The 115,343-nt window shown below is 75.9% G+C and carries 102 protein-coding genes and 2 pseudogenes (1 of these 104 only partly in view); 39 read left to right on the top strand and 65 right to left on the bottom strand.

The window, feature by feature from the left end:
- Window positions 1–130 precede the first annotated feature (130 nt).
- From moaA to ACI79V_RS03260, 5 genes are read left to right on the top strand one after another with little or no spacing between them, the layout of a single operon-like run.
- Window positions 131–1,180 (top strand): GTP 3',8-cyclase MoaA, encoded by a 1,050-nt coding sequence (gene moaA, locus ACI79V_RS03280; RefSeq protein ID WP_456886775.1) that lies wholly within the window; start codon window positions 131–133, stop codon window positions 1,178–1,180.
- Between the two features lie 3 nt (window positions 1,181–1,183).
- Window positions 1,184–1,432, top strand: coding sequence for a MoaD/ThiS family protein (locus tag ACI79V_RS03275; RefSeq protein WP_456874822.1), 249 nt, complete (start codon window positions 1,184–1,186; stop codon window positions 1,430–1,432).
- Window positions 1,433–1,492: 60 nt separating this feature from the next.
- On the top strand, window positions 1,493–2,878 hold the full coding sequence (locus ACI79V_RS03270; protein WP_456874823.1) for a hemolysin family protein: 1,386 nt from the start codon (window positions 1,493–1,495) through the stop codon (window positions 2,876–2,878).
- On the top strand, window positions 2,871–3,920 hold the full coding sequence (locus ACI79V_RS03265) for a hemolysin family protein (protein ID WP_456886773.1): 1,050 nt from the start codon (window positions 2,871–2,873) through the stop codon (window positions 3,918–3,920). The genes ACI79V_RS03270 and ACI79V_RS03265 overlap by 8 nt, the downstream gene beginning before the upstream one ends.
- Window positions 3,917–4,138 (top strand): hypothetical protein, encoded by a 222-nt coding sequence (locus ACI79V_RS03260; protein ID WP_456874825.1) that lies wholly within the window; start codon window positions 3,917–3,919, stop codon window positions 4,136–4,138. The genes ACI79V_RS03265 and ACI79V_RS03260 overlap by 4 nt, the downstream gene beginning before the upstream one ends.
- A 7-nt stretch (window positions 4,139–4,145) precedes the next feature.
- Here ACI79V_RS03260 and ACI79V_RS03255 read toward each other — a convergent pair whose 3' ends face one another.
- The 7 genes and pseudogenes from ACI79V_RS03255 to modA all read right to left on the bottom strand — a co-directional run bounded on the left by ACI79V_RS03255 (window position 4,146) and on the right by modA (window position 9,639).
- Complete coding sequence (locus ACI79V_RS03255) at window positions 4,146–5,738, bottom strand: SpoIIE family protein phosphatase (protein ID WP_456886771.1); 1,593 nt, start codon at window positions 5,736–5,738, stop codon at window positions 4,146–4,148.
- 136 nt (window positions 5,739–5,874) lie between these two features.
- The gene (locus ACI79V_RS03250) at window positions 5,875–6,300 is read right to left on the bottom strand and encodes a molybdenum cofactor biosynthesis protein MoaE (protein WP_456886769.1); all 426 of its coding nucleotides are present in this window, start codon (window positions 6,298–6,300) and stop codon (window positions 5,875–5,877) included.
- Window positions 6,297–6,878 carry a nucleotidyltransferase family protein gene (locus ACI79V_RS03245; protein ID WP_456886768.1) on the bottom strand — a complete coding sequence of 194 codons (582 nt, stop codon included), beginning with the start codon at window positions 6,876–6,878 and terminating at the stop codon, window positions 6,297–6,299. The genes ACI79V_RS03250 and ACI79V_RS03245 overlap by 4 nt, the downstream gene beginning before the upstream one ends.
- A gap of 117 nt (window positions 6,879–6,995) precedes the next feature.
- On the bottom strand, window positions 6,996–7,451 hold the full coding sequence (locus tag ACI79V_RS03240; RefSeq protein WP_456874894.1) for a TOBE-like domain-containing protein: 456 nt from the start codon (window positions 7,449–7,451) through the stop codon (window positions 6,996–6,998).
- Between the two features lie 120 nt (window positions 7,452–7,571).
- A pseudogene (locus ACI79V_RS03235) lies at window positions 7,572–8,015 on the bottom strand (ATP-binding cassette domain-containing protein); the annotation flags it as partial.
- 29 nt (window positions 8,016–8,044) lie between these two features.
- Entirely contained in the window at window positions 8,045–8,842 is a 798-nt protein-coding gene (locus tag ACI79V_RS03230; RefSeq protein WP_456874829.1) for an ABC transporter permease, read from the bottom strand.
- Window positions 8,839–9,639: a molybdate ABC transporter substrate-binding protein gene (gene modA / locus ACI79V_RS03225; RefSeq protein WP_456886766.1), complete on the bottom strand. Its 801-nt coding sequence runs from the start codon at window positions 9,637–9,639 to the stop codon at window positions 8,839–8,841. The genes ACI79V_RS03230 and modA overlap by 4 nt, the downstream gene beginning before the upstream one ends.
- A 121-nt stretch (window positions 9,640–9,760) precedes the next feature.
- Here modA and ACI79V_RS03220 point away from each other — a divergent pair, with 121 nt between their 5' ends.
- The gene (locus ACI79V_RS03220) at window positions 9,761–9,970 is read left to right on the top strand and encodes a TOBE domain-containing protein (protein WP_456886764.1); all 210 of its coding nucleotides are present in this window, start codon (window positions 9,761–9,763) and stop codon (window positions 9,968–9,970) included.
- A gap of 79 nt (window positions 9,971–10,049) precedes the next feature.
- On the opposite strand, the gene ACI79V_RS03215 is transcribed toward ACI79V_RS03220, so the two are convergent.
- On the bottom strand, window positions 10,050–10,445 hold the full coding sequence (locus ACI79V_RS03215) for a TOBE domain-containing protein (protein WP_456886762.1): 396 nt from the start codon (window positions 10,443–10,445) through the stop codon (window positions 10,050–10,052).
- A 119-nt stretch (window positions 10,446–10,564) separates the two neighbouring features.
- Between ACI79V_RS03215 and ACI79V_RS03210 the strand changes: the two genes are divergently transcribed.
- The 4 genes from ACI79V_RS03210 (at window position 10,565) to ACI79V_RS03195 (ending at window position 17,344) form a co-directional block, all read left to right on the top strand.
- Window positions 10,565–13,582 carry a RecQ family ATP-dependent DNA helicase gene (locus ACI79V_RS03210; RefSeq protein ID WP_456886760.1) on the top strand — a complete coding sequence of 1,006 codons (3,018 nt, stop codon included), beginning with the start codon at window positions 10,565–10,567 and terminating at the stop codon, window positions 13,580–13,582.
- 102 nt (window positions 13,583–13,684) lie between these two features.
- Window positions 13,685–15,331 carry a carbamoyltransferase family protein gene (locus tag ACI79V_RS03205; RefSeq protein WP_456886758.1) on the top strand — a complete coding sequence of 549 codons (1,647 nt, stop codon included), beginning with the start codon at window positions 13,685–13,687 and terminating at the stop codon, window positions 15,329–15,331.
- Window positions 15,332–15,540: 209 nt separating this feature from the next.
- Entirely contained in the window at window positions 15,541–15,981 is a 441-nt protein-coding gene (locus ACI79V_RS03200; protein ID WP_456886757.1) for a DUF4383 domain-containing protein, read from the top strand.
- A 151-nt stretch (window positions 15,982–16,132) separates the two neighbouring features.
- Window positions 16,133–17,344, top strand: a complete 1,212-nt coding sequence (locus ACI79V_RS03195) for an acyl-CoA dehydrogenase family protein (protein WP_456886755.1) — start codon at window positions 16,133–16,135, stop codon at window positions 17,342–17,344.
- Between the two features lie 89 nt (window positions 17,345–17,433).
- Here ACI79V_RS03195 and ACI79V_RS03190 read toward each other — a convergent pair whose 3' ends face one another.
- Together ACI79V_RS03190 and ACI79V_RS03185 are read right to left on the bottom strand one after the other, a co-directional pair.
- Entirely contained in the window at window positions 17,434–17,634 is a 201-nt protein-coding gene (locus ACI79V_RS03190) for a hypothetical protein (protein WP_456874840.1), read from the bottom strand.
- Window positions 17,635–17,716: 82 nt separating this feature from the next.
- Window positions 17,717–17,929, bottom strand: coding sequence for a hypothetical protein (locus ACI79V_RS03185; RefSeq protein WP_456886753.1), 213 nt, complete (start codon window positions 17,927–17,929; stop codon window positions 17,717–17,719).
- A gap of 132 nt (window positions 17,930–18,061) precedes the next feature.
- On the opposite strand from ACI79V_RS03185, the gene ACI79V_RS03180 reads away from it, so the two are divergent.
- Complete coding sequence (locus ACI79V_RS03180; protein WP_456886751.1) at window positions 18,062–18,511, top strand: MarR family winged helix-turn-helix transcriptional regulator; 450 nt, start codon at window positions 18,062–18,064, stop codon at window positions 18,509–18,511.
- Between the two features lie 10 nt (window positions 18,512–18,521).
- Here ACI79V_RS03180 and ACI79V_RS03175 read toward each other — a convergent pair whose 3' ends face one another.
- Window positions 18,522–19,148: an FMN-dependent NADH-azoreductase gene (locus ACI79V_RS03175; RefSeq protein WP_456886749.1), complete on the bottom strand. Its 627-nt coding sequence runs from the start codon at window positions 19,146–19,148 to the stop codon at window positions 18,522–18,524.
- A 104-nt stretch (window positions 19,149–19,252) separates the two neighbouring features.
- Window positions 19,253–20,848: an LCP family glycopolymer transferase gene (locus ACI79V_RS03170; protein WP_456886747.1), complete on the bottom strand. Its 1,596-nt coding sequence runs from the start codon at window positions 20,846–20,848 to the stop codon at window positions 19,253–19,255.
- Between the two features lie 268 nt (window positions 20,849–21,116).
- Here ACI79V_RS03170 and ACI79V_RS03165 point away from each other — a divergent pair, with 268 nt between their 5' ends.
- Window positions 21,117–21,920 (top strand): exodeoxyribonuclease III, encoded by an 804-nt coding sequence (locus ACI79V_RS03165; RefSeq protein ID WP_456886746.1) that lies wholly within the window; start codon window positions 21,117–21,119, stop codon window positions 21,918–21,920.
- Here ACI79V_RS03165 and ACI79V_RS03160 read toward each other — a convergent pair.
- From ACI79V_RS03160 to ACI79V_RS03135, 6 genes are all read right to left on the bottom strand, one after another.
- A complete protein-coding gene (locus ACI79V_RS03160) occupies window positions 21,917–24,166 on the bottom strand; it encodes a putative bifunctional diguanylate cyclase/phosphodiesterase (RefSeq protein WP_456886744.1) in 2,250 nt (749 codons plus the stop codon). The genes ACI79V_RS03165 and ACI79V_RS03160 overlap by 4 nt on opposite strands.
- A 139-nt stretch (window positions 24,167–24,305) precedes the next feature.
- Window positions 24,306–24,578 (bottom strand): UBP-type zinc finger domain-containing protein, encoded by a 273-nt coding sequence (locus ACI79V_RS03155; RefSeq protein ID WP_456886742.1) that lies wholly within the window; start codon window positions 24,576–24,578, stop codon window positions 24,306–24,308.
- 100 nt (window positions 24,579–24,678) lie between these two features.
- The gene (locus tag ACI79V_RS03150; protein WP_456886740.1) at window positions 24,679–26,145 is read right to left on the bottom strand and encodes an ATP-binding protein; all 1,467 of its coding nucleotides are present in this window, start codon (window positions 26,143–26,145) and stop codon (window positions 24,679–24,681) included.
- A complete protein-coding gene (locus ACI79V_RS03145; protein ID WP_456886738.1) occupies window positions 26,142–27,836 on the bottom strand; it encodes an FAD-dependent oxidoreductase in 1,695 nt (564 codons plus the stop codon). Before ACI79V_RS03145 ends, ACI79V_RS03150 begins: the two co-directional genes overlap by 4 nt.
- Window positions 27,833–30,607 (bottom strand): Na+/H+ antiporter NhaA, encoded by a 2,775-nt coding sequence (nhaA, locus tag ACI79V_RS03140; RefSeq protein ID WP_456886736.1) that lies wholly within the window; start codon window positions 30,605–30,607, stop codon window positions 27,833–27,835. Before nhaA ends, ACI79V_RS03145 begins: the two co-directional genes overlap by 4 nt.
- On the bottom strand, window positions 30,604–32,175 hold the full coding sequence (locus tag ACI79V_RS03135; RefSeq protein ID WP_456886734.1) for an MFS transporter: 1,572 nt from the start codon (window positions 32,173–32,175) through the stop codon (window positions 30,604–30,606). The genes nhaA and ACI79V_RS03135 overlap by 4 nt, the downstream gene beginning before the upstream one ends.
- Before the next feature lie 280 nt (window positions 32,176–32,455).
- Between ACI79V_RS03135 and ACI79V_RS03130 the strand changes: the two genes are divergently transcribed.
- The 4 genes from ACI79V_RS03130 (at window position 32,456) to ACI79V_RS03115 (ending at window position 37,813) form a co-directional block, all read left to right on the top strand.
- On the top strand, window positions 32,456–33,580 hold the full coding sequence (locus ACI79V_RS03130; RefSeq protein WP_456886732.1) for a spore photoproduct lyase family protein: 1,125 nt from the start codon (window positions 32,456–32,458) through the stop codon (window positions 33,578–33,580).
- Between the two features lie 96 nt (window positions 33,581–33,676).
- Window positions 33,677–34,423 (top strand): peroxide stress protein YaaA, encoded by a 747-nt coding sequence (yaaA, locus tag ACI79V_RS03125; protein ID WP_456886731.1) that lies wholly within the window; start codon window positions 33,677–33,679, stop codon window positions 34,421–34,423.
- Window positions 34,424–34,580: 157 nt separating this feature from the next.
- The gene (locus tag ACI79V_RS03120; RefSeq protein ID WP_456886730.1) at window positions 34,581–37,181 is read left to right on the top strand and encodes a SpoIIE family protein phosphatase; all 2,601 of its coding nucleotides are present in this window, start codon (window positions 34,581–34,583) and stop codon (window positions 37,179–37,181) included.
- Between the two features lie 182 nt (window positions 37,182–37,363).
- Window positions 37,364–37,813 (top strand): iron chaperone, encoded by a 450-nt coding sequence (locus tag ACI79V_RS03115; protein WP_456886728.1) that lies wholly within the window; start codon window positions 37,364–37,366, stop codon window positions 37,811–37,813.
- A 15-nt stretch (window positions 37,814–37,828) separates the two neighbouring features.
- Here the strand turns inward: ACI79V_RS03115 and ACI79V_RS03110 are convergent, their stop codons facing one another.
- Window positions 37,829–39,529 (bottom strand): DEAD/DEAH box helicase, encoded by a 1,701-nt coding sequence (locus tag ACI79V_RS03110; protein WP_456886727.1) that lies wholly within the window; start codon window positions 39,527–39,529, stop codon window positions 37,829–37,831.
- A gap of 52 nt (window positions 39,530–39,581) precedes the next feature.
- On the opposite strand from ACI79V_RS03110, the gene ACI79V_RS03105 reads away from it, so the two are divergent.
- Window positions 39,582–41,021: an amidase gene (locus ACI79V_RS03105; RefSeq protein WP_456886725.1), complete on the top strand. Its 1,440-nt coding sequence runs from the start codon at window positions 39,582–39,584 to the stop codon at window positions 41,019–41,021.
- Window positions 41,022–41,081: 60 nt separating this feature from the next.
- On the opposite strand, the gene ppk2 is transcribed toward ACI79V_RS03105, so the two are convergent.
- The 4 genes from ppk2 to ACI79V_RS03085 form a co-directional block, all read right to left on the bottom strand.
- Entirely contained in the window at window positions 41,082–42,107 is a 1,026-nt protein-coding gene (gene ppk2 / locus ACI79V_RS03100) for a polyphosphate kinase 2 (protein ID WP_456886723.1), read from the bottom strand.
- Window positions 42,108–42,128: 21 nt separating this feature from the next.
- On the bottom strand, window positions 42,129–42,881 hold the full coding sequence (locus tag ACI79V_RS03095; protein WP_456886721.1) for a lysophospholipid acyltransferase family protein: 753 nt from the start codon (window positions 42,879–42,881) through the stop codon (window positions 42,129–42,131).
- A 183-nt stretch (window positions 42,882–43,064) separates the two neighbouring features.
- Window positions 43,065–47,972 (bottom strand): NAD-glutamate dehydrogenase, encoded by a 4,908-nt coding sequence (locus ACI79V_RS03090; RefSeq protein WP_456886719.1) that lies wholly within the window; start codon window positions 47,970–47,972, stop codon window positions 43,065–43,067.
- 70 nt (window positions 47,973–48,042) lie between these two features.
- A complete protein-coding gene (locus tag ACI79V_RS03085) occupies window positions 48,043–48,411 on the bottom strand; it encodes a phage holin family protein (protein WP_456874859.1) in 369 nt (122 codons plus the stop codon).
- Between the two features lie 196 nt (window positions 48,412–48,607).
- On the opposite strand from ACI79V_RS03085, the gene ACI79V_RS03080 reads away from it, so the two are divergent.
- Window positions 48,608–49,795: an AAA family ATPase gene (locus ACI79V_RS03080; protein WP_456874860.1), complete on the top strand. Its 1,188-nt coding sequence runs from the start codon at window positions 48,608–48,610 to the stop codon at window positions 49,793–49,795.
- A gap of 82 nt (window positions 49,796–49,877) precedes the next feature.
- Here the strand turns inward: ACI79V_RS03080 and ACI79V_RS03075 are convergent, their stop codons facing one another.
- Window positions 49,878–50,690, bottom strand: coding sequence for an alpha/beta fold hydrolase (locus ACI79V_RS03075; RefSeq protein ID WP_456886717.1), 813 nt, complete (start codon window positions 50,688–50,690; stop codon window positions 49,878–49,880).
- A 189-nt stretch (window positions 50,691–50,879) separates the two neighbouring features.
- Entirely contained in the window at window positions 50,880–51,896 is a 1,017-nt protein-coding gene (locus tag ACI79V_RS03070; protein WP_456886715.1) for a zinc-dependent alcohol dehydrogenase, read from the bottom strand.
- Between the two features lie 146 nt (window positions 51,897–52,042).
- Between ACI79V_RS03070 and ACI79V_RS03065 the strand changes: the two genes are divergently transcribed.
- Window positions 52,043–52,810 (top strand): ZIP family metal transporter, encoded by a 768-nt coding sequence (locus ACI79V_RS03065; protein ID WP_456886714.1) that lies wholly within the window; start codon window positions 52,043–52,045, stop codon window positions 52,808–52,810.
- A 17-nt stretch (window positions 52,811–52,827) separates the two neighbouring features.
- A complete protein-coding gene (locus tag ACI79V_RS03060; protein WP_456886712.1) occupies window positions 52,828–53,742 on the top strand; it encodes an alpha/beta fold hydrolase in 915 nt (304 codons plus the stop codon).
- On the opposite strand, the gene ACI79V_RS03055 is transcribed toward ACI79V_RS03060, so the two are convergent.
- Window positions 53,739–55,529 carry a SpoIIE family protein phosphatase gene (locus ACI79V_RS03055; RefSeq protein ID WP_456886710.1) on the bottom strand — a complete coding sequence of 597 codons (1,791 nt, stop codon included), beginning with the start codon at window positions 55,527–55,529 and terminating at the stop codon, window positions 53,739–53,741. The two genes, ACI79V_RS03060 and ACI79V_RS03055, sit on opposite strands and share 4 nt — an antisense overlap.
- 176 nt (window positions 55,530–55,705) lie before the next feature.
- On the opposite strand from ACI79V_RS03055, the gene ACI79V_RS03050 reads away from it, so the two are divergent.
- A complete protein-coding gene (locus tag ACI79V_RS03050; RefSeq protein WP_456886708.1) occupies window positions 55,706–57,382 on the top strand; it encodes a SpoIIE family protein phosphatase in 1,677 nt (558 codons plus the stop codon).
- Between the two features lie 118 nt (window positions 57,383–57,500).
- On the top strand, window positions 57,501–57,959 hold the full coding sequence (locus ACI79V_RS03045) for an ATP-binding protein (RefSeq protein ID WP_456886706.1): 459 nt from the start codon (window positions 57,501–57,503) through the stop codon (window positions 57,957–57,959).
- A gap of 48 nt (window positions 57,960–58,007) precedes the next feature.
- Here the strand turns inward: ACI79V_RS03045 and ACI79V_RS03040 are convergent, their stop codons facing one another.
- The 7 genes from ACI79V_RS03040 to ACI79V_RS03010 all read right to left on the bottom strand — a co-directional run bounded on the left by ACI79V_RS03040 (window position 58,008) and on the right by ACI79V_RS03010 (window position 62,953).
- Window positions 58,008–58,502: a hypothetical protein gene (locus ACI79V_RS03040; RefSeq protein ID WP_456886703.1), complete on the bottom strand. Its 495-nt coding sequence runs from the start codon at window positions 58,500–58,502 to the stop codon at window positions 58,008–58,010.
- Window positions 58,499–58,861, bottom strand: coding sequence for a response regulator (locus ACI79V_RS03035; protein ID WP_456886701.1), 363 nt, complete (start codon window positions 58,859–58,861; stop codon window positions 58,499–58,501). Before ACI79V_RS03035 ends, ACI79V_RS03040 begins: the two co-directional genes overlap by 4 nt.
- Window positions 58,858–59,385: a chemotaxis protein CheX gene (locus tag ACI79V_RS03030; protein ID WP_456886699.1), complete on the bottom strand. Its 528-nt coding sequence runs from the start codon at window positions 59,383–59,385 to the stop codon at window positions 58,858–58,860. Before ACI79V_RS03030 ends, ACI79V_RS03035 begins: the two co-directional genes overlap by 4 nt.
- Window positions 59,382–59,771, bottom strand: coding sequence for a response regulator (locus tag ACI79V_RS03025; RefSeq protein ID WP_456874871.1), 390 nt, complete (start codon window positions 59,769–59,771; stop codon window positions 59,382–59,384). Before ACI79V_RS03025 ends, ACI79V_RS03030 begins: the two co-directional genes overlap by 4 nt.
- A complete protein-coding gene (locus tag ACI79V_RS03020; RefSeq protein ID WP_456886697.1) occupies window positions 59,768–60,592 on the bottom strand; it encodes a CheR family methyltransferase in 825 nt (274 codons plus the stop codon). The genes ACI79V_RS03025 and ACI79V_RS03020 overlap by 4 nt, the downstream gene beginning before the upstream one ends.
- Complete coding sequence (locus tag ACI79V_RS03015; RefSeq protein ID WP_456886696.1) at window positions 60,589–61,701, bottom strand: protein-glutamate methylesterase/protein-glutamine glutaminase; 1,113 nt, start codon at window positions 61,699–61,701, stop codon at window positions 60,589–60,591. Before ACI79V_RS03015 ends, ACI79V_RS03020 begins: the two co-directional genes overlap by 4 nt.
- 361 nt (window positions 61,702–62,062) lie before the next feature.
- A complete protein-coding gene (locus ACI79V_RS03010; protein WP_456886694.1) occupies window positions 62,063–62,953 on the bottom strand; it encodes a hypothetical protein in 891 nt (296 codons plus the stop codon).
- Between the two features lie 261 nt (window positions 62,954–63,214).
- Between ACI79V_RS03010 and ACI79V_RS03005 the strand changes: the two genes are divergently transcribed.
- Window positions 63,215–65,530 (top strand): SpoIIE family protein phosphatase, encoded by a 2,316-nt coding sequence (locus ACI79V_RS03005; RefSeq protein WP_456886693.1) that lies wholly within the window; start codon window positions 63,215–63,217, stop codon window positions 65,528–65,530.
- Between the two features lie 4 nt (window positions 65,531–65,534).
- Here ACI79V_RS03005 and ACI79V_RS03000 read toward each other — a convergent pair whose 3' ends face one another.
- The 18 genes from ACI79V_RS03000 to ACI79V_RS02915 form a co-directional block, all read right to left on the bottom strand.
- Window positions 65,535–65,987 (bottom strand): chemotaxis protein CheW, encoded by a 453-nt coding sequence (locus ACI79V_RS03000; protein ID WP_456886691.1) that lies wholly within the window; start codon window positions 65,985–65,987, stop codon window positions 65,535–65,537.
- 1 nt (window position 65,988) lies between these two features.
- A complete protein-coding gene (locus ACI79V_RS02995) occupies window positions 65,989–68,325 on the bottom strand; it encodes a chemotaxis protein CheA (protein WP_456886689.1) in 2,337 nt (778 codons plus the stop codon).
- A gap of 217 nt (window positions 68,326–68,542) precedes the next feature.
- Complete coding sequence (locus ACI79V_RS02990; protein ID WP_456886687.1) at window positions 68,543–70,144, bottom strand: methyl-accepting chemotaxis protein; 1,602 nt, start codon at window positions 70,142–70,144, stop codon at window positions 68,543–68,545.
- Window positions 70,145–70,516: 372 nt separating this feature from the next.
- Window positions 70,517–72,139 (bottom strand): methyl-accepting chemotaxis protein, encoded by a 1,623-nt coding sequence (locus ACI79V_RS02985; protein WP_456886684.1) that lies wholly within the window; start codon window positions 72,137–72,139, stop codon window positions 70,517–70,519.
- Between the two features lie 88 nt (window positions 72,140–72,227).
- Window positions 72,228–73,829 carry a methyl-accepting chemotaxis protein gene (locus ACI79V_RS02980; RefSeq protein ID WP_456886683.1) on the bottom strand — a complete coding sequence of 534 codons (1,602 nt, stop codon included), beginning with the start codon at window positions 73,827–73,829 and terminating at the stop codon, window positions 72,228–72,230.
- Window positions 73,830–74,147: 318 nt separating this feature from the next.
- A complete protein-coding gene (gene otsB, locus ACI79V_RS02975; RefSeq protein WP_456886680.1) occupies window positions 74,148–74,891 on the bottom strand; it encodes a trehalose-phosphatase in 744 nt (247 codons plus the stop codon).
- On the bottom strand, window positions 74,888–76,279 hold the full coding sequence (locus tag ACI79V_RS02970) for an alpha,alpha-trehalose-phosphate synthase (UDP-forming) (protein ID WP_456886678.1): 1,392 nt from the start codon (window positions 76,277–76,279) through the stop codon (window positions 74,888–74,890). Before ACI79V_RS02970 ends, otsB begins: the two co-directional genes overlap by 4 nt.
- Before the next feature lie 71 nt (window positions 76,280–76,350).
- Window positions 76,351–76,701 carry a fluoride efflux transporter FluC gene (locus ACI79V_RS02965; protein ID WP_456886676.1) on the bottom strand — a complete coding sequence of 117 codons (351 nt, stop codon included), beginning with the start codon at window positions 76,699–76,701 and terminating at the stop codon, window positions 76,351–76,353.
- A complete protein-coding gene (gene crcB, locus ACI79V_RS02960) occupies window positions 76,698–77,072 on the bottom strand; it encodes a fluoride efflux transporter CrcB (RefSeq protein WP_456886674.1) in 375 nt (124 codons plus the stop codon). Before crcB ends, ACI79V_RS02965 begins: the two co-directional genes overlap by 4 nt.
- An 85-nt stretch (window positions 77,073–77,157) precedes the next feature.
- Complete coding sequence (locus tag ACI79V_RS02955; protein ID WP_456886672.1) at window positions 77,158–78,201, bottom strand: TerC family protein; 1,044 nt, start codon at window positions 78,199–78,201, stop codon at window positions 77,158–77,160.
- 237 nt (window positions 78,202–78,438) lie between these two features.
- Window positions 78,439–80,196 (bottom strand): N-acetylglutaminylglutamine synthetase, encoded by a 1,758-nt coding sequence (gene ngg / locus ACI79V_RS02950; protein ID WP_456886670.1) that lies wholly within the window; start codon window positions 80,194–80,196, stop codon window positions 78,439–78,441.
- A 12-nt stretch (window positions 80,197–80,208) separates the two neighbouring features.
- Window positions 80,209–81,990, bottom strand: coding sequence for an N-acetylglutaminylglutamine amidotransferase (locus ACI79V_RS02945; RefSeq protein WP_456886668.1), 1,782 nt, complete (start codon window positions 81,988–81,990; stop codon window positions 80,209–80,211).
- A 41-nt stretch (window positions 81,991–82,031) separates the two neighbouring features.
- Window positions 82,032–84,302 carry a DUF222 domain-containing protein gene (locus ACI79V_RS02940; protein ID WP_456886666.1) on the bottom strand — a complete coding sequence of 757 codons (2,271 nt, stop codon included), beginning with the start codon at window positions 84,300–84,302 and terminating at the stop codon, window positions 82,032–82,034.
- Between the two features lie 82 nt (window positions 84,303–84,384).
- Entirely contained in the window at window positions 84,385–85,200 is an 816-nt protein-coding gene (locus ACI79V_RS02935) for a DUF899 family protein (protein WP_456886664.1), read from the bottom strand.
- Between the two features lie 115 nt (window positions 85,201–85,315).
- A complete protein-coding gene (locus ACI79V_RS02930; protein WP_456886662.1) occupies window positions 85,316–86,074 on the bottom strand; it encodes an iron ABC transporter ATP-binding protein in 759 nt (252 codons plus the stop codon).
- Window positions 86,071–87,078 carry an iron chelate uptake ABC transporter family permease subunit gene (locus ACI79V_RS02925; protein WP_456886660.1) on the bottom strand — a complete coding sequence of 336 codons (1,008 nt, stop codon included), beginning with the start codon at window positions 87,076–87,078 and terminating at the stop codon, window positions 86,071–86,073. Before ACI79V_RS02925 ends, ACI79V_RS02930 begins: the two co-directional genes overlap by 4 nt.
- A complete protein-coding gene (locus ACI79V_RS02920; protein WP_456886658.1) occupies window positions 87,068–88,087 on the bottom strand; it encodes an ABC transporter permease in 1,020 nt (339 codons plus the stop codon). The genes ACI79V_RS02925 and ACI79V_RS02920 overlap by 11 nt, the downstream gene beginning before the upstream one ends.
- A 16-nt stretch (window positions 88,088–88,103) precedes the next feature.
- A complete protein-coding gene (locus tag ACI79V_RS02915) occupies window positions 88,104–89,114 on the bottom strand; it encodes a siderophore ABC transporter substrate-binding protein (protein ID WP_456886656.1) in 1,011 nt (336 codons plus the stop codon).
- 135 nt (window positions 89,115–89,249) lie between these two features.
- Here ACI79V_RS02915 and ACI79V_RS02910 point away from each other — a divergent pair, with 135 nt between their 5' ends.
- Entirely contained in the window at window positions 89,250–90,242 is a 993-nt protein-coding gene (locus ACI79V_RS02910) for an aldo/keto reductase (protein WP_456886654.1), read from the top strand.
- A gap of 31 nt (window positions 90,243–90,273) precedes the next feature.
- Here the strand turns inward: ACI79V_RS02910 and ACI79V_RS02905 are convergent, their stop codons facing one another.
- Window positions 90,274–91,113: a PaaX family transcriptional regulator C-terminal domain-containing protein gene (locus tag ACI79V_RS02905; RefSeq protein WP_456877332.1), complete on the bottom strand. Its 840-nt coding sequence runs from the start codon at window positions 91,111–91,113 to the stop codon at window positions 90,274–90,276.
- Window positions 91,114–91,175: 62 nt separating this feature from the next.
- On the opposite strand from ACI79V_RS02905, the gene ACI79V_RS02900 reads away from it, so the two are divergent.
- Window positions 91,176–91,541, top strand: a complete 366-nt coding sequence (locus tag ACI79V_RS02900) for a hypothetical protein (protein ID WP_456886653.1) — start codon at window positions 91,176–91,178, stop codon at window positions 91,539–91,541.
- Window positions 91,534–92,004, top strand: coding sequence for a hypothetical protein (locus tag ACI79V_RS02895; RefSeq protein ID WP_456886651.1), 471 nt, complete (start codon window positions 91,534–91,536; stop codon window positions 92,002–92,004). The genes ACI79V_RS02900 and ACI79V_RS02895 overlap by 8 nt, the downstream gene beginning before the upstream one ends.
- A 4-nt stretch (window positions 92,005–92,008) precedes the next feature.
- On the opposite strand, the gene ACI79V_RS02890 is transcribed toward ACI79V_RS02895, so the two are convergent.
- A complete protein-coding gene (locus ACI79V_RS02890) occupies window positions 92,009–92,779 on the bottom strand; it encodes a hypothetical protein (RefSeq protein ID WP_456886650.1) in 771 nt (256 codons plus the stop codon).
- 175 nt (window positions 92,780–92,954) lie between these two features.
- Between ACI79V_RS02890 and ACI79V_RS02885 the strand changes: the two genes are divergently transcribed.
- Window positions 92,955–95,255: a SpoIIE family protein phosphatase gene (locus ACI79V_RS02885; RefSeq protein ID WP_456886648.1), complete on the top strand. Its 2,301-nt coding sequence runs from the start codon at window positions 92,955–92,957 to the stop codon at window positions 95,253–95,255.
- On the opposite strand, the gene ACI79V_RS02880 is transcribed toward ACI79V_RS02885, so the two are convergent.
- Entirely contained in the window at window positions 95,169–95,747 is a 579-nt protein-coding gene (locus ACI79V_RS02880) for a flavin reductase family protein (protein ID WP_456886646.1), read from the bottom strand. The two genes, ACI79V_RS02885 and ACI79V_RS02880, sit on opposite strands and share 87 nt — an antisense overlap.
- A gap of 8 nt (window positions 95,748–95,755) precedes the next feature.
- A complete protein-coding gene (locus tag ACI79V_RS02875; protein ID WP_456886644.1) occupies window positions 95,756–96,700 on the bottom strand; it encodes a hydroxymethylglutaryl-CoA lyase in 945 nt (314 codons plus the stop codon).
- Window positions 96,701–96,825: 125 nt separating this feature from the next.
- Between ACI79V_RS02875 and ACI79V_RS02870 the strand changes: the two genes are divergently transcribed.
- Window positions 96,826–97,716, top strand: a complete 891-nt coding sequence (locus ACI79V_RS02870; RefSeq protein ID WP_456886642.1) for a diguanylate cyclase domain-containing protein — start codon at window positions 96,826–96,828, stop codon at window positions 97,714–97,716.
- Between the two features lie 31 nt (window positions 97,717–97,747).
- On the opposite strand, the gene ACI79V_RS02865 is transcribed toward ACI79V_RS02870, so the two are convergent.
- Window positions 97,748–98,374 (bottom strand): hypothetical protein, encoded by a 627-nt coding sequence (locus ACI79V_RS02865; RefSeq protein ID WP_456886640.1) that lies wholly within the window; start codon window positions 98,372–98,374, stop codon window positions 97,748–97,750.
- 71 nt (window positions 98,375–98,445) lie between these two features.
- Entirely contained in the window at window positions 98,446–100,080 is a 1,635-nt protein-coding gene (gene pgm, locus ACI79V_RS02860; RefSeq protein ID WP_456886638.1) for a phosphoglucomutase (alpha-D-glucose-1,6-bisphosphate-dependent), read from the bottom strand.
- Window positions 100,081–100,153: 73 nt separating this feature from the next.
- Between pgm and ACI79V_RS02855 the strand changes: the two genes are divergently transcribed.
- Both ACI79V_RS02855 and ACI79V_RS02850 read left to right on the top strand, forming a co-directional pair.
- Window positions 100,154–100,291 (top strand): hypothetical protein, encoded by a 138-nt coding sequence (locus ACI79V_RS02855; RefSeq protein ID WP_456886636.1) that lies wholly within the window; start codon window positions 100,154–100,156, stop codon window positions 100,289–100,291.
- Window positions 100,288–100,524, top strand: a pseudogene (locus ACI79V_RS02850) (PIN domain-containing protein); the annotation flags it as partial. The gene ACI79V_RS02855 and the pseudogene ACI79V_RS02850, both read left to right, overlap by 4 nt.
- Window positions 100,525–100,682: 158 nt before the next feature.
- Here ACI79V_RS02850 and bluB read toward each other — a convergent pair.
- The 4 genes from bluB to ACI79V_RS02830 all read right to left on the bottom strand — a co-directional run bounded on the left by bluB (window position 100,683) and on the right by ACI79V_RS02830 (window position 104,011).
- A complete protein-coding gene (gene bluB, locus ACI79V_RS02845) occupies window positions 100,683–102,398 on the bottom strand; it encodes a 5,6-dimethylbenzimidazole synthase (RefSeq protein WP_456886635.1) in 1,716 nt (571 codons plus the stop codon).
- A complete protein-coding gene (locus tag ACI79V_RS02840; protein WP_456886633.1) occupies window positions 102,395–102,712 on the bottom strand; it encodes a hypothetical protein in 318 nt (105 codons plus the stop codon). The genes bluB and ACI79V_RS02840 overlap by 4 nt, the downstream gene beginning before the upstream one ends.
- Before the next feature lie 73 nt (window positions 102,713–102,785).
- Entirely contained in the window at window positions 102,786–103,181 is a 396-nt protein-coding gene (locus ACI79V_RS02835) for a VOC family protein (protein WP_456886632.1), read from the bottom strand.
- A complete protein-coding gene (locus tag ACI79V_RS02830) occupies window positions 103,178–104,011 on the bottom strand; it encodes a helix-turn-helix domain-containing protein (protein ID WP_456886630.1) in 834 nt (277 codons plus the stop codon). The genes ACI79V_RS02835 and ACI79V_RS02830 overlap by 4 nt, the downstream gene beginning before the upstream one ends.
- Before the next feature lie 123 nt (window positions 104,012–104,134).
- On the opposite strand from ACI79V_RS02830, the gene ACI79V_RS02825 reads away from it, so the two are divergent.
- Window positions 104,135–104,359: a ribbon-helix-helix protein, CopG family gene (locus ACI79V_RS02825; RefSeq protein ID WP_456886628.1), complete on the top strand. Its 225-nt coding sequence runs from the start codon at window positions 104,135–104,137 to the stop codon at window positions 104,357–104,359.
- Window positions 104,359–104,784 (top strand): TA system VapC family ribonuclease toxin, encoded by a 426-nt coding sequence (locus ACI79V_RS02820; RefSeq protein ID WP_456886627.1) that lies wholly within the window; start codon window positions 104,359–104,361, stop codon window positions 104,782–104,784. Before ACI79V_RS02825 ends, ACI79V_RS02820 begins: the two co-directional genes overlap by 1 nt.
- Before the next feature lie 21 nt (window positions 104,785–104,805).
- Here the strand turns inward: ACI79V_RS02820 and ACI79V_RS02815 are convergent, their stop codons facing one another.
- A complete protein-coding gene (locus ACI79V_RS02815; RefSeq protein WP_456886626.1) occupies window positions 104,806–105,648 on the bottom strand; it encodes an alpha/beta fold hydrolase in 843 nt (280 codons plus the stop codon).
- A 69-nt stretch (window positions 105,649–105,717) separates the two neighbouring features.
- On the opposite strand from ACI79V_RS02815, the gene ACI79V_RS02810 reads away from it, so the two are divergent.
- Together ACI79V_RS02810 and ACI79V_RS02805 are read left to right on the top strand one after the other, a co-directional pair.
- Window positions 105,718–107,424, top strand: coding sequence for a helicase (locus ACI79V_RS02810; RefSeq protein ID WP_456886624.1), 1,707 nt, complete (start codon window positions 105,718–105,720; stop codon window positions 107,422–107,424).
- Window positions 107,425–107,639: 215 nt separating this feature from the next.
- On the top strand, window positions 107,640–107,930 hold the full coding sequence (locus ACI79V_RS02805) for a hypothetical protein (protein WP_456886622.1): 291 nt from the start codon (window positions 107,640–107,642) through the stop codon (window positions 107,928–107,930).
- A 35-nt stretch (window positions 107,931–107,965) separates the two neighbouring features.
- On the opposite strand, the gene ACI79V_RS02800 is transcribed toward ACI79V_RS02805, so the two are convergent.
- Both ACI79V_RS02800 and ACI79V_RS02795 read right to left on the bottom strand, forming a co-directional pair.
- Entirely contained in the window at window positions 107,966–109,525 is a 1,560-nt protein-coding gene (locus tag ACI79V_RS02800) for a flotillin family protein (protein ID WP_456886620.1), read from the bottom strand.
- Window positions 109,522–110,076 carry a hypothetical protein gene (locus tag ACI79V_RS02795; RefSeq protein WP_456886618.1) on the bottom strand — a complete coding sequence of 185 codons (555 nt, stop codon included), beginning with the start codon at window positions 110,074–110,076 and terminating at the stop codon, window positions 109,522–109,524. Before ACI79V_RS02795 ends, ACI79V_RS02800 begins: the two co-directional genes overlap by 4 nt.
- 101 nt (window positions 110,077–110,177) lie before the next feature.
- On the opposite strand from ACI79V_RS02795, the gene ACI79V_RS02790 reads away from it, so the two are divergent.
- The 3 genes from ACI79V_RS02790 to ACI79V_RS02780 are packed head-to-tail and all read left to right on the top strand — an operon-like array spanning window position 110,178 to window position 112,596.
- Entirely contained in the window at window positions 110,178–110,633 is a 456-nt protein-coding gene (locus ACI79V_RS02790) for a hypothetical protein (protein ID WP_456886616.1), read from the top strand.
- 35 nt (window positions 110,634–110,668) lie between these two features.
- Window positions 110,669–112,012 carry a DNA polymerase IV gene (locus tag ACI79V_RS02785; protein ID WP_456886614.1) on the top strand — a complete coding sequence of 448 codons (1,344 nt, stop codon included), beginning with the start codon at window positions 110,669–110,671 and terminating at the stop codon, window positions 112,010–112,012.
- Window positions 112,009–112,596: a class I SAM-dependent methyltransferase gene (locus ACI79V_RS02780; protein WP_456886612.1), complete on the top strand. Its 588-nt coding sequence runs from the start codon at window positions 112,009–112,011 to the stop codon at window positions 112,594–112,596. The genes ACI79V_RS02785 and ACI79V_RS02780 overlap by 4 nt, the downstream gene beginning before the upstream one ends.
- A 15-nt stretch (window positions 112,597–112,611) precedes the next feature.
- Here ACI79V_RS02780 and ACI79V_RS02775 read toward each other — a convergent pair whose 3' ends face one another.
- Complete coding sequence (locus ACI79V_RS02775; protein ID WP_456886611.1) at window positions 112,612–113,793, bottom strand: PucR family transcriptional regulator; 1,182 nt, start codon at window positions 113,791–113,793, stop codon at window positions 112,612–112,614.
- Window positions 113,794–113,898: 105 nt separating this feature from the next.
- On the opposite strand from ACI79V_RS02775, the gene ACI79V_RS02770 reads away from it, so the two are divergent.
- Together ACI79V_RS02770 and ACI79V_RS02765 are read left to right on the top strand one after the other, a co-directional pair.
- Entirely contained in the window at window positions 113,899–114,999 is a 1,101-nt protein-coding gene (locus tag ACI79V_RS02770; RefSeq protein WP_456886610.1) for a ferredoxin reductase, read from the top strand.
- 25 nt (window positions 115,000–115,024) lie between these two features.
- Window positions 115,025–115,343, top strand: partial view of a fatty acid desaturase family protein gene (locus ACI79V_RS02765; RefSeq protein ID WP_456886608.1) — the beginning only. It continues 890 nt past the right edge of the window; the window shows 319 of its 1,209 coding nt (coding positions 1–319); it begins with the start codon at window positions 115,025–115,027; its stop codon lies off the right edge, out of view.

The following is a 115,343-nucleotide window of genomic DNA, read 5'->3' as shown; positions in this document are numbered from 1 at the left end:
AACGTCGGTGCAGCCCCCGCATCCGCGGGCGCGGCCGGGATCGCCCGGTCGTGTCCGCGGATGCGGCGTCTCGGGGGGCGGCACGGTCGGCACCGGCGACGTCGTCCCCTCCCGCGCATACATTCCTCTCGTGAGTGCCACCCCGCTGCCCGACCCCTGGACCCGTCCGGCCGACGGCGTCCCGGGGACCGGCGGGCTGGTCGACCGCCACGGCCGGGTCGCCACCGACCTGCGGGTCTCGCTCACCGACCGCTGCAACCTGCGCTGCTCCTACTGCATGCCCCCCGAGGGGCTGCAGTGGCTGCCCAAGGTCGAGCAGCTCACCGACGACGAGGTCGCCCGGCTGGTGCGCATCGGCGTCGAGCAGCTCGGCATCCGCGAGGTCCGCTTCACCGGCGGCGAGCCGCTGCTGCGCCCGGGGCTGGTCGGCATCGTCGCGGCGGCCACCGCGCTGCACCCGCGGCCCGAGGTCAGCCTCACCACCAACGCCATCGGCCTGGCCCGCGTCGCCCCCGCGCTCGCCGCCGCCGGCCTGGACCGGATCAACGTCAGCCTCGACACCCTCGACCGGGAGCGGTTCCGGCAGCTGACCCACCGCGACCGGCTCGACGACGTCCTGGCCGGCCTGCGGGCCGCGCAGGAGGCCGGGCTCACCCCGGTGAAGGTCAACGCCGTCCTGCTGCGCGGCCTCAACGAGGACGACGCCGTCCCGCTGCTCGACTTCTGCCTCGAGCAGGGCTACCAGCTGCGGTTCATCGAGCAGATGCCGCTCGACGCCCACCACGCCTGGACCCGCGGCGAGATGGTCACCGCCGAGGACGTCCTGCAGCGGTTGTCGGCGGCGCACGAGCTCACGCCCGACACCGGGGAGCGCGGCTCCGCGCCCGCCGAGCGGTGGCTGGTCGACGGCGGCCCGGCCACCGTCGGGATCATCGCCTCGGTGACCCGCTCGTTCTGCGGTACCTGCGACCGCACCCGGCTCACCGCCGACGGACAGGTCCGCAACTGCCTGTTCGCCCGCGAGGAGTCCGACCTGCGGACGGCGATGCGCGCCGGCGCCACCGACGCCGAGCTGGCCGACCGCTGGCGGATCGCCACGCTGGCGAAGCTGCCCGGCCACGGCATCGACGACCCGAGCTTCCTGCAGCCGAGCCGGCCGATGTCGGCCATCGGGGGCTGACCGGTGACCCCGACCGTCACCGTCCGCTACTTCGCCGGGGCCCGCGCCGCCGCCGGCGTCGACACCGAGACCTGCGCGGCCGGCACGCTCGACGAGCTGGTCGGCCGGATCGTCGAGGCCCACGGCGAGCGCCTCGAGCGGGTGCTCACCGCCTGCTCGTTCCTCGTCGACGGAACGCAGACGCGCAACCGCGCGTTGCACCTGTCACCCGGGGCGGTCGTCGACGTGCTGCCCCCCTTCGCCGGAGGCTGACCGTCCCCCTGTGAGCAAGCCTCACCATACGAACCCCTCCCCGCTCCCCCGGAGCTGCTCGTGATCGAGTGGCTGCTCGTCCTCGTCGGCGTCGTCCTGGTCCTCGCCTGCGCTGCCTTCGTGGCCTTCGAGTTCTCCCTGGTGACCGTCGACCGGGCCACCGTCGAGCGGGAGGCCGCGGCCGGCGTGCGCGGGTCGGCCGGTGTCCTCGCCGCGCTGCGGACCCTGTCCACGCAGCTCTCGGGCGCCCAGCTGGGCATCACCGTCACCAACCTGGCCATCGGCTTCGTCGCCGAGCCCTCGATCGCGGCCCTGCTGCGGGGGCCGCTGGAGTCGGTGGGCCTCTCCGGGGGCGCCGCGCGCTCGGTGTCGATCACCCTCGCGCTGGTGCTGGCCACCGCGCTGACGATGGTGTTCGGCGAGCTGGTGCCCAAGAACGTGGCCATCAGCGAGCCGCTGCGCACCGCCCGCGCCGTGGCCGGCTTCCAGCGCGGCTTCACGCGGGCCACCGCGCTGGTCATCCGGTTCCTCAACGGCTGGGCCAACGCGACGCTGCGCCGGCTGTTCGGCGTCGAGCCACAGGAGGAGCTGGCCTCCGCCCGCTCGCCCGACGAGCTGACCTCGCTCGTCCGCCGGTCGGGCCGGCAGGGCACGCTGCCGACGGAGACGGCGACCCTGCTCGAGCGCGGGCTGGCCTTCGGCGAGCTGCGGGCCAGCGACGCCGCGACCCCGCGCACCCGCATGACGACCGTGCTCGACGCGGCGCCGGTCGCCGAGGTGCTCGCCGCGGCGCGCGACTCCGGCCACTCCCGCTTCCCGGTCGTCTCGGCCGCCGGCGTCGACGACGTCGTCGGCATGGTCCACGTGAAACACGCCCTCGCCGTCGCGCGGGACCGGCGGGCCGCCACCCCGGTCTCGGCGGTGATGCTGCCGCCGCTGTTCGTGCCCACCTCGCGGCGCCTGGACGACCTGCTCGGCGACCTGCGCCGCGGCGGCCTGCAGATGGCCGTCGTCGTCGACGAGTACGGCGGCACCGACGGCGTCGTGACCGTCGAGGACCTCGTGGAGGAACTGGTCGGCGACCTGGCCGACGAGCACGACGAGGAGGCCGGCGACGACGTCGTCGCGCGCGGCGACGGCACCTGGTCGGTGTCGGGGCTGCTGCGGCCCGACGAGGTGGCCGCGGCGACCGGCCTGTCGGTCCCCTCCGACCGGCACTGGGAGACCGTCGGCGGGCTGGTGCTGCACGTGCTGGGCCGCATCCCCGAGGTCGGCGACCGCATCGAGGCCCGGCCGGTCCTGCCGCCCGAGCTGGCCGCCGAGGCCGAGGGCCTGCCCGCGGGCGTGTGGGTGCGGGTCGAACGGGTCGACGGCACCCGGGTGGAGCGGGCGGTCGTGGGCGAGCTGCCCGCCACCACCGGCGAGGAGGACGAGGACCGTGGGTGACTGGGTCGGCGTGCTGGTCGCCGTGGTGCTGCTGCTGGCCAACGCCTTCTTCGTCGGCGCGGAGTTCGCGCTCATCTCGGCGCGCCGCTCGTCGATCGAGCCGCTGGCCGAGGCCGGCTCGCGCCGCGCCCGCACCACGCTCGCGGCGATGGAGCGGGTGTCGCTGATGATGGCCGGCGCGCAGCTGGGCATCACCGTCTGCTCGCTGGGCCTGGGCGCCATCGGGGAGCCCGCCGTGGCGCACCTGCTCGAGCCGGTCTTCGCGGCGCTGTCGGTGCCCGAGGCGCTGGTGCACCCGATCTCGTTCGTCATCGCGCTGACCGTCGTCGTCGCGCTGCACGTGGTGATCGGCGAGATGGTGCCCAAGAACCTGGCGCTGGCCGGTCCCGACCGCGCCGCGCTGGTGCTCGCCCCGCTGCTGGCCGCCGTCGTCACGGTGCTCAAGCCGGTGATCGTGACGCTCAACGCGCTGGCCAACGGGGTGCTGCGGCTGTTGGGCGTCCAGCCCAAGGACGAGGTCACGAGCGCCTTCACCCGCGACGAGGTGGCCGGGCTCATCGGCGAGTCGCGCGCCGGCGGCCTGCTCGACGAGCGCGGCTTCGAGCTGCTCACCGGCGCCCTGGGCCTGGAGGAGCGCGACACCCGCTCGGTGCTCATCCCCCGCGCCGCGCTGACCGTCGTCGCGCCCGGTGACGACACCGCCGCCGTCGAGCGGGCCGCGGCCGCCACCGGCTTCTCCCGCTTCCCCGTGGCCGACGGCGACCGGCTGCTGGGCTACGTGCACGTCAAGGACGTGCTGGTCGCCGACGGCGCGCCCGAGCCGCGGGTCCGCGACATCACCCGCCCGCTCCCGCGCGTCGCCGCCGACGACGACCTGCGGCGCACGCTGGGCGTGATGCAGGCCGGCCGGGCCCAGTTCGCCGCGGTCACCGACGGCGGCCGGGTGGTCGGCGTCGTGGCGCTCGAGGACATCCTCGAGGAACTGGTCGGCGAGATCCGCGATGCTGCACACCGGGGTCAGGAGAGGACGGGAGCACGATGAGCTTCATCGACAGGACGAAGGCCAAGGCCGAGGAGCTGCTGGGCCGGGCCGAGGAGCTGTACGGCGAGACGCACGGCGACGCGGCCGCGCAGGTGGCCGGCGAGGCCCACCGGCTCGAGGCCGAGGTCGAGCTGGAGGAGGAGCGCGCCGAGGAGGCCGGCCGACGGCACGGCGGGACCCGGCCCACCGACGAGGACGGCCAGACCCCGGTCGGCTGACCGGCGGTCAGCCGCCCAGGCGCAGGGCCACCAGCGCGACGTCGTCCTCGGGCCGGCCGTGCACCAGCCGCTCGATCACCTCGTCGCAGAGCTCGTCGAGGGGGCGCCCGGCCAGGTCGGTCACCGCGTCGGCCAGCCGGGCCAGCCCGGTGTCGAGGTCGACGTCGCGGCGCTCCACCAGGCCGTCGGTGTGCAGCAGGACCGTGCTGCCGCGCTCCAGGACCAGCGCGCTCTCGTGCCGCGGGCTGTCCGGGTCGACGCCCAGCAGCAGGTCGCCGGGCACCGGGGGCAGGTCGAGCAGCCGCCCGGCGGGGTCGAGGACCAGCGGGGGCAGGTGGCCGGCGCTGGACCAGCACACCCGGGCCCGGCCGGCCGCCGCCTCCTCCGGCGTCTGCTCGAAGCGGGCCACCGCCGCGGTGGCGTAGGTGTCGACCGCCAGCGTGGCCATGGCGCGGTCCAGGCCCCGCAGCACCTCGGCCGGGCCGGCGTCGCTGTAGGCGGCGATGCCGCGCAGCAGCGACCGCAGCTGGCCCATCGCCGCGGCCGCCTCGGTGTCGTGCCCGACGACGTCGCCGATGACCAGCGTCGTCGCCCCGGCCGGCTGGGCGAAGGCGTCGTACCAGTCGCCGCCCACGCGGGCCGCCTCGGCGGCTGGGGTGTAGCGGACGACCAGCCGGCCCAGCCGGGACCCGCGCGGCGTCGTCAGCAGGCTGCGCTGCAGCGCCTCGGCGAGCTGTCGCTGGCGGGCGAACAGCCGCACGTTGTCCAGGGCCAGCCCCACCCGGCCGGCGACCTCGCGGGCGGTCACGGGGTCGACGCGTGAGGTGCTCGCCCCGGTGCCGGAGAGGAACGTGAGCGCGCCGATCACCCGCGCGCGGCCGGGCAGCGGGACGGCGAGCACGTCGGGACCGCCGAGCTGCCGGTAGAGGGCACGCGCCTCGGCGTCCAGGATGGCCGCGAGGACGTCGGCGCCGTCGGCCTCCACCGTCTCGCCGGCCAGTGCGCGGACCACCGGCGCGGCGGCCGGCATCCCGGGCAGCCGGACGGCGGCGTAGCGGCGGAGCAGGTCGCGGCGGGCCGGGTCGCCGTGCCACGAGCCCAGGTCGCGGGGCCGGCCGTCGTCGTCGAGGACGGTGAGCAGGCACGCCTCGCCGAGCTCGGGCACGACCAGGCGGGGGATGCGCCGCACCGCTTCGGTGAGGTCGAGCGTGCCGGTCAGCTCCGCCCCGACGCGGGCGAGCAGGGCCAGCCGGTCCTGCGCGGTGCGCCGGGCGGTGGTGTCGGAGAAGTACAGGGCCAGGCCGTTCCCGAGCGGGACGGCGCGCACCTCGAACCAGCGGTCGAGCGGCTCGGGGTAGAAGGCCTCCACCGTCCGGGCCCGGCCGGTGGCCAGCACCTCGCGGTAGGTGCGGCCGAACTCGCTGTCGACGTTGAACGGGAACGACTCCCAGAAGCAGGCCCCGACGAGCTGGTCCCACGTCCCGCCGACGACGGCCTCGCCCGCGCCGTTGACGTAGGTGATCCGCCAGTCGCGGTCGACGGCGATGTAGCCCAGGGGCATCGCCTCGAGCACGGGATCGCGCTGTGCGTGTACCGGCACCTGCTCCCGTCCTCGCGCTCTCAGGGCACACCGGGGGACGTCGCCCCGCCCTTGGAGCCCCGGCGCATGGTGTGCCAGACGCCCACCGCCGGTCAAGGAACCCGGCCGGGTGCCGACCGGGACGTGACCTGCCGCCTCAGGGGCAGGCCACCCACTCCTCCTCGCCGTCGGCGAAGACCTGCCGCTTCCAGATGGGCAGCCGCTTCTTGACCTCGTCGACCAGTTCCGCGCAGGCCCGGAACGCCTCCCCGCGGTGCGCGGCGCTGACCGCGCAGGCCAGGGCGACGTCGCCGATGCCCAGCAGCCCGACGCGGTGCGAGACGGCGACCGCCCGGACCTCGGGCCGGGCGGCGAACTCCTCGGCGAGCCCGGTGATGACCTCGCCGGCCGTGGGGTGGCCGACGTACTCGAGCTCGGTGACCGGCCGGCCGCCGTCGACGTCCCGCACGACGCCGGAGAAGGAGACGACGGCGCCGGCACCGGAGTCGGCCACCGCCTGCTCGTGCTCGGCGACCGACAGCGGCTCGTCGACGACTCGGGCGATCAGGTGGCCGGCGATCACGGGCCCGAAGCTACCCCGCCGGGCGGCACGTCGAGGTCGACCGGGTCGGCCAGGCCGGTGCAGTCGACCTCGGTGACGGCGTGGGCGGCGAGGTAGCGGCGGGCGCCCTCGTCGCCGGTCGCGGTGCCCGCCACCCCGGCCCAGTGGTCCCGGCCGAGCAGCACCGGGTGGCCGCGGACGCCGTCGTACGTGGCGACCGCCAGCGCGTCCGGCGCGGCGAGGGCGGCGACCGCGCGCAGGGCGGCCGGCGTCATGCCCGGCATGTCGACCAGCGTGACCAGCGCGGCGTCGACCCGTCCCGGCCAGCCGCGCAGGCCGTCGAGGCCGGTGCGCAGGCTGGAGGCCATGCCGGTCTCCCAGTCGCGGTTGGCCAGGACGGTCGCGCCGTCGAGGTCCGCGCTGCGCCAGACGTCGACCGCCCGCGCCCCGAGGACCACCAGCACGGGGTCGCACACCGCCCGCGCCGTCCGCACGGCCCGCTCGACCAGCAGGCTGCCCTCGTACTCGACCAGGGCCTTGGGCATGCCGTAGCGGCGTCCCCCGCCCGCGGCGAGGACCAGCCCGGCGACCGTGCTCATGCGCCCAGCGTCCTCCCGCCGATGATCAGGTGACCTGATCGTGCGGCGTCCTCCCTCGCGGTGGGACGTGAGGGAGGACGCCCTGCGATCAGGGACCCTGATCATCGACCACCCGTCTCACCGCGTGTAGACGGCGACCTCCGAGGCCTTGACCACCGCCCAGACCCGCGAGCCGGGGGCGAGGCCGAGCTCGGCGAACGCCGTCGCGGTCACGTCGGCGAGCAGCGGCACCTCGCCGTCGAGCTCGCAGCGCACCGTGGACCCGTGCGGCGTCGCGCCGGCCACCGTCGCCGGCCAGGCGTTGCGGGGGCTGCCCTCGGGCCGCGACGGGTAGAGCGCCACCGACTCCGGCCGCACCGCGACCAGGACCGGCCCCTGCGCCGGCTCGGCGACGGTGACCGCTCCCCCGCCGTCGAGGCGCACGGTCAGGCCCTCGCCGGTGCCGGGCAGCAGCGAGAGCCCGACCAGCCGGGCGACGTAGTCGGTGCGCGGGTGCCGGGCCACGTCCGAGGGCGCCCCGGCCTGCACCACCGCGCCGTCCTCGACGACCAGCACCCGGTCGGCGAGCGCCATGGCGTCGACCGGGTCGTGGGTGACCAGCACGGCGCTGCCGCCGAAGTCGGCGAGGTGCCGGCGCAGCTCGGCCCGGACGGCGAGGCGGGTGCGGGCGTCGAGCGCCGACAGCGGCTCGTCGAGCAGGAGCAGCGCCGGGTCGCCCACCAGCGCCCGGGCCAGCGCGGCGCGCTGCGCCTGCCCGCCGGAGAGCTGGCCCGGCCGCCGGTGGCCGAGGTCGGCGATGCCGACCCGCTCGAGCCACGCGGCCGCCGCCCGGCGCGCCGCGGCCCGGGTCGCCCCGCGGGTGCGCGGGCCGAAGGCGACGTTGTCGAGCACCGACAGGTGCGGGAAGAGCAGGTGGTCCTGGAAGACCATCCCCAGCGGGCGGCGGTGGGCGGGCAGGTGCACCCGGCCCCCGACGTCGTCCCACGTCGCGCCGTCGACGACCACCCGCCCGCCGTCGGGGGGCAGCAGCCCGGCCAGCACCCGCAGCAGCGTGGACTTCCCCGCCCCGTTGGGCCCGAGGACGGCGAGCACCTCGCCGTCGTCGACCTCGCAGGCGACGTCGACGGTCAGCGGGCCCCGGCGGACGACGACGTGCGCGGCGAGGCTCACGCGGCCGCCCCCGAGCGCCCGAGCCAGCGGTCCCGCAGGAGGAGCAGCGTGGCCACCGAGACGACGAGGAGGACCAGCGAGAGCACGATCGCCGCCTGCGGGTCGCGCTGCAGCGCCAGGTAGACCGCCAGCGGCATGGTCTGCGTCGTCCCCGGGAAGTTGCCGGCGAAGGTGATCGTGGCGCCGAACTCGCCCAGCGCCCGCGCCCAGCACAGCACCGCGCCGGCGGCCACGCCCGGTGCCACCAGCGGCAGCGTGACGCGGCGGAAGGTGGTCCACCGGTCGGCGCCGAGCGTGGCGGCGGCGTCCTCGTAGCGGACGTCGGCGGCCCGGAGCGCGCCCTCGACGCTGATGACGAGGAACGGCATCGCCACGAACGTCTCGGCGATGACCACGGCGGTGGTGGTGAACGGGATGGTGACGCCCGTGGTCTCGGCCAGCCAGCGCCCGATGATCCCCTGGCGGCCGAGCACGAGGAACAGCGCGACGCCGCCGACCACGGGCGGCAGCACGAGCGGCACGGTGACCAGCGCGCGCAGCAGCGCCCGGCCGCGCGCCCGCGACCGCGCCAGCACCCAGGCCAGCGGCACCCCCAGCACGACCGAGACGAGCGTGGCGAGGGTGGCCGACACCAGCGACAGCCGCAGCGCCTGGCCGACGCCGGGTGCGGTGAGCAGGCTGCCGAGCTGCGACCACGGCGTGCGGACCAGCAACCCGGCCAGCGGCAGGACGAGGAAGGCGACGGCGAGCGCCGCCGGGACCAGCAGCGGTGCCGGGGTGCGGCCGCGGGTCACGGGGAGCGGAAGCCGGCCGCCTCGAGCGCCTGCTGCCCGTCGTCGGAGAGCACGAGGTCGACGAAGGCCTGCGCCGCGTCCGGGTTGGGCGCGTCCGCCAGGGTGACCAGCGGGTAGTCGTTGACGGCGTCCTCGGCCTCGGGGAAGGCGATGCCCTCGACGGCGTCGCCGGCGGCGGTGACGTCGGTGGCGTAGACCAGGGCGGCGTCGACCTCACCGAGCTCCACCTTGGTCAGCGCCGCCCGCACGTCCTCCTCCTGGGTGTCCGGGCGCGGGGTGACGCCGGCGGCGGCGAACACGTCCTCCGACGCGGCGCCGCAGGGCACCTCGGGCGCGCAGACGGCGAGGGTGAGCTCCTCGCGGCCGAAGTCGGCCAGGCCGGTGATCCCGGCCGGGTTGCCCGCGGGGACGGCGATCTGCAGGACGTTGGCGGTGAAGACCGTCGGCTCGCCGTCGCCGAGGCCGGCGTCGGTGACCACCGTCATCTGCGCGGGGTTGGCCGAGGCGAACACGTCGGCCGGGGCGCCCTGGGTGAGCTGGGTGGCCAGCGCGGAGCTGCCGGCGAAGTTGAACTGCACGGTCAGCTCCGGGTTGTCGCCCTCCAGCTGCTGTCCGAGGCCGGTGAAGACGTCGGTGAGCGAGGCGGCGGCGAAGACGGTGAGGGTGCCGGTGAGACCGCCGTCGTCGGACGCGGACGCCGACGTGGTGCCCGATGCCTGCGCGCCGTCGTCCCCGCCGCAGGCGCTCAGCGCCCCCAGGGTCACCGCCGCCAGCACCGCCGTGCTCCGCACGCGCATCGGGTCTCCTCACCGCCGGGCGGATCCGCCGATCCGCGCCTGCGGGACGATAGCCGACGACGGCCCGGAACTGCGGCCGTGCAGACGGGCGCGGCCTCCGCAGATCCGCCAGGATGCGCACATGCGACTGTCCACGCGCAACCAGCTGTCCGGCACCGTCACCGCGGTCACCCCGGGGTCGGTGATGGCGACCGTGAAGGTGGACGTCTCCGGCCAGGAGATGACCGCGTCGATCACCAAGGAGGCGGTGGAGGACCTGGGACTGGCCGTCGGCTCGCCGGTCGTCGTCCTGGTGAAGTCGACCGAGGTGATGCTCGCCGTGGAGGACTAGGAGAAGGACCCCCTCGCCCCCCACCCCTCGCTCCGCTCGGGGCGGGCCCCTGCGAGCGGGCCGAGCCACACGATGCTGCTCACGGCACGTCGACGCTCACCTGGGTCGCCTTGACGGTGGCCACGGCGCGCACGCCGACGTCGAGACCGAGCTCGTCGGCCGCCTCGCGGGACATCAGCGAGACCAGCCGGAAGGGCCCGGCCTGGATCTCCACCTGTGCCATGACGGTGTCGCGGACGACGCGGGTGACGATGCCCGCCAGCCGGTTGCGGGCCGAGGAGCCGCGGGTGGTGCCGGGCTCGGGCGCGTCGTGCAGCTCGGTGGCCAAGCGGGCGAGGTCGGCGCCGTCGACGTGCGCGGGGCCGCCGCCCACCCGGGACGCGGGGAGCCGCCCGCTGTCGATCCAGCGGCGGACCGTGTCGTCGCTGACGCCCAGCAGCGCCGCGGCCTCGGCGATCCGGTAGCTCGCGCTCACGCCGGGCGACCCTAGTCGCCGGTACGACACTCCCCGCGGTGCCGCGGCGGCCTGGGGACCGGCACCCGCCGTCCACAGGCGTCCCGCGCCGCGACGGGCCCCGGCGCGACCATCGGGTGGTGTTCGACGACGCCTGGCTCACCGACCTCCTCCGCTTCCGCGGCGGCCTGCTGACCGACGCCGGTGTGGCGTCGGAGCTCGCGGCCACCCTGGCTGTGCACCGGCCGGGGGTCGACGTCACCGGCACTGCCACGCGCGAGCTGCTCGCCGCCCTGGCCGACACGTGGGAGCGCGGCTGGCAGCCGGCCGACGTCGTGCACCTGGCGCGGAAGGAGGCGACCGCCGCCTCGGTGCCGCTGGCCGTGGCGCTCATCGGCGAGCACGCGCGGCGCACCGGTGCGGCCGCCCGTGCACCGGATGCCTGGCTCGGGCAGCTGCGCGAGCTCGGGGTGCCTGCTGACGGCGATCCCGGGGTGGTGGGTGCCTGGCACCGCCGGGAGGGCAGACCGCCCGCGGACGCGTGGCGGATCGTGCTGCGCCTGGCCGGGCTGTTGCGGACCACCGCGCGCCTCGAGGTGCTCGTCCCTCCGCCGTCGCGGTGGGGTCCGGGCGTCCGGCACACGGTCGCCCCCGGCCCCGGGGACGCGCGGGCGCTGCGGCGCATCCGGGCGCTGCTCGACAAGGCGGAGTCCACGGAGTTCCCCGAGGAGGCCGAGGCGCTGACCGCCAAGGCGCAGGAGCTGATGACCCGCCACGCCGTCGACGCGGCCCTGCTCGACGCCGGCAGCGGGACGGCGGCGGCCGCGGCGGCCGCGACCCGTCGGGTGCACGTCGACGACCCGTACGTCCAGGCCAAGACCCAGCTGCTCGGGGCGGTCGCCGACGCCAACGGGGTGCGGCTGGTCTGGTACCGGGGCCTGGGCATCGCGACGCTGGTCGGCGTGGCCGCCGACCTCGACGCCGTCGAGCTGCTGTTCACCTCGCTGCTGCTGCAGGTCGGGCAGGCGCTGGCGGCGGCCGAACGAGCGGCGGGGCGGCGGTCGGCCTCCCGCGCCTTCCGGCGGGCGTTCCTGCTCGGCTACGCGGGCCGCATCGGCGAGCGGCTGACCGGTGCTCGGGAACGGGCCACCCGGGCGGCCGCGGCGGAGCAGGGGGTCGACCTGCGGCCGGTGCTGCGCTCGCGGCAGGCGGCCGTCGACGACGCGTTCACCGAGTTGTTCCCCGCGTGCGCAGCAACCGCAGCCGCTCGTCGGTCGACGGCGCGGGCTGGTGGGCCGGCCGGGCGGCCGCGGACTCCGCCGACGTCGGGACCCGCCGTGCGCACCTCCGGTGAGCGCCCGGCCGCACCTCCCGACGCCTCCCCACGGCGCCCCGGGCCGCCTGCCGTCCGTTTGCCGATCTCCGGCCCCGGGCAGCGGCGGGCGGTGTCCCGCACCCCTCGCGAGAACCCCGCCGGAGGCTCGGCGTCGGTCCGCACCCGCCGGTTGCGGGAGACGGCCCGCGACGTCCTCGGCTTCGATGACTTCCGCCCCGGCCAGGAGCGCGCCATGCAGGCGGTCCTGGCGGGCCGGGACACGCTCGCGGTGCTGCCCTCGGGTGCCGGCAAGAGCGCCGTCTACCAGGTGGCCGGCCAGCTGCTCGACGGTCCGGTGGTCGTCGTCTCGCCGCTGATCGCCCTCCAGCGCGACCAGGTGGAGCGGCTCTCCGAGCTCGGCGAGGACGCCGGCCGGGCCGCCCAGCTCAACTCCAGCCTGTCGGCCGGCGACCAGCACGCGGCCCTGCAGGGCGTGGAGGACGGAACGGTCCGCTACCTGTTCCTCGCGCCCGAGCAGCTGGCCAAGCCCGAGGTGGTGGCCGCCCTCCGCGACGCCCGGCCCGCCCTGTTCGTCGTCGACGAGGCGCACTGCGTCTCCGCCTGGGGCCACGACTTCCGCCCCGACTACCTGCGGCTGGGTCAGGTGGTCGAGCAGCTGGACCACCCGACCGTCCTCGCCCTGACGGCGACCGCCGCGCCCCCGGTGCGGGCCGAGATCGTCGAGCGGCTGGCGATGCGCGAGCCCGAGGTCGTCGTCGCCGGGTTCGACCGGCCCGAGATCCGCCTCGAGGTCGACCACCACGCCGACGCGCACGCCAAGCGCGCCGCCGTCATCGACCGCGCCGCCGGCGAGGTAGAGGCCGGCCGCGGCCCCGGCATCGTCTACAGCGCCACCCGCAAGGGCACCACCGACCTCGCCGACGCCCTCACCGAGCGGGGTCTGCGCGCCCGGCCCTACCACGCGGGCCTGAGGAAGGGCGAGCGCGAGGACACCCAGCGCGCGTGGATGGACGACGAGCTCGACGTGGTCGTCGCCACCACGGCCTTCGGCATGGGCATCGACAAGCCGGGCACCCGGTTCGTGGTGCACGCCGAGCCCGCCGACTCGGTGGACAGCTACTACCAGGAGATCGGCCGCGCGGGCCGGGACGGGCGGCCGGCCCTCGCCGTCCTGGTGTACCGGCAGGAGGACCTCGGGCTGCGGCGGTTCTTCGCCGCGGGCGCGCCGGCCGCGGAGGAGCTGCAGCAGGTGGCCGGGCTGGTCGCCGCCGCACCGGCGGCCGGCATCGACGACGGCGTCGACGTCCGGCAGCTGCGCGACGAGACCGGCCGCGGGGCCACCCCGCTGGCCCGCGACCTCAACCTGCTCGAGCAGGTGTCGGCCGTCGTCCTCGACGAGGAGGGCGCGGCCCACCCCGCGCAGGGGGCGCCCTCCCCCGGTGACGCCGCCGCGGCCGCCCGCGAGCTCGCCGAGCACCACGAGCGGGTCGACCAGAGCCGGGTGGAGATGATGCGCGGCTACGCCGAGACCACCGAGTGCCGCCGCCAGTACCTGCTCGGCTACTTCGGCGAGCAGCTCGAGGAGCCGTGCGGCAACTGCGACACCTGCTCGAACGGCACCGCGCACGAGCAGCCCTCCGCCGACGACGCGGACACCCCCTTCGCCCCCGAGACCCCGGTGGAGCACACCGAGTGGGGTCCCGGCGTGGTGATGCGGGTGGAGGACGACCGGGTCGTGGTGCTGTTCGAGGAGGTCGGTTACAAGACCCTCGCGCTCCGGGCGATCGAGGCGAACGACCTGCTGCGGGTCCGTGGCGCCTGACCGGCCGGGCACCTCATCGTGTGCTCACCCTGCGGAGCGGCCGGGGCGCCGCGATGATCAGCCGAGGACCGGGCGCCGCGCCCGGGCGAGAGGAGTGCGCACGTGAAGGTCCTCGGCATCAACGCCATCTACCACGACCCCGCGGCGGCGCTCGTCGTCGACGGGAGGGTCGTGGCCGCGGCCGAGGAGGAGCGCTTCAGCCGGCGCAAGCACGGCAAGCGCCCCCTGCCCTGGAGCGCCTGGGAGCTGCCCGAGCTGTCGGCGGCCTGGTGCCTGGCCGAGGCCGGCATCCGCCCCGAGGAGCTCGACGCCGTCGCCTACTCGTTCGACCCCGCCCTCATGGGCACGCCCGAGGACTCGGGTCTCTTCGACGACGGCGACACCATGCGCAAGCGGTACGCCGAGATGGCGCCGGACTTCCTCGCGCACGCCCTGCCCGGCCTCGACCCGGCGAAGGTGCGCTTCGTCAAGCACCACGTCGCGCACGCGGCCTCCGCCGGCAAGGCGGCTCCGCAGCGGGACAACGCCGTCCTCGTGCTCGACGGCCGCGGCGAGGCGCACAGCCACCTCGCCGGCCGCTACGTCGACGGGCAGCTGGAGGTCCTCGCCGGCCAGGCGCTGCCGCACTCCCTCGGGTTGATGTACGAGGAGCTCACCGACCACCTGGGCTTCCTGCGCAGCTCCGACGAGTTCAAGGTCATGGCGATGGCCTCCTACGGCAAGCCGCGGTTCCTCGGCGAGCTGTCGGAGCTCATCCGGCCCACCGGCGACGGCGGCTTCGTCACCGAGCGGATCGACTTCGCCGAGTTCGCCCCGCGCCTGGGCAAGGGCGACCAGTGGACGGAGGACCACGCCGACCTCGCCGCCAGCGTCCAGACCCGGCTGGAGGAGGTCCTGGTCGACCTCGCCCGCTGGGTGCACGAGCAGACCGGCGAGAAGACGCTCACCATGGCCGGCGGTGTCGCGCTCAACTGCGTGGCCAACACCCGCATCCTGGCCGAGACGCCCTTCGAGGACGTCTGGGTGCAGCCGGCCGCCGGCGACGCCGGCACCGCACTCGGCAGCGCCCTGCACGTGGCGCACGAGCTCGGCGAGCGCACCGAGCCGATGCCCGGCGCGGCGCTGGGCCGCAGCTGGGGCGACGACGAGATCGAGCGGTGGCTGCAGACGGCGGCCATCGACTACGAGCGGCCCGACGACGTCGCCGAGGCCGTCGCGGAGGTCCTCGCCGACAACGGCATCGTGGCCTGGTTCCAGGGCCGCAGCGAGTACGGCCCGCGCGCGCTCGGCCACCGGTCGCTGCTCGCCCACCCCGGCTTCGAGGCCAACCTGGAGCGGATGAACGACGTCAAGGGCCGCGAGCAGTTCCGCCCGGTGGCGCCGATGGTGCTGCTGGAGCGGGCGCCGGAGATCTTCAGCCGCGGCCCGGTCCCCTCGCCCTACATGCTCTTCGTCCACGACGTCGCCGAGGAGTGGCGCGACCGCATCCCCACCGTCACCCACGTCGACGGGACGGCGCGCATCCAGACCATCGACCCCGAGACCGAGCCCCTGGTGCACCGGATGATCTCGGCGTTCGAGCGGCACACCGGGCTGCCGGTCGTGGTCAACACCAGCCTCAACACCGCCGGGCGGCCGATGGTCGACGACCCGCGCGACGCCCTCGAGTGCTTCGGCTCGGCCCCGGTCGACCTGCTGGCCATCGGCCCGTTCGTCGTCCGCCGGCCGAGCCGCACGCCGCGCCCCTGACCGGTCGCCCCTCCTCCGTCCGGGGGAGGGGCGAACCGCGGCGGCCGCCCGTTGCGAAGACCGGGTGCACGGGAACCGATCGGTGACGATCCGGTAACGACCCTCCCTCGAACGGGCGGTTGTCGTTGCCGGACCGTCCCCGCCGGGTACCGCCCGACCAGCGCCCGTCAGGACGGCGGAGCGCGACGCACACGGAGGAGACGGACACCATGGCTACCACTGGCAACACCGGCGCGCGGCGGGGGACCACCTGGCCCCAGGCGCTCGCCCTCGTCTTCGGGGTGGTCTACCTCCTGGTCGGCATCGTCGGCTTCTTCATCACCGGCTTCGACGCCTTCGCCGACAACACACAGGACGAGATGCTCCTGATCTTCATGATCAACCCACTGCACAACATCGTGCACATCGTGATCGGCCTGGCCGGGATCGCCCTGTCGCGCACGCTGGCCGGCGCCCGCACCTACGGCTGGCTGCTCGCGATCGGCTACGGCGCGGCCTTCGTCTACGGCCTGATCGCCATCGGCGAGGACTGGGACTTCCTCAACATCAACGGTGCCGACAACGTGCTGCACATCGCCACGGCCGTCGTCGGCCTGGTGATGGCCCTGGGCCCGGTCAACGACCGGGTCGCGCGCCCCACGCGCGCCTGAACGGAGGGCCTCCCCGCCCCCACCGCGGGGAGGCCGTTCCAGCACGTCGCCAGGAGCCGGGCACCCGTTCCGTCGGGCGCCCGGCTCCTGGCGTCCGCGGGGCGCGCACCCCGGTGCGACGCCGGTCACCAACCGGGCTACCTTCCGGTGCATGGACTTCGCCCTGTCCGCCCGAGCCGAGGACGTCTGCGGCCGGATGTGGGACTTCATGCGTGAGCAGGTCTTCCCCGCCGAGCCCGTCTACCAGGCGTGGCGCGCCGAGCGCGGCCACGACGACCACGGGCACCCGCCGGTGCTCGAGGACCTCAAGAAAGAGGCCCGCGCCCGCGGGCTGTGGAACCTGTTCCACCACGAGCTCGGGGGGCTGACCAACCTCGAGTACGCGTCGGTCGCCGAGATCATGGGCTGGTCGCCGGTGATCGCCCCCGAGGTGACCAACTGCGGGGCCCCGGACACGGGGAACATGGAGACGCTGATGATGTTCGGGACGCCCGAGCAGAAGCAGCGCTGGCTCGAGCCGCTGCTCGAGGGCGAGATCCGGTCGGCGTTCGCCATGACCGAGCCCGACGTCGCCTCCTCCGACGCCCGGAACATCCAGACGTCGATCGTGCGCGACGGCGACGAGTACGTGATCAACGGCCGCAAGTGGTGGACCAGCGGTGCCGCCGACGAGCGCTGCCAGATCTTCATCGTCATGGGCAAGACCGACCCCGAGGGCGCCCCGCACCGGCAGCAGTCGATGATCCTCGTGCCGCGGGACACCCCGGGGCTGGAGATCCTGCGGCACCTGCCGGTCTTCGGCTACCAGGACCAGCACGGCCACTCGGAGCTGCGGCTGACCGACGTCCGCGTGCCGGCCACGAACCTCCTCGCCGGCGAGGGCGACGGCTTCATGATCGCCCAGGCCCGGCTCGGCCCCGGCCGCATCCACCACTGCATGCGGGCGATCGGCATGGCCGAGCGGGCGCTGGCGCTCATGGTCGACCGCGCGCAGAAGCGGGTCGCCTTCGGCCGGCCGCTGGCCGAGCAGGCCACCGTCCGCGAGACGATCGCCCGCTCCCGCATGGAGATCGACCAGGCCCGGCTCATGGTGCTGCGCACCGCCGACCTGATCGACAAGTACGGCGCGAAGGGCGCCCGGACCGAGATCGCCGCGATCAAGGTCATCGCGCCGAACGTGGCCTGCGACGTGATCGACCGGGCCATCCAGGTGCACGGCGGCGCCGGCGTCAGCGACGACACCCCGCTGGCCCGCTTCTACGCCTCGGCCCGCACGCTGCGGATCGCCGACGGCCCCGACGCGGTGCACCTGCGCTCGGTGGCCAAGGAGGAGCTCGCCCGCGAGCGCCCCTACGTCGGCTGACGGAAGGACCTCACCACACGAGAACGGGGCCGGCACCGGGTGGTGCCGGCCCCGCCGCACGTCCGGGGTCGGAGTCCGGGGTCGGACGGTCAGGGGCTCAGTGTCGAGCCGAAGCCCCCGCCGGCCAGCTTGGCCATCAGCTGCGTGCGGTCGAGCCCCACGCCGGCCAGCGCGTCGCCGTCCCGGTCGGTGTCGATCTCGTCGGGCAGCTGCGCCTCGACCGCGTCGGCCGTGCTGTTGTCACCCTCGGTGCGCAGCACCCGCACCAGTTCCTGCTTGTCCAGCTTCACGCGCTTCCTCCGTCCTGGGGACCGCTCCTCCTCCCGGAGTGTGGTGGGGGTCACCCAGGGGCGGCAACCGGACGGCGGGCGCTCAGCGCGGGCGGGACCGCCCGAACAGGAAGGCGCTCAGGCCCAGCAGGAGCACGCCCACGGACAGCTGGGCGGCCCCCACGCCGCCGCGCTCGGCGACGAACCACGTCGACGCCGACACCAGCAGGACGGTCCCGATGCCGAGGACCAGCAGCGCCGCCACCCGGCTGCGCCGCGCCTTGCCGTCGTCCCGTGGTGTCCGGGCCCCTGCCATGTCGCCTCCGCTCCGGCCGGGCGCCGCGCGCCGGCCTCACGTCGAGCCAACCAGACGGCGCAGGCGGGTGCGGGCCCGAGGCTCGACGGCGCCGCGACGGGACGGGGAACGGCCCGGGCTAGGGTCCTCCCCGTGCCGGAGCCGGTCGACCGGGCCCTGCCCTGGGCCCTGCTGCTGCGCGTGCACGCCGCCGTCCTCCCCCGGCTGGAGCGGGCGCTCGCGGCCCACCAGCTGCCGCTGGCCTGGTACGACGTGCTGCTCGAACTGAACGCCGTCCCCGGCCGGCGGCTGCGGATGAGCGAACTGGGCAGCCGGGTCGTGCTCAGTCGGGAGCGGGTCAGCCGGGTGGTCGACGACCTGGAGCGAGCCGGCCTGGTGCGTCGCGAGGCCAACCCGGAGGACCGCCGGTCGCTGTTCGCCGTGCTCACCGAGGAGGGCCGGGAGCGGCTGCGCGCCGCCGCCCCGGCCTATCTCGCCGGCATCGAGGAGCACTACACCCGCCACCTCGACGACGACGAGATCACCGTCCTGTCGCGGGCACTGGCCCGGGTGCTCGAGGCCGAGGAGCCGCCCCGGCGCTGACCGGCCCGGCTCAGAACGCCTTGCCGGCGTCGCGCGCCTGAGCATGGGCCAGCGCCCGGCGGACGTCGACGTCGTCGGCGACCAGATCCGGACGCAGGTGGATCTCGGTGATGTCCTCGACGCCGGCCCAGTTCAGCCAGTCGGTGAAGAACGTGGTCTGGAAGTCCGACCCGAAGGCCGGGCCGCGGTCGGGTCCGTACACGGCGCTGGTGTAGACGACAGCGGCCCGCTTGCCGGTCAGCAGGCCGCGGTACCCGGTCGCCGGGTCGAACCCGAACACCATCCCGGGCTGACTCACCACGTCGATGAACTGCTTGAGGACGTAGGGGACGCCGGCGTTCCACATGGGGACGCTGAACAGGTAGCGGTCGGCGGCGTCGAAGCGGCGGAAGGTGGCCTCGACCGCGTGCCACGCCTCGGCGGCCTCCCCCGCGGGCTGCTGCCCGGCGAAGAGCGCCATCTTGCCCGCGGTCGCGGCGGCCCCGAACGGCGGCAGGGTGCCGTCCCAGAGGTCGAAGGTGTCGATCGGGACGCCGGGGTGGGTCTCGGTGAAGGCGTCGAGGAAGGTCGCGGCCAGGGCGCGGGACTCGGAGGCGGCGCCACGAGGCGAGGCGGCGACGTGCAGCAGGACGGACATGGGGTTCCTCCCGGGGATACGTGCGGATGCACGCATCCTAGGTAGATGCGTGCGCACGCACAAGACATTCTCGGGAGCACGGAGCCGGGGACGCCGGCCGAGGGTCAGCCCCGGCGCGTCGGCGGCTCGCCGGCGTCCAGCGCGGCCTGGGCCTGGGCGGGGTCGAAGGCGCAGGCGTCGGCGACGTCGGGGGCCGGCGCGGCCCCTTCCACCGGCGCCGGCGGCGACCCGTCGGGCACCTCCCCCGCCGCACTGGTGCCCGGCGCGGGCGCCGGTGCGGGCGTGGTCGGCGCGGTGCCGGCGAGGGTGTCCTGCACGATCTGCCGCATCCGGTCGTAGTCCGGGTAGGCCGGGTCGATCAGGCTGGTGTCGAAGACGACGCTGCGCACCTCGGCGTCCTTGACGAGGAAGGCCAGGTCGACGAAGTCGTCGAGCGCCGAGCGGGGGATGTCGGTGCTGACGATGTCCTGCGTCGTCGCCGCCAGCTCCTGGTACTGCTCGAGCAGGGTGATCGGGTCGGCGGCGTCGATGATCGCGTCGATGGTGCAGCGCTGCCGGTCCATCCGGTCGTAGTCGCTGAGCCCGAACCGGCCGCGGGCGAAGTGCAGCGCCGTCCCGCCGTCCATGAGCTGGTTCGGTCCGGGGGCGATGTAGTCGTCCGGGAGGATGCCCAGGGTCGGCTCGCCGTTGATCGGCACGTAGTAGTTGACGTTGACCGTGACGCCGCCCAGGGCGTCGATCAGCCGGCTGAACCCGTCGAGGTTGACGAGCACGAAGTAGTCGATGGGCAGGCCGAGGGCCTCGCCGACGCCGAGTTTCAGGAAGTCGGCACCGGGGTCGTCCGTGGGGCCGAGGATCTCGGGGTGGGCGAGCGGCCCGCTGCGGTACACGGCGTTGAGCAGGCCGTCGGACTCGTTGACGCCCTCGAACCCGTCGGGGTAGGCCTCGGCCAGGACGCTGCCGGGCGGGAAGGGCAGGTCCTGGAGGTTGCGCGGCAGGCTGAACAGCGTCGTCTCACCGGTCTCGGTCTCGATGCTGGCGACGATCACCGTGTCGGTGCGCACGCCCTCGCGGCCCTCACCGCCGTCACCGCCGAGCAGCAGCACGTTGACGCGTTCCTTGTCCCCGAACGGGTCGGGGGTGTCGACGACGGTGGCCGACCGCCGGTCGTCGGCGAAGACCCCCTCGAGCAGCCCGTGCTGGGCGACGGCCACGGTGCCGACGCGGTAGGCCGGATAGGCCACGACCGCCACCAGCGCGGCGACGAGCAGCGCGCCGAGTGCGTGCCGGGGCCGGCTGCTGCGGCGCGGCAGCAGCGCCCGGTAGCCGGTCACGATCACCGCGATCCAGGCGAGCGCCAGCACGGAGATGCCGCCGACCAGCCAGGCCAGCTGGTCGGTGTCGACGGCAAGTCGCACCGCGGTGCGCCGGCCCGCCGTCGCCAGCCAGACGCCGCCGGCCACCAGCAGCGCGAACACGACCAGCACGGCGGCACCGAGCCGCCGCCGTCCGGTGGCGAGGAAGGCGGTACCGGGGAGCGCGGCGTTGAGCGCCGTGAGGCCGAGGACGGAGGCCAGGGACCGTGACCGCGGCCGCTCGCGCCGGTCGCTCCCCTGCGCCGGCCGGGCGGTGCTCCCGGGCACCGGCGGCAGGGACGGCGCGTCCCCGATCGGGCGGGTGAGGTCGGAGTCGTCGTTCACGGGCGCACCCGGGACAGGCCGGGCCCGCTCCTGTCGGCTCCACTCGTCCGGGTCGAGGTCATCCGCCCATGATCCCACTCGCGCCTACGGCTCACCGGCGTTCCGTACCCCGGGGGAGCCGGCGCCACCCCGCCGGCCGTGAGGGGCGTCTCCGCGGGCCAGGTGGCGTGTACCGACGGTGACCAGCGGGTGGCCCTCCTGCAGGGTCCCGCTGCGAGCCTGCGAGGGGCGGGGGGGCAGGAGGGTCCTGTGTCTAGGCTCGGGGGCCGTGCGCCTCGCCACCTGGAACGTGAACTCCATCCGCACGCGCCTGGACCGGGTGGCCGCCTGGCTGCAGCGCCGCGACGTCGACGTCCTGGCGCTGCAGGAGACCAAGTGCCGCGACGACCAGTTCCCGGAGGAGCGCTTCCGCGAGCTCGGCTACGAGGTGGCGCACGTCGGGTACTCGCAGTGGAACGGCGTCGCGGTGCTCTCGCGGGTCGGGCTGACCGACGTCGAGGTCGGCTTCCCCGGGATGCCGACGTGGGTGGCCAAGGAGGGCGCCGAGCCGGCCGCCGAGGCCCGCGCGCTGGGCGCGACGTGCGGCGGCGTGCGGGTGTGGAGCCTCTACGTGCCCAACGGCCGCCAGCTCGGCGACCCGCACTACGACTACAAGCTCGAGTGGCTCGCCGCGCTGCGCACCGCGGCCGGCGGCTGGCTGGCCGCCGACCCCGCCGCCCAGGTGGCCCTGGTCGGCGACTGGAACATCGCGCCCCAGGACGACGACGTGTGGGACATGACGGTCTTCGCCACCTCCACCCACGTCTCCGAGCCCGAGCGGGCCGCGTTCCGCGCCGTCGTGGACGCCGGGTACGCCGACGTCGTCCGGCCGCTGGCGCCCGGCCCGGGGGTCTTCACCTACTGGGACTACACGGCGCTGCGCTTCCCGCGCCGCGAGGGCATGCGGATCGACTTCGTCCTGGGCACGCCCGCGCTGGCCGGCCGGGTGACGAACGCGCTCATCGACCGCGAGGAACGCAAGGGCAAGGGCGCCAGCGACCACGCCCCCGTCGTCGTCGAGCTCGCCGACTAGCCGACCGCGACCGGCGTCCGGGACCGCAGCCAGGCGGTGAGGTCGGCCGCGGTCATCGGGCGGCCGTGCAGGAAGCCCTGCACGCTGGTCGCCCCGACGGCGCCGGCGAAGTGCTCCTGCTCGGCCGTCTCCACGCCCTCGGCGACGGTGTCCAGGCCGAGCCGCTGGGCCATCTCCACGATGGCGTAGACGACGGCCTCGTCGGCCACCGAGGTGGCGGCGCCGGTGACGAAGGACTTGTCGATCTTGACGACGTCGACCGGCAGCTCGCGCAGCGCGGTCAGTGCCGCGTACCCCGTGCCGAAGTCGTCGATCGCGATCCGGACGCCGAGCGCGTCGAGCGCTTGCAGGGTGGCGCGGACCGCCGGTGTGTTGAGCGCGGAGGACTCGGTGACCTCGACGACCAGCCGGTCGGGCGCCAGGCCGTGCACGGCGAGGTCGCGGGTGACGTCGCCGACCAGGCCCGGCGCGGACAGCTGGGCGGCCGAGGCGTTGACGTGCACGGCGACGGGGGAGCCGCCGTCGCGCCAGTCGGCCACGTCCGCGCAGGCCCGGGCGAGCACCTGTGCGCCGACGGGGACGATCAGCCCCCGGGCCTCGGCGACGGCGAGGAAGGCGGCGGGCGGGAGCAGCCCGCGCGTCGGGTGCCGCCAGCGGACCAGGGCCTCCACGGCGGTGCAGCGGCCGTCGGCGGTGGCCACGATCGGCTGGTAGAGGACCTCGAGCTGGTCCTCGGCCAGCGCGGTGCGCAGTTCCGCGGCGAGCGCGGCCTCGTCGTCGGCGGCCAGCAGCTCGGGGGTGAACAGGTGCACCCGGCCCTTGCCGGCCCGCTTGGCTGCGTACATCGCCAGGTCGGCGTGCTGCACCACCTGCTCGGCGGTCAGGCCGGGGCGGGCGCACGCGATGCCGACGCTCGCCCCCACCTGCGCCGGCCGCCCGTCGAGCCGCACGGGGACGCCGGAGAGCTCGACCAGGCGCCCGGCGACGTCGACGGCGGTCTGCTCGCTCGCCCCGGGCAGCAGCACGGCGAACTCGTCGCCGCCCAGGCGGGCGAACAGGTCGCCGTCGCGGATCGACGCGGACAGCCGGCCGGCCACCGCGCGCAGCAGCCGGTCGCCGGTGCCGTGCCCGCGGTTGTCGTTGACGGTCTTGAAGTCGTCGAGGTCGACGAACAGCATCCACGCCGGCGCCCCGTGCGGGTCCAGGCCGGCCACCGCCTCGGTCAGCGCGGCGGTGAACGCCGCGCGGTTGGGCAGGCCGGTCAGCGGGTCGGTCCGGGCCTGGACGGCGAGCTCCTGCTGCCGGGTCACGCTGCTGATGGCCAGCGCCATCTGGTCACGCAGCCGGGCCGCGGTGGCGACCACGTCGTCGGGGACCCCGCCGGGGGCACCCAGGTAGAAGCGGCCCGGCAGGCCGCGGTGCGGGAAGACCCACCACCCGGCGGCGCTGCCGGCCGCAGCGTCCAGGACGGCGCCGTCCTCGACCGGTGCCCCGCCCAGCGGCGCCGCGCCGGGCACGGTGAGGACCTCCGGCACCGACGCGAACTCGCCGGCCGAGCCGACGACCTCGTCGCCCGTGCCGACGGCCACGGCCCGGCCGCCGGGCACCAGGCCGCACAGGTCACCGAGCGCCCGCCAGCCCACCGCGACGACGCGGTCGAGGTCGTCGGCGGCCAGCAGGTCGGCGGCGAGCTCGGCGAGCAGGGTGCCGCACCGGTGGGCCCGGTCACGCTCGACGACACCCACGGCCAGGTGGCGGGCCACGACGCTGGTGAGCACCACGCCGGGGAGGGCGGCGGCGAGCATCGCGGCCGGGAGCGCGTGGGCGTGCCAGGGGACGCGGTCCCACAGCAGCACCGCGCCGGCCACGGCCGCCGACATCCCGATCCCGTAGCAGGCGACGTGCAGCGTGCGCCCGAAGAGGGCCCGGAACCACACCAGGGCCAGGACCACGCCGACGCCGGTCACCGGGTTGGCACAGGCGAGCAGGAAGCCGGCCGCGCTGACGCACTCGAGCCAGCACAACCGGGTGACCTCGTCCGCGTGCCGGTAGCGGTGCACCCAGGCCAGCACCATGACGAGCGCGGACGCCACCAGCAGGGCGGTGGCCGGAGCGGACGAGCCGGGCAGCGAGGTGGCGACCGCGATCGCCAGCGACGTCAGCGCCAGCAGCAGGAACAGCGCCCGCGTCCGGCGGACGAGACTGGGCCCACCGCGGCCCAGCGCGTCGTGCAGCAGAGCCGTCACCGAGCCTCCAGGGGTGTCGTGGCCCGCGTCGGGAGCTGCGGTGCCGTCGGCATCCTTCGTCGGCTCGGCGCCCGGGGCGGCTGGAGAGCCCGGCGGCCGGGTCTCACCCCATGGAGGACGGGCGCGCGCCCGCCCGTCCTCAGGCGCGCGGCTGGAGCATCACCTGGTCGGGATAGCACCACCACCACGACTCACCGGGCTCGAACGACCGCACCAGCGGGTGACCCGAGCCGTGCGAGTGCGCGGTCGCGTGCCGGCGCGGTGAGCTGTCGCAGCAGGCCACGTGGCCGCAGGTCAGGCACTCCCGCAGGTGGACCCACGACGAGCCCTCACGGAGGCAGTCCCCGCAGCCCTCCTCGGTGTCGGGGACGACGGCAGGGTCGACCTGGTCGAGGTGGGTGCAGTCGGCCATGGCGGAAGTGTGGACCCCGCGGGCCGCCCGTCCAATGCCCGCGGTGATGCTGATGCCACATGGGGGCGCCGGCGCGGGCTGACCGCGGCCGTGGCCGCGCTCAGCGGTCCGCGGCGGTCTCCGACAGCGGCAGACGGACGACGAACCGGGTGTCCCCCGGGCTGGACCGGACCTTGAGCACCCCGCCGTGCCGGTTGGCGACGATGCGCCAGGCGACGTCGAGCCCCAGCCCGGTGCCCTGGCCCACCGGCTTGGTGGTGAAGAAGGGCTCGAACACCCGCCGGCGCACCTCCTCCGGGATCCCCGGGCCGGTGTCGACGACCTCCACGACGGCGGAGTCGCCCTCCAGCGAGGTGCGCAGGGTCAGCGTCCCGGTGTCCCCCATGGCGTCGAGGGCGTTGTCGATGAGGTTGGTCCACACCTGGTTGAGCTCGGCGGCGTAGGCCGGCACCAGGGGCAGCGCCGGGTCGTACTCCTTGACCACGCGGATCCCCGGCGGGATCTTCGCGCTGAGCACCACCAGCGTGGCGTCGAGCCCCTCGCGCAGGTCGGTCATCTGGTGCGGGGTGCGGTCCATCTGCGAGTACTGCTTGGCCGCGGAGACCAGGTGCGAGATGCGGCTGGTGCTCTCCAGGACCTCGCCGATGAGCAGCTCGGTCTCCACGGTGTAGGACAGCCACCGCAGCGCCGGCTCGAGGAAGCCGTCGTCGACGGCCTCGGCCACCTGCTCCAGGCAGTCGAGGTCCAGACCGGCCGGCACGAACACCGCGGCCAGCTCCCAGGGCCGGGCCAGGCCGTGGTCGTCGAGCCAGTCGGTCAGTTCGTCCTCGCGGTCCGAGCGCTCCAGCGCCGACAGCTCGCCGGTGGTGCCGATGCGCGCGACGAAGCGCTCCTGCAGGTCGGTGAGCCGGCGCAGCTGGTCGCCGGAGATCGTCCCCTCCGACAGCAGCGCCAGCTTGTGCCGCATCCCGGCCACCCGCTCGCGCAGGGCCGCGGTGGCCCTGGACGCCGCCGCGGCGGGGTTGTTGAGCTCGTGGGTCAGCCCGGCGGAGAGCTTGCCCAGGGCCAGCAGCCGCTCGCGCTGCCCCACCAGCTCCTCGGAGTTGCGGATCCCGAGGAACAGGCCCTGCAGCAGGTGCACGGCCATCGGGTACCAGCGGCGGAACACCGCAGCGAACTCGGCGGCGGGGAGGGCGAGGAAGGTGCAGTCGGTGACCGCGCGGACCGTCGCGGGGTAGACCTGGTCGATCTGGTCGCCGAGGTAGAACTGCACCGCGCCGCTGTAGACGCCGGGGGAGTCGCTGCGCACGGTCTCCACCTCGTCGCGGCCCACCTGGCGCACCATGCTCAGCGTCCCGGACAGCAGCACGAAGAAGCACTCGGCGGGCTCGCCCTCGACGGAGACGTCGCTGCCCGCCGGGTGGCTGACGACGTCGGCGGTGCGCAGGACCCAGTCGAGCTGGTCGTCGTCGAGGTCGGTGAACAGGAACAGCCCGCGCAGCCGCTCGCGGGTCAGCGTCGCGTCCGGGGCCGGCGTCCCGGGGGCCGCCGGGGTGGTGGTCGTCATCGCTCCTCCAGGTACCGGTGCACCAGGGTGACCGCCATGGCGCCCTCCCCCACCGCGGACGCCACCCGCTTCACCGACTGGGCGCGGACGTCGCCGGCCACGAACACCCCGGGCACGCTGGACTCGAGGAAGTACGGGTCGCGGTGCAGCCGCCAGCCCTGCGGGCGGGCGCCGTCGAGCAGCAGGTCGGGGCCGGTGCTCACGAAGCCCCGGCCGTCCCGGGCGAGCACGCCGTCGAGCCACTCGGTCCGCGGCGCCGCGCCGATGAAGACGAACAGGTGCTCGGCCGGGACGCTCTCCACCCGGCCCGTGGCGTCGCGCAGGTCCAGCTCCTCCACGTGCTCCCCGCCGCGGACGGCGGCCACCGTGGTGCCGGTCCGCACCACGACGTTGGGGATGGCGGCCAGCTGCTGGATCAGGTAGTGCGACATCGAGGCCTCCAGCGACGGCCCGCGGACCAGCAGCGTCACGCAGCTGGCGTGCTTGGAGAAGAAGACCGCCGACTGCCCGGCGGAGTTGGCCCCGCCGACGATGTACACGTGCTTGCCGGCGCAGGCGGCCGCCTCGGTCAGCGCCGAGCCGTAGTACACCCCGCGCCCGGTGAACTGCTCCGCGCCGTCGCTGTCCAGTTGCCGGTAGGCGACCCCGGTCGCCAGCACGACCGCGTGGCCGGCGACGCTCCCGCCGTCGGCGAAGTGCACCACGCGCGCCGATCCCTGGACCTCCAGCCGGGTGACCTTGCGGGTGGTGAGCACCTCGGCGCCGAACTTGGCCGCCTGCCGCCGCGCCCGGTCGGCCAGCTGCCCGCCGGAGACGCCGTCGGGGAAGCCGAGGTAGTTCTCGATCCGGCTGCTCTGCCCCGCCTGCCCGCCGGTGGCCTGCCGCTCCACGAGCACCGTGCGCAGCCCCTCGGACGCGCCGTAGACCGCCGCGCCCAGCCCGGCCGGACCGCCCCCGATGACGACCAGGTCGTAGAAGTCGGTGCTCGGCTCGACGGTCAGCCCCACGGCGGCGGCCAGCTCGGCCTGGGAGGGCGCGAGCAGCGGGTCCCCGTCCGGTGGCACCACGACCGGCAGGTCGTCGGGCCCGGCCCCCGCGGCCTCCAGGAGCCGGCGACCCTCGGGCTCCTCGACGCTGTACCACTGGTAGGGCACGGCGTTGCGGGCGAGGAAGTCCCGCGCGGCGAAGGACGGCGCCGACCAGCGGTGCCCCACGATCCGCACGTCGAGCACGGGCGCGTCCGGGCTGGCCCGCCACGTCTCGAGCATCGCCCGGACGACCGGGTAGAGCTTCTCGTCCGGCGGGTCCCACGGCTTGAGCAGGTACTGGTCGACGTCGACGAGGTTGATCGCCTGGATGGCGGCGTCGGTGTCGGCGTAGGCCGTCAGCAGGGCCCGCCGGGCCGACGGGAAGAGGTCCATCGCCTGCTCGAGGAACTCGATGCCGTTCATCTGCGGCATCCGGTAGTCGGCCAGCAGCACCGCCACCGGGTCCCCGCGCAGCTTCAGCTCGCGCAGCGCGGTGAGCGCCTCCTCCCCGGAGGAGGCGCGCACGACGCGGCACTCGCCGCCGAACTCGCGGCGCAGGTCCCGGGCGACGGCGCGGGAGACCCCCGGGTCGTCGTCCACGGTCAGCAGGACCGGCCGGGCCTGCCCGGGCGTGCGGTCGGCGGTGCCGGCTGGTTCGGTCATGTGCCCTCCTGGGCCAGAGGTCGCGGTCGGCCCGCCATGCCGTCGGCAGAGCCGTCGGGAGAGCCGTCGGGAGAGCCGTCGGGAGAGCCGTCGGGGATGCCGGCCTGCTCGGCGAGCTCGGCGAGCTCGGCCTCGGTGGGACGGCGCAGGACGCGTTCGGACCGCCAGACGACCACCGGCAGGTCCTCCTCGGTCACGCCGAGCCCGTCGAGCAGGCCGGTCACGTCCTCGCCCTCCTCGATGTCCATGACCACCGCGGACATGCCGCGCTCGGCCGCGGAGCGCTGCAGCCGGGCGGCGTGGTCGGAGCCGGCGTGGGCGACGATGCGCAGCTCGGCGGCCAGCTCCAGGAGCCGGGACCGGCGGATGAGGAACGCGCGCAGGACCAGCTCCTTGAGCGCGTGGTCGGAGCCGAGGGCCTCCTTGATCCGCGCGTCGGGGATGGTGAGGACCTCCGCGGGCCGGATGACCACGGCGGTGAGGAACACCGGGCGGTCGCTGAACAGGTCCAGCTCGCCGAGGAAGCGCCGCGGTCCCTGCACCGACACCAGCCGCTGGTCGCTGCGGCCGTGGTGCTCGACCACCGCCACGGCCCCGGACAGCACGACCTGGAAGTCGTAGCCCGGGTCGCCCTCGCGGAAGAGGGTCTCGCCCGGCTCGTAGTGGCGGCGGACGCCGTGGCGCTCCAGCACCGCGAGCTGGTCGTGGTCGAGCCGGGGGAAGGCGCCGTCGGTGTCCGGGGTCTCAGGGAGGTCGGGCGGCAGGACGACGGCCACCTCCGCGGCGGCCGGGGGCGTCCCGATGCGCCGCGGCCCGAGCGCGGGGACGACGCGGGCGGCCCCGTCGTCGGCCGGCGGCGGGGGTGCCGCGTCCTCCCCCGCCGCGGCGAGCAGCGCGGCGGCGAGGCTGTCGGCGTCGTAGGGCCCGGTGTGCCGCCGCCCGCCGACGAAGAAGGTCGGCGTGCCCTCGACCCCGCTCGCCTCGGCCGACTCGACGTCCCGCTCCACCCGCCGGCCGTACCGGCCCGAGCCGAGGTCCCGGGAGAACCGCGCGACGTCGAGCCCGAGGGCCGCGGCGTGCTCCAGCAGGTCGCCGGGGGTGAGCCGGTCCTGGTGGGCGAAGAGCCGGTCGTGCATCTCCCAGAACCGGCCCTGGGCGCCGGCGGCCTCGGCCGCCTCGGCGGCCAGCCGGGCGTACGGGTGGACGTCGGACAGCGGCACGTGCCGGAAGACGTAGCGCAGCCGGTCGCCGAACCGCTCGCGCAGCTCGTCGACCGCGCCGGTCGCCCGCCCGCAGAACGGGCACTCGAAGTCGCCGTACTCGACCAGCGTGAGCGGCGCGTCGACCGGCCCCCGCACGTGGTCGCGGGCCGGGTCGACCGGCGGGTCGAGCAGCACCGGCCGGGCGTCCCCGGGCGGACGGCGGCGGTCGGCGAGCCGGAACAGCGCCCAGCCGAGCAGCGCCGCCAGCACCGACGCGGCCAGCACGCCGACCCGCGCCTGGTCGGCGGTCCGCTCGTCGCCCTCGCCGAACGCCAGGTCGACGATGAACAGCGAGAGGGTGAAGCCGATGCCCGAGAGCGCGGCGCCGCCGGCCAGCTGCATCGTGGTGAGCCCCGGGGCGAGCTGACCGAGGTTCAGCCGGACCGCCAGGCCGGTGCCGAGGAGGATGCCCACGAGCTTGCCGACGACCAGGCCCGCCACCACGCCGATGGTGACGGGCGAGGTCGCGGCGTCGCGCAGCGTCTCGCCGGTGAGCGGGACACCGGCGTTGGCCAGGGCGAACACCGGCACGATGACGAAGCTCGTCCAGGGCTGCCACAGCGCCTGCAGCCGCTCGCTGGCCGACACCGACCGGTCGATCGACAGCCGCGCCGCCCGGGCGAACTGGGGGTTGGGCGACTGCTGGTAGGCCCGCATCAGCCGGGCGGCGTCGGCGACCTCGTCGCGCCGGGCCGCGTAGGCCGGGGTGAACAGCGCGATGACGACCCCGGCGAGGGTCGGGTGCACCCCCGACTCGTACATCGCCACCCAGACGCCCACGCCCAGCACCAGGTAGGCCGGGCCCCGCCACACGTTGAGGTAGCGCAACCCCACCATCAGCGCCAGCCCCAGCACGGAGACGGCCAGCGGCAGCAACCGCAGGTCCTCGGTGTAGAACAGCGCGATCACGGTGAGCGCCCCGACGTCGTCGGCGATGGCCAGGGTGAGCAGGAACAGCCGCAGCTGGGCCGGGCAGGCCGGACCCACGAGCGCCAGCACGCCGAGCAGGAAGGCGGTGTCGGTGGAGATCACCACCCCCCACGCCGAGGCCGCCTCGTCACCGAGGTTGAACGCGACGTAGACCAGCGCCGGGACCGCCAGGCCGGTGACGGCGGCCAGGGCCGGCACGGCGGCCCGCCGCCGGTCGGTGAGCTCACCGATGACCAGCTCGCGCTTGATCTCCAGGCCGACGACGAAGAAGAAGAACACCATCAGCCCGTCGTTGACCCAGTGCTGCAGGTCCAGGGCGAGTTCCATGCCGCCCAGCCGGAACGCGAGCTCGGTGTGCCAGAAGGCCTCGTAGCTGTCGCCCATCGGCGAGTTGGCCCACAGCAGCGCGACGACGGTGGCCGCCAGCAGGAGCCCGGCGCTGCCGGCCTCGGTGCGCAGCGACCGGCGCAGCGGCGCGACGCGGGCCAGCAGGCCACCACCGCCCCCGGGGCTGGACTGACCGTCCGGCCCGCCCGCGCCGGGCGACGGCCGCACGGCCGGGACGCTGCCGTCGCTCACGCGGCACCGCCCCGGGGGGTGCGGGCCGGCTCCCGCGGGTGCAACCGGGGGCCGTCGACGTCGCAGTGCATGCAGTCCTCCACGTGCAGCCGGGTGCGCTCGGCGCCCGCCCCGGGAGCGGCCGCGCGGGCCAGCGGACGGCGGATGGCCAGCACGGCGACCAGCGCGGCGGCGACCAGCAGCGCGGCGCAGATGAGCATGGCCGTCCGGAAGCCGGCCCCGAAGGCGGCCGGGTCGGTGTAGTCGTCCCCGCCGATCCCCGCCGCGACCGGGACGACCGCGACCGCCAGCAGGCCCGCCGCGCGCGCGACGGCGTTGTTGACCCCCGAAGCGACCCCGGCGAAGCGGTCCTCCGCGGAGTCGAGCACGGTCGCGGTGAGCGGCGCGACGAGCAGCGTCAGCCCGGCGCCGAACAGCAGGGCGCCCGGGAGCACGTCCAGGGCGTAGGACGCCTCGGGCCCGACCTCCCGCAGGAGCAGCAACCCGGCCGCGGCGAGCAGCGGGCCGGCCGTCATGAGCGACCGCGGCCCGATCCGCTGCGCGAGGGCCCCGACCCGGGCCGAGAAGAGCAGCATCAGCACCGTCACCGGCAGCAGCGCGGTGCCGGCCAGTAGCGGGCTGTAGCCCGACACGACCTGCAGCTGCAGGACCAGGAGCACGAACACCACCCCGAGCGGGGCGTACACCAGCAGCGTGACCCCGTTGGCCGCGCTGAACTGCGCGTTGCGGAACAGCGCGGGGGGCACGAGCGGGTGGGTCGAGCGCCGCTGCACGACGGTGAAGCCGACCAGCCCGACCACGCCGACGGTGCCCCAGACGGCCACCTCGGTGGCGCGGCCGGCCGAGCCCGCGGCGGTCAGCGCGTAGGTCAGCCCCCCGAGGCCCAGGACGACCAGCGCGGTCCCCGCCCAGTCCAGCCGGGGTGCGGCGTCCGGGTCGCGGGTCTCGGGCACGTGCCGGGCGGCGACCACCACGATGAGGACGGCGACCGGCAGGTTGACGAGGAAGACGGCGCGCCAGCTCCACTCCACCAGCCAGCCGCCGAGGAACGGCCCCACCGCCCCGGCGACCCCACCCAGGCCCGACCAGGCGCCGACCGCGGCGGCGCGGTCCTCGCCGGCGAAGGACGCCGAGATGATCGCCAGGCTCCCCGGTGTGAGCAGCGCGCCCCCGACCCCCTGCAGCGCCCGGGCCAGCACCAGCGTCCCGACGTCGGGCGCCAGCCCGCACAGCAGCGACGCCGCGGCGAACCAGACGACCCCCAGGACGAAGATCCGCCGCCGGCCGAAGCGGTCGCTGAGCGAGCCGCCGAGCAGGATCAGCGACGCGAGCGTGAGCGTGTAGGCGTTCACCGTCCACTGCAGGCCGCTGAAGCCGGCGTCCAGGTCGGCGCCGATCCGCTCCAGTGCCACGTTGACGACCGTGGCGTCGAGCATCGCCAGGCTGGAGCCGAGCACCGTCGTCAGCAGCACCCAGCGCGCCCGGGGGGTGCCCATGCGCAGGCCGCCCGCCTCCGGCAGTGAGGGACGCACCGCGGCGCCCGGGGCCGGCCGGTCGTCAGCCGACATCGGGGACCGGTCGGGTGTGACACCGGTGAGCTCGTCGCGGCACTCGAGCCTCCTTGGCGTTGCCCCCCGGAGCCTGACCACGCGGGTCGGGGCTGTCCAATAGCGGGGCCGATAGCGGTGAGGCATCGTCCCGCGCGGACGGGGTGCAGGTCCATGCCGCCGGTCGTCCTGTTCACCGCGGGCGGAACGGCGGGGGCGACGGGCCCGTCCCCGCGGTGGCCCACCTCACGGGCTGACCTGCGGGGACGCGCGCTCCCGGGGCATCGGCGCGGGGTGCGCGGTGTTGTACGCGGTGATGACCGCGCTGCTCGGACCGCCCGCCCCGCCCGACGTCCCCGCCCCGTCCCGGCTGTGGACCCCCGAGCGGGTCCTGGTCACCCGCTCGGCCGCCGAGCGCCCCCACGGGCAGCGCGTGCTCGCCCGCCTCGAGGCCGCCGGCGTCGACGCGATCGAGCTGCTGCCCGGCGACCGGCTGCCCTCGCTCCGGGGGGACGACGACCGCGCCGCCTTCATGGCCGCCAAGGACACGATGGCGCTCGTCGTGCCGCCGCCGTCCAAGCGCAAGCTGCAGCCCATCCCGCCGTCGGCGGACTTCCGGCTCGACCTGGCCGAGGGCTGCCCGGCGCACTGCCAGTACTGCTACCTCGCCGGCTCGCTGTCGGGCCCGCCGATCACCCGCGTGTGGGCCGACCTCGACGAGGTGCTCGCCGACCTCGACGGCTGCGTCGGCCGCGGCGCGGTCACCTCCGGCACGCTCGAGCGCGGCGGCGAGGGGACGACGTTCGAGGCCTCCTGCTACACCGACCCGCTGGCGATCGAGCACCTGACCGGCGGCCTGGCGCGGATGGTCGAGCACTTCGGCACCCACGCCTGGCCCGGCCCGGTGCAGCTGCGCGCCACCACCAAGTTCGACGACGTCGCCGGGCTGCTGGCCCTCCCCCACGGCGGGCGCACCCGGCTGCGGTTCTCGGTCAACGCGGCGTCGGTCGACCGCCGCTTCGAGGGCGCGACGGCCAAGGTGCCCGGGCGGCTGCGCGCGCTGTCGGCGGTGGCCGCGGCCGGCTACCCGGTCGGCGTCACGATCGCGCCGATCATGCCGGTGGAGGGCTGGCGCGAGCAGTACGCCGAGCTGCTCGACGGCGTCGCCGCGGCCGTCCCGGCCGGCCACGACCTCACCGTCGAGTGCATCACCCACCGGTTCACGCCGGGCAGCAAGGAGACGCTGCTGGACTGGTACCCGCGGACCAAGCTGGAGATGGACGAGTCGCGCCGCACCACGAAGCGGGGGAAGTTCGGCTCGGTCAAGCACGTCTACCGCAAGGAGACGATGGCCGAGCTGCGCACCTGGTTCGAGCGCGAGGTGGCCGAGCGGCTCCCCGGCGCCCGCCTCCTCTACTGGACGTGACGGGCGAGGCACAGGAAGCCTTACGCACGTTCCCGAGCGGCAGACGTGCGGATTGCTTCCCATGCCGAGCCCGAGCGCCACGTAGCCTGGCTCGTCGTGCTCGTGCTGCTGCCGCCGTCGGAGACCAAGGCCCCGGACGGCGACGGCGCCCCGCTCGACCTCGGCGCGCTCTCCGTCCCCGAGCTGACCCCGGTGCGCGAGCGGCTGGTCTCCGCGCTGGTGACGCTCGCCGCCGACCCGGCCGCCGCCCGCGCCGCGCTGGGCCTGTCCCCCGGCCAGGACGCCGAACTCGCCCGCAACGCGGCGCTGTGCACCAGCCCGACCACGCCGGCGGTCCGGCGCTACACCGGCGTCCTCTACGACGCTCTCGCGGTGCACACGATGACCCGGGCGCAGCGGTCCCGGGCCGACCGGCGGCTGGCCGTCGGGTCGGCGCTGTTCGGCCTGGTCCGCGCGGGTGACCCGATCCCCGCCTACCGGCTCTCGGCGGGCGCGGCGCTGCCCGGGCTGCCCACCCTGCGCGCGCTGTGGCGCCCCCTCCTCGGCCCGGTCCTCGCCGCCACCGGCGAGCTCGTCGTCGACCTGCGCAGCGGCGCCTACCGGGCGCTGGCCCCCGTGGCCGGCGCGGTGACCGTCGACGTCCTCAGCGAGCGCACGGACGGCAGCCGCACGGTGGTCAGCCACGCCAACAAGGCCCACAAGGGGCGGATCGCCCGGCTGCTGGCCACCACGACCGCCGAGCCCGACGGGGTGGTCCGGCTGCGGGCGCTGCTGCGGCGAGCGGGGTTGCACGTGGAACACGACGGCGGAACGGCCCTCACCCTGGTGCTGCCCGCGACCTGAGAGCGGCGGGTTCTCACCCTCCGTGAGATGCGACGCACCTCTCGTCAGGTCTGTCGACCCCACGTGGGGGTCGCTTACGATGTACACCCCGCCCAGGTCCAGGAACGGCCCCTGCGGTGACGCCCCGAGTCGGCCACGAGCCGGGCAGAGAGGTTCGGTGGACGACACGTCCCGCCCCCACGCGGTGGGGCCGGTCGCGAGCACGCGTGCCGCAGCCAAGGAGCTGCAGGCCGACCGACCCCGCGTGCACGCGGCGCGCCGCCTCCGCCTCCGCGACGCCAGTGCCGCCCTCGACCGTCTCGCCGAGCTGGCCGCCCGGCTGCTCGGCGTCCCGATCGCGCAGATCTCCCTGCTCGACGACGTCGAGGTCGTCGTCGCCGGCGCCGGTCTGCCACCGGGCACCGTGGGACGGGAGGCCCCGCTCGACGCGACGGCCTGCGCCGTCCCCGCCGCCGAGGGCACCCCGCTCGCCGTCCCCGACGTGCGCGCCGAGCCGCGGGCCGCCGACCTGCCGCAGGTCCGCGCGGGCGTCGTCGGCGCCTACCTGGGCGCACCGCTGATCGACTCCGACGGGTTCGCCGTCGGCGTCCTCTGCGTCGCCGCGCCCACGCCGCGGAGCTGGTCGGACGCCGACGTCGCCGTGCTGCGTGAGCTCGCCGCGGCCGCCGTCGCCGAGCTGGAGCTCGCCGCGCTGCGCACCGCGTACGAGAGCGACCGGCTGCGCTGGGGCCTGGCCATCGACGCGGCCGGCATCGGCACCTTCGACTGGGACCTGCGCACCGGCGAGCTGACCTGGGACGCCCGGCTGATCGGGATGTTCGGCTACGACGCCGACTCCTTCGGCGGCACGATCGAGGCCTTCAACGACCGCGTGCACCCCGACGACCTGCCGCGGGTGACCGACGCGCTGCAGGCCAGCATCGAGACCCGCGGTGAGTACCAGGCCGAGTACCGGGTCGTCTGGCCGGACGGGGAGACCCGCTGGGTGCAGGCCCGTGGCCGCACGCTCGCCGACACGACCGGCGCGGCCACCCGCGTCCTGGGCGCCGCCTACGACACCACCGCCGAGCGGGCCGCCGGCATGCGCGTCACCCGGGTCCTGGAGTCGATGCCGGCCGGCTTCTACTCCCTGGACCGGGAGTGGCGCTTCACCCACGTGAACGCCGAGGCCGAGCGGCTGCTGGGCCGCAGCCGCGAGGAGCTCCTCGGGCAGGAGCTGTGGACGGCGTTCCCCGCGGCGCTCAACAGCGTCTTCGAGGAGAGCTACCGCACCGCCGTCCGCTCCGGGACGCCGGTGCACTTCGACGCCTACTACCCCGCGCCGCTGGACGGCTGGTACGAGCTGCGCGCCTGGCCCAGCCCCGAGGGGCTGTCGGTCTACTTCCTCGAGGTCACCGAGCGCCGCCGGGTGCAGGACCGCGCCGAGCGCGGCGCGCAGCGGCTGGCGCTGCTGGCCCAGGTCAGCGCCGAGCTGGCCGGCGCGCTCGACGCGCAGACCGCGACGGCGCACCTGCCCCGGCTGGTGGTGCCCGCGCTGGCCGACTGGTGCATCGTCACCGTCGTCGACCCCGACGGCCGCCCCCGCGACGTCGGGCACTGGCACGCCGACGCCTCGGCCCGGCCGCTGCTGGAGCGCTACGTCGCCCTCCGGCTCGACGCCATGCCGGCCACGGCGCCGCTCATGCGGGCGCTGCTCACCGGCGAGCCGGTGATGGAGCGCGGCGAGGCGGTGGCCGCGCTGCTCGCCGACGGTGAGGCCCGCGACCTGCTCGGCGCGCTGATGCCGGAGTCCGCGATCTCCCTCCCGCTGCGCGGCCGCGACCGGACCCTCGGCGTCATGACGCTGTACTTCCGCCGCGGCTGGACGCCGCGGGAGGAGGACCTGGCCACCGCCCAGGACGTCGCCGACCGGGCCGGCCTGGCGCTGGACAACGCCCGCCTCTACGGGCAGCAGCGGGCGCTGGCCGAGGGCCTGCAGCGCAGCCTGCTCACCGAGCCGCCCGAGCCCGACCACGCCGAGATCGCCGTGCGGTACCTGCCGGCGGCCGAGGCCGCCCGGGTCGGCGGCGACTGGTACGACGCGTTCCTGCAGCCCGGCGGAGCCACGATGCTGGTCATCGGCGACGTCGTCGGCCACGACACCGAGGCCGCCGCGGCCATGGGGCAGCTGCGCGGGCTGCTGCGCGGGATCGCCACCTACAGCGACGCCGGCCCCGGCGAGGTGCTGCGCGGCCTGGACGCCTCGATGGCGGTGCTGCAGACCCGGGTCCTCGCGACGGCGACCGTCGCCCGCTTCGAGCAGACCGACGACGAGCGCCGCCGCGGGGTCACCCGCATGCGCTGGGCCAACGCCGGCCACCTGCCGCCGCTGGTCACCAACCCCGACGGCAGCGTGGCCGAGCTCGCCACCTGGCGCGGCGACCTGCTGCTGGGCGTCGACCCGGACGCCCGCCGCGAGGAGTCGGTGGTGACCCTCGACCGCGGCGCGACCGTGCTGCTGTTCACCGACGGCCTCATCGAGCGACGCGACGCCGACCTCGACGCCGGCATGGCCCGGCTGCGGGAGGCGCTGCGCGAGCTCGCCGACCGGCCGCTGCAGGACCTGCTCGACGAGGTGCTCGAGCGGCTGGTGGACGGCCGGCCGGAGGACGACGTCGCCCTCGTCGCGGTCCGGCTGCACCGGCAGGACCGCCCGCGGCCCGCCGTCGCCGGGCCCAACCGGGTACCCGACGTCGTACCCGAGGACCCCGCCAGTTGAGGGACCCCCCTGCCCCCCGCCACTCGCGAGCTCGCGGCGGGACCCTGCAGGAGGGCCGTTCCATCACCTCACCCGGCCGCCCGATCCGGTCAGGAATCGAGAAGCCCGCGCACCGCGCCCCTGCCTAGCGTCCTCCCCGAGGCCGGCACCACGCCGGGCCCTGGAGCGAGAGGGAGGCAGCGATGCCCACGAAGGACGTCGAGCAGGAGGCCACCGGCTTCACCGCCGAGGAGCGCGCCGCGATGAGGCAGCGCGCCGCCGAGCTGCGGGCCGAGGGCAGGAAGGGCGTCAAGCGGGCCGACGGGCTGCAGGCCGCCCTGGACGCGATCGCGGCCATGGCACCCGAGGACCGTGCGCTCGCCGAGCGGGTGCACGTCGTGGTCACCACGACTGCCCCACAGCTGGCACCCAGGACCTGGTACGGCATGCCGGCCTACGCGGACGCCGACGGCAAGGTCGTCGTCTTCTTCCAGGACGCGGCCAAGTTCAAGGCCCGGTACGCCACCCTCGGTTTCAACGACACCGCGACGCTCGACGACGGCGACCTGTGGCCGACGTCGTTCGCGCTGCGGGCCTGGAGCCCGGAGGTGGAGGAGCGGGTCGTCGCCCTGGTCCGGGCCGCCACCTCCTGACCCGGACCGGGCCCCTCAGTCGCGCTGCTTGTCGCGGCGGACGGTGACCTTCCGGCCCTTGACGCTGCTGGCCCGCAGCGCGGCGATGACCTCCTCCGCGGCTGCGGTGGGCACCTCGACCAGGCTGAACCGCTCGGCGATCTCGATGGCCCCGACGTCGCGGCCGCGCAGCCCGGTCTCCCCGGCGATCGCGCCGACCAGGTCGCCGGGGCGGACGCCGGCGCTGCGGCCGGCGCCGATGAACAGCCGCTCGGTGTCCCCGCCGGGGCCCGACCGGGAGCGCGGCGGGCGCCCCTGCCCGCGGTCGCCCCGGTCGCCGTCCCGGCGCGGCCGCTCGGGCCGGAGGGCGACCTCGGGGATCTCCTCCTCGTCGTCGGGCCCGCCGGTGGCCTCGTGCGCCAGCTTGACCGCGGCCAGCGCCACCTCCACGACGTCGAACTCGTCGGTGAGCGTCTCGACGACGGCGCGGAAGCGCTCGAGGTCGTCGCCGAGCAGGCTCTCGCGCAGCGCGGCGCGGGTGAGCTCGAGCCGGCGGGCGCGCAGGTCGGCGACGGTGGGCACCCGCTGGACCTCGATCCGGGACCCGGCGACCCGCTCGATGGTCTTGAGCATCCGGTGCGCCCGCGGCTCGACCAGCGTGATGGCCACGCCCTCACGGCCGGCGCGGCCGACCCGGCCGATGCGGTGCACGTAGGTCTCCGGCGAGGCGGGGACGTCGTAGTTGACCACGTGGGTGAGCTGCTCGACGTCGAGGCCGCGGGCGGCGACGTCGGTGGCGACCAGCAGCTCGGCGGTGCCGCCGCGCAGCCGGCCCATGACACGGTCGCGCTGCTCCTGGCTCATGCCGCCGTGCAGCGCCTCGGCGCGGTAGCCGCGGCCGTTGAGCGTCTCGGTGAGGTCGTCGACCTCGTCGCGGGTGCGGCAGAAGACGATCGCCGCCGTCGGGCTCTCCACGTCGAGCACCCGGCCCAGCGCCGCGGGCTTGGCCGCCCGGGCGACGACGAACGCCGTCTGCCGGACCCGCGGCGCCTCCCCTTCGCTGGGCACCTCGCGGGCCACCTGGATGCGCAGCGGGTCGCGCAGGTGCCGGCGGGCCATGCTGTCGAGCCGGCGCGGCATGGTGGCGCTGAACAGCACCGTCTGGCGCTCCTCGGGCACCTCCTCGAGCAGCGCCTCGAGGTCCTCGGCGAAGCCCATGTCGAGCATCTCGTCGGCCTCGTCGAGCACCACCGTGGCCACGCCACCCAGGTGCAGGCTGCCGCGCTGCAGCAGGTCCAGCGCCCGCCCCGGGGTGGCGACGACGACGTCCACCCCGGCCTGCAGCGCGCGCAGCTGGCGCGGGATCGGCTGGCCACCGTAGACCGGCACGACCCGGGCGCCGAGGTCGCGGCCGTAGCGGTGCAGCGCCTCGGACACCTGGATGGCCAGCTCACGCGTCGGCACGAGCACCAGCGCCAGCGGGTCGCCGCCGGGGCGGTCGTCGGGCAGCCGCTGCAGCACCGGCAGCGCGTAGGCCGCCGTCTTGCCGGTGCCGGTGGCGGCCTGGCCGAGCAGGTCCCGGCCCTCGACCATCGGCGGGACGGCCTCGCGCTGGATCGGGGTGGGCTCCTCGTAGCCGAGCCGGGACAGCGCCGCCAGCAGCTCCGGGCGCAGGCCGAGGTCGGCGAAGGCGCTGGTCTCGTCGCGTTCGTCCACCTGCGTCGTCTCGCCGTCCACCCGCCCAGTGTCGGCCATGTCCCCCGCGCCACCGACGTGGCACCCTCCCCCGGTGACCCGCGACACCCCGGCACCCGCCGGCGACGACGACCTCTGCCTGCGCCCGGCCACCGAGCTGGCCGCCCTCGTGCGGAAGCGCGAGGTGTCGGCGCGCGAGCTGCTGGAGGCGCACCTGGCCCGCATCGAGCGGGTCGACCCGCAGGTCAACGCGATCGTCACCCTCGACGCCGAGGGCGCCCGGGCCGCCGCCGACGCCGCCGACGCCGCGCTGGCCGCCGGCGAGCAGGTCGGCCCGCTGCACGGGCTGCCCGTGGCGCACAAGGACACCCACGCCACCGGCGGGATGCGCACCACCTGGGGCTCGCCCCTGCACGCCGACACGGTGCCCGAGCGCGACGAGCTGGTGGTCGAGCGGCTGCGGCGGGCGGGCGCGGTCCGGGTCGGCAAGACCAACGTGCCGGAGTTCGCGGCCGGCTCGCACACCTTCAACACCCTCTTCGGCGCGACGCACAACCCGTACCGGCACGGCCTGTCGGCCGGCGGCTCCAGCGGCGGGGCGGCCGCGGCCCTGGCGGCCGGCCTGGTGCCGCTGGCCGAGGGCAGCGACATGGGCGGCTCGCTGCGCAACCCGGCGGCGTTCTGCAACGTCGTCGGGCTGCGGCCCACGCCCGGCCGGGTGCCCACCTGGCCGGCCGCGCTGGGTTGGTCGACGCTGTCGGTGCAGGGGCCGATGGGCCGTACGGTCGCCGACGTCGCCCTGACCCTCTCGGCGATCGCCGGGCCGGACCCGCGGGTGCCGATCTCGCTGTCCGACGAGCCCGCCGGGTTCGCCGCGCCGCTGCCGGAGGACCTGCGCGGCCTGCGGGTGGCGTGGACGCCCGACCTCGGCGGCCTGGTCCCGGTCGACCCGGCGATCCCCGCGGTGCTGCGCGGGGTGCTGCCGGTGGTCGAGTCGCTGGGCGGCGTCGTGGAGGAGGCCTGCCCCGACCTGCGGGAGGCCGACGAGGTGTTCGGCACCCTGCGGGGATGGCTGTTCGAGGCCACCTACGGCGAGCTCGTCCGCCGCTCGCCGGAGCGGGTCAAGGCCGCCATCCGCGGCAACGCGGCGGTCGGGGCGGCGCTCACCGGGGCCGACGTCGCGCGCGCGGAGGCGGCGCACACCCGGCTGCACGAGGAGGTCGTGCGGTTCTTCGGTGAGTACGACCTGCTGCTCGCGCCGACGACGCAGGTGCTGCCGTTCCCGGTGGAGCAGGAGTACCCCGCGGAGGTGGCCGGGGTGCCGCAGGCCGACTACCTGGGCTGGATGCGCTCCTGCACGCTGGTGTCGGCCACCGGCTGCCCGGCGCTGTCGCTGCCCGGCGGGTTCACCGACGACGGGCTGCCCGTGGGCCTGCAGCTGGTCGCCGCACCGCGCGCCGACCGGCGCCTGCTCGAGACGGCCCACGCGATCGAGCAGGCCACCGGGTTCGGCCGCCACCGTCCACCCCTCTGAGGCCGTCTGCGGCTCTCTAGGCTCCCCGCTAGAGAGCCGCAGACGGCACGATCGACGCCCTCAGCGGCGCGCGTAGCGGGGCAGCGGCGGGGCGACCGGGGTGTCGGAGGACTCCTCGAGCACGTCGGCGGCCGAGCCGACGATGAGCGGGTCGGGGTCGCCGACGACGTCGCCGTCCTTGTCCGCGTAGTCCAGGCGGTCCAGCACGTGGCGCATCGCCTCGAGCCGCGCCCGCTTCTTGTCGTTGCTCTTGATCACCGTCCACGGCGCGTGCGTGGTGTCGGTGTGCAGGAACATCGCCTCCTTGGCCTCGGTGTAGGCGTCCCACTTGTCGAGGCTGGCGAGGTCGGTCGGTGAGAGCTTCCACTGCCGCACCGGGTCGATCTGCCGCACGATGAACCGGGAGCGCTGCTCGCCGCGGGAGACCGAGAACCACAGCTTGAACAGCAGGACGCCGCTGTCGACGAACATCCGCTCGAGCTCGGGGGCCTGGACGAGGAACTGCTGGTACTGCTCCTCGGTGCAGTAGCCCATGACCCGCTCGACGCCTGCGCGGTTGTACCAGGAGCGGTCGAACAGCACGATCTCGCCCGACGCGGGCAGGTGCTGCACGTAGCGCTGGAAGTACCACTGGTTCTGCTCGCGCTCGGACGGCTTGTCCAGGGCGACGACGCGGGCGCCGCGGGGGTTGAGGTGCTCGGTGAACCGCTTGATCGTGCCGCCCTTGCCGGCGGCGTCGCGGCCCTCGAAGACGATGACCAGCTTCTGGCCGGTGTCCTTCACCCAGCCCTGCAGCTTGAGCAGCTCGATCTGCAGCCGGCGCTTCTCGACCTCGTACTCCCGGCGCTCCATCCGCTCGGTGTACGGGTAGCCCTCGCGCCAGGTCTCGACGCGCAGGCCGTCGGGGCCGAACAGCTCGCGGTCGTCGTCCCAGTCCTCGTCGCTGTCCTCGTCCGGGAGGGAGTTCAGCCGCCACTTGGACAGGTCGAGGACCTCGGCCTTGGCCGGCACCCGGACCGGGGGCCTGCCGTCCCCGGTGTCGTCGCGGTCGGTCTCGGTGCGGTCCACGAGGGCGTCGGGCTGCACGGGAGCCTCCTCCCGGTCGGGTCAGGGACGTCCGCGGTCGTACCCGGGGCGGGCGCGGACAGTCCTGCGCCGGCGGGACGGCGCCGGGCGCGGGGGCGGTGCGGGGGTGGCCCCGCCGGCCTCCAGCACGTGGGCGACCGCGTACTCGGCGAGCGCGGCCAGCGGCCGGGCGTCGGCGCCGGGCTGCAGGGCGGGCAGCAGGTGCACCTCGACGACGCGGCCGCCGTCGGTGTGCCGCAGGGCGACCGGGCAGACGACGGCCTGCGCGTCGACGGCGGGGACGACCGCGCGGGCGCGGAACCGGCCGGGCTCGCCGTCGGCCGCCGCGCCGCCGGGGTGCGTGGTCACCGTGGCGCCGCGGCGCAGCAGCTCGGCGACCTCCCCCCGCACCGCGCCGCTGCCGTCGTCGACGAGCAGTCCGCCGCGGCGGGCCAGCGAGCGCAGCAGCGGGGTGTCGACGAGGGCGGCGTCGACCACGGGCGTGCCGGGGACGGCGGTGGCGAGGGCGAGCACGTCGACCCAGCCGGCCGCGTTGGCCACGACCAGGCGCGGGCCGCGCGGCCAGGCCACGGCCGGGGACACGACCCGCACCCGCAGCCCCCGGGCGGTGAGCAGCTCGGCGGCGGTGCAGACCAGCAGCCGCTGGCGGCGGCGGTCACCGCCCCAGGTCGCGGTGGCGGCGCGGACGGCGGTGCGGGCCAGCACCGGCGTCAGCGCCGGGCGGACGGCGGTCGCGGCGGTGGTCGGGGCGGTGGTCGGGGCGGACGGGTCCATCGGGGCCTCCCAGGGTGGGCCGGTGTTCCGGCGCCCAGGGTCGGGGGCTCAGGTGTCCTGCGGGTGACGCCGACGCGGATGGCCGCCGTCGCCGAGTCGATCATCGGATGCGTGCACGCGACGCGCGCGGACACGCCGGTGCGAGCGGCACGCACCCGATGATCGGCTCGGTAGAGGCGCCCCTCAGCGGCCGCGCAGGCCGCGCAGGGTGCGGACGGCGACCACCAGCTCGGGCAGCTCGTGCCGGTCGCCGGCGGCGATGTCGGCGAGCTGCGCGGCCGCCCGGCGCTGCGGGGTGTCCCAGCCCGCGACCCAGTCGGACACGAGCTGCCGGGCGTCGCCGCTCCCCCGCCCGGACAGCACCTCCACGGCGAGCTCGGCCTGCTCGGCGGCGAGGTCGTCGCGCAGCGCGGCCCGGGCCATCGACGGCCAGCGCCGGTCCCGCGGCAGCGCGATGACCAGCTCGCGCAGCGGCACCAGCGACAGCCGGTCGGCCAGCTCCTGGGCCACCCGGCCGACCAGGTCGATCGGCGCCCCGGTGCGCTCGGCGACGACGGCCAGGTCGAGCGCGGCGGGCAGCAGCGCCGCCGCGGCCAGCTCCCCGGCCAGGTCCGCCGGCACGCCCCCGGCCCGCAGCCGCTCGGCGCGCGCGGCGTAGGCGGCCGCCTCGTCGCCGAGCAGCCAGCCCGGCAGCCCGGCGCGCACCGCGGCCACCGGCGCGGCGAACCGCTCGGTCACCGCGGTGATCCCCGTCGGCGGGCGGCCGGCCAGCTCGGGCAGCCGCAGCAGCCAGCGCGCGGCCCGCTCGGACAGCCGGGTCGCCTCCGTCCGCAGCTCCACCTGCACCGGCGCGGGCACCCGGTTGTCCAGCGGCCGGACCGCGTCCCACAGCCGGTCGACGTCGAACACCGCCCGGGCCACCGCGTGCGCCCGCACGACGGCGGCGAGGTCCAGGCCGGTCTCCTCGGCCAGCCGGAACAGCCCGGTCACCCCGGCGGTGTTCACCGCCCGGTTGGTCAGCGCCGTCGCGACGATCTCCCGGCGCAGCGGGTGGGAGTCGACCGCCGCGGCGAACCGCTCGCGCAGGGGCGCGGGGAAGTAGTCGCGCAGCAGCCGGGCGAGCGCGGGGTCGTCGGGCAGGTCGGAGGCCAGGACGGCGTCGTTGACCTCGAGCTTGGCGTAGGCCAGCAGCACCGACAGCTCCGGGCTGGTCAGCGCGTGCCCGTCGCGGCGCCGCTGGGCCAGCGCCCGGTCGTCGGGCAGCGCCTCGACCGCGCGCACCAGCCGGCCCGAGCGCTCGAGGTGCCGGATGAACCGCTCGTGCGCGTCGAGCAGGCTGCGCGCCCCGGTCACCTCCTCGGCCAGGGTGGCGTTCTGCGCGTGGTTGTCGGTGAGGACGGCGGCGGCGACCTCGTCGCTCATCTGCTCCAGCAGCGCCGCGCGGCCCTCGGCGTCCAGCTGCCCGGCATCGACCACCCCGTTCAGGGCGATCTTGATGTTCACCTCGTGGTCGGAGGTGTCCACGCCCGCGGAGTTGTCGATGGCGTCGGTGTTCACGCGGCCGCCGGCCAGCGCGTACTCGACCCGGCCCCGCTGGGTGAGGCCGAGGTTGCCGCCCTCACCGACCACCCGCACCCGCAGCTGCCCGCCGTCGACCCGGACGGTGTCGTTGGCCTTGTCGCCGACGTCGACGTGGCTCTCGGTGGCCGCCTTGACGTAGGTGCCGATGCCGCCGTTGAACAGCAGGTCCACCGGGGCGAGCAGCACCGCGCGCACCAGCTCCACCGGGGTCAGCGTGTCGACGTCGTCGTCGAGGCCCAGCGCGGCGCGCATCGGCTCGCTCACCGGGATCGCCTTCGCCGTCCGTGGCCACACCCCTCCCCCGGCGCTGATCAGCGCGGGGTCGTAGTCGGCCCACGACGAGCGCGGCAGGTCGAACAGCCGCCGTCGCTCGGCGAACGACGTCGCGGCGTCCGGGGTCGGGTCGACGAAGACGTGCCGGTGGTCGAAGGCCGCCACCAGCCGGATGTGCTCGGACAGCAGCATGCCGTTGCCGAACACGTCGCCGGACATGTCGCCGATGCCGACGACGGTGAAGTCCTGGCTCTGCACGTCGACGTCGAGCTCGCGGAAGTGCCGGGTGACCGACTCCCACGCGCCGCGGGCGGTGATGCCCATGGCCTTGTGGTCGTAGCCCACCGAGCCGCCGGAGGCGAAGGCGTCGCCCAGCCAGAACCCGCGCTCGATCGCGACGGCGTTGGCCAGGTCGGAGAACGTGGCCGTGCCCTTGTCCGCGGCGACGACGAGGTAGGCGTCGTCGCCGTCGTGCCGGACCACCCGCTGCGGGGGCACCACCCGGCCGCCGACCAGGTCGTCGGTGAGCGACAGCAGCGCGCCGATGAACAGCCGGTAGCAGGCCTGGCCCTCGGCCAGCACCTCCTCGCGGGAGGCGCCCTCCGGCGGCGGGTTGCGGACGACGAAGCCGCCCTTGGCGCCGGTCGGGACGATGACGGTGTTCTTCACCATCTGCGCCTTGACCAGGCCGAGCACCTCGGTGCGCAGGTCCTCCCGGCGGTCGGACCAGCGCAGCCCGCCGCGGGCGACCGCGCCGAACCGCAGGTGCACGCCCATCACCCGCGGCGAGCTGACGAACACCTCGCGGGCCGGGCGCGGCTCGGGCAGGTCGGGCACCGCGTGCGGGTCGAGCTTGATCGCCAGCGGTGGGGCGGGCGTGGCGCCGGACACCGTGTAGTACGTGGTGCGCTGGGTGGCGAGGACGGCGGCCAGCAGGCTGGTGAGCACCCGGTCGGCGTCGAGCGACTCGACCCGGCCGATGGCCTCGCGCAGCGACGCGGCGAGGTCCTCCTGCCGGGCGGCGCGGCCGGACTCCCGCTCGGGGGAGAACCGCGTCTCGAACAGCGCCACCAGCCGGGCGACGACGTCGGGGTGCCCGGCCAGCACCGACTCGACGTAGGACATGCCGAAGGGCAGCCCGGCCTGGCGCAGCCACTGCACGTAGGCGCGCACGACCGTGACCTGCCGCCAGTTGAGCCCGGCCAGCAGCACCAGCGCGCCCAGGCCGTCGTCCTCGGCGTCCCCGCGCCAGACCGCGGCCACCGCCTCGGTGAACCGCTCGGGCAGCGAGCCGGGGAAGGGCAGCTCCCCGCCGGGCGCGGTGAGGCCGAAGTCGTAGATCCAGGCCTGCCGGGCGCCGATCCGGTCGATCTCGTAGGGCCGCTCGTCGATGACGTCGACGCCCATGTGCTGCAGCACCGGCAGCACGTCGGAGAGCAGCAGCCGCTCCCCCACCCGGTACACGGTCAGCCGCGGCTCGGCCGCGTCGGCGCCACGCGGGCGCCGCAGCCGCAGGCCCAGCTCGCCCGGTGCGAGCGCGTCGAGGCGGGCGAGGTCCTCGACGGCCGTCGTCGCCGGGAAGTCGTCCTGGTAGGCGGCCGGGAAGGCGTCGGCCACCCGGGCCAGTACCTGCTCGGCCTCGGCGCCGTACCGCTCGGCGAGCGCGTCGGCGAGGTCGTCGGTCCAGCTGCGGGCGACGGCCGCCAGCTCCCGCTGCAGCCCGTCGGCGTCGACGCCGGGCAGCGCCGGCGTGCCGCCGCGGCCGACCGGCACCCGGACGACGAAGTGCAGCCGGGTGAGCACCGACTCGGTGGAGTAGGCGGTGAACTCGATCTCGCGACCGCCGAGCCGGGACAGCAGGACCTGCTGCATCGCCAGCCGGACCTCGGTCGTGTAGCGGTCCCGCGGCACGTAGACCAGCGCCGACCAGAACCGGTCGTAGGGGTCGCGGCGCAGGAACAGCCGGGTCCGGCGGCGCTCCTGCAGGTGGAGGACGGCCATCGCCACCGGCAGCAGCTCCCCGGCGGCGGCCTGGAACAGCTCGTCACGCGGGAGGGTCTCCAGCACGCCGACGAGCTCCTTGCCGGTGTGGCTGTCGGCCGGCACCCCGGAGCCCTCGACCACCTCGTCCACCCGGCGGCGCACCAGCGGCACGTCGCGCACGCCGGTGGCGGCGGCCGTGGTGGGGAACAGCCCGACCAGGCGGTGCTGGCGGGCCGGGCCGCCGTCCTGGCCCGGCAGTGTGACCGCGACCAGGTCGAGCCAGGCCCGCCGGTGCACCGTCGAGCGGATGTCGGCCTTGGTGACGGTGACCAGCGTGGGCCCCAGCGGCCCGGCGGCCTCGGGCAGCGCCGCGCCGCTGTCGCTGCGCAGCACCCCCAGGCCGCTGCCGGGGACCGCGCGCGCCGTCGTCCCGACCTCCACCTCGCGGGCGCCGAGCAGCACGAGGTTGCCGTCGGCCAGCCAGCGCAGCAGCGCGGCGACCTCCGCGGGGTCGTCGGCGGGGTCGGCGGTGTCCAGCGAGCCGATCTCCTCGAGCCGGGTGGCCAGCTCCAGCGCGCGGGCGGCGATGCGGGGCGCGTCCTCGTCGACGGCGCGGACGTCGGCCAGCACCGTGCGCAGCCCGGCGACCAGGTCGTCGGCGGCCTCGTCGTCGAGCGGCCCGTCGAGGACGACGGCCATCCAGGACTCGGCGAGGGCGTCCGGCCCGCACGCGGCGACGTCGGTGCCGCCGCTGTTGCAGAACGCGCGCAGCCCGCCGGAGACGTCGCGGCGGACCACGACCACGGGGTGGACCACGTGCTGGAGCCCGACGCCCTGGCGGACCACCTCGGCGGTGACGGAGTCGACGAGGAAGGGCATGTCGTCGGTGACGGTGAGCAGCAGCCCCCGCCCGTCGTCGAGCCGCTCGACGACGACGGTGGCCGCGCCCTGCGCGCGGATGGCGGCGATCCGCAGGTGGCGCAGCGCCAGCGCGGCGAGGTCGGCCGGGGCGTGACCCAGCACCTCGGCGGCCGGCTCGCTCCAGTAGTAGCGCTGCAGCAGCGCCGGCAGGTCGGTCCGGCCGCAGCCGGTGGGCAGTCCGGGACCGTCGTCGAGGCCGTCCGCGGCGACGGCGGCGGCCTCGGCCAGCAGCGCCCGTTTGCGGTCGTTGGCCGCCTCGAGGGCGACCAGTCCGGGCGGGACCTCGTCCTCCGGTCGGCCGGGGACGACGGTGTCCACGCCGATGGTGCTCATGTACAGCGAAACTACTGCGGCCGGGGGCCCACGTCAGGGGGAGGCCACCCGATCGGCGTGCCGTCCGGGATCAGCCGCGGTCGAGGACCTGGTCGGCCGCCCACCCGGCGAGGGCGAGGACCAGGCCGCCGAGGACCGCGGTGCCGAAACCGTCGACCGACAGCCGGTCGGACAGCGCCGCGGTGAGCCCCAGCAGCGCCGCGTTCACGAGGAGCAGGAACAGCCCCAGGCTCAGCACGATCGCGGGGAAGGACACCAACCGCAGCAGCGGCCCGACGACGGCGTTGACCACCGCGAAGAGCAGCGCCACCCACAGGAAGGTGCCGCTGACGCCGAACGTGCCCTCCTCGTTGCCCTCCACGTCGATGCCGGGCAGCAGCCGGGTGAGGGCGTAGAAGGCCAGGGCCATCACGACGACCTTGAGCGCGAACCTGATCACGGCGGCCACGCTAACGGCGCTCCCTGGGAGCCCCCGCGCTCTCGCCGCCTCTAGGCCCGTCTCGGGTCGGCGCCAGAGAGCCCTAGACGCCGGTCGATCCCGGGCGCTTCCGCGGACGTGCCCGGGTGGCGACACGGCGTAGGAGGTTCTACTGATCTCTACCGCGAGGGCTAGACGGGGTCATACGGTGCTCGACGTGGACCCCGTGCGGAACCCCTACGCTCCGGGCGCCGGCCAGCGCCCGCCGGAGCTGGCCGGCCGTGACGACGAGCTGTCGGCCTTCGACGTCGTCCTGGAGCGGATCGCGCGGGGCCGGCCGGAGCGCTCGCTGGTGCTCACCGGGCTGCGCGGCGTGGGCAAGACCGTGCTGCTCAACCAGCTGCGCTCGGCGGCGATCGGCCGCGGGTGGGGCACCGGCAAGATCGAGGCCCGGCCCGACCAGTCGCTGCGCCGGCCGGTGTCCTCGGCGCTGCACATGGCCCTGCGCGAGCTGCGCCACCCCGACCAGGAGTCGATGGACGCCGTCCTCGGGACGCTCAAGGCGTTCGCCCAGCGGCTGGCGCCGGCCGACGGGAAGCTCCGCGACCGCTGGCAGCCGGGCATCGACGTCGCGGCGACCACCGGCCGGGCCGACTCCGGCGACATGGAGATCGACCTGGTCGAGCTGCTCAGCGACGCCGCGGGGCTGGCCGCCGACGTCGGGAAGGGCATCGCGCTGTTCGTGGACGAGATGCAGGACGTGCAGGCCCCCGACGTCTCGGCCATCTGCGCCGCCTGCCACGAGCTGTCCCAGCAGGGCGCGCCGCTGATCGTCGTCGGCGCGGGCCTGCCCCACCTGCCGGCGGTGCTGTCGGCCTCGAAGAGCTACTCCGAGCGGCTGTTCCGCTACCTGCGCATCGACCGCCTCGACCGGCCCGCCGCCGACCGCGCGCTGCTGGCCCCCGCCGAGCGCGAGGACGTCGAGTACGAGCAGGCCGCCCTCGACGCCCTGTACGAGGCCGCGGACGGCTACCCGTACTTCGTGCAGGCCTACGGCAAGGTCACCTGGGACGTCGCGGCCGCCTCCCCGATCACCGCGGCCGACGTCGCGATGGCCGCGCCGGTGGCCGAGGCGGAGCTCGCGGTGGGCTTCTTCGGCTCCCGCTACGACCGCGCCACCCCGGCCGAGCGCGAGTACATGCACGCCATGGCCGAGCTCGGCGGCCCGGCCGGCGCCCCGGTCGCGACGTCGGAGGTGGCCGCGGCGCTGGGCCGCAAGCCCGCGTCGCTGTCCCCCGCGCGCGACTCGCTGATCAAGAAGGGGCTGGTGTACTCCGCCGAGCGCGGCCAGATCGCCTTCACCGTGCCGCACTTCGGCCGCTACCTGCTGCGCCACCCCGACTGATGACCAGCCAGGCATCGGAAGCTCTACACCCGTTCCCGGACGTGGGACGTGCGTTTCGCTTCCCATGCCTGGGCGCCCGGGATCACCCGGGCAGGAGGAAGGCGTTGACGTCCGCGGCGACCTCCTCGGGACGCTCCCAGTTCGGGCAGTGCCCGGTGTCCGGGTAGACCCGAAGGCGCGCGTCCGGGAGAGCGGCGAGGAGCCGGTCCTCCTGACCCCGGTCGAACAACGCGTCCGCCTGGCCCCAGAGCACCAGCGTGGGCGCGGTCACGTCGCCGAGCCGGTCGCGGTCGTGGGAGCGCGCCAGCCCCTCCCAGACGTCCCGGAAGACGTGCGCCGGCGCCTTGCGGCTCTCGGCGACGATCGCGTCGAAGAAGTCCGGCGGGAGGGGGCGGTGGACCGTGCCGGACTGGAACTCCCGGGCGAACTCCACCGGGACCGGGTCGCGGAGGTCGGCGATCGCCGACCGCACCTCCCGGACGAGCCGGTCGCCCATGCGGTCGGCCGAGCCGACGAGCACCATCCGGTCGACGCGGTCGGGGTGCTCCTGGGCCACGCGGCGGACCACGAAGGTGCCGAAGGAGTGGCCCACGAGGTGGGCCCGGCGCACGCCGAGCACGTCGCAGAGGGCCACCACGTCGTCGGCGAACCGGTCGAGGTCGTAGCCGGTCGCCGGGTGGTCGGAGTCCCCGAACCCGCGCTGGCTGTAGGCGACGGCGCGCAGCCGCGGGTCCAGGTGCGGGAGCACGCGGCTCCAGGAGAACCACGAGTCCGGCCAGCCGTGGACCAGGACGACCGCCGGACCGGCCGGGTCCCCCTGCTCCACGGCGTCCAGCCGCAGTGCCCCGGGGAGGAGGACGGTGCGGTGGCGGAGCGTCTGCGTCGTCCCGGGCACGGCTCCTCCGGAGGTCGGCCCCCGTGCGGGACCACGGTAGGGCCGTGGCCGCCGGCGGGGGAACCGGTCCGGCCGTGAGCCGGTGTCCGGCGGGACAGGGACCGGCTCGTGACCGCGTCCCGTGCACACGACGCGGCCGCGGTGGCCCGGGGACGACGATCCGTGCACACACCGCGCCGCGGGCGGGCGTCAGCGCGCGAGGACGAGCTTGGTCGCGGGCTGCAGCCAGACCTCGGCGGCGGCGTCGAAGGGCACCGTGGTGGTGGGGACGGCGAGCGGGTCGAAGGCGCCCGACGCGGCGAGCCCGAGCACCTCGGGCAGGTGCCGGCGGGAGTCCGCGCGGGACAGGTGCACGGTGATCCCGCGGGTGTACATCTCCAGCAGCGGCAGGGCGGCCTCGCCGAAGAGGATGCCGACCACGGTGAGCAGCCCCTGGTCCTCCGTCGAGCGCACCGCGCAGGCCAGCCCGGCGGGGTCGGCGGACCCGTCGACGACGACGTCGGCCCGGTCGTACCGGCGCGGCCAGCCGCCCTCGCGCCGGGTCACCTCGGCACCCAGCGACGTCGCGGCCGCGCACCGCTGCTCGTCGTCGTCGACGTAGCGCACGCCCCCGGCACCGAGGGCACGGGCCAGCGCGACGGCGTAGAGCCCGATGGAGGGGATCGCGCCGGCCAGGACGAGCACCTCGGCGCCCGGGCGCTCGCGCAGCTGTGGCCCGACCGCGCGCCAGGCGTCGACGGCGTTGTCCGGCAGGGTCGCCAGCGCCACGTCGGACAGGGCCGGCGGCGCGGCCACGAGCGCGTGGTCGGCGTGCGGGACGGCGAGCAGTTCGGCCACCGCGCCGCCGTGACCCCCGCCCCGGACGCCGAACCCGTACGCGGCACCCGCCGGGGCCCGGTAGGTGGTGCAGGCCACGGTGCGCCCCGCCCGGCACGGCCCGCAGCCGCCGCACGAGACCTGGAACGGGACGCTGACCCGGGCACCGGGGCGCAGCGCGACGTCGGCGCCCACCTCGACGACATCGGCGACCAGCTCGTGGCCCACCGGGACGGGGCCGGGGAAGAGGCCGAGCGCGGCCATGGGGGCGTCGAGGTCGCAGCGGGCGACCGCCAGCGGCCGGACGAGGGCGCCGTGCGGCGCGACCTCCGGGTCGGGGACCTCCTCCCAGCCGAGGCGGCCGGGCCCGGTGGAGACGAGAGCGCGCACGTCAGGCCGGGACGGTCAGCGCGGTGTGGGTGACGGGCACGGTGGCCTCCTCGGCGGCGGGAACGGTCACGGGCACGCCGACTGTGCCGGTGACGACCGGCCTCCGTCGACGGTTGGCGGGGCGGGGAGCGGGCAGGGACCGCCCCGTGCCGGGAGCTGTCGAGGCGGGTCTGTGGGGTCTGCTGGGCGGCGCCGCCCTCGTCCTGGGCGCCGCGGTCGCCTGGTTCGTGCGGGTGCCCCGGACGGTCATCGCGTCGGTCATGGCGTTCGGCTCGGGCGTGCTGGTCTCCGCCGTCGCCTTCGACCTCGTGGCCGAGGCCGCCGACACCGGCGGGCTGGGCCCGACCGCGCTCGGGTTCCTCGGCGGCGCGTTCGCCTACGTGGGCGCCAACGCCCTGCTGGCCCGCCGCGGGGCGCGGCACCGCAAGCGGTCCGGCGGCGAGGGGTCCCAGCAGCAGCCCTCGGAGGAGGAACAGGCCGGCAGCGGCGCGGCGATCGCCGTCGGGGCGCTGCTCGACGGCGTCCCGGAGTCGGTGGTCCTGGGCCTGGGCCTGCTCGGCGGCGGCTCGGTGAGCCCGTCGGTGCTGGCCGCGGTGTTCATCTCGAACGTGCCCGAGGGGCTGTCCAGCGCTGCGGGCATGAAGGCCAGCGGGCGCCGGGCGGGCTACGTCTTCGGGGTGTGGGGCGGCATCGCGGTCGCCAGCGGCGTCGCGGCCCTGGTCGGCTACCTGGCCCTCGGCGACGCGTCACCCGAGGTGGTCGCGGTCATCACCGCCGTCGCCGCGGGCGCGATCCTCACGATGGTCGCCGACACGATGATCCCCGAGGCGTTCGAGCGGACCGGCACCTGGACCGGCGTCGTCACCAGCGTCGGGTTCCTCGTGGCGTTCGCGATCGAGCGGCTGAGCGCGTGAGCGGGCAGGGTGGCGGCATGACCGAGCCCGTGCAGATCAGCGTCCCCGTCGACGGCGGGGAGCTCGCGGCCCTGCACTGGGCCGCCGACGCGCCCGGCTCCCCCATCGCCGTGCTCGTCCACGGCATCACCGCCAACGCGATGGCCTGGGCGCCGGTCGCCGCGGCGCTGGCCGGGGAGTTCGAGGTGCTGGCACCCGACCTGCGCGGCCGCGCCGCCTCGGCGGACCTGCCCGGCCCCTACGGCCTCGATCGGCACGCCGACGACGTCGCCACCCTGCTGGACCGGTTCGGCGCCGACGCCGAGGCCGGCGCCGACGCCACCGTGCTGGTCGGCCACTCGATGGGCGCCTTCGTCGCGGCGCTGGCCGCCGCCGGGACGGCCCGCGACCGGGTGCACGGGCTGGTGCTCGTCGACGGCGGCCTGGCCCTGCCCGAGCCGCCGGGGGCCGACGTCGAGGCCAAGCTCGCCGCCCTCCTCGGCCCCTCCCTCGACCGGCTGGGCACGTCGTTCCCCGACCTGGCCGCGGTCCGGGCGTTCTGGGCGCAGCACCCCGCCGTCGGCCCGTGGGTCGACGTCCCCGCGGTGGCCGCCTACCTCGCCCGCGACCTCGTGCCCGGCGCGGTGCCGCTGCGCAGCGCGTGCGTGCCCGAGGCCGTGCGGGTCGACGGCGGCGACGTGCTGCTCAACGAGCGGGTGCTGGAGGCCAGTGCCTCGCTGCCGGTGCCGGCGACGCTGCTGTGGGCCACCCGCGGGCTGCTCGGCCAGCGGCCGGGGCTCTACGACGAGGTCCGGCTGGCCGGCCTGGGCCTGGAGCCCTCGGGCATCACCGCCCGCGAGGTGCCCGACACCGACCACTACTCGATCCTGTGGTCCGAGCAGGGCGTGGCCGCCGTCGCCGAGGCGGCCCGCACCGCGGCCGCCCGCACCTAGCGAGCCGGGCGACCTCGGGCCGGACGGCCGACCACCGGGGGCAGCACCTCGGGACCGGCCTCGGCCGGCCGCTCGCCCCGCACCGGGTGGGCCCGCACGGCGAGCACCGCGACGTCGTCCTCGACGCCCTCGCCGAGCATGCTCGACAGCAGGTCGTCGCAGAGTGCGGACAGCGCCTTGCCGGCGGAGGCGGCCAGCAGCGTGCGCACGGCGTCGCGGCCCTCGTCGAGCGGGGTCCCGCGGCGCTCGAACAGCCCGTCGGTGAACAGCAGCAGCGTGGCGCCCTCGGGGACGACGGCCTCGCCGTCGGCCCGTGGACCCCGCCAGCCGATGCCCAGCGGCGGGCCCACCGGGGCACTGAGGTCGCGCACCGTGCCGTCGGGCAGCAGCAGCATCGGGTCGGGGTGCCCGGCCGAGGACCACCGCAGCCGGCGCTCCCCCGTCACCCGCTCGACCTCGTCCTGCTCGACCCGGCAGACCAGCGCGGTGGCCATCGCCGGGACGGCGAGACCGACGAGGGCGTGGTCGACCCGGCGCAGCACCCCGGCCGGCTCCTCCAGCCGGTCGAAGGCGATGCCGCGGACCAGCGTCTTGACCTGGCCCATGGCCGCGGCGGCCTCGATGTCGTGGCCCATGACGTCCCCGATGACGAGCACCGTGTCGCCGTCGGGCTGGAGGAACGCGTCGTACCAGTCGCCGCCGATGGACACCCCGCGGGTGGCCGGCCGGTAGCGGACGGCGAGCTCGAGGTGGTCGGGCTGCACCGGCGGTGAGAGCAGGCTGTGCTGCATCCGCTCGGCCACCTGCTGGGCGGCGCTGGCCAGGCGGGCGTTGTCGAGGGCCAGCGCCGCGCGGCGGGAGGCGATCTCGGCGGTGCGCAGCTCGGCGTCGGTGTGCGGCCCGCGTTCGGGGCCGTTGACCAGCGTGAACGCGCCGAACGTCTCGCCGCGGGCGACCAGCGGGAAGGTGGCGACGGCGGCGACCCGCAGCGGCGAGAGGGCGGCGCGGCTCTCCTCGTCGGCCACCATCGCCCGCACGTCGTCGTCGGTGACCCGGGTCAGCACCACCGGCCGGCCCTGGGCCAGCGCGGTCGGGACCGGCGCGGTGGGCCGGTTGCTGCGCACCCGCAGGTCGGCGTACCGGTGCATCGCCGGGACCATCGCGGGGTCGCTGTGCGCGCGGCCGACGTCGCGGCGGGTGCCGTCGGGGTCGACGACGCTGACCAGGCACCAGTCGGCCAGCAGCGGGACGACGAGCGCGGCGAGCCGGGCCACCGCCTCGTCGACGTCGGTGGTGGCGGTCATGGCCTGGCTGATGTCGCCCAGGAGGACCAGGTGCCGGGCGGCGGTCTCGGCCCGCTCGGCGGCCGCGGCGGCGGAGGCGGCGGCCTGCTCCCGGGCCGCGATCGCCGCCGCGCGCTCCTCGTCGGCCCGCCGGTGCACCGTGACGTCGTCGTAGGTGACCACCAGCCCGGCCCCGGTGAGGAAGGCCTCGGCGCGGAACCACGCGTCCAGCGGCGCGAAGAAGGCCTCGGTGGACCCCGCCCCGCCGGTGCCCCGCACGCGGCGGTACAGCTCCTCGAACGGGCCGCCGACGGCCTCGGGGAACTCCTCCCAGATGCCCCTCCCGGTCAGGCCGGCGACGGTCCGGCGGAGGACCGCCGCGCCCGCGGGGTTGACGTAGGCGAAGCGCCACCCCTCGTCGAGCACGAACAGCGGCCGCTGCATGCCCTCGACGGCCTGCACCAGCAGGTCGCTCGGCGGCGGGGCCAGGCCGTCCGGGGTCACGGGGACACATGCTGCCGCATCCGTCCCGGTGGGCCGCACCTCCGGTACCGGACCGCCCCGTTCAGGTGAGGGCACGGCGCGCCGGGCGGTTGGCAGCCGGGCCCGCAGGCGTCACGATCACGGTGGTGTCCGCGGGAGCCAGCCTCGCCCCGACGGTGCCGGGAGGACCGAGGACGATGGCCGATCCGCTCACCGGGCCGGGGCCGGTACGCGGCCTGCCACCCGGTCCCCAGCCCACCGTGCCGCTCCCGCGCCGCACTCCCCCGCTCGGTGACCCGGCGGCGCTGGCCGCGCTGGTCGACCGGCTGCCGGCCGCCGTCCTCGCGCTGGACCCCGGGGGCCGGCTGACCTGGCTCAACGCCGCCGCCGAGCGGCTGCTCGGGCACCTGCAGTCCGACCTGCTCGGCGAGGTCCTGGCCGAGGTGCCCGGCACGGCGGGTCCGGCGCTGGCCTCCGCGGGTGCCGAGGCCGCCGACTCCGGCGAGCCCGTGACCGTGCTGGCCGGCGGCGGGTGGTACGAGGTCCGCGCCGCGCGGGCGGCCGAGGGGCTGGCGCTCACCGTCTCCGACGTCTCCCGCCGCCGGACGGTGCAGGAGCGCGCCGACCGGGCCGCGGCGCGCGCGACGTTGCTCGTGCGGGTCGCCGCGGAGCTGTCCGGGGCGCTCGACGGCGTGTCCGCGCTCGGCCGGCTGGCCCGGCTCGTCGTGCCGGTGCTCACCGACGGCTGCGTCGTCACCGTGGTCGACCGCGAGGGCCGCACCCGCGACGTCGGCTCGTGGCACGCCGACCCGCAGCGCCGCGACCTGCTCGCCCGCTACGCGATGGTGCGGCTGGACACCCTCCCGCCGTCCTCACCGGTCGGGCGGGCGCTGCGGACGGGCGCGCCGGTGGCGGCCCCGGTGACCGACGTCCTGGCGCTCATGTCCGACGACCGGACGCGGGAGATGCTGCGGGACCTGCGCGCGCAGTCGGTGCTGGTGCTGCCGCTGCCGGCCGAGTCGCGGACCGTCGGCGTCCTGTCGCTCTACCTCGACCCCGGCCGGGAGGTCTCCCCCGAGGACCTCGCCACCGCCCGGGCCGTCGCGGTGCAGGCCGGCCGCGCCATCGACCGGGTCGGCCGGCAGAGCCGCCAGATCCAGCTCGCCGAGGCGCTGCAGCGCAGCCTGCTCACCGCGCCCCCTGCCTTCCCCGGCGTCGAGGTGGAGGTGCGCTACGTGCCGGCCGCCGAGGCGGCCCGGGTGGGCGGGGACTGGTACGACGCCTTCCGGCACCCCGACGGCGACGCGGTGGTGGTCATCGGCGACGTGGTCGGGCACGACACCGCGGCCGCGGCCGCGATGGGACAGCTGCGCGGCCTGGTCCGCGGCATCGCGCACTCCAGCCGGGGCGGGCCGGCCGAGGTGCTGCGCGGCCTGGACGAGGCGATGTCCACCATGCACGCCGGGACGCTGGCCACGGCCGCCGTCGCGCGGCTGGAGGCCGGCGGCACCCGGCTGCGGTGGGCCAACGCCGGTCACCCGCCGCCGGTGCTGCTGCGCCCCGACGGCGGCGTCGAGGCGCTGGCCCACGACGAGGCCGACCTGCTGCTCGGGGTCGACGCGACCGCGGAACGCCGCGAGGCGGTGGTCCCGCTGGCCCCGGGGTCGACGGTGCTGCTGCACACCGACGGTCTGGTGGAGCGGCGCGCGAGCACCCTCGACGAGGGCACCGCGCGGCTGCACCGGGCGCTCGCGGAGCTGGCCGGACGGCCGCTGGCGATGCTGTGCGACGAGCTGCTGGCGCGGCTGCTGCAGGGCACCCCGCAGGACGACGTCGCCCTGGTCGCGCTGACCGTCGCCCCTCCCCGGCCCTGACCGCGGCCGTCACCGGGCGCGAGATCCGCCTCACCCGGCGGGGCCGGACACGATTGACCCGCCGGTGGGCTGGGCACCCCGGGACCGTCCGAGAACGGGACCACGACGGAGAGAGGACATGGGCCGACTGACGTGGCCGTTGCGGCCCCTGCCCGACGGGCGCGGCGAGCTGTGGCGCTTCGACCTCGGTGACATCGCCGAGCTCCCGGCGGCGCGCGCGGGACTCCGCGAGCACCTCGGCTCCCTCGGCTTCCCCCGCGACCCCGACGACCCGGCGTCGGACCGGCTGGTGCTGGCCTTCGACGAGCTGGCCTCCAACGCGCTGCGGCACGGCCGGTCGCCGGTGGTCGCGACGGTGGTCGCGGGCACCGGTGGCTGGCTGCTCGACGTGAGCGACCGGGACGCGGACACGATGCCCTCGCCCGCGGTCGGCCGGGACCCCTCCCAGGGCGGCCTGGGCCTCTACCTGGTGGCCCGCCTGTCCGTGGCGCACGGCTGGTACGTCGACGACGGTTCCAAGCACGTCTGGGCGTGCCTGCCGACGACGGTCGAGGAGTGCGCGGTCAACTCCGCCTGAGTGCGCCCGGGGCGGCGTGTCGATCGTCGCGCCGCCCCGGGGCAGTCCTCACGAGGGGACGACCAGCGAGAGCCGGCCCTTCCCGTAGCCCGGCACCTCGACGGCGAGGTCGAGGCGGTTGAAGGCGGCCAGCATCCCGGCGACGTCGCCGGGCAGGTCCTCCCCCGGCACGTACAGCCGGTAGAGCTTCGAGTGCGGGGCGCCGGGCACGTTGAACAGCGCCGAGACGACGTTGACGACCTCGTGCAGCGCCTCGGCGAGCATCGAGGTGAGCTCGCCGTCCTCCTCGACGGCGTCCTGGACGCCGCCGGGCGGCAGCAGGGCCAGCGCACCGCCGGTCCAGGCCGACAGCGGCAGGTCCATGACGCACAGGGCGTTGACGGCCATCGTCGGGCTGACGTAGACCGCCACCGAGACCGGGTCGGTCGCGGTGGGCGTGACCGGGTCGCCCGGCGTCACGCCCACCGGCTTGCCGACCAGGCCCGACAGGATGTCCTTGACGGCCTTGGCGTCGGGCAGCGAGACGGTCAGGGCGGCGGTCACGCCAGCACCCCGTCGAGGTTCTCGCGGAAGGACTCCTCGGTGAAGGGCTTGGCGATGAGGAACAGGGCGCCCGCGTCGGCGGCCTTCTCCCGCATCTCCGCCGACCCCTCGGAGGTGACGAACCCGAAGGGCACCGCCGAGCCGGAGGAACGCAGCGCCTGCAGGCACTCCAGGCCGGTCATGTTCGGCATGTTCCAGTCCGACAGGACCAGGTCGGGGTTCTCCGAGCGGACCTTGTCGTAGGCGTCGCGGCCGTCCTCGGCCTCGACCACCTCGTGGTCGTCGTAGCCGGCCTGACGCAGGGTGCGGATGACGATCTGCCGCATCACGCGGCTGTCGTCGGCGACCAGGATCTTCACAGGGGCACCTCGTTCTCTCGCTCGGTGTGCAGCGGGGACTGCACGGAGACGGTCAGCGGCTGACCGCGCCACAGGACGGCGACGCGGCGGGTGTCGGCTTCGCAGCCGGCGGGTGGGGTGGCGCCGACCTCGGGCAGGCCGAGGACGGACGGTCCGGGGAGGACGGCCTTGACGTTGCCGCCCACCACGTTCGCGAGCTCGCCGAGGGCGTCGTCGACGTCCTCGTCCTCGAGCACCGGCGGGGCGTGCGCGCCGAGCAGGGCGGCGGTGAGCTCGGCGGCGGTGTCGTGGCCGCAGGTCAGCACGACGGCGCCGGTCCACGGGCCGACGATCTCGACCCAGGAGCTGCGCGTCGCGGCCGGCAGCGGCGCCGGCAGCGGGACGAGCACCTCGTCCTCGCCGACGAGGGCCAGCCACGCCTGCTCGGTGATCTGCTGGAGCGTCGCCTCGTCGAGCAGGTCGCCGACGGCCGGCGGCCGGTCGGTGGCGCGGCGGCGCAGCCCGGTGTCGCCCGGTCGGTTCACAGCGAGACCTCCTGCGGGAGCAGGCCGAGCAACGCGAGCTTGTCGCGGATGGCATCGGCGGTGAACGGCTTGATGACGTACTCGTGGGCGCCGGCGGCCAGCGCGCGCACGATCTGGCCGTGCTCGCTCTCGGAGGTGACCATCATCAGGGTCACCGCGCGCCAGGCCGGGTTGGCGCGGACGGCGTTGACGAACTGCAGGCCGTCCATCAGCGGCATGTTCCAGTCGACGGTGCACAGGTCGGGCGCCCAGCCCTCGTGCAGGACGTCGAGCGCCTGCTGCCCGTGCTCGGCCTGGCGGGTCTCGTAGCCGAACCCCTCGAGGATGCCGGTCACGATGCGCCGCATGGCGCGGGAGTCGTCGATCACCAGAGCGCGCACGGTCATGCCCCCTTCAGCGGGCGGTAGGCGGAGGTCCGGCCGAGGACGACGCGGCTCCAGGAGTCGTCGACGCCGAGGGTGGTCTCGGCGGCACCGAGGAGCAGCCAGCCGTCCGGGCGCATGAGCTCGCGCACCCGGCGGAGGATCGCCTGCTTGGTGGGCAGGTCGAAGTAGATGAGGACGTTGCGCAGGTACACGACGTCGAACGGGCCCATCCGCGGCAGCGGCGCGGCCAGGTTGCACTCGCGGGCGGTGACCATGCGGCGCAGGTCCGGCGCGACCTCCCACTCGCTGCCCGCCCGCCGGAGGTGGCGGACCAGCATCGGGGCGGGCAGGCCGCGGTTGACCTCGAGCTGGCTGAACCGGCCGGTGCGGGTGCGCTCGACCATCTCGCGGGAGATGTCGGTGGCGGTGATCGACACCCGCGTCACGGCGTCGGGCAGCGCGTCGTCGAGCAGCATGGCGATCGTGTAGGGCTCCTGGCCGCTGGAGCAGGCCGCCGACCAGATCTGCAGCCGCTCCGCCGGGCCGCGGGCGGCCTGCAGGGCCGGCAGCACGGTGGAGGTCAGCGCGGTGAACGGGTCGCCGTCGCGGAACCACGAGGTCTCGTTGGTGGTGAGCGCCTCGACGATCAGGCGGGTGTCGTCCGGCCGCGGGCGGCTGCGGACGGTGTCGACCAGCTGGTCGACGTCGGCCAGCCCCATCTTGCGGGCCAGCGGCAGGAGCCGGGCCTCGACCAGGTACTCCTTGCCCGGGGCGAGCACGATCGCGCTCTCCCGGTGCACCAGCTGGCGGACCCAGTCGAAGCGGGTGGCGGTGAGGGTCATCGCAGGGCTCCCGTCGCGAGGGTCGGAGGTGCCGGACGCGGCGGGACGGCGCGGGACAGGTGGCGGGTGATGGCCTCGGCGATGCGGTCGAGGGACAGGACCTCGTCGGCCAGGCCGGCGGCGGCGACGGCGCCGGGCATGCCCCAGACGACCGAGGTGGCCTGGTCCTGGACGACGACGGTGCCGCCGGCGTCGCGGACGGCCGCCGCGCCGGCGCGACCGTCGGCGCCCATGCCGGTGAGCACCACGGACAGGACGGCGCCGTCGTAGGCGGTCACCGCGGAGCGGAACAGCGGGTCGACGGCGGGACGGCAGAAGTTCTCCGGCGGGCCCTGCGTCAGGGTCGTCGTCGCGCCGCGGCCGCTGCCGCGCACGGTGAGGTGGTGGTCGCCGGGGGCCAGGTGCACGGTGCCCGGGAGCAGCGGCGAGCCGTCGACGGCCTCGACGACGCGCAGGGCCGAGAGCCGGTCCAGGCGCTGGGCGAACTGCCGGGTGAAGACCGGCGGCATGTGCTGCACGAGCAGGACCGGCACCGGCAGGCTCGCCGGCAGCACCGGCAGCACCCTGGCCAGGGCCTCGGGCCCGCCGGTGGAGGAGCCGATCACGAGCACGGCCGGGGCCTTGTGGGGAACCGTGCGGGGCGCCGCCGTGCGCGGGGCGGGCGGCGCGGCGGCGGGACGGGCGGTGGCGGGACCGGCCGGGCGCCCGGTGAGGGCCTTGATCCGCGGGATGAGCTGCTCGCGCACGCTCTCCATCGACGCCGCGACGCTGCCGACGTTGGCCGGCTTGGTGACGTAGTCGTTGGCCCCGGCCGACAGCGCGTCGAGGGTGGCCGCGGCGCCGCGCTCGGTGAGCGTGCTGAACATGACGATCGGCACGCGGTTGCGCTGGGCGCGCAGGGCCCGGACCGCCTCGATGCCGTTCATCTCCGGCATCTCGATGTCCATCGTGACGAGGTCGGGCCGCAGCTGGTCGACCTTGCCCAGGGCGAGCCTGCCGTTGACCGCCGTCCCGACGACCTCGATCGCGGGATCGGAGGACAGCACGTCGGTCACGATCTTGCGGACGACGACCGAGTCGTCGACCACCAGCACCCGGATCGGGTCCACACGTCCTCCTGCTCCGGCGGCGCCCGGCCGGTCGGCCGTGCGTCGGGGGTCTCGGCAGCGGGGCGGGCCGGTGGGATCGGCCCCGGGCAGCCCCACCCGCATCGCCTGTCACAGGAGTTCTCGGCCGCCCCAGCCGCCGGGTTGACGCGGAGCGCCCAACCGTTACGGCACCGGCCGGTGACCGCCGCGGGCGCGGGCACATGTCGACCCGCCGCACGGTGACCTGCCGGGGCCGGCCGCGCGCTCACCTGCGGTTCGGGATGTGGGCGGTGGCTCGAGATGCGGCTCGTCGTCGCTCGTCGCGGCGTGTCCTCGCGTGTCGGCGCCACCAACCCGACGGTCGACGGGCAGGAGCGGGGTCTCAGCGGCCCGTCACGCGGCGCCAGGGAGCGAGGAGGACGCCGAGCGCGCCACCGTCGAGCAGGTCGCCCATGGCCAGCCCCTGGACGACGCCGGCGAGGGCGTTCCACGAGCCCGAGGCGCCGTCGCGGGCGTCGAAGCCGCCGGCGGCGAACGCGCGGACGGCGAGCAGCTGGGCGGTGGCCAGCGTGCGGGTGCGGCCGGAGACGTGCGCGGCCCAGGAGGCCTCGTGCATGGCGGTGGCCCACGGGCGCTGCTCGGCGCGGCCCTCGTCGACGGCGGTGCGCCAGCGGTCGCGGCCGCGGGCGTCGAGACCGGAGACGGTCGCCAGCAGGGAGGCGAGCTCGGGCGTGGCGGGACCGAGGTCGGCGCCGGCGCCGCGGGTGGGGGCGTCCGGGACGGCGGTGGCGAAGGGCTGCACGAGCTCGCGGCGGACCAGCGGCGGCAGGACGCCGGCGGCCCACTCCCCCACCACGGCGTCGGCCAGGACCTCGGCGGCCTGCTCCCGGACGTCGTCGTCGGCCTGGAGGACGGCGGCGTGCTCGGACCCGAGGACGTCCTCGCGCAGCACCCGCTCCACGGCGGCGGCGGTGCCGATCGTGCCGCGCTCGAGCTGGGCGACGAGGACGGCGGTGCGCTCGCCCTCGCCAGGGGTCACCGAGCGCAGCTGCGGGACGGCGGCGGCCAGCTCGCGGGCCCGCCGGGCGCGCACGGCCAGCACCGCACGCTGCTCGCGGTCTGCGCCGCGGGTGCGGCTGGCGGCGGCCAGGGCGGACAGCTCGGCCGGTCCGGCGGTCAGGCCGGTGAGGAGCACGTCGGCGGCGGCGCGGCCCCCGGGCAGGCGCACCAGGTCGAACCCCAGCGTCGCGGCACTGACCAGCGTGTACGGCACGTCTCCCCCTCCGACGGCACCGCCCTGGAGCAGGCGGCCCGTCCATGCTGGGGGTGATCACCCCGTGACGCCACGCGGCCGTCACCCGATCGCCGGAGGCGTCAGGGGCGACCACCGCGTGTCGAGCGCCGCCGGGCGAGGGAACGATCACGGCGGGTGACTGTCCGTCGGGGACACCCGGCCGACGGCGCCGTCGGCCGCGGTCCCGGGACACCGGGGGCCCTACCAGGGGAGAGGCGCCGCCTCCATACTGACGCCGCCATGCAGGCCGAGGTCCCCACCCCAGGAGCGCGGCGACCCCGTGGCCAGGCCGGGTCGGCGGCACCCGGAGGCGCGGCGCTGGTCGAGGCCGCCGTGGGGATGCTGCTCGCCGGTGCGCCGGTCGGCTTCGCGGTGCTCGACACCGAGCTGCGCTACGTGCGGATCAACCAGACGCTGGCGGCGGTCAACGGCGTCCCGGTGGCCGACCACCTGGGCCGGTCGGTGGCCGAGGTGCTCCCCGACGTGGCCCCGGAGGCCGAGCCCCTGCTGCGCCGGGTACTGGCCACCGGTGAGCCGATCACCGGCCTGGAGCTGGAGAGCGGGCCCACCCCGGGCGAGCCCGGCCGCCGCCGCCACTGGCGGGTCAGCTACTACCCGGTGCGGGCGACGCCGGGGGCGGGGCCGCCGGAGGGCCTGGGCGTGGTCGTCACCGACGAGACCGCCCGCCACGAGGAGCAGCAGGAACGTCGCCGGCTGCTGGAGGCCGAGCGGACGGCGGCGGCGCGGGTGCGGCACGCGCTGCAGCAGCAGGAGCGGCTGCACCGGCTGACGTCGGCCCTGGCGCGGGCGACCACGGTGCGCGACGTGGCCGCCACGATGGTGGAGCTCGCCCCGGGGATCCTGGGCGCCACCGCCGCCACCCTCAACGAGTACGAGCCGGGCACCGGGCTGTCGGTCCTCGCGGTGACCGGCCTGCCGCCCGAGGTGGCCCGACCGGGCCAGGTGATCCCGGCTCCCCTCCCGCCACTGGTGCGCGACGTCCTCGAGGGGGACGGCCCGGTGCTGGTGGGCAGCACCACCGAGCGCGACCAGCGGTACCCCGACATGGCGGGCTCGGGCGTGCGGCAGCAGGCCTGGGCCAACCTGGCGCTGTGCAGCCACGGCCGGCCGGCCGGGATCGTGGCGTTCGGCTGGGACGGTCCGCGCACCTTCGCCGACGAGGACGTGGAGCTGCTCACCGCGCTGGCCGACCAGTGCGCCACCGCGATGGACCGCGCCCGCCTCTACCGGGCCGAGCAGGACGCCCGGCTCGGCGCCGAGCGGGCGCAGCAGCGGCTGGACCTGCTGGCCCGGGCCGGTGAGGTGCTCAGCCGCTCCCTCGACGAGTCGGCCGTGCTGGACGAGCTGGCCGCCCTGCTGGTTCCGGAGCACGCCGACTGGCTGGTGGTCCTGCTCGCCGGCCGGCCGGGGCACCTGGTGCCCCGGTGCTCGGTGCACGCCGACCCGGGGATCCACGCGGCGGCGCAGGAGCTGCTGGCGGCGCGTCCGCTGCGCATCGACGGAGGCAGCGCGGCCGCGCGGGTCTTCCGCTCCCAGCGGCCCCTCGTGGTCGAGGACGCGCTCCCCTACCTGACCGAGGACGGCGGCCCGCCCGAGGTGGCCCGGTTCGCCCGGCTGCTCGGCCCCGGCCCCGGCCCGGGTCTGCTCACGCCGCTGGTGGTGCGCGGCCGGAGCACCGGCGTGCTGTCGCTGGTCGGCGCCTCCGCCGGCGGCTGGCCGCTCACCGACCAGCAGGAGCTCGTCGGCGACCTCGCCTCGCGCGTCGCGGTCGCGCTGGACAACGCCCACCTCTACGGCCGGCAGACCCGGATCGCCCGCCGCCTGCAGGACGGCCTGCTGCCCGCCCGGCTGCCCGAGGTCCCCGGCGTGGAGCTGGCCACCCGCTACGCCACGGCGGAGGAGGCGGTCGAGGTCGGCGGCGACTTCTACGACGTCGTCCCGCTCGACGGCGGCGGGTTCGTGCTCGCGATCGGCGACGTCTGCGGACGGGGCATCGACGCCGCGAGCACCACCGGGCTGGCCCGGCACACGCTGGAGGCCGTCGCGCGGGACCTGCCCCCGGCGGCCGCGCTGGTGCGGCTCAACGACGCCCTGCGCGCGCAGACCTCCCCCAACCGGTTCCTCACCGCGGCCTGCGCCCGGGTCACCCCGCGCCCCGACGGCACCGCCGCGGTGCAGCTCGCCCGCGCCGGCCACGAGCCCCCGGTGCTGGTGCGGGCCGACGGCAGCGCCACGCTGCTGGCCCCGGCCGGGCAGCTCCTCGGCATCCTCCCCGAGGTGACCGTCGAGACCCAGGAGCTCGTCCTCGGGCCCGGCGACGCCCTGGTCATGTACACCGACGGCATCACCGAGACCCGGGGGCGCGAGGGCCTGTTCGGGGAGGAGCGGCTCGTCGCGGCCCTCGCCGGGCCGCCCGGCCGCTCACGCACCGCCGACGACCTCGCCGACCTCGTCCTGGCCGCCACCGAGCGGTTCCGTGCCGGCCCGGCCGAGGACGACGCCGCCCTGCTCGTCGCCCGCCTGCGCCCGCGGTGACACGCTAGGCGCCGACCGCCTTCTGGACGTCGAGGGCGAGCAGCAGCGAGCCGTCGAGCTTGTAGGCGCCGCGGATGAGCTCGCGGGCCTGGCCGTCGAGGGTGTCCGGCGGGGCCTCGAAGTCGGCCGCGTCCACGTCGACGACGTCGGCGATCGAGTCGACCAGCAGGCTCACCGCCTCGCCGTGCAGGCGCACGACGATGACGACGGCGTCGGTGCCGGCCGGCCGCGGCGGGCGCCCGAGCCGCTCCCGCAGCTCGATGGCGGTCACCACCTGGCCGCGCAGGTTGATCAGCCCGGCGACGGCCGGCGGGGCGAGCGGCACCCGGGTCAGCTTCTGACTGCGCAGCACCTCCTGCACGTGCTCGACCTCGACGCCGTACAGGTCGCCGTCGAGCCGGAAGGTGGCCAGCTGACCGCTGGCGGCGCGGGTGGGGGTGTCGGTCGGGGTCGTCACGTCAGGCCTCCAGCCGAGCGGACGCGGGGGAGTGGTCGGGGGCCGGCAGCCCGGCGTAGAAGGCCGGGTCGGCGGCGAGGATCGCGGCGCGGACGTCGAGCAGCTCGGTCACCCGATCGCCGAGGACGGCGGAGCCGAGCAGGCCCAGGTCGTCGATGTCGCTGCGCACCGCGGCGCCGCCGTCGACGATGTCGAGGATCTCCTCCACGACGATCGCCACGCTGCGGCCGTGGTCGCTGTAGACGATCACCTCGAGCACCTCGCGCTCGCCGGAGCCGTAGGCGCCCAGGTGCCGGTCGAGCCGGACGATCGGGAGGATCGCGCCGCGGTACTGCACGACCTCGCGGTTGCCCACCCGCTCGACGGCGTCGGCCCGCACCTGCTCCAGGCGGGTGACGGTGTCCAGCGGGATGGCCACCCGCCGGCCCTCGCCGATGGCGGCCAGCAGCATCCGCTGCCGCTCGGTCTCGGCGGCGGCGGTGCGCTCCGCGGCCTCGCGGGCCTCCTGCCGCTCGGTGGTCTCGGTGCGCAGCGCCCGGCGCGCCAGCGCCTGCACGTCGAGGATCAGCGCCACGGCGCCGTCACCGAGGACGGTCGCGCCGGAGTACAGGCCGATCGCCTTGAGCTGGCCGCCGACGGCCTTGACGACGATCTCCTCGGTGTTGATGACCCGGTCGACGACGAGGCCGAAGCGCCGGCCCTCCGAGCGCAGCACCGCGATGACGACGTGGCCGTCGTGCCGGTCGGAGGCGAGGCCCAGGACGTCGGTGAGCCGGACGAGGGGGAGCAGCTCGCCGCGCAGCCGGTAGACCGGCGCGCCGCCGACCTCCTCGACGGCGTTGGCGGCCTTCTCGGCGTCGAGGCTGACCAGCTCCTGCAGGCTGATCTGCGGGATGGCGTAGCGGTCGCCGGCGCACTCGACGGTGAGCGCGGGGACGATCGCGAGGGTCAGCGGGATGCGCAGCCGGCAGACGGTGCCGCGCCCGGGCTCGGACTCCACCTCGATGGTGCCGCCGATGGCCTCGATGTTGGTCTTGACGACGTCCATGCCCACGCCCCGGCCGGAGACGTTGGTGACCGCGGCGGCCGTCGAGAACCCGGGCAGGAAGATCAGCTGCAGCACGTCCTGCGGGCCCATGCGGGCCAGCTGCTCGCCGGTGACCAGGCCGCGCTCGAGGGCCTTGGCGCCGATCCGCGACGGGTCGATGCCGGCGCCGTCGTCGGCCACCTCGACCACGACCTGGCCGCTCTCGTGCCGGGCGCGCAGCGTGAGCACGCCCTCGCCGGGCTTGCCGGCGGCGCGGCGGCGGTCGGGGGACTCGATGCCGTGGTCGACGGAGTTGCGGACCAGGTGGGTCAGCGGGTCCTTGACCGCCTCGAGCAGCGTCTTGTCGAGCTCGGTGTCCTTGCCCTCCATCTCCAGCCGGACGGACTTGCCGCACTGGATGCCGAGGTCGCGGACGACGCGCGGCAGCTTGGACCAGATGTGGTCGATCGGCTGCATGCGCGTCTTCATGACGCCCTCCTGCAGCTCGCTGGCGATGAGGTTGAGCCGCTGCGAGGCGCGCACCAGGTCGGTGTCGGTGGAGCGGCCCACGTACTGGACGATCTGGTTGCGGGTCAGCACCAGCTCGCCGACCAGCAGCATCAGCGAGTCGAGCAGGTCGACGTCGACGCGGATCGTGCTGTCGGCCACGCCGCGGCGGGCCTGCTGGCCGCCGGGGCCCTCGGGCCGCGCGGCACCGGCCGGCGAGCCGGGCTCGGCGTGCTCGTCGGGGTGCTCGTCGGGGTGCTCCTCGTGCGCATCGTCGGGCAGCTCCTCCGCCACCACCTCGGCGACGGGCTCGACGACGGGCTCGACGACGACGGGCTCGGGGACGATCGCGGCGGCGGGCTCGGCGGGCTCGGCGGGCTCGGCGGGCGCGGGGGAGGGGGCGGCGGCCGGGGCCGGCCGGTCCTCCATCGCCGCGCTGATCTCCGCGACGACGGCGGAGACGTCGACCCCGCCCTCGCCGCCGGTGGCCTCGATGGAGGCCAGCAGCGAGCGGACCGTGTCGACCATCCGCAGTAGCACGCTGGTGCGCTCGGGGGTCAGCGCGAGGACGCCGTCGCGGAGCCGGGAGAGCATGTTCTCCCCGACGTGGGTGACCTCCTCGAGCCGGCCGAAGGCGAGGAAGCCGCTGGTGCCCTTGATCGTGTGGATGGTGCGGAAGATGCTCGAGAGCCGCTCCCGGGAGTCGGGCTCCTGCTCGAGGGCGACCAGGTCCGTGTCGAGCTGGTCGAGGTTCTCGTGGCTCTCGACGAGGAACTCCTCGACGATGTCGTCCAGACCGTCCACCGCTGCCTTCTCTCTCAGTGCGAGGGGACCGAGGGGTCCCCGATGGGTCGTCGGGGGTGGGGGGGTGGGGGGGGGGGGGGGGGGGGTGGGGGTGGGGGGGGTGGGGGGGGGGGGGGGGGCGCCCCCCCCCCCCCCCCCCCCCCCCCCCCCCCCCCGCGGGGTCGGCCCCCTGCAGGGCCCGACGCGAGCCTGCGAGCGGCGGGGGCAGGGGGTCCTCCTAGTAGGTGAAGCGGGCGACGCCGGTGCGCAGGTCGGCCGCCATCCGGGACAGCTCCTCGACCGCGGTGCGGGTCTGGGTCAGCGCCTGGGTGGTGGAGTCGGCGGCGCTGGAGACCCCGGCGATGTTGTCGGCGATCTGACCCGAGCCCTGGGCGGCCTCGGCCACCGAGCGGCTCATCTCCGCGGTGGTGGCGGTCTGCTCCTCCACCGCCGAGGCGATGGTGGTCTGCCGGTCGGAGATCTGGGCGACGATCTGCGAGATCTCGCCGATCGCCCCGACGGCGGCGCCGGTGTCCTTCTGGATGGCCTCGACGCGGCGGGCGATGTCCTCGGTCGCCTTGGCGGTCTCCTGGGCCAGCTCCTTGACCTCGTTGGCCACGACGGCGAAGCCCTTGCCGGCCTCGCCGGCGCGGGCGGCCTCGATGGTCGCGTTGAGCGCGAGCAGGTTGGTCTGCTCGGCGATGCTCGTGATGACCTTGACCACGTTGCCGATCTCCGCCGAGGACTCCCCGAGCTTGGTCACCGTGGCGGTGGTGGTCTCGGCGGCGGTGACCGCGCGGGCGGCGACGGCGGAGGCCTCGGCGGCGTTGGAGGCGATCTCGCGGATCGAGGCGCCCATCTGCTCGGCCCCGGCGGCGACGGTCTGCACCGACCGCGACACCTCCTCGGCGGCACCCGAGACGACGCCCGACTGCGCGGAGGTCTCCTCGGCCGACGCCGAGATCTGCGCCGAGCTCGCGCTGAGCTCCTCCGACGACGCGGCGACGGCGTCGGCGGAGGCCGCCACCGAGGACAGCACCGAGCGCAGGTTCTCCTGGGCGGCACCCAGCGCGGCGGCCATCCGGCCCAGCTCGTCGCGGCCACGGACCTCGGGCGTGACGGTCAGGTCGCCCTGCGCCAGCGCCTCGACCGAGCGCTGCACGGAGCGGACGGTGCCCACCAGGCGCCGGACGACGAGGACGGTCAGCCCGCCGGCGACGACGATGCCGGCGACCAGGGACAGCCACAGCGTGGTGGTGGCCGAGGAGACGGTGGCCACCGCGTCGTCGGTGTCGGCCTGGCCGGCGGCGACCCGGCGGTCCTGCATGGCGGCGTACTGGTCCATGAGGGAGTCGGAGCGGTCCTGCAGCGGACCGGTGATCACGGCGGCGGCGGTGGCCAGGTCGCCCGCGTCGGCGGCCGGCACCAGCTGCCCGTCCGCGACCGCGTAGTAGTCCTCGACGACGGCGCGGAACTCGTCGAAGGCGGCCCGGTTGACCGTCACCTCGGCGTAGGCGTCGAGCTGCCCGTCGATGGTCTCCCGGCGCTCGGCCAGGTCGGCCCGCAGCGCGGCCCGGGTCTGCCCGTCGGCGATCGGGTAGGTGTTGTAGCGCGAGCGGTCGCCCTGCCAGGACCGCTGGATGTCCGCGAGGTCGGCCAGCGTGACCACGTTGCCGTTGATCCGGGTGGCGGCCGCCTCGACCGCGGCCAGCCGGCTCACGGCGAGGACGGTCATGGCGACGGCGACGACCGCGAGGACGGCGACGGCCGCGCCGATCTTGACGGCGACCGGTCGGTCGGCGAACCAGCCACCGGAGCGGCCGGCGCGGGAGGTGCTCATGGGGTGTGCTCCTGGATCTCGGGGTGGGGCGGGCGGGGTGACGGGCGGGGATCGGCCGCGGGCCGGGCGATCCGTCGGCACGGACTGTGACGGACGGGAATGGGGACCGCGCCCGTCCGGAAATGGCGTGTCGGTAACGATCCGGATACGACCGGAATTAGTCGACGGAACCGGGTCGGGGCGCCATTCCGCATCATGTGTCGACACGGTGCCGAGCAGCGGCGGTCGGCGCGATTGCTCTGTCGACATGGGCACACACGCCGCTCGGGGGACGTTCTGGGCCGTTTCCCTCCACGCGCCAGGAGGAGGTGCGGCCATTCGGGAATGGCTCCGCCCGACCGCAGGACAGCGGCCGGGCGGAGCCATTCCGGATCAGTGGGTGAAACGGGCGATGCCGGTGCGCAGGTCGGCCGCCATGCGGGACAGTTCGTCGACGGCGATGCGGGTCTGGGTCAGCGCCTGCGTCGTGGAGTCCGCCGCCGAGGAGACGCCAGAGATGTTGTCGGCGATCTGACCGGAGCCCTGGGCGGCCTCGGCCACCGAGCGGCTCATCTCCGCCGTGGTCGCCGTCTGCTCCTCCACGGCGCTCGCGATCGTGGTCTGCCGGTCGGAGATCTGCGCGACGATCTGCGAGATCTCGCCGATCGCCCCCACGGCGGCGCCCGTGTCGGCCTGGATGGCCTGCACCCGCCGCGCGATGTCCTCGGTCGCCTTGGCGGTCTCCTGGGCCAGCTCCTTGACCTCGTTGGCCACGACGGCGAAGCCCTTGCCCGCCTCGCCGGCGCGGGCGGCCTCGATGGTCGCGTTGAGGGCCAGCAGGTTGGTCTGCTCGGCGATCGAGGTGATCACCTTCACGACGTTGCCGATCTCCGCCGAGGACTCGCCCAGCCGCGCCACCGTCGCGGTGGTCGCCTCTGCCGCGGTGACCGCCCGCGCGGCCACCGCCGACGCCTCCGCGGCGTTGGTCGCGATCTCCCGGATGCTGGCGCCCATCTGCTCGGCCCCGGCGGCGACGGTCTGCACCGACCGCGACACCTCCTCGGCGGCACCGGCCACCACGCCGGACTGTGCCGAGGTCTCCTCCGCCGACGCCGAGATCTGCGCCGCCGACGCCGACAGCTCCTCGGAACTGGCTGCGACCGCGTCCGCCGAGGCCGCGACCGAGGCCATCACGGTGCGCAGGCCGTCCTGGGCCGCGTCGAGCGCCTCGGCCACCCGGCCGACCTCGTCGCGCTGCCGGATCCCGGTGCCCTCCGTCAGGTCCCCCGCGGCCAGCCGGACGGCCAGGGCCTGCACCCGGCGCAAGGGGCGGACCACCGAGTGCCCGACCAGCACCGCGCACAGGCCGGCGAGGACCACGGCGAGCACGCCGACGGCGCTCAGCAGCACCGTCGCGCTCCGCTGCGCGTCCGCCTGCTCGGCACGCAGCCGGTCGGCCCGCTCGGTGGCCGAGGCCTGGATCCGGTCGGCGAGGTCGAGGACCATGCCGTAGCCCTCACCGGCCTCGCCGCCGTTGATGCTCTCCAGTGCCGCCCGGGCGTCCTCCGGCGTGCCCGTGGACAGCCACTCCACCACCCGGTCGTCCCAGGCGAAGTAGTTGTCCCAGGCCGGCCGCAGCTCGGCGAAGGCCGCGGCCTCGTCGGCGTCCATCGCCGCGGTGTCGACCTCGTCCAGCCAGGCGTAGACGGCGTCCTTGCTCTCCAGCAGGCCGGCCCGGTTGTAGGAGTCCGGCGCCAGGGCGACCTCCGGGCCGAAGGTGACGGCGTCGGCGACGACCAGGCCCTGCCAGCCGGTCACGTCGGCGATCTGGAAGCGGGCGGTCTCGGCGTCGGCGAGGACGGCGTCGGCACGGCTCAGCTCCTCGGCGAGGTCGCGCTGCTGGGCCACGGCCGACAGCCCGGTCGCGGCGGAGACCACGACGAGGAGGCCGACCGCGCCGAAGGCGAGGGCGAGGCGGAGACCGACCCGCAGGTCGGAGAGCCAGGACAGGGACACGGTCGTGCCTTTCGGTGGTGAGGTGCGGGACCGGCCGCCCTGCAGGACCCCTCCGCCTGCGAGGCGTGGGGGGCAGGGTGGTCCGGGATCAGTGGGTGAAGCGGCCGACCGTGGCGCGTAGGCCGGCGGCCATGCGGGCGAGCTCGTCGACGGCGATGCGGGTCTGGGTCAGCGCCTGCGTCGTGGAGTCCGCCGCCGAGGAGACGCCGGAGATGTTGTCGGCGATCTGACCCGAGCCCTGGGCGGCCTCGGCCACCGACCGCGACATCTCGCTGGTCGTGGCGGTCTGCTCCTCCACCGCGCTGGCGATGGTGGTCTGCCGGTCGGAGATCTGCGCGACGATCGAGCTGATCTCCCCGATGGCGGTCACCGCGGCGGTGGTGTCGCCCTGGATGGCCTGCACGCGGCGGGCGATGTCCTCGGTGGCCTTGGCGGTCTCCTGGGCCAGCTCCTTGACCTCGTTCGCGACGACGGCGAAGCCCTTGCCCGCCTCGCCGGCGCGCGCCGCCTCGATGGTCGCGTTGAGCGCGAGCAGGTTGGTCTGCTCGGCGATCGAGGTGATCACCTTCACGACGTTGCCGATCTCCGCGGAGCTCTCCCCCAGCCGCGCCACGGTGGCGGTGGTGGTCTCGGCGGCGGCGACCGCGCGGGCGGCGACGGCGGAGGCCTCGGCGGCGTTGGAGGCGATCTCCCGGATGGAGGCGCCCATCTGCTCGGCCCCCGCCGCGACCGTCTGCACGTTCCGGGAGACCTCGTCGGCCGCGCCGGCCACCACGCCGGACTGCGCGGAGGTCTCCTCGGCCGACGCCGAGATCTGCGCCGAGCTCGCGCTGAGTTCCTCCGACGACGCGGCGACGGCGTCCGCGGAGGTGACGACGGCCCCCATGACCTCGCGCAGGCCGGTCTGGGCCCGGTGCAGCGCGTCGGCCATCCGGCCCACCTCGTCGCGGGAGTGCACCCCGCTCTCCCGGGTGAGGTCGCCCTGGGCCAGCGCCTCGAGGGAGGCCTGCACGGCGCGGACGGGGTGCACCACCGAGCGGGCGGTCAGCCAGCTCAGGCCGACCAGGAGCAGCAGCCCGAGCCCCGCCACCACCATCGCGACGGTCTCGGACCGCGTGGTGACGTCCTCGAGCTCGGTCGTGGCGGTGTCCACCTCGCGGATGAGCGTGTCCTTGGCCGTGCCGATGGCCGCGTCGGTGAGGTCGTTGGCGGCCTGGATGTCTTCCCACCGCGCCCGGGCCCCGGCCTGGTCGGCGACGGCGCTCTCGACGAAGGCCGTGATCGCGGCGGTGTACTCGCCGTAGGTGCCCATCAGCTCCTCGACCGCCGCGGCGCTGTCGCCGGTGAGCTCGACGCCGGAGAGCTCGTCGAGCAGCGCCTCGGGGGTGGCCACGTCGTCGGCCAGCTCGGGCAGCTGCGCGGCGGGGTCCTCGCGCACGAGGGCCTTGAAGCCGTCGACCTTGAGCTCGCTCGCGCGGGTGTCGAGCTGGAGGACGAGCTCCTCGGCGTGGTTGAGGTCGGTGAGGCGGTGCTCGGCGTCGAGGACGGCGGAGTTGCCGATCATCGTCGTCCCCAGCAGGCCCCCCACGGCCAGGGCGCCCACGGCGACGAGGGTGCCGAACTTGACGGTGAGGGAGCGATCGGCGAACCAGCCGGACGGGCCGGCGTGCGGGCGGGACGCGGCGTTCACGGTGGGGCCTCCTGGGTGCGTGTGCCCGCTGGGACGGATGTGGCGGGCGTGCAGGAGGAATGGTGGAGCCGCGGCGGCGCCGCGCCCGGACGCGCGGGAGGTCCGCGGGCGGATCGTTGTGCAGGAGGCGGTGACCGCCCGCAGCGCCGTCGTCAGGTCGACCCGGCCGCCCCGGCGACCCGCCGGCCGCGGTGGGCGGCGGGCGTGTCCGCGCAGGTGGCGGGGGAGGAGCCGTCGACGTGTCGACGGCCGGGGGAGCGGTCGCCGTCCGGCCGGCCGCCGGTCACCCGGGGCCGGGGGGCGACGCGCCCCGGCCGGTCAGCCGAGCAGGTCGCCGAGCAGCCCGAGGACGGCGACCACGGCGGCGGGGTCGGTCACCCGGTGACCGGCGAGGGTCGGGCCCTCGCCGACCTTGACGCCGACATCGGCCGGCCCGAGCCGGCGGAACACGTCCTCGTCGGTGACGTCGTCGCCGAGGTAGACGACGGCGGCGGCGCCGAGGTCGGTCCGCAGCCGGGTCACCGCGGTGCCCTTGTCGGCGTCGGTGACCGCGAGCTCGAGCACGTCCTTGCCCGGCTTCTTCGTCAGTGACGGATCCGCCGCCGCATCGGCCTCCGCCAGCAGCGCGGCGGCCGCGGCGCGGTCGGCGACCTGCCGCACGTGCACGGCGACGCTGGCCGGCTTGACCTCCAGCCACGCGCCCGGGACGGCGGCCACCAGCGGCGCCATCCGCTCGGCCAGGGCGTCGCGGCGGTCGGCGAGCTCACCGGTCAGCGGCCCGCCGTACTCGGCGCCGTGGCTGCCGACGAACCGGTAGGGGCCGGCGAGGCCGCTGACCCGCACCAGGTCGTCGACGCCGCGCCCGCTGACCAGCGCGACGGTGACGCCGTCGGCCGCGGCGACCCGGGCCAGCGCCTCGGCGACGCCGGGGGAGGGGACCGCGGCCGAGGGGTCGTCGACCAGCGGCGCCAGGACGCCGTCGTAGTCGGTGGCGACCAGCAGCGGGCGGCGGGCGGCCGCCCCGGCCATCGCCGTCGCCAGCGCGTCCGGGACGGGGCTCACGCCTGGGCCTGCAGCGCGTCGAAGAACGACGACGCCCAGTGGTCGAGGTCGTGCTTGGCCAGGTGCCGCCGCATGGCCCGCATCCGGCGGGCGGCCTCGGCGGGCTCGAGGCGCAGCGCGCGCAGCAGCTGGTTCTTCACCCCGGCGATGTCGTGCGGGTTGACCAGGAACGCCTGCCGGAGCTCGGCCGCGGCGCCGGCGAACTCGGACAGGACCAGCGTGCCGCCGAGGTCGCTGCGGGCGGCGACGTACTCCTTGGCGACCAGGTTCATGCCGTCGCGGTAGGGCGTCACGAGCATGACGTCGGCGGCGCGGTAGAGGGCGGCGAGCTCCTCGCGCGGCATCGACTGGTTGAAGTAGTGCACCGCTGGCCCGCCGATCGTGCCGAACACCCCGTTGATGTGCCCGACCTGCTGCTCGATCGTCTCGCGCATGTGCACGTAGTGCTCGACCCGCTCCCGGCTGGGCGTGGCCACCTGCACCATGACCGTGCCGGGCGCCTCGACGGCGCCGTCCTCGAGCAGCTCCTGGAAGGCGTTGAGCCGGACGCTGATGCCCTTGGTGTAGTCGAGCCGGTCGACGCCCAGGATCATCTTCTGCGGGTCGCCGAGCTCGGTGCGGATCTCCTCGGCCCGCTTCAGGACATCGGGCGAGTTCGCCAGCCGGTCGAAGGCGGCGACGTCGATGGAGATCGGGAAGGCCCGGGCGGTCACCACCCGGCCGTCGTACTCGATCGTCGCGCCGCGGGTGGGCAGCTCGTGCAGCCGGCGGGCCAGCTGGACGAAGTTGGCCGCCGCGCTGGGCAGCTGGAACCCGACCAGGTCGGCGCCGAGCAGCCCCTCGACGATCGCCGAGCGCCACGGGAGCTGGGTGAACAGCTCGTAGGGCGGGAACGGGATGTGCAGGAAGAAGCCGATCGTGAGGTCGGGGCGGCGCTGGCGCAGCAGCGCCGGGACCAGCTGCAGCTGGTAGTCGTGCACCCAGACGATCGCGCCCTCGGCGGCGACCTCGGCGGCCCGGTCGGCGAACCGCCGGTTGACCCGCACGTAGGTGTCCCACCAGGTGCGGTGGTACTCGGGCTTCTCGACCACGTCGTGGTACAGCGGCCACAGCGAGGCGTTGGACATGCCCTCGTAGTAGCGGTCGACCTCCTCCTCGGAGAGCTCGACCGGGACCAGCGAGATGCCGCCGGACTCGAAGGGCTCGGGCGCCTCGCCGGCCGAGCCGGACCAGCCGACCCAGGCGCCGCCGCGCCCGGCCACGAACGGCTCCAGGGCGGTGACCAGACCGCCGGGGCTGCGCTGCCAGCGCGTCGTCCCGTCGGGGTCGGTGACCTGGTCGACCGGCAGCCGGTTGGCCACGACGACGACCGGACTGTCCGCCTGCACGTCTCCCGCGTCTGCCCCGGCCATACGCCCCGACCCTAACGACCGGCCGTCGCCGTGGCACCCCCGGGCGCTCAGCCCGCCAGCAACCAGCCGGCCGCGGCGGCGCCCAGGCCCAGCACCAGGGTGGCGGCCAGGTACCCGAGCGCGCGGCCGAGGGCACGCTCCTCGACCAGCCGGACGACGTCGGCGCCGAGCGTGGAGAACGTGGTGAGGGTGCCGCAGAAGCCGGTGCCGACCAGCGCGAGCACCCAGGCCGGCACGCCGCCGAGCCCGAGCAGCACGCCCAGCACGGCCGCACCGGCGACGTTGACCGCCAGCGTGCCCAGCGCGGGGTCGCGGCCGGACCGGGCCGCGAGCCGGGTCGCCAGCAGCCGCAGGGGAGCGCCGGCCAGCGCACCGGCGGCGACGAGCAGCGGCGTCACGGGCCGCTCCGCCGCACCGCGAGCACACCGGCGGCCACCGCCAGCACCCCGCCGAGCACCGAGGCCGGCACGTAGGCCACGGCGACGAGGACGTGGCCGGCGTCGGCGAGACCGACGACCTCGACGGCGAACGCGGAGTAGGTCGTGTACCCGCCGAGCAGGCCGACGGCGAGGAACGGACGGGCCCACGCAGGCTCGGGGGAGCGGCGGGCCAGCGCGCCGACGAGGACGCCGATCAGCAGGCAGCCGGTGAGGTTGACCAGCAGCGTCGCCCAGGGCCAGCCGCCGTCCCGGGCGGGGAGGGCCTCCGCGACGCCCCAGCGGGCCAGCGCACCGAGGGCGCCGCCGAGCGCGGCGAGGAGGTACCCCACCCGTGCACCCCCCGCAGGCATAGGAAGCTCTCCCCACGTCTCGGGGCTGAGGACGTGGGGAGAGCTTCCTATGCCCGGCCCCCGGTCAGGAGGTGCGGGTCGGCTCCGGGGTGTCGCGCCGGCTGCCCCGCCGCCACAGCGGCTCGACCTCGGCCAGCTCCTCCTCGGTGGCGAGCCGGAACGGGGGAGCGGCCGGCGCCTCGACGGCGCGGCGGCCCTGGCCGCGGGTGGCGCGCAGGCTGGCCCACACCGCGACGCCGAGGATGGTGGCGATCACCGCGAGGCTGACGGTGGTGGGGATGTAGTAGAGGTCGATCTTGAGCAGCATCTTGACGCCCACCCAGATGAGCACCAGCGCCAGGCCGACCTTGAGGTAGACGAAGCGGTGGATCAGGTCGGCGAGCAGGAAGTACATCGCCCGCAGGCCCAGGATGGCGAAGGCGTTGGCGGTGAAGACGAGGAACGGCTCGTCGGTGACCGCGAAGATCGCCGGGATCGAGTCGACGGCGAAGACGACGTCGGTGACCTCGACGAGCACCAGCACGGCGAGCAGGGGAGTGGCCAGCAGGACGCCGCCCCGCCGGACGAAGAACCGCTGGCCGTGGTAGGCGTCGGTCATCGGCACGAAGCGGCGGAACAGCTGCAGGGTCCGCGACCGCGAGGGGTCGATGTGCTCGTTGCGCTGGCGGAGCATGCGCCAGCCGGTGACGAGCAGGAACGCGGCGAACAGGTAGAGCACCCACTCGAAGCTCTCGATGAGCGCCGCGCCGCCGGCGATGAACGCCCCGCGCAGCACGAGCGCGCCGAGCACGCCGTAGAACAGCACGCGGTGCTGGTACTCCCGGGGCACCGCGAAGAAGGTGAAGATGATCGCCCACACGAACACGTTGTCGACGGCGAGCGACTTCTCGATCAGGTAGCCGGCGTAGTACTGCTGGCCGAACTCGGCGCCGTATGCCCACCACACCCAGGCGCCGAAGCCGACGCCGATGGCCACCCACACCGCCGACCACAGGGCGGCCTCCCGCACGCCGATGACGTGGGCGCGGCGGTGGGCGAACAGGTCGACGGCCAGCATGCCGACGATGACGCCGAGCACGGCCAGCCAGAGCCAGAAGGGGACGTCCACGAAGAGCCTCCAGTCGGTGGTGCACCAACCGGAGGTCTCTCCCGGCCCACGCGGGGCCCGCTCCGCCGGACCCCTCCTGTGGGGCCGTACTGACGACGGCAGCGCTGCGGGGATACTCCCCTCCCGCCGACAAGTGAAGCAGATTTCACCTGTTGATGCCAGTAGGCGACGTGCTGGAACGGCCTCCCTGCAGGGGCCCGCCGCGAACCTGCGAGCGGTGGGGGGCAGGGAGGTCCTTCATCGCGCGCGGGTCTCCGGGAAGAGCAGGTCCACGAACCGCGCGGCGGTCGGTTGCGGCTCGTGGTTGGCCAGCCCCGGGCGCTCGTTCGCCTCCACGAACACCGCCTCGGACCCCTCGACGTCGGGCACGAGGAAGTCGATGCCCGTGACCGGGATGCCGATCGCCCGGCTCGCCCGCACCGCCGCCTCGGCGACGTCCGGGTGCAGCCGGTCGGTGACGTCCTCGATGGTCCCGCCGGTGTGCAGGTTCGCCGTCCGCCGCACCTGCAGCTGCTCGCCGTCGGGGAGGACGTCGTCCATCGCGTGGCCGGCGGCGCGGACGACGTCGGCGGTGGTGTCGTCCAGCGGGATCCGCGACTCCCCGCCGGTCACGCGTTCCCGCCGCCGGCTGGCCGCCCGCACCAGGTCGGTGACCGTGCGGCGGCCGTCGCCGACCACCTCGGCCGGCCGGCGCACCGCGGCGGCGACCACCTCGTGGTCGATGACCACCACCCGCAGGTCCTCGCCCGGGACGAGCTCCTCGGCGAGCACGTCGGGGCAGAACTGCCGGGCGGCGGCCACGGCCCGGACCAGGTCCTCCTCGGTCGTGACGCCGACGGTGATGCCCTTGCCCTGCTCGCCGCGGGCCGGCTTGACCACCAGCTCCCCGCACACGGCGAGGAGCTCGCGGGCCGGGCCGAGGTCGTCCTCGGGGACCGAGACGCCGCGGGCCACCCGGACGCCGGCGTCGGCCACGATGCGGCGGGTCACCCGCTTGTCGTCGCAGCGGCTCATGGCGACGGCGGTGGTGAACTCCGACAGCGACTCCCGGGTGAGCACCCGGCGCCCGCCGAGGGACAGCCGCAGCTCGCCGGACTCCGCGTCGGTGACCTCGACCCGGATGCCGCGGCGCAGCGCCTCGTCGGCGACGATCCGCGCGTAGGGGTTGAGCTGGTCGAGGCCGGGCGGCCGGGCGGCGAACAGCGGGGTGTTGATCGGGTTCTTGCGCTTGACGCAGAGGGCGGGCACGCGGACGAAGCCGAGCTTGCGGTAGAGCGCGATCGCCGCGGCGTTGTCGTGGATGACCGAGAGGTCGACGTAGGAGCGGCCGCGACCGACGTAGCGCTCGGCCAGCACCCGCACCAGCGCCTCGCCGGTGCCCGCGGGGGCGTTCTGCCCGTCGACGGCCAGGCACCACAGGCTGGTGCCGCTCTCCGGGTCGTCGAAGGCCAGCACGTGGTCGACGCCGGTCACCGTGCCGACGATCCGGCGGGTCCGGGTGTCCTCGGCGACGAGGTAGGTGAAGCAGCGGGTGCGGTGGTTGGCCCACATGGTCTCGGGGTCGCCGGTGACCATGCCGTTGCGGGCGTAGATCTCGTTGATCGCCTGCATCTCCTCCAGCGCCGTCACCGTGCGGACGAAGACGCCGCGGATGAGCTCGGGTCGCGGCCGGTAGCGGTAGAGGTCCAGGCGGTAGGTGTAGCTGGGGTCGATGAACAGCTCGTCGGGCGCCAGGCCCACCAGGACGTGCGGGTCACGGGCGTAGATGCAGATGTCGCGCCGGCCGGTCTCCTCGGCACGCAGCGCGGTGAGGATGTTGTGCATCTCGGGGAAGGTCTGGCCGAAGACCAGGCGCCCCCACGCCAGGTCGAGCACCACGTCGGTGCCCATGCCCTCGAGCTGGTGCGGCGCGGGCCGGGTCCAGTTGCGGCCGGTGAGGTCGGGTGTGCCGGCCACCGGCGTGCGACGACGGTGACCGGCGAGCCGGGGTGACACGGTCGGCCCTCCTCAGACCCCGTGGTTCTGCAGCCACAGCTCGACCAGCCCCAGCTGCCAGAGCTTGTTGCCGCGCAACGGCGTCAGCTCGCCGTTGGGGTCGTCGAGCAGCCGGGCGACGTACTCCGGGCGGAACAGCGCCCGCTCCCGCGCCGCATCGCTGGAGAGCGCGTCGCGCACCAGGCCGAGGACCTTGCCCTCGAGGTGGGTGATCGCCGGCACCGGGAAGTAGCCCTTGGGCCGGTCGATGACCTCCGGCGGGATGATCCGGCGCCCGAGGGCCTTGAGCACGCCCTTGCCGCCGTCGGCGAGCTTGAGCTCCGGCGGGCAGGCAGCGGCCAGCTCCACCAGGTCGTGGTCGAGGAAGGGCACCCGGGCCTCCAGGCCCCAGGCCATGGACATGTTGTCCACCCGCTTGACCGGGTCGTCGACGAGCATGACCTCGCTGTCGAGGCGCAGCGCGGCGTCCACGGCGGTCTGCGCGCCGGCCCGGGACATGTGGTCGCGGACGAAGTCCAGGCTCGGGTCGCCGTCGAGGGCGTACCGCTCGCCGACCAGCGCCCGCATGTCGTCGGCGCCGCGGTCGAAGAACGCCGCGGCGTAGCGCTCGACGGCCTCCTCGCGGCCGACGTCGGCCAGCGGCGGGTACCAGTGGTAGCCGGCGAACACCTCGTCGGCGCCCTGCCCGGACTGCACCACCCGGATCGACTGGCTGACCCGCTCCGAGAGCAGGTCGAAGGCGACGACGTCGTGGCTGACCATCGGCTCGGCCATGGCGCCGATGGCGTGGCCGAGCGCGGCGGCCAGCTCGTCGGAGGACACCCGGATGCGGTGGTGGTCGGTCGCGAACCGCTCGGCGATGACGTCGGAGTAGCGGAACTCGTCGCCTGCGTGGCCGCCGACGGCCTCGAAGCCGATCGAGTAGGTGGCCAGGCCGGTCTGCCCCTCCTGGGCGAGCAGGCCGACGATCAGGCTGGAGTCCAGGCCGCCCGACAGCAGCACCCCCACCGGGATGTCGGCCACGAGGCGACGGCGGACGGCGACCCGCAGCGCCTCCTCGATCGCGTCCTCCCAGTCGCGGGCCGACCAGCCGGAGTGCTCGGGGCGGCGCTCGTAGCTGGGCTCCCAGTAGCGGTGCTCGCGGCTGGTGCCGTCGGCCTCGACGACGCGGACGGTGGCCGGCGGCAGCTTGCGCACGCCGTTGAGCAGCGTGCGCGGCGCGGGTACGACGGCGTGCCAGGTCAGGTAGTGGTGCAGCGCGACGGGGTCGATGGAGGTGTCGACGTCGCCGGCGCGCAGGAGGGCCGGCAGAGAGGAGGCGAACCGCAGCCGCCCCGGCGTCTCGGCGAGGTAGAGCGGCTTGATCCCCAGCCGGTCGCGGGCCATGACCACGCGGCCGGTGTCGCGCTCGTGGATGACCACGACGAACATGCCGTGCAGGTGGTCGACGAAGTCGACGCCCCAGTGGTGGTAGCCCTTGAGCAGGACCTCGGTGTCGCTGGTGGAGAAGAACCGGTAGCCGTGGCCCTCGAGCTCGGCGCGCAGTTCCTTGTAGTCGTAGATGCAGCCGTTGAAGACCGCCTCGAGACCGAGCTCGCTGTCGATCATCGGCTGGGAGCCGCTGGCCGACAGGTCGATGACCGACAGCCGGCGGTGGCCGAACGCCACCCGGCCGGCGCTCCACTGGCCCTGGCCGTCGGGACCGCGGGGGACCAGCGCCTCGACCATCCGCGCCACCGCGGTGGTGTCGGCCAGGGAGCCGTCGAACCTGATCTCGCCGGAGAGGCCGCACATGGGATCGATCCAACCCCACGGACCTGGCAGCCGCGACGCCGCTACGTGATCGTCACACCGACGTCACACGGCTCGGTTCCACGTGGAACCGGGCAGGGTGGGGGCGTGCACGCCGATCCGGAGGGGGAGTCGCCCTGGGCGCTGCAACTGGTGGCCCGCGTCGAGCGGCGGGACCCGCCGACGCGGACGGCCGTGTGCGCGGCCGCGGCGGTCGCGGTGGTGCGACTGCTGGCCGACGACCGGGCGCAGCCCGGCGGCGAGTGGTCCCCGCAGGTCCGCCGGTGGACCGACGGGGCGATCCGCAAGCACTGTCGGCGGGCGCGCGGGGTGGCCTGGGAGCGGGTGGCCGCGCTGCCGGGTGTCACGGCACAGGTGGGCGGGGCGGAGGTCCGCGCGCTGGTGCCGGCGGCCCTCGACGAGCTGCCTCCCGAGGTCGGGCGGCTGCAGTTGACCGGCAGCGAGCTCGACGACCCGGACGCGTGCGCGGCGGCCGACCCGGTGCCGGGCGGGCCGGTCGTGGTGTCGGTCTGCCCGGAGCCCTTCCTGCCGCTGGGCAAGGCCGCCGCGGCCTGCGGCCACGCCGCGCAGCTGACCGCGATGCGGATGCCGCCCGCACGCCTGGCCACCTGGGCGGACGCCGGTTTCCCCGTGGTCGTGGAGCACCCCGACGCCGCCCGGTGGGCCTCGTTGCGCAGGCAGGCTCCGGTGGAGGTCGTGGACGCCGGCTTCACCGTGGTGGCACCGGGGACCAGCACCGCTCTCGCCCGCTGGGCGTAGGCGGACCCCCTGACGGGCTGACCCTCGGTCAAAACGGGGGGGTCGTCGTCCGGCTCGACGGATGGCGGTGGTGATCCGGTGTCGTCCGGCGGTGGCTCGGCTACCGGTGGTGGACGCGTGCCCGGTGGCCGGGTGGTCCTGGTGATGCCGGAGGGTGTGGTGACCGTCAGGGTGCCGTCGTCGCTCATGGTGAAGCGCCAGCCGCGGGCGAAGGTCTTGAGCCGGTGGTGGCTCCGGCACAGGCAGCACAGGTTGGCGCAGTCGGTGACCCCGCCGCGGGCGTGCGGGAGGACGTGGTCGGCGTCGGCCCAGCCCACCCGCTGCCCACAGGTGGCGAACCGGCAGGCGCGGTCGCGGGTGCGCACGAACGCCTGCTGCGCGGGCGTGGGGGTGTAGCGGTCGACCGGGTCGGGCCGGTCTAGCACCGGGCACCCGCAGTCCGGCTCGTCGGTGGTGTCGGGGTGGTCGGGGCAGCCGCGGGCGGCCAGTCGGCGCAGCCGGTCCAGCGTGCCGGTGGCCCGCAGCGTGCCGTCGGCGTCGGTCAGCGCCACCGTCACCGACCCGCCCTCCGGCGCCCGCACCCCGAGCGCGTCCAACTCGCGCAGCAGCTCGCGCAGGTGGGCGGCGGTGATCGGCAGCCCGTTGACCTCCCCGGCCTCCTCGCTGTCGCCGGCCAGCGCGGCCAGGGTGGCGATGATGGTCAGCTGCGCGGTCACCGCCGGGCCGGTCTGCCAGGGCCGCTGGATCAGGTCGGCGAGCACCGCGCAGCGCAGCTCCCCGATCGGCCGCTCATCGCCGTCGGCCTTGAGCATCCGGGCGAGTGAGTCGACCAGCGCGTGGCAGGCCGCGGCGACCTCGGCGGGCAGGTCGGCGGCCAGCGTGGCCATCCCCGCCAGCGGCGAGGGATCCACCCGCACGTCGGCGCGGCGCCGCGCCTGCTGCTTGCGCCGGCCGACGGCGTCGGCGTCGAGGTCGAGCAGCAAGGCGAGGGCCCGCTGCTCGAGCCGGCCCACCGTCCACTGCGCGGCCGCGGGCAGCAGCGCCGCCTCGATCCGCCGGGCGATCCCCGCCGGGGCGTGTTCGAGGACGTCGACCAGCGCCTTGGCGCGGGCCTCGTCCAGGTCACCGGCGGCCAGCGCGGCCCAGGTGGCGGGCAGGCGCTCCCGGTAGGTCCAGGCCCGGTGGGCCAGGTGGTTGGCGGTGCCCCGGCCGCAGTTGAGCACCATCGCCAGTTCGGCGGTGAAGAACTCCGAGACCCCGGGCAGCTCGGTGTCCGGCGCCCACGAACCCGTGCGCGCGCCGGGAGTGCCGGGCGCGGGGTCGTCGTCATCGGGCGAGTCGTCGGCCAGCCCGAGCACCAGCTCGGCCTCGTAGGCCGCGGTCATCGCCTTCAGCGCCGCGACCCGCTGCAGCTCGGCGGCCTTCTGCTCGCGGGACAGCAGTCCCACCGGCAGCCGGCGGAACCGCGCGGGCGTCGCGATCACCGCATCGAGCAGCGCCTGCTCCACCGGCGACCGGTGCTCCGCGACCTCCACGACACCGAACCTACGGCGGGGGTACGACAGAACCCGCAGGTCAGCGGGCCACAGGACCGACCTCCACTCCGACGACGGCGCCTCAGTGGTGGTGGACGTGCCGGCCGAGGGACTCCGCGGGGGTCACGCCCGGGCGGGTCCACTGCGGCACGGGGCGGCTGGTCGGGCCCCAGGAGGCGTTCCCCTCGGAGTCCGAGCGCCAGTACCAGCAGATCGGCGCGCCGTGCCCGCCGACCGGCGAGCCGACCGCAGGCGGCTCGGGCCAGCCCTCGGGGACGTCCTCCCACCCCTCGCGGCGGCCGTAGGGCGTCATGTCGAGCAGGCCGAGGGTCCCGTCGGCCGGCTCGTTGCCCCGGCCGGTGGTGGAGTAGGTGAGGAAGACGCGGTCGCCGTCGCGCAGGTAGCAGACGATGTGCCCCTCCTCCGTGGCGATCCGCTCCTCCACGCCCCGGACCGAGTACCAGGGCTGGGTGTAGCCCATGAACTCGACGTAGGGGGCCACCTCGTCCCACGCGCCCGAGGTCAGGACGGCGAACGAGACGCCGCGGGCGTTGAGGTACACGGCATCCCGCAGGTGCCAGAGGTTGAAGGTGCAGCCCTCGCACTGCCCCTGGTGCGGCGTGCCGTCGTACCACATCGAGTGGTAGACCACGAGCTCGTCGCGGCCCTGGAACAGGTCCCGGAAGGGGACCGGGCCGTCGGGTCCGACGACCTCGGCCGTCCCGTCGAGCTCCACCATCGGCAGCCGGCGGCGGGCCGCGGCGATGGCGTCGCCCTCGCGGGTGTGGGCCTTCTCGCGGACCAGCAGCTCGTCCCGGGCGGCCTGCCAGGTGGCCCGGTCGACGACGGGCGGGCGGCCGGGCAGGGCGGTGGTCGGGTCGTCCGGCGTGGTCGTCATGGCGTTCTCCGCGGGGATCTCGTGCCGGGCGGCATCGTCCGACGTCCTGCGAGGGTCACCAGGAGGGACTCGCGACCCGGCCGGAACTCATCGCGACCGGCCGGCGTCGGGCGGCTCAGCCGTAGTAGAGGGCGACCGGCCGGCCGTCGATCTCGCGGACGTCGACGGCCGTGTCGTAGACGGCCGCCAGCACCTCGGGACGGACGACGTCGCGCGCGGGCGCGTCCGCGACGACGGCGCCGTCGCGCATCGCGACGATCCGGTCGGCGTGGGCGGCGGCGGAGTTGACGTCGTGCAGCACGGTGACGACGCGCTTGCCGAGCTCGTCGGCCATGGTCCGGACCAGCCGCATCGTCTCGGCCATGTGTCGCAGGTCGAGGTTGTTCAGCGGCTCGTCGAGCAGCACGTAGCGGGTGTCCTGGGCGAGGACCATCGCGATGAAGGCCCGCTGCCGCTGACCGCCGGAGAGCTCGTCGAGGAACCGGTCCCGGTAGGCGTCGAGCTCCAGGTAGGCGATCGCCCGCTCGATCTGCTCGCGGTCGGCTCCGGTGAGCCGGCCCCGCGAGTGCGGGAAGCGCCCGAACCCCACGAGGTCGGAGACGGTCAGCCGCGCGGTGACGTGGTTGTCCTGCCGCAGCACGGCCAGCCGCCGGGCGAGCTCGTGCGACGGCGTCGTCGCGACGTCCATCCCGTCCACGGTGACCCGGCCGGCGTCGGGCCGGACCAGGCGGCCGACGAGGCCGAACAGCGTCGACTTGCCCGCGCCGTTGGGGCCGATGAGCGCCGTCACCCCCTCCTCGCCGAGGACGATCGTGACGTCGTCGACCACCGTCTGGCCGCCGTAGCGCTTGGTGACGCCCTCGAGCGCGATCACCGCGCCCCCTTCCGCAGGACAAGGTACAGGAAGAACAGGCCGCCGGCGAAGTCGATGACCGTGGACAGCGTGCCGCCGAAGCCGAGCGCCCGTTCCAGCACGAGCTGGCCGCCCAGCAGGCAGACCACGCCGAGCAGCACCGCGGTGGGCACCGTCCACACGTGCCGGGACGAGCCCGCCCACCAGTAGGCGAGGTTGGCGACGACGAGGCCGAAGAACAGGATCGGCCCGACGAGCGCGGTCGACGCCGCGACCATCACCGAGACGGCGGTGACCAGCGTCATCACCACGCGCCGGTGGTCGACGCCCAGACCGACGGCGGCCGGCTCGCCGAGGGTGAGCACGTCGAGGGTGCGCAGCAGCGGCACGACCAGCGCGCAGCCGAGGACGACCAGGCCCGCGGTGAGCGCCAGCAGCGCCTCGTCGGGGCGGGTGAGGGAGGCGAAGAACGCGTCGGAGAGCACCTGGAAGTCCAGCGGGTCGAGCATCCGCTGCATCCAGTCGCTGAGCGCGCGGAAGAACGTGCCGAGCACGATGCCGACCAGCAGCACGAGGTGGATCGACCGCCGCCGGCCACCGAACAGCCAGGAGAACAGCACCACGCTGGACACGACCATGACCGCGACCTGGACGGCCCACAGGACCCCCGGGTCGGCCGCCAGGAACGCCGCCGACCCGGCGGTGAAGACGACGACGGTCGACACCAGCACGTAGAACGCGTCGAACCCCATGATCGACGGGGTGAGCACGCGGTTCTGGGTGATCGTGTGGAAGACGACGGTCGACACCCCGACCGCCGTCGCGACGACGAGCACCGCGGCCACGGTCAGGCCGCGCTTCTCCAGCGCGTAGGACAGCGAGCCCGGGACGTCGGTGAACAGGTGGACGGCGGTCAGGACGACGGCGGCGGCACCGAGCACGGCCAGGCGCACCGCGGGCCCGGTCCGGCGCGCGCGGACAGCCACGCCGGGGCGGGCCGTCGTCGGAGCGGGGTCAGTGAGCACGGCTCCCCCTCCGCAGCAGCAGCCAGAGGAACAGCGCCGCGCCGACGATGCCGACGACGACCGACAGCGGGATCTCGTAGGGGAAGCGCAGGACGCGGGCGAGGACGTCGCAGGCGACGACGAGCAGCGCGCCGAGCGCGGCGACCCACGGGATCGCGCGGCGCACGTTGTCGCCGATGAGCAGGCTGACGACGTTCGGGACGACGAGGCCGAGGAACGGGACCAGGCCCGCGGTGACGAGCACCGTCGCGGTGATCACCGCGACGACGACCATGCCGACCGCGACCACCCGGCGGTAGGAGAGGCCCAGGTTGGTCGCGAACTCCTCGCCGAGGCCGATGACGCTGAACCGGTCGGCGGCTGACCAGGCGACGACGACCATCACCCCGGCGATCCACACGAGCTCGTAGCGGCCCTGGACGACGCCGGCGAAGCTGCCCTGCGCCCACTGCCCGAGGGACTGCAGCAGGTCCAGGCGGTAGGCGACGAAGGTCGTCACGGCGCCCACCACGCCGCCGAGCACGATGCCGACCAGCGGCACGAGGACGAGCTGGCGGACCGGCACCGCCCGCACCACCCGCAGGAACACCCAGGTGCCGGCCAGGCCGAACACCGCGGCGATGCCCGCCTTCCCGACGACGGCCAGCCCCGGCAGGAAGACCGTCGTCACGAGCACGCCGAGCGTCGCGAACTCGGTGACTCCGGTGGTGCCCGGCTCCACGAACCTGTTCCGCACGAGCATCTGCATGATCAGCCCGGCGATGCCGAGCGAGGCGCCGGCGAGGACCAGCGCGACCGTGCGCGGGATCCGGGTGGCCCCGAGCAGGAAGGCGGCGGTGCCGTCGGACCCGCCGGTCAGCACCGACACCGGGGACACGTCGGAGACGCCGGTGAACAGGCTCGCGACCGCGAGCACCGCGAGCAGCACGCCGACGAGCACCCCCGCGCCGGTGCGCCGGGGGCGCGCCGGGGCGGGGGTGCTCGCGGGACCCGTGTCGAGTGCCGTCACGGAGGAGGTGCCGGACTCAGCCGGCGATCTGCAGGACGTCGTCGATCATGATCCGGGTGGTGTCGATGCCCCCGAAGACGACGTACCAGGCGACCGGGTCGAGGTAGTGGATCTGGTCCTCGCGGGCGGCGGTCGTCTGCGCCACGACGTCGTTGTCGAGCACCGCCGCGGCCGCCTGCGCGCCCTGCTCACCGGTGGCCGCGTCGCGGTCGACGACCCACAGGTGGTCCGGGTCGGTCTCGAGCAGGAACTCGAAGGAGACCGGCTCGCCGTGGGTGGCGGCCTGGATGTCGTCGACGACGGGCTGCACGCCGAACGCGTCGTAGACGAGCCCGCCGCGTGCGCCGCGGGCGTCCGCGCCGTCGCCGGCCGGGGCCATCGCGCTGAGCTCACCGCCGGAGACCATGAGGCCGAGGCCGGTGCCCGCGTCGGCGGTGGCGGCCCGCGCCTCCTCGATCCCGGCCTCCAGGTCGGCGACGGCCGCGGCGGCCTCGTCCTCGGCGCCGAGCACCTCGCCGAGGAAGGTGGCATTGCGCTCGAGGGTCTCGGTGTAGGAGCCGCGCAGGCTCAGGTCCACCGTCGGCGCGATCTCGCTGAGGTCCTCGTACAGCGCCGCGGAGCGGCCGCCGATCACGATGAGGTCGGGCTGCTGCGACTCGATCTCGACCAGGTCCGCCTCGAACAGCGTCCCGGCGTCGAACGCGTCGTCGGCCAGGTACTGCTGCAGGTAGTCCGGCACCGACTCCAGCGGGGCGCCGGCGACCTCGCCGCCCAGGGCGCCGATGGTGTCGAGGCCGGCCATGTCGAACACGACGATCCGCTCGGGGTCGACGGGGACCTCGACCGTCGTCTCCTCGTACGCGGGCTCCTGGTCCTCGGCGGCGGTGTTGCGGTCCCAGGTCCAGGTGACCGTCCCCGCGTCGGTCGCGGCCTCGGCCGCCGGCCCGTCGGAGCCGCACGCGCTCAGGGCGAGCGCCGTGGCGAGGGACAGGGCGGCGGCCGCCGGCGGCCGGGTCGCGGTGCGCATGGTTCTCCTGGACGTGAGTAGGTCAGGCTGCCCTAAGTGAGCCTCGCCTAACCTGCCACACCCACCGGAGCAACGGAACGGCAGGGTCCCGTAGTGGCCGGTTGCCGCCGGGACCCGGAGGGCACCGAGCGGGTCATGCAGACACGCACCCTCGGGTCCCTGTCCGTCCCGGCCATGGGGCTGGGCTGCATGGGGATGAGCGAGTTCTACGGCACCGGGGACCAGGCGGAGGCCGAGGCGACCATCCGGCGGGCCCTGGACCTCGGCGTCACGTTCCTCGACACCGCCGACATGTACGGCCCGTTCACCAACGAGCGGCTGGTGGGCCGGGCCGTCGCCGGCCGGCGCGACGAGGTGGTGCTGGCGACCAAGTTCGGCAACGAGCGCGGCGAGGACGGCTCCTTCCGCGGGATCAACGGCCGGCCCGAGTACGTGCGCCGGGCGTGCGACGCCTCGCTGGAGCGCCTCGGTGTCGACGTCATCGACCTCTACTACCAGCACCGGGTGGACACCACGGTCCCCGTCGAGGACACCTGGGGGGCGATCCGCGAGCTCGTCGAGGCCGGGAAGGTGCGCGCGGCCGGCATCTCCGAGGCCGCGCCGGAGACCATCCGCCGCGCGCACGCCGTCCAGCCGGTGGCCGCGGTGCAGACCGAGTACTCGCTGTGGAGCCGCGACCCGGAGGAGAACGGGGTGCTGTCGACCTGCGCCGAGCTCGGCATCGGCTTCGTCGCCTACTCGCCGATCGGCCGGGGCTTCCTCTCGGGGCAGATCCGCAGCGTCGACGACCTCGCGCCCGACGACTTCCGCCGGTCCAACCCGCGGTTCCAGGGCGAGGCGTTCGAACAGAACCTGCGACTGGTGGACCGGGTACGCGAGATCGCCGACGAGAGGGGCGCGACGGCGTCGCAGCTGGCGCTGGCCTGGGTGATGGCGCAGAGCGGGCGCGGCGGCGGTCCGGACGTCGTCCCGATCCCCGGGACCAAGCGGGTGCGCTACCTGGAGGAGAACGCCGCGGCGGCGGACGTCGAGCTCACCGACGACGACCTGCGCCGGCTCGACGAGGCCGCCCCGGTCGGCGCCGCCGTCGGCGACCGCTACCCCGACATGTCCGGCGTCCACCGGTAGAGGTGCCTTTATCGCGACAAAGGCACCCGGGTCATGCGACGGCGGTGCGCGGGGCCGGACGGACGGCGGCGCGAGCGGCGACGGTCCCCAGCACGTCGGCGACGTGCGCCCGGGCGGCCGCCGCCAGCCGGGCGCCGGTGTCGGCCCACGCCTCGCGGACCTCGCGCGCGGGCCACCCCTCCGGCTGCAGCGCCGCGGGCAGCAGCGGGTCCGTGGCCAGCACCGCCCGCAGCTCGGCGCGCAGTCGCAGGTGCAGCGCGAGCGCCGACCGGCCCTCGGGCAGCCCGGCGCCGGCAGCGCGCAGCCGGTCGAGCACGCCGGACCAGGCGGCGGCCAGCCGGGGGAGGTCCCAGCAGCGGGCGGCGAGGTCGCCGTCGGACAGCCGGGGGTCGGCGACGCTGGCGGTCAGCAGGTCCAGCCGCGAGGTCGGCTCACCGGCGAGCTCGGCGTGCACCTCGTCGAGCGCCGCCCGGTGCGGCGACACCCAGGTGGCCGGCGCGAGCGGGCCGAACCCGGCGCGGGCCAGGCCGCGGCGCACCCGCTCGCGGGCCGCCCGGTCGGTCTCGGGGACGCTGTAGACGACCATCCGCCACTGCCCGTCCCACGGCCCCAGCCGCCGCTGCACGCGCTCGTCACGGGCGGCCACCGCCTCCCGCAGCAGCGCCGTCGGGGCGACCAGCGTCTCCCGCCCGCGCCGCGACCCGGTCAGCCACCCGGCCCGCCGCAGGGCGGCCACGGCCAGGCGGGTGCTGGGCTCGGCCACCCCGCACGCGGCCAGCAGCCCGACCAGCGTCTGCAGGGAGACCGGGTCGGCACCGAGGACGTCCAGGTGCTCGGCGGCGAGGTCCACCACCAGGTCGCGGACGGTCATGTCCCTCTCCCTACCCCGTCCCCGCGACCGCCTCCCGTGCCGGACGCGCGATCATGGAGCCGATGAACGCTTCCCTGGTGTGGGCGGCCACGGCGGTCGCGGTCGCCGTCGCGGTCGCCGGGCTGGCCTCGACGCTCGCCCGCCGGCGGATCGGCCTGGTCCACCTGGCCGGCGCCGCGGTGCTCGAGGTCCTGCTGGTCGTGCAGGCCGTCGTCGCCGGGGCCGCGCTGGCCGGCGGGGAGCGGCCGCCGGAGACCGCGACCTTCCTCGGCTACCTCGGCGGCGTGGTGCTGCTCCCGGTGGCCGGGGTGCTGTGGTCGCGCACCGAGCCCAGCCGCTGGGCGGGCACCGTCCTCGCCGTCGCCGCCCTGGTCACCGCCGTGATGGTCTGGCGGCTGGTGCAGCTGTGGGAGGCCCCGGGTGTCTGAGCGGGCGCGGGACCGGGCGGCACCGCGCGGCGGGACCGCGCCGGGCGGGACGGCGAGCGGGCCGGGCCGGGTGCTGGTCGCCGTCTACGCCGTGTTCGCCCTGGCCGCGGGCGCCCGCGCCACCGTGCAGCTGGCCACCCGGTTCGACGAGGCCCCGGTCGCCTACCTGCTCTCCGCGCTGGCCGCGGCCGTGTACGTGGTGGCCACCGTGGGGCTGGCCCGCGGCGGCCGGGGCGGACGGCGGACGGCGGTCGTCGCCTGCGCGGTCGAGCTGGCCGGCGTGCTCGTGGTGGGCACGCTGTCCCTGCTCGACCCGGCGGCGTTCCCCGACGAGACGGTGTGGTCGGCGTTCGGCCGCGGTTACGGCTTCGTGCCGCTCGTGCTCCCGCTGCTCGGTCTGCTGTGGCTGCGCCACCAGGCGCGGACGGCGGCGCCCGGGACCCCGGGAGGCCCGGGGCGCTGAGCGGTCAGAACTCCCCGCCGCCGAAGTCACCGCCGCCGAAGTCCCCGCCGGCGTCGTAGCCGTTGTCGGCGCCGCCGGCGAAGTCGGCCCCGGGGTCACCGCCGTAGCCGCCGTCGCCCGCCGCGTAGTCGCCGCCGCCCTCGCCGGCCCCGGCGCCGTCCTGGTAGCCCTCGGCGTAGGCCTCCTCGTCCCCACCGCCGAACAGGCCGCTGTCGCCCAGGCCGGTGTCGAACAGCGCGTCGGCCACCGCGGTCCCGACGACGAGGCCGCCGATGGTGCCCAGCAGGCTGCCGCCGAGCGAGCCGCCGAAGCCGCCCATCCGCGGTCCGTAGCCCCCGCCGTACGCGGGGCCGTAGCCCGGCCCGGGCCCGTACCCGGGGCCGTAGCCGCCGCCGAAGGTGCGCTCCAGGGTGCCGGGCTGGCGCAGCTCGGCGCGGGTGGCCACCCGGGCGAGGGTCTGCGCGTCGTCGCTGCGCGGTCGCTCGGCGGCCGGTACGGCGGCCGCGAGCTGGGTGAGCACCTCCTGCCGCTGCTGCGGCGTGAGCTGGCCGAAGGCCTCGGCGTGCGCCTGCTCGATCTGGTCGGGAGGCGCGGTCCGCAGCAGGTAGCGGTAGCGCTCGACGGCCTGCTGGTCGGTGAGCGGAGCACGCTGCCCCGACGCCGGCGGGCCGGGTGGGGGTGGGGGCGGCGGCGGTGCGGCGTAGCCGTCGTACCCACCGTAGGGCGCGGGCTCCGGCGCGCGGCGGCGGCCGAGGAGCCGGTCGAGCAGTCCCATGTCGTCTCCCTCCCGAGTACCTGCGGGAGGGGTGCCCGCCCGGGCGCGCGGCACACCTGCCGGCCGCCGACCGTCCCTGTCCGGGCGTCCGACCTGCGGCGCCGGTTAGATTCGTCGTGTGCGACCGGGAGGCCAGCCACCGCAGGAGCGAGCCCCGTCCGGGGCCCACGGGGACGTGCCGCCGGAGGCCCGGGGGGCCGTCGCACGGGCCGCCGTCGACGGTCGGGCCGCGGGCGACCGGCAGGCCGGCATCGTCACCGCCGCGAACGCCGTCGTGTCCGATCGGGGCCCGAGCGGCTCGGCGGCCGCGGCGCTGCCCGCCGTCCTGGCCGACGTCCCGGTCGCCGTCCTGCTCATCGACCAGAAGTCCGGCGCGGTCACCTACGCCAACACCGCGGCCGTCGAGATGGCGGGCAACGTGCGGCTCCCGGTCGACATCGACACCTGGGGCGCCTCGGCCGGCCTGACCGACCTCGGCGGCGCGCCGCTGGCCCGCACCAGCGGACCGCTGTCGCTCGTCGCCCAGGGGCAGCCGGTCACCGGCGAGGCGGTCCGCCTCTCGCCGGGCCGCAGCACCGACGCCGACCGGGCACGCGAGGACGACGGCGACGTCGACCGGCTGCTGTGGGTGTCGGGCTTCCCGCTGTCCCAGCCCGCCGACGCCGAGCAGCTGTCACTGGTGGTGCTGCTGGAGGTCGAGAGCGTCGGCCGCACCGCCGACTCCGACACCGAGCTGCAGGCGCTGCGCGAGCGCGCCGTCGTGGCCACCGACATCGCGTTCACCATCACCGACCCCCGCCGCCGCGACAACCCGCTGGTCTGGGTCAACCCCTCCTTCAGCCGGATCACCGGGTACTCCTACGAGGAGTCGGTCGGCCGCAACTGCCGCTTCCTGCAGGGCCCGGGCACCGACCCGGCGAGCGTGGCCGAGATCCGGCGGGCGCTGGCGGCCCAGGAGCCACTCACCATCACGGTGCTCAACCACCGCCGCGACGGCACGGCCTTCTGGAACCAGCTCGCGATCAGCCCGGTCTTCGACGGCGAGGGGGAGCTGGTCAGCTTCGTCGGGGTGCAGACCGACGTCACCGAGCGGGTGCGGGTGGAGGCCGAGCGCGAGGCGGCCTTCGCCGCCGAGCAGACCGCCCGGCAGGAGGCCGAGCTGGCCCGCGCGATCGCCGAGCAGGCGCGGGCCGACGCCGAGCGGGCCCAGCGCGACGCCGAGGGCGCGCAGGCCCGGCTGGCGCTGATGGCGGAGGCCACCAGCTCGCTCATCGCCACCCTCGACGTCGGGGACGTGCTCGACCGGCTGGCGACCCTGTGCGTGCCCGGGCTGGCCGACTGGGTGCTCGTCACCCTGGTCGACCCGTCCGGGGAGATCCGCGAGGTGGTGTACCGCGACCGCGAGCGGGAGCGCACCGAGCTGCGCCGCTACGACGGCGGGCACGCCCTGCGCCTCCCGCCCGGCTCCCCGGGGCAGCGCAGCATCGACTCGTCGCGATCGGTCCTCGTCGAGCGGCTGCCCGACCGGCTCGAGGACCTGATGGCCTCGCCGGTCGCCCAGGACGTCGCCCAGCGGCTGGGCGCGGTGAGCGCGCTGGGCGTCCCGCTGGTGGCCCGCCGCCGCACCCGCGGCGCCATCACCCTGGTGCGCACCTCCGACGAGCGCCCCTTCACCCCCGACGACGTCGGCCTGGTCGAGGACCTCGCCCGGCGGGCGGCGCTGGTCATGGACAACGTGCGCCTCTACCAGCAGGAGCACGCCGTCGCCGACACGCTGCAGCGCTCCCTGCTGCCCGAGCTGCCCGACATCCCGGGGCTGGAGGCCGCGGCGCACTACGTCAGCGCCTCGACCGCCGCCGACGTGGGCGGGGACTTCTACGACCTGCTGCAGCTCCCCGACGGCTCGGTGGCGATGGTGGTGGGCGACGTCGTCGGCCACGACGTCGCCGCGGCCGCCGCCATGGGACACCTGCGCGGGCTCATCCGCGCCTGCCTGTGGGACGCCCCCGACCCGCACCCGGGCGCCGTGCTGACCCGCGTCGACCGGCTGGTGCAGGGCCTGCAGGTGGCGTCGATGGCCACCATGGCCTACGTCCGCCTGCTGCCCCCGGCCGCGCCGGGCGGGCCGTGGACCGCGCAGGTCGCCAACGCCGGGCACCCGCCGCTGGTGCTGCGCGCGCCCGACGGGACGGTGCAGCCGGTCGACGGCGCCACCGGGATGCTGGTGGGCGTCGACGCCGAGGCGCAGCGGGTGGTGCGCACCGTGGAGCTCGCGCCCGGGTCGGTCCTGCTCGGCTACACCGACGGCCTGGTCGAGACGCCCGGCTCCGACCTGGACCAGGGCATCGAGGCGCTGCTCGGCCGGCTGGCGGCGCTGCCCGCCGGGGCCTCACCCGGGGAGCTGTGCGACGCCGCCGTCAGCGGCACCCTCGACGGCCGGGACGACGTCGCGCTCATCGCCGTCCGCTTCTCCTGAGGCAACCTCGTTGCTGGCTTCGGCCCGGCCGTAGCTGCCGCGGTGGAACAGCAGCGGCCGGCGATCGGGGTCGGCGCCGAGGTCGAGCACCCGCGCCGCCACGATCGTGTGGTCACCGCCGTCGTACTCGGCCCACAGCGTGCAGTCGATCCACGCCACGACGCCGTCGAGCACGGGCGAGCCGTACGGGCTGGGCCGCCATCGCACCCCGGCGAACTTGTCCACACCGGAGCGGGCGAAGGCCGCCGACAGCGCCGACTGGTCCTCGGCGAGCACGTTGACGCAGAACCGGCCTAGGTCGCGCAGCCGCGGCCAGGTCGTCGAGGTGCGGGCCGGCGCGAGCGCCACCAGCGGCGGGTCCAGCGACAGCGAGCTGAACGACTGGCAGGTGAACCCGATCGGCCCGTCGCCGGTGTCGGCGGTCACCACCGTCACGCCGGAGGCGAAGTGCCCCAGCACGTCGCGCATGACGCGCGGGTCGATGACCTCCACGGGACCGGTCAGGCGAGGGTGGCGGCGGCCGCGCGCGGCACCGACCGGCCGCCGGCCCGGTACAGCGAGCTGGGCAGCTCGTGGCCGACCGCGGACTCGGTGACCCGCGCCGCGGCCAGCACCGCGTCGAGGTCGATGCCGGTGCGCACGTCGGACTCCTCCAGCCAGTAGACGAGCTCCTCGGTGGCGATGTTGCCGCTGGCACCAGGGGCGAACGGACAGCCGCCGAGGCCGCCGACGGACGCGTCGAGCTGGGTCACCCCCGCCTGGATCGCCGCCAGCGCGTTGGCCTGGCCGGTGCCGCGGGTGTCGTGGAAGTGCACCGCGACCGGTGTCCCGGGGCAGGCGCGGCGGACGGCCTGCAGCAGGCGCACGACCCGCGCGGGCGTCGTCGTGCCGATGGTGTCGCCCAGGCACAGTGCGTCGGCGCCGGCGGTGACCGCGGCCCGGCAGACGTCGACGGTTCGGGCGATCGGCGTCCGGCCGTCGAACGGGCAGTCCCACGCGGTGGCGACGACGACCTCGAGCGACCCGCCCGCGCCGTGCGCCAGCCCGGCGACCTCGGCCACCCCGGCCAGCGCCTCGGCGGTCGAGCGGCCGGCGTTGGCGCGGCTGTGCCCGTCGGAGGCCGAGACGACCAGCTCCAGGTGCGCGAGGCCGGCGTCGACGGCACGCACGGCGCCCCGCGGGTTGGCGACCAGCGCCGACCAGTGCACGTCCGGCCAGCGGGAGAGCTCGGCGGCGACCTGGTCGGCGTCGGCCAGCGCGGGAACCGCCTTGGGCGAGACGAAGGAGGTGACCTCGATCCGGCGCACGCCGGTGGCCACCAGCGCGTCGAGCATCGCCAGCTTGCCCTCGAGGGGGACCGGCGCCTCCAGCTGCAGTCCGTCGCGCATGCCGACCTCGCGGACGTCGACCGCGGTCGGCAGGACGAGATCGAAGTCCGACGTCATGATCGTCCTCCTGGTCCGCACGGGTTGCAGGGCCCATCCTGCCCGGATGGGAGGTTCCACGTGGAACCGGGGAGGGAACACCCTGGTCACCACACGAGTCGGGGGGAGGAAACGGGAGGTGGTCCGTGGACGACGTCGAGTCCATGGGGACGGTGCGGCACCCCGACCTGGGCAGTGCCTTCACCAACTCACCCATGGGCGTCGCGCTGTGCACGCCGGACGGGGAGCTGATCGCAGGCAACCGCGCACTGGCTGACCTGCTCGGCAGGTCCCCGGAGGAGCTCCCCGGGACCACGCTCTCCGCGGTCACCCACCCCGACGACGTCGCCGGGGCCCGCACCGTGCTCGACGGCCTCGGGGAGAGCCACGGCCGGGCGCGGTACGAGTGCAGGTTCCTCCGTCCCGACGGCAGCGAGGTCCCGGTGCAGGTGACGACGTCGTGGGTGGAGGGCTCGCCCGACGGCACCATCCCGCACCTGGTGACGGTGGTGGAGGACGTCACCGACCGCAAGCGGCTCGAGGCCCGCCTGCTGCACCTCTCGGCCCACGACCCGCTCACCGGGCTGCCGAACCGGCTGCTCTTCCGCGACCGGCTGCGCCACGCCCTCGAGCGCGGTCACCGCGAGCACACGCCCACGTGCGTGCTGGTCCTCGACCTCGACGGGTTCAAGGCGGTCAACGACCAGTTCGGTCACCCCACCGGCGACGCCGTCCTGGTCGCGGTGGCCGGCCGGCTGACCTCGGTGCTGCGGGCCAGCGACACCGCCGCCCGGCTGGGCGGGGACGAGTTCGCCGTCGTCTGCGAGAACACCGAGCGCACCGACGCCGAGGCCCTCGCCATCCGGCTCCGGGAGGCGCTGCCGGGCACCCTGACGGTGGGGCCGACGACGGTGCAGGTCGGGCTGAGCATCGGCATCGGCTCGGTCGACGGCGGGACCGATCCCGAGCAGGCGCAGGAGACGGTGGTCCGCGAGGCCGACGCGGCGATGTACGCCGACAAGGCCCGCCGCCGCTGAGCCGCCGGGCCGCGGGCCCGGCCCGCGGGGGCTACCTGCCTGCGGCCCAGCCGACGGTGGCCGGGAGCCGGGCGAAGACCGCGGTGAGCACCGGCAGGGGCAGCGCGAAGACGAGGAACGCGGTGAGCCCGACCAGGTCGTCGGGGTCGAGCGTGCCGGCGCCCACGGCCAGCGCGAGGACCAGCACCGCCACGGCCGCCAGCGCCGAGGCGAACAGCGGCGTCGCGGAGTGCCGGCCCAGCAGCCGGATGCCGAAGGCGACCAGCGCGGCGCCGCAGGGGAGGCCGAGCACGAGCACCAGGGTCGGCGCGTCGTCGTCGCCGCCCAGGACGACGACCAGCAGGAACAGCGCCACCAGCGCGCTCAGGCTCCCGGTGACGATGCCGAGCACCCCCGCCGTGGTGGCCACGCCCGGCCGGCCGGGCCCCGCCGGCCAGGTCGGCGGGGTGAGCGGCAGGCCCCAGCCGTACCCGGGCGGGGGGCCGTAGCCGTAGCCGTGACCGGGGCCGTGGCCGGGTGGCGGGCCGTACCCGGAGCCGGGCGGCGGACCGTAGGGGAGCGGCTGCCCGTACGCGGTAGCGGGAGGTGTGCCGTACGGCGTCGTGGCGGACCCGGGCGGGACGACGTCCCACTCCTGCTCGTACGGCTGACCGGTCATGGGCCCAGTCTGGGGCCGCTGCCCGCCCGCGCCGTCCCCCGGGAGCCGTACCGCCCCCCGTCGGGGTGGGGTCAGCCACCGAGGGCGGCGTCGACCACGGCCCGCGCCTCCTCCTGCACCCGGGTGAGGTGCTCCGGGCCGCGGAAGGACTCGGCGTAGACCTTGTAGACGTCCTCGGTGCCCGACGGGCGGGCGGCGAACCAGGCGCTCTCGGTGACCACCTTGAGCCCGCCGACCGACGCGCCGTTGCCCGGCGCCTCGGTGAGCTTGGCGGTGATCGGCTCGCCGGCCAGCTCGGTGGCGGTGACGTCGGAGGGCGACAGCTTCCCCAGGGCCGCCTTCTGCTCGCGGCCGGCGGGGGCGTCCACCCGCGCGTAGGCCGACTCGCCGTACCGGGACACCAGTTCGGCGTGCAGCTGCGAGGGCGAGCTGCCGGTCACCGCCTGGATCTCCGAGGCCAGCAGCGCCAGCAGGATGCCGTCCTTGTCCGTGGTCCACACCCGGCCGTCCCGGCGCAGGAACGACGCCCCGGCCGACTCCTCGCCGCCGAAGCCGACGGTGCCGTCGAGCAGGCCGGGCACGAACCACTTGAACCCGACCGGCACCTCGACCAGCCGCCGGCCCAGCCCCGCGACCACCCGGTCGATCAGCGACGAGGACACCAGCGTCTTGCCGACGGCGACGTCGTCGCCCCACTCCGGCCGGTGCGCGAACAGGTAGGAGATCGCCACCGCGAGGAAGTGGTTGGGGTTCATCAGGCCGGCGTCGGGCGTGACGATGCCGTGCCGGTCGGCGTCGGCGTCGTTCCCGGTGGCGATCGCGTAGTCGGCGCGCTTGCCGATGAGCGAGGCCATGGCCGACGGCGACGAGCAGTCCATCCGGATCCTGCCGTCCCAGTCCAGCGTCATGAACCGCCACGTGGGGTCGACCAGCGGGTTGACCACGGTGAGGTCGAGGCGGTGTCGCTCGGCGATCGCCCCCCAGTAGTCGACGCTCGCGCCGCCCAGCGGGTCCGCGCCGATCCGCACCCCGGCGTCGCGGACGGCGTCGAGGTCGAGCACGGCGGGCAGGTCGTCGACGTAGGCGCCGAGGAAGTCGTGGCGCTGCGCGGCCGCGTGCGCGCGGGTGAAGGGCACCCGCCGGACTCCGTCGAGCCCGGCGGCGAGCAGCTCGTTGGCCCGGTCGGCGATGGCCTTGGTGGCATCCGTGTCGGCCGGGCCGCCGTTCGGCGGGTTGTACTTGAACCCGCCGTCGCGGGGCGGGTTGTGCGACGGGGTGACGACGATGCCGTCGGCGAGTCCGCTGGTCCGCCCCCGGTTGGCGGTGAGGATCGCGTGACTGACCGCGGGCGTCGGCGTGTACCGGCCGGCGGCGTCGACCAGCACCGTCACGTCGTTGGCGGCCAGCACCTCGAGCGCGCTGGCCCAGGCCGGCTCGGACAGCGCGTGGGTGTCGCGGCCGAGGAACAGCGGCCCGTCGTAGCCCTGGGCCTTCCGGTACTCGCAGATGGCCTGTGTGGTGGCCAGGATGTGCGCCTCGTTGAACGCGGTGTCGAACGACGACCCGCGGTGCCCGGAGGTCCCGAACGACACCCGCTGCGCCGGCTCGGCCGGGTCGGGCACCAGCGTGTAGTAGGCGGTCACCAGCGAGGCGACGTCGACCAGGTCGGACGGGGAGGCGGGCTGGCCGGCACGGGGATCGGTCACGCCGCCGATCCTGGCCCGCGGCCGCAGCTCGCGCGACCGGCCTAGCGCCGTCTTCGCGGTGTACGACCGGGGAGTGTCCGCAGCGCCGTCCGACCTCGAGGCCGACCTGACCGCCATCGACGGGGCCTTCGGCGTCCTGGCCGAGGAGGAGTCGGGGGAGCGCGGTCCAGATGCGCGCGCCGCCCGTCTCGAGCGGATCAGCCGCCTGTGATCCTGCTGGACAGCGACGTCGTGACCGCCCACCTGCGCGGGGTGCCCGCCGCCCGGGACCGGCTGCTCGACGCCCGCCGGCGGACCGGGCGACTGGCCACGAGCGCGGTGACGCTCACGGAGGTCAGCGGCGGGATGCGGTCTGCCGGGCGCCGAGAGGTGACGCGGTTCCTCTCCAGCCTGGAGGTCTTCCCCGTGACCGACCGGGTCGGCTGGCGTGCCGGCGAGCTGATGCGCACCCACCGGCGTTCGCACGGGGGATCGGTCCCGGCGACCACCTCGTCGCGGCAGTGGCCGAGGTCAACGGGCTGGAGCCGGCCACCCCCGACGTGCGCCACTTCCCGATGTCCACGGATCCGGCAGCGCCGTTCCCGCTGACCTGAGGATCCCGCTCAGCCGACCCGGGCGGTGCCGCGGCGGATGCGGAGGCCGTCGAGCAGCAGCCCGGCGGCCAGGGCGGCGCCGGCGCCCTCACCGGCCCGCAGCCGCAGGTCCAGCAGCGGCTCGAGACCCAGCGCCTGCAGCACGAGGTCGTGACCGCGCTCCCGGCTGCGCTGCCCGGCCACCAGGCAGGCCTGCGCGCCGGGCTCGAGCAGCACGGCGGCCAGGGCCGCCACCGAGACGGCGAACCCGTCCAGGACGACGGCGCTGCGCGTCTCCGCGGCGCCGAGCACCACGCCGGCGAGCAGCGCGAGCTCCGGCCCGCCCAGCTCGGCCAGCGCCCGTTGCGGGTCGAGGCCCGTGCCGGCGCGGGCGACGGCGGCGGTGACCACGCGGCGCTTGCGCTCCAGCACGTCGCTGTCGGCGCCCGCGCCCAGACCGGTGACCGCGGCGGGGTCGGCGCCGAGCAGCCCGGCGGCGAGGGCGGCTGCGACGGTCGTGTTGCCGACGCCGACCTCGCCGAGCGCCAGCAGGCCCGCGTGCCGGGTTCCCACGGCGCGGCCGGCGGCGAGCAGCCGGGCGACGTCGCCGGGCGTCATCGCGGGCGCGGCGGCGAGGTCGCCGCGGGGACCGGCCGGCCGGGCGTCGACCGCGCCGGGCAGCGGGTCGCCGGTGACCCCGGCGTCGACCACGACGGTGGCCAGCCCGGCCGCGGCCGCCGCGGTGGCGCCCACCGCCGTCCCGGCCAGCGCCGCCCGCACCACGTCACGGGTGACCGTCGCCGGGTAGGCCGACACCCCTCGCGCCGCCACCGGGTGGTCGGCGGCGGCCAGCACCAGCGTGCCGCCGGTGACCTCGCCGCGGCCCAGCGCCACCACCCGGTCGACCGCGCGGTCGAGCACGCCCAGCGAGCCGGGGGTGGTGAGCAGCCGGTCGGCCTCGTCGCGGGCGCCGACCACCGCCTCGCGGGCGGGCGCGCGCAGGTGCGAGGGAGGAGCGGCGGGGCCGCCGTCGCCGGCCGGCCAGCGGTCCTCGACGACGACGGCGTCCAGCGGCAGCCGCCGCGACCAGCCGGCGCGCTCCAGGCCCGGCGCGGGCGGGCGCTCGTCGGGCCAGCCCAGGCACAGCCAGCCCAGCGTGGCCACGCCGTCGGGCAGCCCGACCAGCCCGGCCAGTTCCTCCGGGCGGAACAGCGTCACCCAGCCCATGCCCAGGCCCTCGGCGCGGGCGGCCAGCCACAGGTTCTGGATCGCCGCGGCGCAGCTCCACAGGTCGGCGTCGGGGAAGGTGGCGCGGCCCAGGACGCCGGCCGCGGGCGTGCGCCGGTCGCAGCAGACGACGATGCCCAGCGGCGCCTCGCGGACGCCCTCCAGCTGCAGGTCCAGCAGCCGGCGGGCGGCGTCGGGCTCGAGCCCGGCGGCCTGCCGCAGCCGCTCGCGGTCGGTGAGGACCGCGGCGCGGTCGCGGACCGCGGGGTCGCGGACGACGAGGAACCGCCACGGCTGGCTGTGCCCGACCGACGGCGCGGCGTGCCCGGCGGCCAGCACCCGCCGGAGGACGTCGCCGGGCACCGGGTCGGGCCGGAAGCGGCGGACGTCGCGGCGGGCGGCGACGACGGCGTAGAGGCCCTCGGCGTCGTCGGGCATCGCCCACCCGGCGGGGTCGCCGGCCCGCTGCTCGGCCGAGGTCGCGTCGCCGATCAGCGGCACCGGCCGGGGGAAGGTCACGGGCGGGCCCGCCGCAGCCGGGCCGGGGCGCGGCGGGTCCAGGCGTCGTCGAGCAGGTCGGCGACCAGCGCCTCGTCGGCCCGGGTGAGGTCGACCTGCACGCCCGAGAGCCGCTCGCCCCACCACAGCAGCGACACCGCGCCGCCCTCGGCCGCGCGCGCCTCCGACTCCCCGACCACGACGTCGAGGATGCCCGGTGCCCAGAGCGTGGCGAGCACGGCGGTCCCCAGCCGGAACGACGGGCGGCCGTGGTGCTCGGCCTCGGTGACCTCCGGGAGGGCCAGGGCGAGGGCGCGGACGTCGTCCTCCGTCACGCTGCCTCCTCGCTGACGCTCATCGGCAGCGTGACGGGCCGTGCTGCGTACCTGCGTGACCTCGCGAGCTCGGTCACGTGCGGGGCGCGCCCGGGTAGTCGCCGACGCTCCAGCTGTTCCCCTCCGGGTCGCGCACGGAGAACTCCTCGCCGCCGTGCCCGGGCTCGGCGAGCGGCCGCAGCACCTCGACGCCGGCCGCCTGCACCCGCGCCCAGACCGCGGCGACGTCGTCGGTGACCACGTAGGCGCCGCTGCCGCCCGGGCGCACCGGCCAGCCGCCGTCGTCGCGGGCAGAGCCGAGCATCACGCCGCCGCCGGGCGGCCAGGCGAGCTCGGCGTGCACGACCAGGTCGCCGTCGCGGACGACGAGGGTCTCGGTGAAGCCGAGGACGTCGACCAGCCAGCGGATCAGGGCGGGGGCGTCGGCGGCGCGGAAGGCGGGCCACACGGTGGGCGGTGGGGTGCTCATGCCGCCGACCCTGCCGCGTCCCGGGCACCGCCGTCTTGGACGAATCCGAACTCCGCGGCCAGCCAGCGCAGCGGCGGGAGCCCGGTGAACGCCCGCCACTCGCGGGTCAGGTGCGCCTGGTCGGCGTAGCCGGTGGTCGCGGCCAGGTCCGCGAGGCCGGGCCGGGGACGGGTGACCAGCGCCCGGCGTGCGCGGTCGAAGCGGACCACCCGGGCGGCCTCCTTGGGGCCGAGGCCGGTCTCCGCGCGGAAGCGGCCGGTGAGGTGCCGCTCGGACCAGCCCACCCGGCGGGCGATCTCGGCGACCCGCAGCCGCCCGCCGCCGGCCACGGTGAGCCGCCAGGCCTCGGCGACCTCGGGGGCGGGGTCGCCGTCGACGGCCGTGCGCCGGAGCACCTCCTCGACGACGGCGAACCGCTCGGCCCAGGTCCCGGCGGCGCGCACCCGCTCGACCAGCTCGGTGCTGCCCAGGACGTCGGCGAGGTCGACGTCGAGGGCGGCGAGCTCCCCGGCGGGCACGCCGAGCAGCCGGCGGGCGCCCAGCGGGGACAGGGCGAGCTGCAGCCCGGTCTGCCGGCCGGGGTGGCGGATGAGCGCCGGGGTGGTGTGCAGCCCGCCGAGCAGGGCGTCGTAGCGGCCGGGCGGCTGCGCCGGGTCGGGGTGGGCGGCGACGTCGAGCGGCTCGTCGAGGGTGACGACCAGTGTGAGCGCGGGGGAAGGGAGCCCCCGGTGCGTGCCCGGCGCGAGGCCCTGCTGCCGGTAGCCGACGGCGCCGGCGACCAGCCCGCGCAGCGCCGGGTGCGGCCGGTGCGGCACGAAGTCGCTGGTCACACCGCCAGGATGGCAGCGGCGGGCGACGGCCTCCAGGCGTGCACTGCCGCGGAGGTGCACGGTTCGGCCGAAGGTCGCGCATCGTGATGCGGACGCGGGCGCATCACGATGTAGCCTCGGGTGGTGCGGACCACGGTGACCCTGGACGACGACGTCGCCGCGGCGATCGAGCGCCTGCGCCGCGAGGAGGGCCTGGGGGTCAGCGAAGCGGTCAACCGCCTCGTCCGCGCCGGCCTGGTCCCGCGCCGTGACGTCCGGCCGTTCCGCCAGCGCACCGCGGAGCTGGAGTTCACCGTCGACGTCCGCAACGTCGGGGACGTCCTCGACCTGCTCGACGGCACGACCTGATGCTGGTCGACGCGAACCTGCTGCTCTACGCCGTCAGCACCGCCGCGCCACAGCACGAGGCGGCGCGCGCCTGGTGGGAGACGACGCTCGACGGCGCGGGTCGCGTGGGCCTGCCGTGGCAGACGATCGGGGCCTTCGTCCGCATCGCGACCCACCCGCGGGTGACCCGTCGGCCGCTGACCGCCGAGGAGGCGTGGTCCTACGTCGTGGAGTGGCTCGAGGTCGACGGTGTCTGGGTCCCGGCCGCCACCGAGCGCACGGCCCGCATCCTCGGGGACCTGCTGCGTCGTACCGGCGCCACGGGCAACCTCGTCCCGGACGCACAGCTCGCCGCGCTGGCCATCGAGCACGGCCTCGCGGTGGCGACGGCGGACACCGACTTCGCCCGCTTCCCCGGCGTCCGGTGGGTCGATCCGCTCGCCTGAGCCACGGTCCGGCCCACGCGCTCAGCGCTCGACGGCGTCCAGGAAGGCCTGCAGGGTCCGCAGGAACACCTCGGGCTGCTCGGAGTGGACCCAGTGACCGGCGTGCTTGACCTTCACCAGCCGGGTGTGCGGGAAGAGCTCCTCCATGCGCCCGCGGTCCCCGGGGAGCACGTAGTGGCTCTTCGCGCCCGCGATCCACAGCACCGGACCGTCGAACGTGGCGCCCGGCGGCGGGTCGGGGAAGCCGCGCAGCTCGCCGAGGTCGCGCTCGAGGGTCTCCAGGTTCAGCCGCCACCGCCAGCGAGCCGAGCCGACCCCCTCGCGGGCCAGGCTCTGCAGCAGGAACGACCGCACCATCGTGCTCGGCACCGCCTCGCGCAGCGCCCGGTCGGCGTCCTCGCGGGTGCGCAGCGCACCGAGGTCCACCGCCCGCATCGCGGCGATGAACGCGCCGAACGGGGACGCCTCCTCGTCGGGATCGTCGGTCCGGCCGCCGGAGACCGGGTACTCCACGGGCGCGACGTCGACGACGACCAGCGCGCGCAGCAGCTCCGGTCGGCGCAGCGCCAGCTGCATCGCCACCTTGCCGCCCATCGAGTGCCCGACCAGCGTCACCGGCTCACCGAACGACGCCAGCTCCGCGGCGACCAGCTCGGCCATGTCCACGTAGTCGACCCGGTCGGTCCACGGCGAGTGCCCGTGGTTGGGCAGGTCCAGCAGCGTCACCCGGTGACCGTCGGCCAGCCCCTTCGCCGCCGTCGTCCAGTTCTTGCCCTGGCCGAACAGGCCGTGCACGAAGACGACCCGCGGTCCGGACTCCCCGACGGTGCGCGCCGCCAACCCCTCGTCAGACTGCGGCCCCATCCGGCGATTCCACCAGATGCCCGGCGTCCGGCGACCTACCGTGCCCGGGACGACGGGGGAGGTCCCACGATGCCCGGACGGCGCCGCGCCGCCACCACGACCAAGCGCCGGACGACCGAGCGGCGGACGCCGGCCCGCCGGCCGGCGGTGCCCGACCTGCCCACCGCGGGCCCGGGCGAGCGGGTGTGGGTGCTCGCCGTCCCGTTCCGGGCGCCCGCGCCGGGCGCCGCCTGGCACGCCGGGCTGCAGGCGCACGTGTGGGTCGGCGCGGACCTGCCCGCGGCGCTGGCGCCCTACGACCCGCCGCCGTACACGTTCGAGCGCTTCCTCGAGGACGAGCTCAACGCGACGCCGCGACCGCTGCCCGGAGCCCGTCCCCTGGTGCCGCGCGAGGAGCAGTGCACCGGCGCCGAGGCCGTCGTCGCCTCGGCCGCGGCCGGGCACCGGGTGTTCCTGCTCGGCGACGACCCCGGCGTCGGCAAGACCGGTACCGCGGTCATGGCCGCCCGCGAGATCTGCGAGCTGCGCGGCGGCGAGCGGGTGCTCGTCGTCGCCGACCGCCCGGCCGCGATCACCATCCCGCACTGGACCCGCTCGATCGCCGGCTTCGGCGACGGCGGGCTGCGCTGGTGCGTGACCACCTGGGACCGGCTGGCGAAGGTGTCGACGCTGCGGTTCGACGTCGTCATCGCCGACGAGGCGCACATGGTCCGGCACACGACGACGCAGCGGTGGAAGCACTGGAAGGCGGTCTCGGGCGGCGCCCGCGCCACCGACGTCCCCTTCGTCATCGCCGCCACCGCCACCCCCGCGCACACGCCGCTGGAGCTGCCCTACCTGGCGCCGCAGTTCGCCCAGGTCCACGGTGAGCCGCTCCGCGCGTGGGCGGACCTGCCGGCGAAGCTCGCCGAGCACGGGTTCCACGTGGAACGCGGCCGGTACGGCTGGGCCTGGACCGAGGACGCCGAGCGGCGGCGCACCGACCTCGCCCGGCTGCAGGGCTGGCTCACCGACGCCGACCCGCCGGCCACGCTGCACCGCCCGGCGCCGTGGGGACCGGTGTCGGTGACCGGGACGCCGGTGGCGCTGACCCCGGCCGAGCGGTGCGCCTACGAGTCGGAGTGGCAGGAGTTCCGGGCCGAGATGCAGCTGGCGCGGCGGGCCCGGCAGAGCGCGCGCGGGCGGGCGGCGCTGCTGCGGTTCCGGCAGAAGGCGGGGCTGATCCGCGCGCAGGCCACGGTCGACTGGGTGCGGGCGCAGGTGGAGGCCGAGCGGCAGGTGGCGGTGTCGGTGGAGTTCGTCGAGACGGCCGCCGACCCCATCCGCGAGGCGCTGCTCGACGCCGGGATCCCGGTGGCGGGCATCTACGGCCGGGACCGGTTCGACGTCGAGGCCGAGCGGCTGCGGTTCCAGACCGGCGCCGCGCCGGTGTGCGTGCTCACCGTGACCGCGTCGATCAGCCTGCACGCCGGCGAGCTGCTGCCCGCCGGGACGACGGCGTCGGCCACGCCGCGGGTCGGCCTGTTCCACCAGCCCCGCTTCTCCGGCATCCAGGCCCGCCAGGTCACCGGCCGCACCCACCGCGACGGGCAGGTCTCCCCGTGGCGGGTGGCCTTCGCCGAGGGCACCGTCGAGGAGCAGGTGGCGCGGGTCATGGTCGAGCGGCTGGCGGTCAGCGGGTCGACGGCGGGCGCGGACACGTCGTCGCTGCAGGAGATCGCCGAGCTGCTCGACGCCGACTGGCTGCCGCCGGCCGCGCTCACCGACGCCGGCTGAGCCCGGGCACCCGACCGAGCGGGTGCGCCGGCGCCGCAGTCCCCGGCCTGGAGCGTGGCTCGGGCGCACACGCTCGGGCCCCACGCGGCGGCGGCGCCGTCCGGTTGCCGCGCGGACGTCCCGGTCGCAGGGTGATCACCAGATCGTCCGAACCGGCCGGCTGACCGACGGCTGGGGGGAGCTGGACCGGACTCCGTCCCACGAGGAGCCCGTCGATGTTCGCCGGACAGCCCACCCCCTGGCAGCAGCGCCACGCAGCCGCCCGCGCCCGCGAAGAGCAGGCGAACGCCGCCTGGGTGCAGCGCCGCTTCGGCGGGTCCGTGTGGCGCACCGTCGTCCGGGAGCTGCCGTGGCTGCTGCTGCTGGCGCTGATCGGTCTGCTCACGCTGGGCTGGCAGGCCGCCGTCGTCAACGTCGCGGTGCTCCTGGCCGTCGTGCTCGGCTTCCGCGTCTGGGCGCGGCGTCGCTACGGCGTCGGCGGGAACCGGGCCGCCGAGGCGCCGTAGCGGCCCACGGGCGCGCCGGGCGGCGCCGACCGTCGTCAGCGGGTGTGCGGCCCGTGCCCGTCGGCGCTGCCGTCGCCGTCGGCGGAGGTCACCGGGATGCGGCTGACGCCGTCCCCGGTCCGACCGTCCGCGCCGGCCGCACCCGCGAGGCGGCGCAGCAGCGCGCCGACGTCGAGGCCGGTCAGGTCGCCGGACAGCTGCAACCCCTGGGCCACGTTGCTCGCCACCGACCGGCTCAGCGCGCTCGCGCCGTCGGCGGAGATGACCGTCATCCGGTCCACGGCCGACAGCGGGGCCGACGCCGCGCCGACGACGTCGGGCAGCACCTTCACCAGCAGGTCGAGGATGGCCGCCTCGCCGTACCGCTCGAAGGCCTCGGCGCGGGCGTCCATCGCGGTCGCCTCCGCCTGGCCGCGGGCGAGGATCGCGGCGGCCTCGGCGGCGCCCTCCCGCTCGACGGCGTCGGCGACGGCCTGCCGGCGCGACTTCTCGGCCTCACCGCGCTTGGCGCCCTCGACCGCCTCGGCCTCGGCGAGCGCCGACCGGCGCGCCCGCTCGCCCTCACCGGAGAGCCGGGCCTGCTCGGCCGCGGCCTGGGCCTTGGCGATCGTCGCCTGCCGGTCGGCGTCGGCGGCGAGGATCGCGGCGTTCTTGCGGGCCTCGGCCTCCTGCTCGACCTTGTAGCGCTGGGCGTCGGCGGGTCGGCGGACCTGGGTGTCGAGCTGCCGCTCGGTCAGGGCGGCGGTGCGAACGGCGACCTTCTCCTGCTCGCTGAGGATCGCCTGGTCCTGCGCGGCCTGGGCCAGCGGCCCGGCCGCGGCGGCCTTCGCCTTGGCCGCGTCGGTCTCGGCGCTGATCTCGGCCTGCCGCAGGGCCAGCTGCCGCTGCGCGACCGCGATCGCCTCGTCGGCGAGCAGCTGCTCCTGCTGCGCCGCCTGCCGGGCGCGGGCCTCGGCGATGGACGCCTCCTTGAGCACCCGCGCCGCCTCGGGACGGCCGAGGTCGGCGAGGTAGGTGCCCTCGGCCTGGATGTCCTGCAGCTGGAAGGTGTCGAGCACCAGGCCCTGGCCGGTCAGCGAGGACTCGGCCTCCTCGGCGACGGCGGAGGCGAAGGCCGCGCGGTCGCGGATGATCTCCTCGATCGTCAGCCGGCCCACGATCGAGCGCAGCGCACCGGCGAGCACCTCCGAGGTGAAGGTGTCGATGCCCTGCTGCTGGTTGAGGAACCGCTGCGCGGCCGCCCGGATGGCGCCCTCGGTGCCGCCGACCTTGACGATCGCCACGCCCTCCAGGTCGCACTTGACGCCCTGCTTGGAGACCGCGCCCCGGATGCCCACCGGGATCCGCCGGCTGGACAGGTCCATGGTGTGCAGCTTCTGCACGACCGGGAGGACGAAGACGCTGGCGCCCATGACCACCTTCTGGCCGGAGCTGTCCCGCGAGACGACGCCGGCCGGGTCGGTGACCTGCCGGCCCTGCCGGCCGGTGACGATGAAGGCCTGGTTGGGCCCGGCCACCTTGATCCGGCTGAGCACGAACAGCACGAGCACGATGACGAGGACGACGATGCCGCCCACGGCGAGCAACAGGGTCATGCGGGGTCTCCGAGGTCGGGGAGGGGGTCGGGGGCGGTCGACACGACGTGGACGGCGGTCTCGCTGAGCGCCTCGACGACGTAGACGGGGGTGCCGACCGGCAGCGGGGCGTCGCTGCGGGCGGCGTACTTCAGGCCCTGGCCGGCCAGCGTGAGCCGGACCTCGCCGAACCCGCCGGCCGGGACCGGGGACACGACGACGCCCTGCGCGCCGGCCAGGTGGTCGCGGGTCAGCGTCTCGGTGGTGGGCATGTCGCGGAGCGCGCGCGAGAGGCGCAGCGCGCCCCACGCCAGCGGGACGGCGGCGACCAGGCCCACCAGCAGCGCGACGAGCACCGTGACCGGCGTCGAGAGGTCCGCGGGCACCAGGGCCGTGGCCGCGGCGCCGCCGAAGCCCACGCCGCCGAGCAGCGCGGCGACCACCTCCAGCGACACCGGACCGTCGGCGTCCGCGGCCCCCAGGTGGGCGATCTCCCCGACGACCAGGGAGAACACGAGCAGGGCGACGCCGAGCCCGCCCACGACGAGGAACGCGGTGGCGACGGCGCTCACGGTCCTCCTGTCCGGTCGGGCTGGCGGGAGCTGCAGCCTCACAGCCACCGGCGCGGTGATCAACCGGTTCGGGTACGGCGCCGTGCCGGTTCACCCGGACGGTGCCCGCCGCGGGTCGGGCGTCGGCGCCGGGGCGGGTCGGCTGGCCGCGGCTGGCCTGCGCGCGTGGTCGCGGTCGCCGTCGTGGGTGTCGTCCTGCTCGCCGCGCTCACGACTGCCCGTGCGGCAGCACCCACCGGCGGATCGAGGACCCCCAGGGCCGGCTCGACGACGTCTTCACCTACGGCGCCCTGCGCGTGCACCCCCACGTGTTCCGGTCGCCGCTGTCCCGCAGGCGCGAGGTCGTCGGGTACCAGGTGCGCCAGACACCGCCCGGGGCCGAGGTCGCCGTCCACACCACCGGACCGCTGGACGGCGACGCCCTCGCCGCGGCCGTCGCCGGCGAGCTGGCCCGGCTCGGCGTCCCCGACCCGGAGGTGGGCGTCACCGCCGTCGAGCGGATCCCGCGGCCGCCGTCGGGCAAGCTGCGGCGTTTCGTGCCGCTCCCGGCCGCCTGACCCGTCCCGTCGTCCCGGCGTCGGAGAATGGGGGCGTGCGGCGGGAGGCGAGTGTGCTGCACCTCGACCTCGACGCGTTCTTCGCCGCCGTCGAGCAGCGCGACAAGCCCTCGCTGCGCGGGCGGCCGGTGGTCGTCGGGGGCACCGGCGGGCGGGGCGTGGTCGCCACGGCGTCCTACGAGGCGCGCGCCTACGGGGCCCGCTCGGCGATGTCGACGGCGGAGGCGCGGCGCCGCTGCCCGCCCGGGACGGCGTTCCTCGGCGGCCGGTTCGGCGCCTACCGGCGGACCTCCGACGTCGTCATGGGCCTGCTGCGCGAGCTGTCGCCGCTGGTGGAGCAGGTGTCGATCGACGAGGCCTACGTCGACCTCGCCGCCGGCCCCGGCCACGACCCGTCCGTCGCCGGCGTCACGGCGCTGGCCCGCGACCTCAAGGCGCGCATCGCCGCGGCCACCGGCGGGGTCACCGGCTCGGTCGGCATCGGCAGCTCCAAGCTCATGGCCAAGATCGCCTCCGACCTGGACAAGCCCGACGGCCTCGTCGTCGTCCCGCCCGGCCGCGAGCTCGACGTGCTGCACCCACTGCCGGTGACCCGGCTGGGCGGCGTGGGCCCGGCGACGGCGGAGCGGCTGCGCCAGGTCGGCGTCGGCACGGTGGCGCAGCTGGCGGCCAAGTCGCTGCCCGACCTCGTGGCGCTGGCCGGCCGGGCGCACGGCACCGGGCTGTACCAGCTGGCGCGCGCCGAGGACGACCGGCCGGTGGTGGCCGAGCGGGAGGCCAAGTCGGTCTCGCAGGAGGAGACCTTCGAGCGCGACCTCACCGACCTGGCCCAGCTCAACCGGCTGGTCGACGCGATGGCCGCCCGCGTCGGTGGGCGGCTGCGGGCCTCGGCGCTGTCGGGGCGGACGGTGACGGTCAAGCTGCGCCGCTACGACTTCACCACCACGACCCGCTCGCAGACGCTGCCCCAGCCCACCGACGACGCCCGGCAGGTCGCCGCGATCGCCCGGCGGCTGCTCGCCGAGGCCGGCACCGGCGGCGGCCTGCGGCTGCTCGGCGTCGGGGTGTCCGGTCTGTCGCAGTACGCGCAGGGCGAGCTGTTCGCCGACGGCGCGGGGACGGAGGAGCCCGAGGACGCCGCCGAGTCGGGCCCGGCAGCACCCGAGCCGCCGGCCGACCGGCGCTGGTGGCCGGGGCAGGACGTCGTGCACGACGAGCTCGGCGCGGGCTGGGTGTGGGGACGCGGGCTGGGCCGGGTGACCGTGCGGTTCGAGGGGCCGCTCACCCCGCCGGGCCCGGTGCGGACGCTGGCCGCCGACGACCCCGCGCTGCACCCGGGCGACCCGCCGGACTGGCGGGCACCGACGATGGAGCCGTGACGGAGAACGCCTGGGTGCGGATGACCGCGGCCGATCCTGGCCACTCGGCGGCGTACGTGCAGCGGTTCCGGGACCTGGCCGCGGGCGGGATGGACCTCGTCGGCGAGGCCCGGCTGGTGGACGCGATGCTGCCTCGCGGCTCGCGGGTGCTCGACGCCGGCTGCGGCCCGGGCCGCGTCGGCGGGCACCTGGCGTCGGTGGGCCACACGGTGGTCGGGGTCGACGTCGACCCGGTGCTCATCGCCGCGGCCGAGGAGGACCACCCGGGGCCGCTCTGGCTGGTGGGCGACCTCGCCGAGCTCGACCTGCCCGACCGGTTCGACGCGATCGTCTGCGCGGGCAACGTGGTGACCTTCCTGGCGCCGTCGACCCGGGGCGAGGTGCTGCGCCGGTTCCGCGGGCACCTGGCCGAGGGCGGGCGGGCCGTCGTCGGGTTCGGCGCCGGGCGCGACTACGACTTCGCCGTCTTCCTCGCCGACGCCCGCGCCGCGGGGCTGGAGCCCGACCTGCTGCTGTCGAGCTGGCACCTGCACCCGTTCACCGCCGAGTCGGACTTCCTGGTCGCGGTGCTGCGCCCCGGGTGACGGGCAGGTCTTCTGTCAGCGAGCGCCGAGCGCGAGGGTCAGCTCGAGGACCGTCTGCGGGTCGTCGAGGCGCTTGCCGTAGAGGTCGCGCAGCTGCCCCATCCGGTAGCGCACCGTCTGCGGGTGCACGTAGAGCTCGGCGGCCACCTGCTCGCGCCGGCCGTGGTGCAGCAGCCACGAGCGCAGGGTCTCGAGCAGCTTCTCCCGCGGGCCGGGGCCCAGGCCGTCCAGTGGGGCGAGCACCTGGGCGCGCAGGTCGGCCAGCGCCTCGGCGTCGGCGCGCAGCACGAGGTCGGCCAGCCGCAGCTCGGTGTCCACCGCCCCGTCGCCGTCGGGCAGCAGCTCCAGCTGCACCGCCCGCAGCGCCCGCGTGTAGGACGACCGCGCGTCCTGCCAGGGCCGCGGCGGCCCGACGACGGCGCCGCGACCGCTCAGCGAGGTCAGCAGCCCGGCCCGCGCGAAGCCCTCGGCGTCGGGCACGAGCAGCACGGCCCGCTCGGTCGACGGCTCGGCGCCGGGCAGGTCCTCGCCGGCCTGCAGGGTCCGCGCGTCCAGGTTCGCCATGGCATCGCGCGCGCCCGCCTCGGGCAGCAGGACGGCGGTCAGCGTCCGCGGCGGGGTCCAGTCCGCCCGCTCCGCCGCGGCGAGCAGCTCGTAGGGCGGCGCGCCGGCGACCAGCAGGCCGGCCAGCCGCTCGAGGTTCCGCCGCCGCTCGCGGCCGCTGGCGGCCAGGTGGTCGGCGTGGCCCGATGCGCTGGCGGCCGAGAGCCGGTCGATGTAGGCGAACACCAGCCCGGCGAAGCGGGCCAGCGACGCCGCGGGCATGCCCGCCGCCACCGCCGTCTCGCTCAGGTGCCGCCAGGCCACCCGGGCACCCACCCGGTAGGCGGCCAGCAGCGCGTCCATCGACCGTCCGGTGCGCGCCTCGCCGCGGCCCAGGGAGTAGGCGCCCTCGATCGCGGGGTCGATGGGCCGGCTGGCGTCCGCGCCGCCGGCCGACGTCGCCAGCTCCAGGAAGCCGGCGAGGGCGAGCTGGACGGCGTTCTCGATCTTGCGTCCCATGGGCCCGCGGAACGCCTCGGCGTAGCTGGGCACCTCGACGACGATCGCCGCGACCGTGCGCTCGGCCACCGCCGGCACCTCGGCGACCATCGCCGCCGCGATCTCCGGCGCGAACGTGCCCTGGTCGGGTGTCACCCGTGACCTCCTCGTGATCTCGGTTGTTCGCACGGAACAGTATCCGGCGCCACGTTCACGTCCAGAGCACAGGTAGTTAGACGTTCGGCAGGGAACTGTGGAGGTATGACCGCGACCGTTCCGCGCCCCTCCCCGGCCCGGCCGGGCCTGCGGGCGCTGCGCGACCGCGCGCTCCGCCTCGCCGAGCTCGTGACCACGCCGCTCCTGCCCGCCGACTACCTCGACCTGGTCGACCCGCTGCGGTCCGGCGCCGCCCTGCGAGGGCGCATCGAGGCGGTCCTCCCCGAGACCCGCGACGCCGCCACCGTCGTCATCCGCCCCGGCGCCGACTGGCGGCCGCACCGCCCCGGCCAGTACGTCCGCATCGGCATCGACGTCGACGGCGTCCGCATGTGGCGCGCGTACTCGATCACCTCCGACCTCGGCCGCGCCGACGGCTGCTTCACCGTCACGGTCAAGGCCATCCCCGGCGGCCGGGTGAGCAACCACCTCGTGCGCCGCGCGCGGCCGGGCACGATCGTCCAGCTCGACCAGGCCACCGGCGAGTTCTGCCTGCCCGAGCAGCACCCGGCCAAGGCGCTGTTCGTCACCGCCGGTTCCGGCATCACCCCCGTCATGGGCATCCTGCGCAACCACCCCGAGCTCACCGACGTCGTCCTGGTGCACTCCGCGCCCACCGCCGACGACGTCGTCTTCGGCGCCGAGCTGCGCGACATGGCCGCGGCCGGCCGCATCCGGCTGGTCGAGCAGCACACCGACACCGCCGGGATGCTCGACGCCGCCGCGGTCGCCGCCCTCGTCCCCGACCTCGCCGAGCGCTCCACCTGGGCCTGCGGCCCGGTCGGGATGCTGGAGGCGCTCGAGGAGCACTGGGCCGCCGCCGGCCTCGCCGACCGCCTGTACACCGAGCGGTTCCGCCCGAAGGTGCTGGTCACCGGTGAGGGCGGCACGGTGACCTTCACCAGGAACGGCACCTCGCTCGAGGCCGACGGTGCCACCCCGATCCTCGACGCCGCCGAGGAGGCCGGCGTCCTCATGCCCAGCGGCTGCCGCATGGGCATCTGCTACGGCTGCGTGCTCCCGCTCCGCGAGGGCGCCGTCCGCGACCTGCGCACCGGCGAGGTCACCACCGCCGCCCCCGGCGACGGCGTCCTCGTCCAGACCTGCGTCAGCGCCGCCGCCGGCGCCTGCGACCTCGACCACTGACCGTCTCGACCCCCAGGAGCACCGCATGACCGTTCTGCAGAAGAAGGCCGACAACCCGATCGAGCACCTCACCCCCGAGGACATCGAGCTCATCGGCAAGGAGCTCGACGAGATCCGCCAGGGCGTGATCGACAGCCGCGGCGAGTCCGACGCGCGCTACATCCGCAAGGTCATCGACGTCCACCGCAAGATCGAGCTCGGCAGCCGCGCCGTGCTCCTGGCCTCGGGCTTCCCGCCTGCCTGGATCGCCGGGACGATCGGCCTGTCGATCGCCAAGATCCTCGAGAACATGGAGATCGGGCACAACATCCTCCACGGCCAGTGGGACTGGATGCGCGACCCGA

This window comes from Geodermatophilus sp. SYSU D00700, assembly GCF_054050255.1.
The sequence above is the reverse complement of the archived record's forward strand: the minus strand, read 5'-3'. Positions and strand labels throughout refer to the sequence as shown.

Bases quoted from the DNA above. Each gene is read 5' to 3' on its own strand.
- ACI79V_RS03025 (WP_456874871.1), bottom strand. From the start codon at position 59,771: ATGACCGTGCGCGCTCTGGTGATCGACGACTCCCGCGCCATGCGGCGC.
- ACI79V_RS02815 (WP_456886626.1), bottom strand. From the start codon at position 105,648: ATGGGGCCGCAGTCTGACGAGGGGTTGGCGGCGCGCACCGTCGGGGAG.
- ACI79V_RS03260 (WP_456874825.1), top strand. From the start codon at position 3,917: ATGAGCTTCATCGACAGGACGAAGGCCAAGGCCGAGGAGCTGCTGGGC.
- ACI79V_RS03135 (WP_456886734.1), bottom strand. From the start codon at position 32,175: ATGTCGGCTGACGACCGGCCGGCCCCGGGCGCCGCGGTGCGTCCCTCA.
- ACI79V_RS03200 (WP_456886757.1), top strand. From the start codon at position 15,541: ATGGCTACCACTGGCAACACCGGCGCGCGGCGGGGGACCACCTGGCCC.
- ACI79V_RS03050 (WP_456886708.1), top strand. From the start codon at position 55,706: ATGGCCGATCCGCTCACCGGGCCGGGGCCGGTACGCGGCCTGCCACCC.
- ACI79V_RS02865 (WP_456886640.1), bottom strand. From the start codon at position 98,374: ATGACCGGTCAGCCGTACGAGCAGGAGTGGGACGTCGTCCCGCCCGGG.
- ACI79V_RS03175 (WP_456886749.1), bottom strand. From the start codon at position 19,148: ATGTCCGTCCTGCTGCACGTCGCCGCCTCGCCTCGTGGCGCCGCCTCC.
- ACI79V_RS02890 (WP_456886650.1), bottom strand. From the start codon at position 92,779: ATGGGACTGCTCGACCGGCTCCTCGGCCGCCGCCGCGCGCCGGAGCCC.
- ACI79V_RS03060 (WP_456886712.1), top strand. From the start codon at position 52,828: ATGACCGAGCCCGTGCAGATCAGCGTCCCCGTCGACGGCGGGGAGCTC.
- ACI79V_RS02910 (WP_456886654.1), top strand. From the start codon at position 89,250: ATGCAGACACGCACCCTCGGGTCCCTGTCCGTCCCGGCCATGGGGCTG.
- ACI79V_RS02810 (WP_456886624.1), top strand. From the start codon at position 105,718: ATGCCCGGACGGCGCCGCGCCGCCACCACGACCAAGCGCCGGACGACC.
- ACI79V_RS02905 (WP_456877332.1), bottom strand. From the start codon at position 91,113: ATGACCGTCCGCGACCTGGTGGTGGACCTCGCCGCCGAGCACCTGGAC.
- ACI79V_RS02915 (WP_456886656.1), bottom strand. From the start codon at position 89,114: ATGCGCACCGCGACCCGGCCGCCGGCGGCCGCCGCCCTGTCCCTCGCC.
- ACI79V_RS03090 (WP_456886719.1), bottom strand. From the start codon at position 47,972: ATGAGCACCATCGGCGTGGACACCGTCGTCCCCGGCCGACCGGAGGAC.
- ACI79V_RS03115 (WP_456886728.1), top strand. From the start codon at position 37,364: ATGCCCACGAAGGACGTCGAGCAGGAGGCCACCGGCTTCACCGCCGAG.
- ACI79V_RS02945 (WP_456886668.1), bottom strand. From the start codon at position 81,990: ATGTGCGGCCTCTCCGGCGAGATCAGGTTCGACGGCTCCCTGGCCGAC.
- ACI79V_RS03020 (WP_456886697.1), bottom strand. From the start codon at position 60,592: ATGACCCTCACCGCCACCCGCTTCGACTGGGTCCGCCAGCTGGTGCAC.
- ACI79V_RS03155 (WP_456886742.1), bottom strand. From the start codon at position 24,578: ATGGCCGACTGCACCCACCTCGACCAGGTCGACCCTGCCGTCGTCCCC.
- ACI79V_RS02835 (WP_456886632.1), bottom strand. From the start codon at position 103,181: ATGAGCACCCCACCGCCCACCGTGTGGCCCGCCTTCCGCGCCGCCGAC.
- ACI79V_RS03095 (WP_456886721.1), bottom strand. From the start codon at position 42,881: ATGGACCCGTCCGCCCCGACCACCGCCCCGACCACCGCCGCGACCGCC.
- ACI79V_RS03245 (WP_456886768.1), bottom strand. From the start codon at position 6,878: ATGAGCACGGTCGCCGGGCTGGTCCTCGCCGCGGGCGGGGGACGCCGC.
- ACI79V_RS03145 (WP_456886738.1), bottom strand. From the start codon at position 27,836: ATGACCGAACCAGCCGGCACCGCCGACCGCACGCCCGGGCAGGCCCGG.
- ACI79V_RS03150 (WP_456886740.1), bottom strand. From the start codon at position 26,145: ATGACGACCACCACCCCGGCGGCCCCCGGGACGCCGGCCCCGGACGCG.
- ACI79V_RS03185 (WP_456886753.1), bottom strand. From the start codon at position 17,929: ATGGCAGGGGCCCGGACACCACGGGACGACGGCAAGGCGCGGCGCAGC.
- ACI79V_RS03220 (WP_456886764.1), top strand. From the start codon at position 9,761: ATGCGACTGTCCACGCGCAACCAGCTGTCCGGCACCGTCACCGCGGTC.
- ACI79V_RS02800 (WP_456886620.1), bottom strand. From the start codon at position 109,525: ATGACCCTGTTGCTCGCCGTGGGCGGCATCGTCGTCCTCGTCATCGTG.
- ACI79V_RS02820 (WP_456886627.1), top strand. From the start codon at position 104,359: ATGCTGGTCGACGCGAACCTGCTGCTCTACGCCGTCAGCACCGCCGCG.
- ACI79V_RS03195 (WP_456886755.1), top strand. From the start codon at position 16,133: ATGGACTTCGCCCTGTCCGCCCGAGCCGAGGACGTCTGCGGCCGGATG.
- ACI79V_RS02900 (WP_456886653.1), top strand. From the start codon at position 91,176: ATGAACGCTTCCCTGGTGTGGGCGGCCACGGCGGTCGCGGTCGCCGTC.
- modA (WP_456886766.1), bottom strand. From the start codon at position 9,639: ATGCGCGTGCGGAGCACGGCGGTGCTGGCGGCGGTGACCCTGGGGGCG.
- ACI79V_RS02990 (WP_456886687.1), bottom strand. From the start codon at position 70,144: ATGAGCACCTCCCGCGCCGGCCGCTCCGGTGGCTGGTTCGCCGACCGA.
- ACI79V_RS02770 (WP_456886610.1), top strand. From the start codon at position 113,899: ATGACCGCGACCGTTCCGCGCCCCTCCCCGGCCCGGCCGGGCCTGCGG.
- ACI79V_RS02935 (WP_456886664.1), bottom strand. From the start codon at position 85,200: ATGACGACCACGCCGGACGACCCGACCACCGCCCTGCCCGGCCGCCCG.
- ACI79V_RS02805 (WP_456886622.1), top strand. From the start codon at position 107,640: ATGTTCGCCGGACAGCCCACCCCCTGGCAGCAGCGCCACGCAGCCGCC.
- ACI79V_RS03045 (WP_456886706.1), top strand. From the start codon at position 57,501: ATGGGCCGACTGACGTGGCCGTTGCGGCCCCTGCCCGACGGGCGCGGC.
- ACI79V_RS02875 (WP_456886644.1), bottom strand. From the start codon at position 96,700: ATGACGTCGGACTTCGATCTCGTCCTGCCGACCGCGGTCGACGTCCGC.
- ACI79V_RS03240 (WP_456874894.1), bottom strand. From the start codon at position 7,451: ATGGCGCTCGCCGACCGGGTGCTGGTCGTCGAGGACGGCGCGGTGGTG.
- ACI79V_RS03005 (WP_456886693.1), top strand. From the start codon at position 63,215: ATGCAGGCCGAGGTCCCCACCCCAGGAGCGCGGCGACCCCGTGGCCAG.